104 protein-coding genes, 1 tRNA gene and 1 pseudogene (2 of these 106 running past the window's edge) are annotated in these 113,687 nt (G+C 63.0%); 60 read left to right on the forward strand and 46 right to left on the reverse strand.

Features of this window, described 5'->3' with window-relative positions; genetic code table 11:
• From GOX53_RS00570 to GOX53_RS00590, 5 genes are all read right to left on the reverse strand, one after another.
• Positions 1-811, reverse strand: the 5' portion of a protein-coding gene (locus tag GOX53_RS00570) for an amidohydrolase family protein (RefSeq protein ID WP_171173043.1). 788 nt of this gene lie to the left of the window's left edge; the window shows 811 of its 1,599 coding nt (coding positions 1-811); it begins with the start codon at positions 809-811; its stop codon lies beyond the left edge, outside the window.
• A 9-nt stretch (positions 812-820) separates the two neighbouring features.
• Positions 821-2,110, reverse strand: a complete 1,290-nt coding sequence (locus GOX53_RS00575; protein ID WP_171173044.1) for a TRAP transporter large permease — start codon at positions 2,108-2,110, stop codon at positions 821-823.
• Complete coding sequence (locus GOX53_RS00580; protein ID WP_171173045.1) at positions 2,107-2,646, reverse strand: TRAP transporter small permease; 540 nt, start codon at positions 2,644-2,646, stop codon at positions 2,107-2,109. Before GOX53_RS00580 ends, GOX53_RS00575 begins: the two co-directional genes overlap by 4 nt.
• 67 nt (positions 2,647-2,713) lie before the next feature.
• A complete protein-coding gene (locus tag GOX53_RS00585; protein ID WP_171173046.1) occupies positions 2,714-3,721 on the reverse strand; it encodes a TRAP transporter substrate-binding protein in 1,008 nt (335 codons plus the stop codon).
• A 178-nt stretch (positions 3,722-3,899) separates the two neighbouring features.
• Positions 3,900-4,823, reverse strand: a complete 924-nt coding sequence (locus GOX53_RS00590; protein WP_171173047.1) for a LysR substrate-binding domain-containing protein — start codon at positions 4,821-4,823, stop codon at positions 3,900-3,902.
• A gap of 96 nt (positions 4,824-4,919) precedes the next feature.
• Here GOX53_RS00590 and GOX53_RS00595 point away from each other — a divergent pair, with 96 nt between their 5' ends.
• Positions 4,920-6,548, forward strand: coding sequence for an amidohydrolase (locus GOX53_RS00595; RefSeq protein ID WP_171173048.1), 1,629 nt, complete (start codon positions 4,920-4,922; stop codon positions 6,546-6,548).
• Positions 6,545-7,411: a GTP-binding protein gene (locus GOX53_RS00600; protein ID WP_171173049.1), complete on the forward strand. Its 867-nt coding sequence runs from the start codon at positions 6,545-6,547 to the stop codon at positions 7,409-7,411. The genes GOX53_RS00595 and GOX53_RS00600 overlap by 4 nt, the downstream gene beginning before the upstream one ends.
• 13 nt (positions 7,412-7,424) lie before the next feature.
• Here the strand turns inward: GOX53_RS00600 and GOX53_RS00605 are convergent, their stop codons facing one another.
• The 4 genes from GOX53_RS00605 to GOX53_RS00620 form a co-directional block, all read right to left on the reverse strand.
• Positions 7,425-8,498, reverse strand: coding sequence for an adenylate/guanylate cyclase domain-containing protein (locus tag GOX53_RS00605; RefSeq protein ID WP_171173050.1), 1,074 nt, complete (start codon positions 8,496-8,498; stop codon positions 7,425-7,427).
• Positions 8,488-8,862 (reverse strand): group 1 truncated hemoglobin, encoded by a 375-nt coding sequence (locus GOX53_RS00610; protein WP_171173051.1) that lies wholly within the window; start codon positions 8,860-8,862, stop codon positions 8,488-8,490. The genes GOX53_RS00605 and GOX53_RS00610 overlap by 11 nt, the downstream gene beginning before the upstream one ends.
• 129 nt (positions 8,863-8,991) lie before the next feature.
• On the reverse strand, positions 8,992-9,891 hold the full coding sequence (locus tag GOX53_RS00615) for a class I SAM-dependent methyltransferase (RefSeq protein WP_254446409.1): 900 nt from the start codon (positions 9,889-9,891) through the stop codon (positions 8,992-8,994).
• A 38-nt stretch (positions 9,892-9,929) separates the two neighbouring features.
• Entirely contained in the window at positions 9,930-10,754 is an 825-nt protein-coding gene (locus GOX53_RS00620) for an alpha/beta fold hydrolase (RefSeq protein WP_171173052.1), read from the reverse strand.
• A 252-nt stretch (positions 10,755-11,006) separates the two neighbouring features.
• Between GOX53_RS00620 and GOX53_RS00625 the strand changes: the two genes are divergently transcribed.
• From GOX53_RS00625 to GOX53_RS00705, 17 genes are all read left to right on the forward strand, one after another.
• Complete coding sequence (locus GOX53_RS00625; RefSeq protein ID WP_171173053.1) at positions 11,007-13,229, forward strand: ATP-binding protein; 2,223 nt, start codon at positions 11,007-11,009, stop codon at positions 13,227-13,229.
• Positions 13,230-13,949 (forward strand): response regulator, encoded by a 720-nt coding sequence (locus GOX53_RS00630; protein WP_171173054.1) that lies wholly within the window; start codon positions 13,230-13,232, stop codon positions 13,947-13,949. It begins immediately after the preceding gene.
• A 115-nt stretch (positions 13,950-14,064) separates the two neighbouring features.
• Positions 14,065-15,294: a hypothetical protein gene (locus tag GOX53_RS00635; RefSeq protein WP_171173055.1), complete on the forward strand. Its 1,230-nt coding sequence runs from the start codon at positions 14,065-14,067 to the stop codon at positions 15,292-15,294.
• 17 nt (positions 15,295-15,311) lie between these two features.
• Positions 15,312-19,301 (forward strand): hypothetical protein, encoded by a 3,990-nt coding sequence (locus GOX53_RS00640; protein ID WP_171172942.1) that lies wholly within the window; start codon positions 15,312-15,314, stop codon positions 19,299-19,301.
• An 18-nt stretch (positions 19,302-19,319) separates the two neighbouring features.
• Entirely contained in the window at positions 19,320-19,811 is a 492-nt protein-coding gene (locus tag GOX53_RS00645) for a hypothetical protein (protein WP_171173056.1), read from the forward strand.
• 545 nt (positions 19,812-20,356) lie between these two features.
• Positions 20,357-21,313 carry a MoxR family ATPase gene (locus tag GOX53_RS00650; RefSeq protein WP_171173057.1) on the forward strand — a complete coding sequence of 319 codons (957 nt, stop codon included), beginning with the start codon at positions 20,357-20,359 and terminating at the stop codon, positions 21,311-21,313.
• The gene (locus GOX53_RS00655; RefSeq protein WP_171173058.1) at positions 21,310-22,215 is read left to right on the forward strand and encodes a DUF58 domain-containing protein; all 906 of its coding nucleotides are present in this window, start codon (positions 21,310-21,312) and stop codon (positions 22,213-22,215) included. The genes GOX53_RS00650 and GOX53_RS00655 overlap by 4 nt, the downstream gene beginning before the upstream one ends.
• A complete protein-coding gene (locus GOX53_RS00660) occupies positions 22,212-22,580 on the forward strand; it encodes a hypothetical protein (RefSeq protein WP_171173059.1) in 369 nt (122 codons plus the stop codon). The genes GOX53_RS00655 and GOX53_RS00660 overlap by 4 nt, the downstream gene beginning before the upstream one ends.
• A complete protein-coding gene (locus tag GOX53_RS00665) occupies positions 22,573-23,535 on the forward strand; it encodes a VWA domain-containing protein (protein ID WP_171173060.1) in 963 nt (320 codons plus the stop codon). The genes GOX53_RS00660 and GOX53_RS00665 overlap by 8 nt, the downstream gene beginning before the upstream one ends.
• Positions 23,532-24,431, forward strand: coding sequence for a VWA domain-containing protein (locus tag GOX53_RS00670; protein ID WP_171173061.1), 900 nt, complete (start codon positions 23,532-23,534; stop codon positions 24,429-24,431). The genes GOX53_RS00665 and GOX53_RS00670 overlap by 4 nt, the downstream gene beginning before the upstream one ends.
• Positions 24,428-25,102, forward strand: coding sequence for a tetratricopeptide repeat protein (locus tag GOX53_RS00675; protein ID WP_171173062.1), 675 nt, complete (start codon positions 24,428-24,430; stop codon positions 25,100-25,102). Before GOX53_RS00670 ends, GOX53_RS00675 begins: the two co-directional genes overlap by 4 nt.
• The gene (locus tag GOX53_RS00680; RefSeq protein WP_171173063.1) at positions 25,099-26,301 is read left to right on the forward strand and encodes a BatD family protein; all 1,203 of its coding nucleotides are present in this window, start codon (positions 25,099-25,101) and stop codon (positions 26,299-26,301) included. The genes GOX53_RS00675 and GOX53_RS00680 overlap by 4 nt, the downstream gene beginning before the upstream one ends.
• A gap of 124 nt (positions 26,302-26,425) precedes the next feature.
• Positions 26,426-27,145 (forward strand): response regulator transcription factor, encoded by a 720-nt coding sequence (locus tag GOX53_RS00685; protein WP_171173064.1) that lies wholly within the window; start codon positions 26,426-26,428, stop codon positions 27,143-27,145.
• Between the two features lie 23 nt (positions 27,146-27,168).
• Positions 27,169-28,326: an FIST N-terminal domain-containing protein gene (locus GOX53_RS00690; RefSeq protein ID WP_171173065.1), complete on the forward strand. Its 1,158-nt coding sequence runs from the start codon at positions 27,169-27,171 to the stop codon at positions 28,324-28,326.
• Positions 28,326-30,611, forward strand: a complete 2,286-nt coding sequence (locus tag GOX53_RS00695) for a PAS-domain containing protein (protein ID WP_371810228.1) — start codon at positions 28,326-28,328, stop codon at positions 30,609-30,611. Before GOX53_RS00690 ends, GOX53_RS00695 begins: the two co-directional genes overlap by 1 nt.
• 31 nt (positions 30,612-30,642) lie before the next feature.
• On the forward strand, positions 30,643-31,317 hold the full coding sequence (locus tag GOX53_RS00700) for a hypothetical protein (protein ID WP_171173066.1): 675 nt from the start codon (positions 30,643-30,645) through the stop codon (positions 31,315-31,317).
• Complete coding sequence (locus tag GOX53_RS00705; protein WP_171173067.1) at positions 31,314-31,664, forward strand: hypothetical protein; 351 nt, start codon at positions 31,314-31,316, stop codon at positions 31,662-31,664. The genes GOX53_RS00700 and GOX53_RS00705 overlap by 4 nt, the downstream gene beginning before the upstream one ends.
• 176 nt (positions 31,665-31,840) lie before the next feature.
• On the opposite strand, the gene GOX53_RS00710 is transcribed toward GOX53_RS00705, so the two are convergent.
• Both GOX53_RS00710 and GOX53_RS00715 read right to left on the reverse strand, forming a co-directional pair.
• Positions 31,841-32,908, reverse strand: a complete 1,068-nt coding sequence (locus GOX53_RS00710) for an adenylate/guanylate cyclase domain-containing protein (protein WP_254446410.1) — start codon at positions 32,906-32,908, stop codon at positions 31,841-31,843.
• Positions 32,909-33,574: 666 nt separating this feature from the next.
• Complete coding sequence (locus GOX53_RS00715; protein WP_171173069.1) at positions 33,575-34,387, reverse strand: quinoprotein dehydrogenase-associated SoxYZ-like carrier; 813 nt, start codon at positions 34,385-34,387, stop codon at positions 33,575-33,577.
• A gap of 124 nt (positions 34,388-34,511) precedes the next feature.
• On the opposite strand from GOX53_RS00715, the gene GOX53_RS00720 reads away from it, so the two are divergent.
• Positions 34,512-35,621: a quinoprotein relay system zinc metallohydrolase 2 gene (locus GOX53_RS00720; protein WP_171173070.1), complete on the forward strand. Its 1,110-nt coding sequence runs from the start codon at positions 34,512-34,514 to the stop codon at positions 35,619-35,621.
• Here the strand turns inward: GOX53_RS00720 and GOX53_RS00725 are convergent.
• Positions 35,557-36,180 (reverse strand): hypothetical protein, encoded by a 624-nt coding sequence (locus GOX53_RS00725; RefSeq protein ID WP_171173071.1) that lies wholly within the window; start codon positions 36,178-36,180, stop codon positions 35,557-35,559. The genes GOX53_RS00720 and GOX53_RS00725 overlap by 65 nt on opposite strands.
• 160 nt (positions 36,181-36,340) lie before the next feature.
• On the opposite strand from GOX53_RS00725, the gene GOX53_RS00730 reads away from it, so the two are divergent.
• The 7 genes from GOX53_RS00730 (at position 36,341) to GOX53_RS00760 (ending at position 42,587) form a co-directional block, all read left to right on the forward strand.
• Entirely contained in the window at positions 36,341-37,453 is a 1,113-nt protein-coding gene (locus tag GOX53_RS00730) for an S-(hydroxymethyl)glutathione dehydrogenase/class III alcohol dehydrogenase (protein WP_171173072.1), read from the forward strand.
• 2 nt (positions 37,454-37,455) lie between these two features.
• Entirely contained in the window at positions 37,456-38,286 is an 831-nt protein-coding gene (gene fghA, locus GOX53_RS00735) for an S-formylglutathione hydrolase (RefSeq protein ID WP_217351620.1), read from the forward strand.
• A gap of 24 nt (positions 38,287-38,310) precedes the next feature.
• A complete protein-coding gene (locus GOX53_RS00740; protein WP_171173073.1) occupies positions 38,311-38,712 on the forward strand; it encodes a cytochrome c family protein in 402 nt (133 codons plus the stop codon).
• A gap of 123 nt (positions 38,713-38,835) precedes the next feature.
• The gene (gene xoxF5, locus GOX53_RS00745; RefSeq protein WP_171173074.1) at positions 38,836-40,638 is read left to right on the forward strand and encodes a lanthanide-dependent methanol dehydrogenase XoxF5; all 1,803 of its coding nucleotides are present in this window, start codon (positions 38,836-38,838) and stop codon (positions 40,636-40,638) included.
• A 68-nt stretch (positions 40,639-40,706) separates the two neighbouring features.
• On the forward strand, positions 40,707-41,213 hold the full coding sequence (locus tag GOX53_RS00750) for a c-type cytochrome, methanol metabolism-related (protein ID WP_171173075.1): 507 nt from the start codon (positions 40,707-40,709) through the stop codon (positions 41,211-41,213).
• On the forward strand, positions 41,194-42,039 hold the full coding sequence (locus GOX53_RS00755; RefSeq protein WP_171173431.1) for a substrate-binding domain-containing protein: 846 nt from the start codon (positions 41,194-41,196) through the stop codon (positions 42,037-42,039). The genes GOX53_RS00750 and GOX53_RS00755 overlap by 20 nt, the downstream gene beginning before the upstream one ends.
• Entirely contained in the window at positions 42,036-42,587 is a 552-nt protein-coding gene (locus tag GOX53_RS00760) for a PQQ-dependent catabolism-associated CXXCW motif protein (protein ID WP_171173076.1), read from the forward strand. The genes GOX53_RS00755 and GOX53_RS00760 overlap by 4 nt, the downstream gene beginning before the upstream one ends.
• Before the next feature lies 1 nt (position 42,588).
• Here the strand turns inward: GOX53_RS00760 and GOX53_RS00765 are convergent, their stop codons facing one another.
• Both GOX53_RS00765 and GOX53_RS00770 read right to left on the reverse strand, forming a co-directional pair.
• Positions 42,589-43,413 (reverse strand): quinoprotein dehydrogenase-associated SoxYZ-like carrier, encoded by an 825-nt coding sequence (locus GOX53_RS00765; protein ID WP_171173077.1) that lies wholly within the window; start codon positions 43,411-43,413, stop codon positions 42,589-42,591.
• Positions 43,410-43,952, reverse strand: a complete 543-nt coding sequence (locus GOX53_RS00770) for an SRPBCC family protein (protein ID WP_171173078.1) — start codon at positions 43,950-43,952, stop codon at positions 43,410-43,412. The genes GOX53_RS00765 and GOX53_RS00770 overlap by 4 nt, the downstream gene beginning before the upstream one ends.
• Positions 43,953-44,210: 258 nt before the next feature.
• On the opposite strand from GOX53_RS00770, the gene GOX53_RS00775 reads away from it, so the two are divergent.
• Genes GOX53_RS00775 through GOX53_RS00805 form a run of 7 tightly spaced genes read left to right on the forward strand, consistent with a single transcriptional unit; the run spans position 44,211 to position 49,433 of the window.
• The gene (locus GOX53_RS00775) at positions 44,211-45,398 is read left to right on the forward strand and encodes an ABC transporter substrate-binding protein (protein WP_171173079.1); all 1,188 of its coding nucleotides are present in this window, start codon (positions 44,211-44,213) and stop codon (positions 45,396-45,398) included.
• A gap of 12 nt (positions 45,399-45,410) precedes the next feature.
• Positions 45,411-46,382 carry a YVTN family beta-propeller repeat protein gene (locus GOX53_RS00780; RefSeq protein WP_171173080.1) on the forward strand — a complete coding sequence of 324 codons (972 nt, stop codon included), beginning with the start codon at positions 45,411-45,413 and terminating at the stop codon, positions 46,380-46,382.
• Positions 46,383-46,401: 19 nt separating this feature from the next.
• The gene (locus GOX53_RS00785; RefSeq protein ID WP_171173081.1) at positions 46,402-46,839 is read left to right on the forward strand and encodes a hypothetical protein; all 438 of its coding nucleotides are present in this window, start codon (positions 46,402-46,404) and stop codon (positions 46,837-46,839) included.
• 14 nt (positions 46,840-46,853) lie between these two features.
• Positions 46,854-47,102 (forward strand): PepSY domain-containing protein, encoded by a 249-nt coding sequence (locus GOX53_RS00790; protein ID WP_171173082.1) that lies wholly within the window; start codon positions 46,854-46,856, stop codon positions 47,100-47,102.
• Positions 47,103-47,118: 16 nt separating this feature from the next.
• Positions 47,119-48,084, forward strand: coding sequence for an ABC transporter substrate-binding protein (locus tag GOX53_RS00795; protein ID WP_171173083.1), 966 nt, complete (start codon positions 47,119-47,121; stop codon positions 48,082-48,084).
• Between the two features lie 6 nt (positions 48,085-48,090).
• The gene (locus GOX53_RS00800) at positions 48,091-48,840 is read left to right on the forward strand and encodes an ABC transporter permease (RefSeq protein WP_171173084.1); all 750 of its coding nucleotides are present in this window, start codon (positions 48,091-48,093) and stop codon (positions 48,838-48,840) included.
• Positions 48,837-49,433, forward strand: coding sequence for an ABC transporter ATP-binding protein (locus GOX53_RS00805; protein ID WP_171173085.1), 597 nt, complete (start codon positions 48,837-48,839; stop codon positions 49,431-49,433). The genes GOX53_RS00800 and GOX53_RS00805 overlap by 4 nt, the downstream gene beginning before the upstream one ends.
• A gap of 4 nt (positions 49,434-49,437) precedes the next feature.
• Here GOX53_RS00805 and pqqE read toward each other — a convergent pair whose 3' ends face one another.
• The 9 genes from pqqE to GOX53_RS00850 all read right to left on the reverse strand — a co-directional run bounded on the left by pqqE (position 49,438) and on the right by GOX53_RS00850 (position 56,511).
• On the reverse strand, positions 49,438-50,547 hold the full coding sequence (pqqE, locus tag GOX53_RS00810) for a pyrroloquinoline quinone biosynthesis protein PqqE (RefSeq protein ID WP_171173086.1): 1,110 nt from the start codon (positions 50,545-50,547) through the stop codon (positions 49,438-49,440).
• Positions 50,544-50,819, reverse strand: a complete 276-nt coding sequence (pqqD, locus tag GOX53_RS00815; protein ID WP_171173432.1) for a pyrroloquinoline quinone biosynthesis peptide chaperone PqqD — start codon at positions 50,817-50,819, stop codon at positions 50,544-50,546. Before pqqD ends, pqqE begins: the two co-directional genes overlap by 4 nt.
• Complete coding sequence (pqqC, locus tag GOX53_RS00820) at positions 50,819-51,568, reverse strand: pyrroloquinoline-quinone synthase PqqC (RefSeq protein ID WP_171173087.1); 750 nt, start codon at positions 51,566-51,568, stop codon at positions 50,819-50,821. Before pqqC ends, pqqD begins: the two co-directional genes overlap by 1 nt.
• Positions 51,565-52,461, reverse strand: a complete 897-nt coding sequence (gene pqqB / locus GOX53_RS00825; RefSeq protein ID WP_171173088.1) for a pyrroloquinoline quinone biosynthesis protein PqqB — start codon at positions 52,459-52,461, stop codon at positions 51,565-51,567. Before pqqB ends, pqqC begins: the two co-directional genes overlap by 4 nt.
• A 23-nt stretch (positions 52,462-52,484) precedes the next feature.
• The gene (gene pqqA, locus GOX53_RS00830) at positions 52,485-52,583 is read right to left on the reverse strand and encodes a pyrroloquinoline quinone precursor peptide PqqA (RefSeq protein WP_171173089.1); all 99 of its coding nucleotides are present in this window, start codon (positions 52,581-52,583) and stop codon (positions 52,485-52,487) included.
• Positions 52,584-52,685: 102 nt separating this feature from the next.
• Positions 52,686-53,369, reverse strand: a complete 684-nt coding sequence (locus tag GOX53_RS00835) for a response regulator transcription factor (RefSeq protein WP_171173090.1) — start codon at positions 53,367-53,369, stop codon at positions 52,686-52,688.
• A 9-nt stretch (positions 53,370-53,378) separates the two neighbouring features.
• Positions 53,379-54,974 carry a HAMP domain-containing sensor histidine kinase gene (locus GOX53_RS00840; RefSeq protein ID WP_171173091.1) on the reverse strand — a complete coding sequence of 532 codons (1,596 nt, stop codon included), beginning with the start codon at positions 54,972-54,974 and terminating at the stop codon, positions 53,379-53,381.
• A 2-nt stretch (positions 54,975-54,976) separates the two neighbouring features.
• On the reverse strand, positions 54,977-55,768 hold the full coding sequence (locus tag GOX53_RS00845; RefSeq protein ID WP_171173092.1) for an ABC transporter permease: 792 nt from the start codon (positions 55,766-55,768) through the stop codon (positions 54,977-54,979).
• The gene (locus GOX53_RS00850; RefSeq protein ID WP_371810229.1) at positions 55,765-56,511 is read right to left on the reverse strand and encodes an ABC transporter ATP-binding protein; all 747 of its coding nucleotides are present in this window, start codon (positions 56,509-56,511) and stop codon (positions 55,765-55,767) included. The genes GOX53_RS00845 and GOX53_RS00850 overlap by 4 nt, the downstream gene beginning before the upstream one ends.
• Positions 56,512-56,692: 181 nt before the next feature.
• Between GOX53_RS00850 and GOX53_RS00855 the strand changes: the two genes are divergently transcribed.
• From GOX53_RS00855 to GOX53_RS00870, 4 genes and pseudogenes are all read left to right on the forward strand, one after another.
• Positions 56,693-57,121: a thiosulfate oxidation carrier protein SoxY gene (locus GOX53_RS00855; protein WP_171173093.1), complete on the forward strand. Its 429-nt coding sequence runs from the start codon at positions 56,693-56,695 to the stop codon at positions 57,119-57,121.
• A 15-nt stretch (positions 57,122-57,136) separates the two neighbouring features.
• Positions 57,137-57,466: a thiosulfate oxidation carrier complex protein SoxZ gene (gene soxZ, locus GOX53_RS00860; RefSeq protein WP_171173094.1), complete on the forward strand. Its 330-nt coding sequence runs from the start codon at positions 57,137-57,139 to the stop codon at positions 57,464-57,466.
• A 160-nt stretch (positions 57,467-57,626) separates the two neighbouring features.
• Positions 57,627-57,887, forward strand: a pseudogene (locus GOX53_RS00865) (cytochrome c); the annotation flags it as partial.
• A gap of 25 nt (positions 57,888-57,912) precedes the next feature.
• The gene (locus GOX53_RS00870) at positions 57,913-59,172 is read left to right on the forward strand and encodes an NAD(P)/FAD-dependent oxidoreductase (protein ID WP_171173096.1); all 1,260 of its coding nucleotides are present in this window, start codon (positions 57,913-57,915) and stop codon (positions 59,170-59,172) included.
• A 24-nt stretch (positions 59,173-59,196) separates the two neighbouring features.
• Here the strand turns inward: GOX53_RS00870 and GOX53_RS00875 are convergent.
• Together GOX53_RS00875 and GOX53_RS00880 are read right to left on the reverse strand one after the other, a co-directional pair.
• Positions 59,197-59,273, reverse strand: a tRNA-Arg gene (locus tag GOX53_RS00875).
• A 96-nt stretch (positions 59,274-59,369) separates the two neighbouring features.
• Positions 59,370-60,245, reverse strand: a complete 876-nt coding sequence (locus tag GOX53_RS00880; protein ID WP_171173097.1) for a LysR family transcriptional regulator — start codon at positions 60,243-60,245, stop codon at positions 59,370-59,372.
• Between the two features lie 75 nt (positions 60,246-60,320).
• Between GOX53_RS00880 and GOX53_RS00885 the strand changes: the two genes are divergently transcribed.
• The 6 genes from GOX53_RS00885 to GOX53_RS00910 all read left to right on the forward strand — a co-directional run bounded on the left by GOX53_RS00885 (position 60,321) and on the right by GOX53_RS00910 (position 67,995).
• Entirely contained in the window at positions 60,321-61,793 is a 1,473-nt protein-coding gene (locus GOX53_RS00885; protein ID WP_217351639.1) for an aldehyde dehydrogenase family protein, read from the forward strand.
• Positions 61,793-62,770, forward strand: a complete 978-nt coding sequence (locus tag GOX53_RS00890) for a membrane dipeptidase (RefSeq protein ID WP_171173098.1) — start codon at positions 61,793-61,795, stop codon at positions 62,768-62,770. Before GOX53_RS00885 ends, GOX53_RS00890 begins: the two co-directional genes overlap by 1 nt.
• Positions 62,767-64,452 carry a hypothetical protein gene (locus tag GOX53_RS00895; RefSeq protein WP_171173099.1) on the forward strand — a complete coding sequence of 562 codons (1,686 nt, stop codon included), beginning with the start codon at positions 62,767-62,769 and terminating at the stop codon, positions 64,450-64,452. Before GOX53_RS00890 ends, GOX53_RS00895 begins: the two co-directional genes overlap by 4 nt.
• Positions 64,449-65,075, forward strand: coding sequence for a DUF3726 domain-containing protein (locus GOX53_RS00900; RefSeq protein ID WP_171173100.1), 627 nt, complete (start codon positions 64,449-64,451; stop codon positions 65,073-65,075). Before GOX53_RS00895 ends, GOX53_RS00900 begins: the two co-directional genes overlap by 4 nt.
• 12 nt (positions 65,076-65,087) lie before the next feature.
• The gene (locus GOX53_RS00905) at positions 65,088-66,113 is read left to right on the forward strand and encodes an Ldh family oxidoreductase (RefSeq protein ID WP_171173101.1); all 1,026 of its coding nucleotides are present in this window, start codon (positions 65,088-65,090) and stop codon (positions 66,111-66,113) included.
• 67 nt (positions 66,114-66,180) lie between these two features.
• Entirely contained in the window at positions 66,181-67,995 is a 1,815-nt protein-coding gene (locus tag GOX53_RS00910; RefSeq protein ID WP_171173102.1) for a BCCT family transporter, read from the forward strand.
• A 52-nt stretch (positions 67,996-68,047) separates the two neighbouring features.
• On the opposite strand, the gene GOX53_RS00915 is transcribed toward GOX53_RS00910, so the two are convergent.
• From GOX53_RS00915 to GOX53_RS00950, 8 genes are all read right to left on the reverse strand, one after another.
• Positions 68,048-68,839: a methyltransferase gene (locus GOX53_RS00915; protein ID WP_171173103.1), complete on the reverse strand. Its 792-nt coding sequence runs from the start codon at positions 68,837-68,839 to the stop codon at positions 68,048-68,050.
• Entirely contained in the window at positions 68,836-69,456 is a 621-nt protein-coding gene (locus tag GOX53_RS00920) for a pimeloyl-ACP methyl esterase BioG family protein (protein WP_171173104.1), read from the reverse strand. Before GOX53_RS00920 ends, GOX53_RS00915 begins: the two co-directional genes overlap by 4 nt.
• Entirely contained in the window at positions 69,453-70,739 is a 1,287-nt protein-coding gene (gene bioA, locus GOX53_RS00925) for an adenosylmethionine--8-amino-7-oxononanoate transaminase (RefSeq protein ID WP_171173105.1), read from the reverse strand. Before bioA ends, GOX53_RS00920 begins: the two co-directional genes overlap by 4 nt.
• Positions 70,736-71,356: a dethiobiotin synthase gene (gene bioD, locus GOX53_RS00930; RefSeq protein ID WP_171173106.1), complete on the reverse strand. Its 621-nt coding sequence runs from the start codon at positions 71,354-71,356 to the stop codon at positions 70,736-70,738. The genes bioA and bioD overlap by 4 nt, the downstream gene beginning before the upstream one ends.
• Positions 71,353-72,483 carry an 8-amino-7-oxononanoate synthase gene (locus GOX53_RS00935; protein WP_171173107.1) on the reverse strand — a complete coding sequence of 377 codons (1,131 nt, stop codon included), beginning with the start codon at positions 72,481-72,483 and terminating at the stop codon, positions 71,353-71,355. Before GOX53_RS00935 ends, bioD begins: the two co-directional genes overlap by 4 nt.
• Positions 72,480-73,460, reverse strand: coding sequence for a biotin synthase BioB (gene bioB / locus GOX53_RS00940; RefSeq protein WP_171173108.1), 981 nt, complete (start codon positions 73,458-73,460; stop codon positions 72,480-72,482). The genes GOX53_RS00935 and bioB overlap by 4 nt, the downstream gene beginning before the upstream one ends.
• A 211-nt stretch (positions 73,461-73,671) precedes the next feature.
• A complete protein-coding gene (locus tag GOX53_RS00945) occupies positions 73,672-75,630 on the reverse strand; it encodes a bifunctional 2',3'-cyclic-nucleotide 2'-phosphodiesterase/3'-nucleotidase (protein WP_171173109.1) in 1,959 nt (652 codons plus the stop codon).
• A 125-nt stretch (positions 75,631-75,755) separates the two neighbouring features.
• A complete protein-coding gene (locus GOX53_RS00950) occupies positions 75,756-76,871 on the reverse strand; it encodes a class I SAM-dependent RNA methyltransferase (RefSeq protein ID WP_171173110.1) in 1,116 nt (371 codons plus the stop codon).
• Between the two features lie 302 nt (positions 76,872-77,173).
• Here GOX53_RS00950 and GOX53_RS00955 point away from each other — a divergent pair, with 302 nt between their 5' ends.
• The 7 genes from GOX53_RS00955 (at position 77,174) to GOX53_RS00985 (ending at position 84,726) form a co-directional block, all read left to right on the forward strand.
• Entirely contained in the window at positions 77,174-78,517 is a 1,344-nt protein-coding gene (locus GOX53_RS00955; protein ID WP_171173111.1) for a Na(+)-translocating NADH-quinone reductase subunit A, read from the forward strand.
• Positions 78,518-78,522: 5 nt separating this feature from the next.
• Complete coding sequence (locus GOX53_RS00960) at positions 78,523-79,731, forward strand: NADH:ubiquinone reductase (Na(+)-transporting) subunit B (protein WP_171173112.1); 1,209 nt, start codon at positions 78,523-78,525, stop codon at positions 79,729-79,731.
• Positions 79,724-80,527 carry a Na(+)-translocating NADH-quinone reductase subunit C gene (locus GOX53_RS00965; RefSeq protein ID WP_171173113.1) on the forward strand — a complete coding sequence of 268 codons (804 nt, stop codon included), beginning with the start codon at positions 79,724-79,726 and terminating at the stop codon, positions 80,525-80,527. Before GOX53_RS00960 ends, GOX53_RS00965 begins: the two co-directional genes overlap by 8 nt.
• Entirely contained in the window at positions 80,527-81,180 is a 654-nt protein-coding gene (locus GOX53_RS00970; protein WP_171173114.1) for an NADH:ubiquinone reductase (Na(+)-transporting) subunit D, read from the forward strand. The genes GOX53_RS00965 and GOX53_RS00970 overlap by 1 nt, the downstream gene beginning before the upstream one ends.
• Positions 81,180-81,788 (forward strand): NADH:ubiquinone reductase (Na(+)-transporting) subunit E, encoded by a 609-nt coding sequence (nqrE, locus tag GOX53_RS00975; protein ID WP_171173115.1) that lies wholly within the window; start codon positions 81,180-81,182, stop codon positions 81,786-81,788. Before GOX53_RS00970 ends, nqrE begins: the two co-directional genes overlap by 1 nt.
• Positions 81,789-81,798: 10 nt before the next feature.
• The gene (gene nqrF, locus GOX53_RS00980; RefSeq protein WP_171173116.1) at positions 81,799-83,019 is read left to right on the forward strand and encodes an NADH:ubiquinone reductase (Na(+)-transporting) subunit F; all 1,221 of its coding nucleotides are present in this window, start codon (positions 81,799-81,801) and stop codon (positions 83,017-83,019) included.
• A gap of 150 nt (positions 83,020-83,169) precedes the next feature.
• On the forward strand, positions 83,170-84,726 hold the full coding sequence (locus GOX53_RS00985; protein WP_171173117.1) for a trimethylamine methyltransferase family protein: 1,557 nt from the start codon (positions 83,170-83,172) through the stop codon (positions 84,724-84,726).
• A 60-nt stretch (positions 84,727-84,786) separates the two neighbouring features.
• On the opposite strand, the gene GOX53_RS00990 is transcribed toward GOX53_RS00985, so the two are convergent.
• From GOX53_RS00990 to GOX53_RS01005, 4 genes are read right to left on the reverse strand one after another with little or no spacing between them, the layout of a single operon-like run.
• Entirely contained in the window at positions 84,787-86,127 is a 1,341-nt protein-coding gene (locus GOX53_RS00990; protein WP_171173118.1) for an FAD-binding oxidoreductase, read from the reverse strand.
• Positions 86,124-87,620 (reverse strand): aldehyde dehydrogenase, encoded by a 1,497-nt coding sequence (locus tag GOX53_RS00995; protein WP_171173119.1) that lies wholly within the window; start codon positions 87,618-87,620, stop codon positions 86,124-86,126. Before GOX53_RS00995 ends, GOX53_RS00990 begins: the two co-directional genes overlap by 4 nt.
• A 3-nt stretch (positions 87,621-87,623) precedes the next feature.
• Positions 87,624-88,541, reverse strand: a complete 918-nt coding sequence (locus GOX53_RS01000) for a dihydrodipicolinate synthase family protein (RefSeq protein ID WP_171173120.1) — start codon at positions 88,539-88,541, stop codon at positions 87,624-87,626.
• A 7-nt stretch (positions 88,542-88,548) separates the two neighbouring features.
• Positions 88,549-89,256, reverse strand: coding sequence for a GntR family transcriptional regulator (locus tag GOX53_RS01005; protein ID WP_171173121.1), 708 nt, complete (start codon positions 89,254-89,256; stop codon positions 88,549-88,551).
• A gap of 272 nt (positions 89,257-89,528) precedes the next feature.
• Between GOX53_RS01005 and GOX53_RS01010 the strand changes: the two genes are divergently transcribed.
• Positions 89,529-90,473 carry a GlxA family transcriptional regulator gene (locus GOX53_RS01010; protein ID WP_171173122.1) on the forward strand — a complete coding sequence of 315 codons (945 nt, stop codon included), beginning with the start codon at positions 89,529-89,531 and terminating at the stop codon, positions 90,471-90,473.
• An 18-nt stretch (positions 90,474-90,491) separates the two neighbouring features.
• Here GOX53_RS01010 and GOX53_RS01015 read toward each other — a convergent pair whose 3' ends face one another.
• Entirely contained in the window at positions 90,492-92,795 is a 2,304-nt protein-coding gene (locus GOX53_RS01015) for a Tex family protein (protein WP_254446412.1), read from the reverse strand.
• A gap of 161 nt (positions 92,796-92,956) precedes the next feature.
• Between GOX53_RS01015 and GOX53_RS01020 the strand changes: the two genes are divergently transcribed.
• The 5 genes from GOX53_RS01020 (at position 92,957) to GOX53_RS01040 (ending at position 99,736) form a co-directional block, all read left to right on the forward strand.
• Positions 92,957-94,432, forward strand: coding sequence for a DUF4173 domain-containing protein (locus tag GOX53_RS01020; RefSeq protein ID WP_171173124.1), 1,476 nt, complete (start codon positions 92,957-92,959; stop codon positions 94,430-94,432).
• A complete protein-coding gene (locus GOX53_RS01025) occupies positions 94,410-95,087 on the forward strand; it encodes a response regulator transcription factor (protein WP_171173125.1) in 678 nt (225 codons plus the stop codon). The genes GOX53_RS01020 and GOX53_RS01025 overlap by 23 nt, the downstream gene beginning before the upstream one ends.
• The gene (locus GOX53_RS01030) at positions 95,075-96,040 is read left to right on the forward strand and encodes a HAMP domain-containing sensor histidine kinase (RefSeq protein ID WP_171173126.1); all 966 of its coding nucleotides are present in this window, start codon (positions 95,075-95,077) and stop codon (positions 96,038-96,040) included. The genes GOX53_RS01025 and GOX53_RS01030 overlap by 13 nt, the downstream gene beginning before the upstream one ends.
• Before the next feature lie 73 nt (positions 96,041-96,113).
• Positions 96,114-97,250: a tetratricopeptide repeat protein gene (locus GOX53_RS01035; RefSeq protein WP_171173127.1), complete on the forward strand. Its 1,137-nt coding sequence runs from the start codon at positions 96,114-96,116 to the stop codon at positions 97,248-97,250.
• 272 nt (positions 97,251-97,522) lie between these two features.
• Positions 97,523-99,736, forward strand: a complete 2,214-nt coding sequence (locus tag GOX53_RS01040) for an NADP-dependent isocitrate dehydrogenase (protein WP_171173128.1) — start codon at positions 97,523-97,525, stop codon at positions 99,734-99,736.
• Between the two features lie 61 nt (positions 99,737-99,797).
• Here the strand turns inward: GOX53_RS01040 and GOX53_RS01045 are convergent, their stop codons facing one another.
• Genes GOX53_RS01045 through GOX53_RS01060 form a run of 4 tightly spaced genes read right to left on the reverse strand, consistent with a single transcriptional unit; the run spans position 99,798 to position 103,227 of the window.
• Positions 99,798-100,988 carry a DegT/DnrJ/EryC1/StrS aminotransferase family protein gene (locus GOX53_RS01045; RefSeq protein ID WP_171173129.1) on the reverse strand — a complete coding sequence of 397 codons (1,191 nt, stop codon included), beginning with the start codon at positions 100,986-100,988 and terminating at the stop codon, positions 99,798-99,800.
• A 15-nt stretch (positions 100,989-101,003) separates the two neighbouring features.
• The gene (locus GOX53_RS01050; RefSeq protein WP_171173130.1) at positions 101,004-101,699 is read right to left on the reverse strand and encodes a PIG-L deacetylase family protein; all 696 of its coding nucleotides are present in this window, start codon (positions 101,697-101,699) and stop codon (positions 101,004-101,006) included.
• Entirely contained in the window at positions 101,696-102,610 is a 915-nt protein-coding gene (locus GOX53_RS01055) for a methionyl-tRNA formyltransferase (protein WP_171173131.1), read from the reverse strand. Before GOX53_RS01055 ends, GOX53_RS01050 begins: the two co-directional genes overlap by 4 nt.
• Complete coding sequence (locus tag GOX53_RS01060) at positions 102,607-103,227, reverse strand: sugar transferase (protein ID WP_171173132.1); 621 nt, start codon at positions 103,225-103,227, stop codon at positions 102,607-102,609. Before GOX53_RS01060 ends, GOX53_RS01055 begins: the two co-directional genes overlap by 4 nt.
• 712 nt (positions 103,228-103,939) lie before the next feature.
• Here GOX53_RS01060 and GOX53_RS01065 point away from each other — a divergent pair.
• Positions 103,940-105,334, forward strand: a complete 1,395-nt coding sequence (locus GOX53_RS01065; RefSeq protein WP_171173133.1) for a hypothetical protein — start codon at positions 103,940-103,942, stop codon at positions 105,332-105,334.
• A 154-nt stretch (positions 105,335-105,488) separates the two neighbouring features.
• Here the strand turns inward: GOX53_RS01065 and GOX53_RS01070 are convergent, their stop codons facing one another.
• Complete coding sequence (locus GOX53_RS01070) at positions 105,489-106,913, reverse strand: FAD-dependent oxidoreductase (protein WP_171173134.1); 1,425 nt, start codon at positions 106,911-106,913, stop codon at positions 105,489-105,491.
• Between the two features lie 164 nt (positions 106,914-107,077).
• Between GOX53_RS01070 and GOX53_RS01075 the strand changes: the two genes are divergently transcribed.
• Complete coding sequence (locus GOX53_RS01075; protein ID WP_171173135.1) at positions 107,078-108,070, forward strand: polysaccharide deacetylase family protein; 993 nt, start codon at positions 107,078-107,080, stop codon at positions 108,068-108,070.
• An 84-nt stretch (positions 108,071-108,154) separates the two neighbouring features.
• Here GOX53_RS01075 and GOX53_RS01080 read toward each other — a convergent pair whose 3' ends face one another.
• Positions 108,155-109,354 (reverse strand): glycosyltransferase family 4 protein, encoded by a 1,200-nt coding sequence (locus tag GOX53_RS01080; protein ID WP_171173136.1) that lies wholly within the window; start codon positions 109,352-109,354, stop codon positions 108,155-108,157.
• A 563-nt stretch (positions 109,355-109,917) separates the two neighbouring features.
• Here GOX53_RS01080 and GOX53_RS01085 point away from each other — a divergent pair.
• Positions 109,918-110,817, forward strand: a complete 900-nt coding sequence (locus GOX53_RS01085; RefSeq protein ID WP_171173137.1) for a sulfotransferase — start codon at positions 109,918-109,920, stop codon at positions 110,815-110,817.
• Here the strand turns inward: GOX53_RS01085 and GOX53_RS01090 are convergent.
• Positions 110,774-112,039, reverse strand: a complete 1,266-nt coding sequence (locus tag GOX53_RS01090; protein WP_171173138.1) for an O-antigen ligase — start codon at positions 112,037-112,039, stop codon at positions 110,774-110,776. The genes GOX53_RS01085 and GOX53_RS01090 overlap by 44 nt on opposite strands.
• Positions 112,040-112,047: 8 nt before the next feature.
• Positions 112,048-113,687, reverse strand: the 3' portion of a protein-coding gene (locus GOX53_RS01095; protein ID WP_171173139.1) for a Wzz/FepE/Etk N-terminal domain-containing protein. It continues 142 nt past the right edge of the window; only the last 1,640 of its 1,782 coding nucleotides appear in the window; its start codon lies off the right edge, out of view — the gene reads right to left on this strand; its stop codon occupies positions 112,048-112,050.

Consider the following 113,687-nt stretch of genomic DNA (forward strand, 5'->3'; position numbering starts at 1 on the left):
GGCGGCGGGCGGCGTCGATCATGTCGAGCGTGTGATCCATCGCATAGTCGGGGGCGCCGAATTTCGGCTGGATGTGAGAGATCTGCAGCTTGGCGCCCGCCTGCCGGGCGGTGGCGATGGCCTCGGCAAAGCCCAGGTCGTACTGGGTGTCGCGGTTGCGCACATGGGTGGCATAGAGCCGTCCGCGCCGGGCGGCCTGTTCACACATCGGCACGATATGTTCGGGCGCGGCGAGGATGCCGGGCCAGTATTCCAGCCCGGTCGAAAAGCCTCCGGCGCCTTCCTCCAGTGCCTGATCGACCATTTTGCTCATCTGGGCGATCTCATCGGGTTCGCCCGCGCGCAGCGCCTCGCCCAGAACCGCACGGTGGATGCTGCCGTGGCCGACAAAGGCCATCACGTTCACGCCCAGCTCGGTGCGGTCGAGCGCGTCGAGATATTCGCCGAAGCTGTGCCAGTGGGGGTGGTCGGCCTTGTCGGTGTACCAGGGCGAGACCGACGGGATCGCGTGGTGGTCGCAGACCGGGGCGCAGCTGATCCCGCATTGTCCGACAACCTCGGTGGTCACCCCCTGATGCACCTGGCTTTCGGCGCGGCCATCGGCGAGCAGGGTGAAATCGGAATGGGTGTGCATGTCGATGAAGCCGGGCGACACTGTCAGGCCGGTCACATCGACGATCTGCGATGCCTCGTTTGCCTCAAGCGCGCCGACCGCCGCGATATGGTCGCCGGTGATGCCGATGTCGGCCGTATGGGCCTTGTCCCCCGTTCCGTCCACGACATCGCCGCCTTTGAGGATCAGATCGAACATGTGGCACCTCTATTTGGCTACCCCATAGACCCAGTCGGGCAGGAACAGGGTCAGGTCAGGGATGAGGATCAGGATCACCATGCCGATGATATAGGCCAGGATGAACGGCAGGACCGCGACCGAGATCCGTTCCATCGACACGCCGGAAATGCGGGCCGCCACCGTCAGGTTGGCCCCGAGCGGCGGGGTGAGAAAGCCGATCTCGCAGGTGATTACCGTGAAGACGCCGAACAGCACCGGGTCGATCCCGAGCGAGACCGCCAGCGGCAGGAAGACGGCGGTGAAAAGCACGATCTGGGCCAGCGACTCCATGAAGGTGCCGATGAAGATGTAGAATACGCCGATCAGCAGCATGACCAGGATCGGGTTTTCGGTGATCGAGGTGATGCCCTGCTGCACCGCCGTCGGCACGTCGTAGAACGCGGTCAGTTGTCCGAAGGCGAGCGTCGGGGTGAGCAGGATCAGGATGCCGGTCAAGAGCGCGGTAAAGCGCAGCGCATCGACGATCTTTTCCACCGTCAGCTCGCGATAGATGAAGAGGCCGACAAAAAGCGCGTAGAACACCGCGACGCCCGCCGCCTCGGTCGGGGTGAAGGCGCCGCCATAGATGCCGCCGAGGATCAGGACCGGCGCGCCGATCGACCATTTCCCCTCCCACGCGGCATTCAGGAAAGGCTTCCACGAGAATGGGTGTCCGGTGCCGCCGTAGCCGCGCTTGCGGGCGATGATGTAGGTGGTGATCATCAGCAGCACGGTGACCAGGAACCCGGGGATGAGGCCCGCCAGGAACAGGCGCGGGATCGAGGTTTCCGAGACCAGCCCGTAGATGATCATCAGATTGGAGGGCGGGATCAGGCTGCCGAGCGCGCCGGCGCTGGCGGTGATCGCGGCGGCGAAGGGGACGTCATAGCCGTCCTTGCGCATGGCCGGGACGGTGACCGAGCCGATGGCCGCGGTGGTGGCGGGCCCCGATCCCGAAAGCGCGGCGAACAGCATGCAGGCAAAGACCGTCACCAGCCCCATCGAGCCGCGATAGGCGCCGACCAGCTTGGTTGCGATGGCGATCATGCGGTTGGCCATGCCGCCGACCTCCATCAGCCGCCCGGCCAGAACGAAAAGCGGGATGGTCAGCAGCGGAAAGGGCGTCAGGCTGGAATAGCCGGTTTGCGCCATCAGGGTGTAGGGGATCTCGATCAGGTAGAGCGCCAGCGCGGTGGTCACCCCGACCGCGACAAAGAGCGGGGTGCCGATGACGGTCAGGGCGACAAAGGCGATGGCGAGGATCAGCAGCGAGCTCATAGCTGATGCTCCTGATCCTTGACGGTTTCATCCCATTCCTCATGCAGCATGCCGGGGATGCCTTCGCCGCCGTCCCGGTACCAGGCGATATAGGTCTGGATCAGCCGCACCAGCATCAGCGCGTAGCCGATCACCAGGATGGATTGCGGGTAGAACTGGTCGATGCCGAGGCTGGGGCTGCGCGAGGTGAATTTCCACAGTACCGCCAGGTAGTCCCAGCTGACCTTGATCATGAAGATCGAGAACAGCGCCCAGATCAGGTCGGCGCCGAAGATCACGATCCGGCCCGCGCGTTCCGGCAGTGCCTTGATGCCGACGAGGATGCGGATGTGGAAGCGTTCGCGCACGCAGAGTGCTGCGCCCATATAGACGGCCCAGACCATGCTGATCGAGGCGATCTCTTCCGACCAGTGCAGGGCGGTCTGGAACATGTAGCGGGCGACCACCTGCGCGAAGACGCAGATCGAGATCAACACCAGCGCGCTGCAGCAGATCACTTCCTCGAAATGCCGCTCAAGCCATTTCAGGGCAGACATGGGGGTTTACCTGTTCAGATGTGGGCATGTGAGGGGCGCCGGAGGGCGCCCCGCCGGGTGTTGGCGATCAGTTGGCGGCGGCCTGTATGGCGTTCACCAGATCGATGAATTCCTGCCCGCGTTCCTCGGCGAAGGATTGCTGGATCGCCTGCGAGGCGGTGATGAAATCCGCCTTGTCCGGGCGGGTCATCGCCATGCCGCCTTCGGCCACCAGCCAGTCGCGGATTTCCTCGGTCTCGTTCTGCACCTGACGGCGCAGTTCCGCACCGGCCTCGTCGGCGGCCTGCTGCACCTGCGCCCGCTGTTCGTCGCTGAGCCGCTTCATGAACGCGTCCGAGGCAAAGAGCGGTGCCATCGCCACGAAATGCTCGAGGATCACCAGGTGCGGTTCGAACTCATAGAACTTCATGTCGCGGATAAACGAGGTGCCGTTGTCGCCGCCATCCACGGTGCCGGTCTGCAGGGCGGTTGGCGTTTCCGACCACGCGAGCGGCACCGGCTCGGCCCCGAACGCCTCGAACGTGGCGATCATCACCTCGTTCTTGGGCACCCGGATTTTCAGGCCTTCCATATCCGCCATCGTGTTGATTGCGCGCTTGGAGTTGTAGAAGTCGCGATAGAGCGCGGGGCCGAAGCTGAGCAGGTGCACGCTGGTTTCCGCCTGCAGCTTGTCCTTCATCAGCTGGCCGACCTCACCATCGACCACCTTTTCCAGATGCGCGGTGTCCTGGAAGATGTAGGGCAGCACGGTCACGTCCATCAGCGGCCAGTGCGGCGAGACGTTGTTGGCGGTGATGAAGAAACCGTCGACCGTGCCCAGCTGCATGGCCTTGAACGCCTCGTCCTCGGACGAGATCTGGTTGCAGCACCGCAGTTTGACCTCGATGGAGCCGCCCGACAGGGCCTCGAGCTTGTCCTTGAAGATGGTGCCGAAACGCCCGTAGATCGACGCCTCGGGCGCGCCGAAGCCGAGGTTCATCGTCACGTCCGCCGCCGCCGCGGGCAGGGCCGAGAGCGTCAGCCCGGCGGCAAGCGACACCGAGGTTGCTAACTTGAGTAGGGTTCGTCTGTGCATGTCATTCCTCCCTGGCAGCACGGTTCGCCCATCGGCCTGAGAGCACTTATTGGTTGGGCAGGCTTGTTCGTTACCGGAGGCCGATCAGCTTTGATCCGACGGTAACCGATGGGCATACCGCTAGAAAACAGGGTTTTCTGTTACGTAAAGATCTATTTTTTGTGGTTAAGACCCGTCCTCAAGGCTCCATCAGCAGGTGCTCGAACGTGCCCTGACGCGCCAGCGCCGTGCCGGTGTCGATGATCGCGCGCACGACGGCCGAGTTTTCAAGCTGTGGCGCATAGGCGATGCCGTAGAGCGGTACGTCCACCTCTCCGGCGATGGGCGTGGCGATGTATCCGCCTTGCCGGTCCCGGTCATTGGGTCCGCAGATGTTCAGGATCGCGTGGCCGAACTGTGCCCCCACCAGCCCGCGCAGCACGGCGCCGGATTTGGTGGAGTGCACGATGTCGGGTGTCAGGCCCTGGTTCTGGAACATGGTCAGGAAATAGTCGCGGGTGCCGTGCACGTCGAGCATGATCAGCGGTTGTGCGGCCAGATCCCCGAGCGTGACCGAGGCCTGCCCGGAGAGCGGCGAATGCTCGGGTATCAGCGCCCAGGGCCGGGCGCGGAAGAGCGGCACGAAGCGATTATCTGGATGCGTGTAGCGCCGGTAGGTCAGCACCGCATCGACCGAGCCCGAGCGCAAGAGGTCGTTGACCACCAGCATGTCGCCCTCCATGACGTCGATGCGCACCTCGGGGTAGCTGTCGGCGATCTTGCGGAGCAGGGGTGGCAGGACATAGGGCGCGGTGGGTTCGTAACAGGCCAGCCGCAATGTGCCGGTCGGATCGCCCACCAGAGACAGCAGATCGGATTCGAACACCCGCGACTGGTCGAGGAAGGCGGCGATATGTTTGCCTGCGGCGCGCCCCAGCTCGGTCGCGATCAGCCCCTTTGCGGGTATGCGGCGGAACAGTTCCGCGCCGATGGTCTGTTCGATCTGGTCGATGGCCGCGGTGATCGAGGATTGCGAGATGTTCATCTCGGTGGCGGCGCGGGCGATCGAGCCGCTGCGCAGGGCGGCATCGAAATATCGCAGCTGTTTGAGCGTGAAGTTCATCTGATTACCACATTTCCTAAGCCTTAATCAGACAGTAAATCCATTTTGCAGCGGAATGAAGTTGCGTTACGCCGGGGGTCAACCCGGGAGGATCTCATGGCATCGACCACGCTTTTCCGCTGTCGCAGGATCATCACCATGGACCCCAACCGCCCCGAGGCGACCCATGTCGCCGTGCGCGAGGGCCGGATTCTGGCCGTGGGCGATGCGGATTGTGTCTGGCCGGATCAGGAGGTGGTGCAGGACGACCGGCTGGCCGATACCGTGCTGATGCCGGGGTTTGTCGAGGGCCACGCGCATATGATGGCGGGGGCCATGTGGCGCTATGCCTATGTCGGATATCACGACCGGATCGACCCCGAGGGCGTGCTGCACAGGGGCATGACCGACATCGCGGATGTGATCGAACGGCTGCGCGGCCATGAGGCCGGTCTGCCCGAGGGCCAGCCACTGGTGGCCTGGGGGTTCGATCCGATCTTCATCGAGGGTGACCGGCTGGGTCGTGCCCATCTTGACCGGATCTCGGCCACCCGGCCCATCGTGGTGCTGTTTTCCAATTTTCACCTGATGTGCGCGAACTCGGCGGCGCTGGCGCTTGCGGGTTATGACCGGCACAGCAACATCGAGGGCGTGGTCAAAGGGCTGGACGGCGCGCCGACGGGCGAGTTGCAGGAGATGGCCGCCATGTTCCCGGTGATGCGGCGCACGGGCATCGATTTCCGCGCGCTGACCCAGCGCCCGGACGTGATCGAGACCTATGCCCAAGTCTGCCGCCGGGCCGGGGTGACCACCGCGACCGATCTGTTCGCCGAGATGGAGGAGGCCGATGTCGATACGCTGCTGCGGGTGACCGGGCAGCCGGGCCTTGGACTGCGGCTGGTGCCCGCGCTGGGGGCGGCGGGCGGCGATCCGGAGCGGATCGCCGAGCGGGCGCTGGCGCTGAGGGCGCGGTCGACCGACAGGCTGCGGCTTGGGGCGGTCAAGCTGATGACGGACGGGTCCATTCAGGGCTGGACGGCCCGGGTGAAGTGGCCGGGTTATGTGGGCGGGCAGCCCAACGGGTTGTGGAATACGCCACCGGATCAGATATTCGCGCTATGCGCGGCGATGCAGAGGCATGGGGTGCAGATGCATATCCATGTGAATGGGGACGAAGCCTCGGACGTGTCTTTGGCGGCTTTGGAGGCGGCGGCGCGCGCGCATCCGTGGCCGGGCGCGCGGCATGTGTTGCAGCATTGCCAGATGATGGGTGCCGATCAGTTCCGGCGCTGTGCGCGGCTGGGGGTCTGCGCCAACATCTTTGCCAATCACATCTGGTATTTCGGCGATCAGCATGCCGCGCTGACCATTGGCGAGGATCGGGCGATGCGGATGAATGCCGCCCGCAGTGCGCTGGACGAGGGTGTGCGCATTGCCATCCATTCCGATGCGCCGGTGACGCCGATGGGGCCGCTCTTCACCGCTTGGTGTGCCATGAACCGGACGACCATGTCGGGCCGGGTGCTGGGCGCGGCGCAGCGGATCACGGTGGGTGAGGCGTTGTATGCCATCACACTGGGCGCGGCCTATACGCTGGGTCTGGATGGGGAGATCGGCAGTATCGAGACCGGCAAGATCGCGGATTTCGCGATCCTCGGGGAGGATCCGACCCGGGTTGCGCCGGAGGCGATCCGGGATGTGCCGGTGCTGGGCACCGTGTCGGGCGGCGAGGTGCATCTGTTGTGACCCGGCTGCCGCTGAGCGTTGTCGGAGGCTATCTGGGCGCCGGGAAGACGACGCTCATAAACCGGTTGCTGTCCGAGGATCACGGGTTGCGCCTGATGGTGCTGGTCAACGATTTCGGCGCGATCAACATCGACGCGGCGCTGCTGGCCTCGACGGATGAGGACACGATTGCGCTGACCAATGGCTGTGTCTGCTGCACCATGGGGGCCGATCTGTTCATGGCCGTCGGCGATGTGCTGGACCGCGCCCCGCGCCCCGACCATCTGATCATCGAGGCCAGCGGCATTGCCGATCCGGCGGCCATCGCGAATGTGGCGCGGGCCGAGCCCGAGCTGAGCTATGCCGGGATCGTCACGGTGGTGGATGCGGGGCAGATCGGGGGGTTGCTGGACGATGCGCAGATCGCGCCGCAGATCCGCCAGCAGATCGGGGTGGCGGATCTGGTGGTTCTGACCAAGACGGACGATGTGCCGGGCGAGGTCGCGGCGTTGCTGGCACCGCTGCATCCGCGCGCGCCGGTATTGCTGGGTGGGGATCGGGTCACGCCGCTGTTGCTGGATGTGGTGCCGATGGGCCAGCGGGTCACGCCGTCCGGGCATCCGGCCTATACGGGCTGGCATTGCGCGTGTCCGCAGATGCGCGACCGGGCGGCGTTGCAGGACAAGCTGGAGCGCAGGCCCGGCGGCATCTGGCGCATCAAGGGTCTGGTCCAGACCGGTGAAGGAATGATCGAGGTGCAGGTCGTGGGGGCCAATTGCGAGCTGCGGGCGGTCGCGGGCGGGCAGGCCCCCGGTCTGGTGGCGCTGGGTCTGGCAGACCGGGTGACGCGGGCCGAGATCGAGGGCTGGTGGTCGGGGACATGACCGGGCGGGCGGTTCAGCTTCGCGAGATTTCCTCGGAGGAGGCCGCCGTGGCGCTGGTCTTGCTGTCCAGCAGGCGCCAGATCTGTTGGCGGTCAAAGCCGCGGATGTCGCGCTCGCCCATCGCCACCATGTCGAACTGGTCCCGCAGCGCCTTTTCGATCTCGTCCTGGATGGTGATCTGCATGGGTTCGGAGCAGTCCTGAAGCCGGGTCGCCAGATTCACCGCCGGGCCGAAGATGTCGTAGACGTATTTCTGGATGCCCACGACCGAGCCGACCACCGCGCCGGTCGCCAGACCGATGCGGCATTTCCACTTGTTTGGGTGGCTTTCGTTGCGCCGTTCCAGATAGCGGACGAAGCGCAGGGCGGTGTTGGCCACCGCGCGGGCGTGGTCCGGCGTGGGGTCGGGCAGCCCGGCGACGGTGATATAGGCGTCGCCGATGGTCTTGATCCGCTCGCAGCCGAACTGTTCTCCGATGCGGTCGAAGGCGCTGTAGATGTCATTCAGCTCGGTGACCGTGACACTGGGATCGGCGGCGGCCACCATCTCGGAGAAGCCCACGAAATCCAGCATCAGGACCGAGACCGGGTCGTAAAGCTGCGGGGTGACGACGCCGAAGGCCTTGTATTCCTCGTACACCGCGCGGGGCATGATATTGAGCAGCAGCTTTTCGACCTGCTCTTTCTCGCGCTTGATCTCGCGGGTGTTGCGCTCGACCATCATCGAGTAGGAGTCGATCATCGATTCAAGCTCGCGGATGCGGGTGATGTTCTGGCAGACCAGCACCACGAGGTCCTGACCGGCCTCATTGGTTGCGGTGAAATCCGCGGCGATCACCAGCTGGCGGCGTTTCTTGCGGTGCCGGATCTCGGCGGTGTAGCGGCCGGATTCGGCAAGTGCGGTGGCCAGCTCTTCCATGTCGAACCCGTCGAACACATCTTCGAGCTTGCCCGAGACCAGCCGGTCGCCGAACCAGTCCTCGAACATGTCGTTCTGGAACAGGAACTGAAAGGTCTTGCGGTCGAGCAGGCCCACACCGACGCCGATCGCGCGCAGGAGCTGTTCATTGATGGCTTCAATCGACATGGGCGTCATCCACAATCAGGGTGCGGCGGCTTTCGAACTCGGCCAAAACGGCCTCGATATCCTCGGGGTCGAAACCGTGATCCTGCAGGGTTCCGGACAGCACCACCTTGAGCTCATCGAAATGGGCGTCGCGGATGTCGAGATGGGAGTGCAACCGGCGCAGCTGGTGATCGGTGTAGGAGGCCGGACCGCCCAACAGCATGGCGACGAACTTGGTCTGGTGATCGACCATCTTCGACATGTCCACCTCGTCAAAGAAGGGGCCGATATCGTCGCTGTCCAGCAGGGTGTCGTAGAATGCCATGACGACCTTGCTGACGCTGGAAAAGCCACCGTATTTCTCGAATAGCGTCTGAGAAGGCATGTTCCCCCACCCCCTGATTACGTCGAATATGATGAACTTAAAGGAATATGTTTGCACAATTCACCCGACCGGGAAAGCCCGGCGCGGGGCCGGGCGGCGGGACAGAGGCCCCGCCGCCCGGTATTGGCCTTACGCCTTGGTGATGACGATCTCGGCATATTCCGAGGGCACTAGCATGGTTCCGTCGGTGGCGATGTTGAAGCGTTCGACGGTTTCCACGATGTCCGCCTCAAGCGCGGGTGCGCCGTCGCCGAGCGCCAGGAACGCCTTGTGCACCGGGCCGTAGAACGTCTTGAAGATATCCACGAAATGCTGCGTCGAGGCGTAGCGGAAGTTGAAGTTCTTCATCTTCAGCGCGATCTCGCGCGATCCGTCGGCGAATTGCTCGGCAATCCAGTCATCGGTGCCCCAAAGCGCCGGAGACTGGACCCCGGCAGGGGGCGGGACATGGCGGCCAAGGGTCTTGAACAGGTGGCCGATGAAGCTGTTGGGTGTCCAGTTCGCCATGGCGATCCGGCCGCCCGGGCGCAGGACGCGCATCATCTCGGACGCCGATTTCTTCTGGTTCGGGGTGAACATGACGCCGAAGGTCGACACCACCATGTCAAAACTCTCGTCGGGATAGGGCAGGTGTTCGGCATCGGCAACTTCGAAGGTCACATCGAGCCCCTCGGCCTCGGCCCGGGCGCGCCCGGCCTGCAGCAGGGTGTCGACGTAATCGGTCGAGGTCACCTGACACCAGCGCCGCGCAAAGGCCAGCGTGGCGTTGCCGTTGCCGCCCGCGACATCCAGCACCTTGGCGCCGGGGGCGGGGTTGGCGGCCTCGGCCAGTTCCTCGCCGGTGATCTGAAGGGTCACGCCGATCCTGGCGTAATCGCCGGACGCCCAGGCGGCGTTCTGCTTGGCCTTGATGGCGGTGTAGTCGGGGGCGGTCTGCTGCATGGCTGTGATCATGGTGGTTTCCTTTTTGCGGGTGTTCAGGGTTTGGGGAGTGCCGGTGAGGGCGCGGAGGGCATTGGGGACGGACATCGGTTTCTCCTTGTTGGTGAAGGGGTCCGGACCGCCAGTCAGGCGGCCCGGGCGTTTGGCCAGCGGACATGCGCCGCCGCTTTCTGCACGCGGGCAATGTGCTGATGTATCCGGGGGTTGACCCATTCCGGCGCCACGATCGGGGCCATGTGGCCAAGATCGGGCAGCAGGGCGAGCTCGGCCCCCGGCACGTTGGCGGCAACCAGTTTGGCCGTGCGCTGGGCGACCGCCGGTGAATCCATGCCCACCAGAACCAGGGTCGGGATGCCGAGGGTCCTGAGGTCGGCCAGTTGGGACTCGTCGGTGTCGAGATCCTCGAAATCCGCGGCCACGTTGGGCGACAGCATCGCCATCTTTTTCCGGCGGTCCTCGGGCATCCGGTCCCAGGCGCCTTGCCCGTTCCAGAAGTCGATGAAGGTCTGCATGCCGGTCTGGGCATCGGCCTCGGCAAAGCGCTGGCCGATGGCGCGCAGGGCCTCGAACATCTCGCGATCCTCGGGCGAGGACGCCTTGAGCAGGTGAAACGCCGCCGGTTCGAAGACGGTCAGGCTTTTGACCAGGTCGGGGCGCGTCAGGGCAATGCGCAATGCGACGCCGCCGCCAAAGGAGTGGCCGACGAGATGGACGGGGCCGCCCAGTGTCTCGATCCGGTCGATGATCGGCTTGGCAACGCGATCAAAGCCCTTGGCGGTCGTGGTGCGCGACATGTCCAGGCCATAGCCCGGCAGATCGACGGCCACGAAGTTGAAGCGTTCGGCCATCTGTGCCTGCAGGTCGCGCCACTGGGCGCTGCTGGAGGCCGACGAATGAAGCGCAACAACCGGCGCGTTCAAATGGTTAGGTGCTTCGAAATGTGCGGTCATGGTCTGTCTCCCGCGGGGTTTCGTTGAATGAACCCTATTTGGGAGACCGCTGTTTCAGCTTGTTGTCGGCGCGCCGGTTTCTGTGTTTCAGTTGTTTCGGGGCCGGATCCGGGGCCGGGGCGGAAATTCGCGGGCAATTTCCGGGGGCTGGATCCGCAGGCGGGCGGAATTCGGGCCCGGTTCTGAAACAATTGAAACAAAGCGCGCCGCCATTGAAAACCGATTGAAACGTAAGGTGGATAGATTTGCACCATGACCGATTGGCAGGAAGCAACCCAGAACCCCGATCGCGTGCGCAACCTGATCAGCGACGCGATTGAATCCCTGTCCGAGGGGTTCGCGCTCTATGACGAGAACCGCAAGCTGGTGATCTGCAACCAGCGTTACCGCGAAATGAATGCCGCGGTGGCCGAGATGCTGGAGCCGGGTCTGGACTGGGAGATCCTGATGCGCGAGACGGCGCGGCGCGGGATCTATGCCGATGCGGTCGGGCGCGAAGAGGAATGGGTGCGCAACCGGCTGGAGACCACCCATGACCATGTCACCGATTTCGAGCTGAAACAGACCGATGGCCGGTGCTATCTGGTCTCGACCCATCCGACGTCGCTGGGCGGGTTTGTGGTGACCCGCACCGATATCACCGACCGCAAGCGCGCCGAGGAGGCGCAGCGCGACGGGGATACGCTGGTGCGGACGGTGCTGGACGCAAGCTCGGCCGTGGTGATCATGACCCGGGTGGGCAGCGGCGAGATCATTTATCGCTCGCCCGCTGCCAAGGTGCTGTTCGGCAAGACCAAGTCGGCCAGCGAGCATTACGTGAACCCTGAGGACCGCGCCGATTTCGTGACCGAGCTGCTGGCGGCGGGGCAGATCAACAATTACCGCCTGCGGGTGCGCGCGCAGGGGCGCGAGTTTCCGGCGTTGCTGTCGGCGCGGATCGTCGAATATCACGGCGAGGATGTCATCGTGACCAGCGTGATCGACCTGACCAAGGAGGTCGAGGCGCAGGCGCTGATCCGGCGGGTGCTCGAAGCCTGCCCGGTGCCGGTGCAGATGACCAATGCTGAGACCGGGAAGGTTCTGTTCAGCAGCCCCGAGACCACCGCCCTGTTCGGGCGGGTGGACAGTGCCCGGTCCTACTATGCCGATGCCGACGAACGCGCGGCCTATCTGGAAGAGCTGAAGGCGAGCGGTTTCGTCAAGAACCGTCGGGCGCGGTTCATCAACAAAGCCGGAGAGGAGTTCTGGGGCTCGGTCTCGTCGCGGCTGATCGAGTTTCACGGCGAGCCGGTGATCGTGTCGAACACGCGGGACATGACCGACGAGCTGGCGATGCAGGAGGAACTGGATCTGCAGCGCGAGATGGTCTTTCAGAACGAGAAGATGTCGGCGCTGGGCGAGTTGCTGGCGGGTGTCGCGCATGAGCTGAACAACCCGTTGTCGGTGGTGGTGGGCCATGCGCTGATGATGCAGGAAGACACGCTCGATCCGGATGTGCAGCGGCGGGTCGAAAAGATCGCCTCGGCCGCCGAACGCTGCGCCAAGATCGTCAAGACGTTTCTGGCGATGGCCCGGCAGAGCCCGTCGCAGATGGAGCCGGTCGATATCGGTTCGGTCGTGGCGACGGCGGTGGATGTTGCCGGGTATGGGCACACGCAGGATGGTCTGACGGTCCGCTATCAGCCGCCGGGTGCATTGCCGGACATTCTGGCCGATGCGGATCAGATCACGCAGGTGATCATCAACCTGATCATCAACGCGGTGCAGGCCATCACCAAGTCCGGAACCGGCGACCGCGTCGACATCGTCGCGCGGGCCTCCGGCGAGATGGTCGAGGTCGCGGTTGAGGATAACGGGCCCGGCATTCCCGATGCCCACCGGGCGCGCATCTTCGAGCCGTTCTTCACCACCAAGGAGGTCGGCGACGGCACAGGCATTGGCCTGACCATCTGCCACCGGATCATTCATTCCCATGGCGGACGGATCCGGCTGGATGCGGAACATGAGGGCGGAACCCGCATTGTCATCCAGTTGCCCGTGGCCCCGGCGGAGCATGTCGAGGACGAAGAGACCGATGCCGCCAACGGTGTGACCCGGCCCTGCAGGGTTCTGATCGTGGATGACGAACAGGAGGTGGCCGCACTGATGGCCGAGGCGCTACGGCGTGACGGGTTCCTGGTTGAGGTGGCCGGGTCGGGGGACGAGGCCCTGACCAGGCTGGAAACCGCGGGGTTCGACGTGCTGCTCAGCGATCTGAACATGCCGGGTGTCGATGGCCGGGCGTTGTTCGAAGCTTTGCAGGCCCGTTTCCCGGATATGGTCGGGCGCACGGCCTTTATCACCGGTGATACGATGGGGGCATCCTCGCAGGCGATGCTGCGCGAGGCGGGGCGCCCCTATCTGGAAAAGCCGGTGGCGCCGAAAGAGCTGCGGCAGCTGGTGCAGGATATTCTCAAGGATGCGAAAGACCGCTAGATGACACAGGACCCGACACGAATACTGGTGTGCGACGACGAGACCGATGTGCGCGAGATGCTGGAAGAGTATCTGACCCTGCGCGGCTATGATGTCTCGCCTGCGGCCAATGCCTCGGAACTGCGCGAGATACTGGCGGGCCGCGATGTCGATCTGATCGTTCTCGACATCAACATGCCCGGCGAGGACGGCCTGTCGCTGTTGCGGTCGCTGCGGCCCGAGAACCCGGTTCCGGTGATCATGCTGACGGCGGCGGGCGATGTGGTGGACCGCATCATCGGGCTGGAGATGGGGGCGGACGATTATCTGGGTAAACCGGTCGATCTGCGCGAGCTGGAGGCGCGGCTGAAGGCGGTGCTGCGGCGCAGGCAGAGCGTGACGGAGGCTCCGGCGGATACCGGGGCGGGCGAGACCGCCCGGTTCGGCGACTACATTCTGGATGTGGAGGCGGCCAAGATGGCAACATCGGATGGCGAGGAGCTGAAGCTGACGGCGATGGAGTTCAGCCTGCTCAAGGTGTTTGCCCGCAACAAGGGGCGCGTGCTGAACCGCGACCAGATACTGGAACAGGCGCATGACCGGTCCTGGGACCCGTTCGACCGCAGCATCGACATCCGCATTTCGCGCCTGCGCCGCAAGATCGAGGCCAATCCCGAAAAACCCCAGATCATCCGCACGGTGCGCGGGATCGGATACATTTACGATCCCTCGGGCGATTGAGCCGTCCGGCCCGGTTGGCTGGCGCCCCGGTGGCACAGCTTTAGCTTGACCTAGCGTCAGCCTTGTCGTCTGCTCGTTGCATATCCCGACGGGGGCAGATCAGGAGTAGACGATCATGGCCGAGGAAAGGCTGACCGGTCCGCAGCTCAAGAAAATGGTCAAGCTGGGCAAGAAGATGGCCATCCAGTTCGGCTATGCTCCGCACAAGGATCTGGAGGCCACCGTGCTGCTGGTGCACCGCCGCAAGCCACCGCCGATGCTGGGCAAGGCCGCGCGCAAGATGGCGGATGCCAAGAAGTTCTCGTTCGGCACCTTCCAGGTGAAGGGCAAGACCGTTGAGATGACTTGCGAGCGTCTGGTGCCGATGATGGCCAAGACGGTCAAACGCTATCTCAAGTCCAACAAGATCCATGTCAACGTGGTGATCATGGGCCCGGACGGGTCGGTGGTCGAGAGCGATATCAGTGACTTGCCCGACGATCCCGAATGGGATGAGGGCGATGAGCCGGTCGATGGCGCACCGGCTGAGGAAGAAGCGCCCGAGGCGGAGCCCGATCCGGATGCGGAGCGCAAGAAGGAGCTGGCGGGCAGGGTTCAGGCGGTGCAGCCGCGGGTTGCCGAGGTGCGCGGGGATGCGGGCAAACGGCTGAAAGAGGTCATGCTGGGGGCCATCGAGAAGATCAGGGCCGGTGATCTGGATGGCGCGGACAAGTCGATCCGTGCCGTCGAGCAGGCGCTGGACAAGCTGGAAAGCGCCGCACCCGACCCGGCCGCACTGGCGGCGCGGGCGAAGGGGGTGAAAGCGGCCATCGAGGCCTTGCCCGAGCCCGCGAAATCCAAGCTGCTTGAGGTGTTCAACGAGGCCGTTCAGATGATCCGGGATGGCAAGCTGGCCGAGGCCGATGCCAAGATGACCCGGATCGAACAGGTTGCGGAGAAGGCGGCGCAGGCGCCTGTGCAGATGGCCGATATCGCTCCGACCCTGCCGATCTGGCGCGAAGCGCGGGATGAGGTCAACGACCAGCTCGGCAAATTGCAGGATGCGATGAAGAAGAGCGGGATGCCGCTGTTTGAACAGATCGCCGATGCCGGTTTGAACAGCATTACCGAGACCCGGCTGGTGGCGTTGCAGGCCAGCATGATGGATCTGGATGGGGCCGCCGATGCCGCGGCCCAGCAGGCGGCGCGCAAAAAGCTGCAGGCGGCGCTGACCGACATGCGCGGATTTGTCGAGACCAACCCGGTGCTGCCGATGCTGGACGAAAACCCGCTGAACATTCCGCTGACGTTGCGGTCGACGCTGACCGGTGCGCTCGACAGCCTTGACCGGACCATCGCGGCCTGAACCCCGGAGCACGTTTCATGGCCAAACCCGGTAAGAACAAGGGCAAGAAGCGCTGGCAGAAGGAAGAGATCGAGTGGGGTATGTCGCTGGCCCCGCATTATGGCGTCTCGCCCGGCAGTTACGACGACTGGGACGATTGGGACGACGACGATGACTGGGACGATGATGATTACGATGATGACGATTACGATGATGACGGCCCCGAAGATCATGACGACGACGAACCGGACTGGCGGCCGCCACTGATCGAGCGTTTGCGCAGGGCGGTGCCCGAGGGCGCCTCGCACAGTTCCATCGTGCCGGGATCGACCGAGGACGAGCTTGTTGTCGTCATCACCGCCGCGGGGCAGCTTGAGGCGCGGATCAGGGACGCTGCGGACAGCGAGAGAGAGACGCTGGAGGGTGAGGTCGGTCAGATCCAAACGCAGGTGCAGGAGATTTCCGATCGGGTCGAAGAACGCAAGCAGGAAGGCCAGCGGATTCAGGAGGACCTGGCCAAGCTGGCACCGCCGCCCGAGGGCGCGACCGGGGAGGAGGCGGCTGAGCTGACAAAGGCCATCGGCGCGGTCGAGAAGTGTTTCAGCGGGTTTGTGCTGTCGGAGCTGGAGCTGACGACCGCAAAGGAAGCGCTGTCCGAGGCGCAGGAATTGTTCGAGACAATCGCGGAGGCTGGCGCCGAGCGTCTGAAGGAGCACAGGCGGATTGCTGAGGAAGGCGCGCAGGTTCCGGATCTGGGCTATTTGCCGGACCAGAAAACGGACATGGCGCGGGCGCGTGAGGCGTTCAACAAGGCGCTTGAGGACCCGATCACCGATGAGCGCAATCGGAAGGCGCAGGAAACGCTGGATGAGCTGCGCCGGGTTTTGGACCGGATCAGGGATGAGCTGGAGGCGCTGGGCGATGAGGCCGGGATCAAGGATCTGTGCGCGGCGGCCGGTATCTCCGAAGACGAGTTCGCCAAGCTGGAAACGGATCTTGGGGGTCGGGCCAAGCTGGCCGAGCATCTGAAAACCTTCGACGCCAAGACGCTGGGTGTTCTGTGCAAGTCGATGGGCGGGGCCGACAAGTTGAACGGCATCCTGACCGGGGTTGTCGGTGCAGCCAAGCTGAAAAAGATCATCGAAGGTCTGGGCAAGGCCGATGCGGTCGTGGCGCTGGTGGTTGAGGGCAAACTGGACGGCGCCGGGCTGAAAAAGCTGTGCGAGGATCTGAGCCCCTCGTTCACCGCCGAGTTGCTGAGCGGTGGAGTCAAGCCTGCGGATGTGGTGCAGTTACATGCGGCCTTTGGCGGCGATGTCAGCCACCTGACCAATCTGGCCAAGGATGCGGGGCTGGACGCCAAGCCCAAGGCGCTGGTGGCGCTATTCACCAAGGGCTGCGGCGGGGATGCCGGAAAGTTCAAGACCCTGTGCGAAGGGTTCTCGGACAAGGACGACCGCGAGAAGCTGAAGGGGCTGGTGGAAGATGGCGGGCTGGGCGATGCCCCGGACGCGCTGGGTGAATTGCTGGGCACGGGCTGCGATGGCGACCCCAAGGCGCTGATTCAGCTTGGGAAGTCGTTTGAGAAGAAGTCGGCGCGCGACGGGTTGAAACGGATGCTGACCGATGGCGGTCTGGCGGGCAAACCCGGTGCGTTGGCGGATGGCGATATCGACCCGAAATGTCTGGCGATGATGCTGAAACACGCCGCTGGACCGGCGGCGCACGACTTTGTTGGGGACGATGCCCAGCGGCGCTCGGATGCACTGGCGACGCTGTTCACAAACATGGACGAGGATGCGTGCAAAGAGCTCAAAACAACCCTGAGCGATGGCGGTCTGGGTCAGGCGCCGGACGCTCTGGGCCACGCCATCGGCATCGGCTGCGGGGGCGATGCGGCGCAGCTTAAGGCCTTTACCGGGGCGTTCAAGGACGACCCGGGGCCCGTCAAGCTTAAGCAGATGCTGACCGATGGCGGGCTGACGGGTAAATCCGGCAAGCTGGAGGCGGGGGATATCGATCCCAAATGTCTGGGCCAGATTCTGAAACACGGGGGCGGACCCAACCCCGGCGACGCCAACGCGCGCATGGGCAAGATGGCCGATCTGATCAAGGGGCTGGGCAAGAGCGATTGCGAGGCCCTCAAGGATGTGCTGGGTGAGGGCGGTCTGGGTCAGGCGCCCGAGCCGCTGGGCCATCTGATCGGTGTCGGGTGCGACGGCGATCCCGCCAAGCTGAAGGCCACCATCGGTGCCTTCGACGATAAGCCCAAGCGCGACGGTCTGGCGAAGATGTTGAAGAAGGGCGGTCTGGACAGCAGCGTTGTGGGCGGCGATGGCAAGCCCAAGGCCGATCCGAAATGTCTGGCGCAACTGCTCAAACACAGCGGCGGCCCGCGCCCGGGCGGTGCGGTCGATCCCGAAGACACCCGCCGCGCCAAGGCGCTGGCGACCCTGTGCACCGGCATGGGCGATGTCGGGTGTGATGCGCTGAAAGAGGTGCTGGAGGACAGTGGTCTGGGCAATGACCCGGTGGTGCTGGGCCATCTGGTGGGTATTGGCTGCAAGGGGGATGGCACCAAGCTTGAGGCGCTGACGACCGAGCTGAACAAGGGGACCAACAAGGCCAATCTGACCGATCTGCTGCAAAAGGGCGGGCTGGGGACACGGGACGATGCGAATGCACCCACGGGCACGGACGCGAAATGCCTGGCCAACCTGTTCGAGCCGGGCTCGGACGGAGATCCTGCCGAGTTGATCAAGCTGATGAAGGCGTTGAGCGACACGACGACCAACCCGAACGCGCTGAGCGATTTGAAGGGCGTGATGACCAAGGGCGCGCTGGGGCACCACCCGGAGGTTCTGGGCTCGCTTTACAAGCACGGCTGTCTGAACGACGCGACCGGTCCGGCGGACGGGACCGGGGCGAAGGATCCCAAGATCCTGATCGACATGGTGGGCGAGTTCCGGGGTGATACCGAGGCGGCCAAGTTCGGTGAGTTGCTGGCAGCGGGCGGGTTTGCCAAGCGGGGCAAGACCAATGTCTCTGGCCGCGACATTCACCGCGACCGTCTGGCCAGCGTGATGCGCTACGGGTTCACGCCCAAGGGCGGCACCAAGCCGGACGGAAAGAAGCTCAAGGGGCTCTATGACGCGTTCAAGGACCACTCAGGAGATCATCTGGCCGATCTGGATTCGATGCTGGACGCGATGGAGACCGCCGAGGACTGGATTCTGAAGGAATCGAAGGCGAAAGAGCCCAACCAGCCCGGTATGGGGCTGCAGAATGTCCTGAATGCGTCGGGTCATAGTGGGAATGTCGCGCAACTGCATAGCAAGTTTTATACCCAGCTCAAAACCAATCAGGGCGGTGGGTCCATTGGCGGTGTCAACCGCCTGACGCTGGAGGAGTTGATTCAGCACGCTGCGTCCTTCGAGCACACGGACCCAACCAATCCCAATGGTTTGGCGGACCTGCATGCGATCTCGACCCCGATTGCGCCACATGGCCAGGCGGCAACCAATTTCCGTGTCGGCCATGCCGCATGCCGCCATACGCGCAAGCACAATGATTTCAGGTTGGGTGGGATCAACAGCACAACCCCGGTGTCCTTGTTCCCGCGCACGGTGACGGAAACCGAACTGACCGAAATGTCCAAGACCGCGTTGGAAGGATTTCCGGGGCATCCACCTTACGGGCGGCAACACAATTTTGGGGCTGCGCACGCAAATGCCAGCCAATGGCGCGACCCGGCCAATCATGGCGCCGGACAGAAGCGGAACCCGCCGCAGGATGTCAAGGATCTGAACGGAACCTACACGTACTACGATCCGGTGACCTCTACTTATACCCACCCGGAAACCGGCGCAGCGGAAACCGTACCGCTGAAGATTGGTTTCAACCCGGACCCGAGCGATGCCAGCAATCCGCAAAAATCCTATATGGGACAACTGTTTCCCAGGGGCGGAACCCACGTTGTTCAGGTGACCACGCGCGACATGCATGCAATAAAAGGCGCTCTGACTTAAGCGTATTGAGGACAAGACATGGCAAAACCGGATGTAACCGTCGAGATCACCTTTTTCTTGCCCGATGGCGAGGCTGTGAGCGAGGCTGACGCGGCCAGGGCCGACCCGTCCCGGTTCGGGGTCAGCTATCATCTGGAAGGCTCGCTCGACATCACGGCGGGCGAGGTCATGGCGACAGTTGAGGATGCGTTGCTGTATATGGTGCCGGGGCTGTGTTTCGACGCGGTGGCGCAGTTGCGGGACACCGGTGAGGCCGAGTTTGCATCGTGGAGTTCGGACGAGCGTCTGACCCTGCGCCGCGATGGCGATGAGATCGAGATCAAGGGCGTGTACCTGCCACCGGTGCGGTTTCCGGCCGATGCGCTGGAGGCGGGACTGCTGGCCGCAGGATTGCGCTTTGTCGAATTGAGGGCGCGGGTCTGGCCGGATGAGGCCGCAGAGGACACGGATTCCCTGAACGAGCGGGCCGCTGCCGCGCAGGCTGCGCTGGAGGGCGGAGGCGCGGGTTGACCCCGGGGGCAGGGCGGACCGCGATCTGATATCGGGTTTTGTTGAATGGGCCTTACGAAACGGGCGTTGCGTATCGAACGGGTTTGGAGTCAGACCGGAAGGGGCAGCCTCGTCAAACCATGTACGCTCCGGCATTGGAGATACTTAAATAAATTGCGCCCGCACAATCGAACGATGGGGAATTCATCGCGCTCGCTTTTGATCGTTTGGGGAAACCAATACTGCGCCATAGCCCGCCGGACATGCATGGCGATACAATAGTTACCTACTAAAATCCTCCTTTCCCGTCTCGCAAGGTGTTTACATATTTGCCCTATGGCTGTCACGGGAGCGTGAAGGCAAGCGTTAACGCATCGTAAAAAATGGCAGGATTTGAAACTTTTTTTGACGAATCTGCCCAAATGGCCCGTTTGAGTCCCCGTCCGGCGCGGGTTTGAGCGGCGTTTTCGGGCGGCGGTGTAATACCTTCGGGTGTGTTTGCCCAAGGGGCGACTCCGGTTAGCCTGTGTCCACCGTCAGCGGCCAGAGGGGCGCGGGGAGGAGCCATGGACACCAGACCGGAGACCCCGCCAAGCGGCGTGAGGGCCCTGTCTGCGCATCTTGCGCAGGGCCTGGTGGGTCATGAGCAACTGATCGAACGGCTGCTGATCGCGCTGCTGGACGGCGGGCATTTGCTGATCGAGGGCGCGCCCGGGCTGGCCAAGACCCGCGCGGTCAAGTGGCTGTCGAACGCGGTCGAGGGCAGTTTTGCGCGGATTCAGTGCACGCCGGACCTGATGCCCTCGGACCTGACCGGGACGCCGGTCTATCGCCCGCAGGACGGCACGTTCGAGTTCGTGCCGGGGCCGGTGTTTCACAATCTGGTTCTGGTCGATGAGATCAACCGTGCCCCGCCCAAAGTGCAGTCGGCCCTGCTGGAGGCGATGGCCGAGCATCAGGTGACGGCGGGCAACGAGACCCATATCCTGCCCGATCCGTTCCTTGTGGTGGCGACCCAGAACCCGATCGAGCATGACGGCACCTTTCCCTTGCCCGAGGCGCAGCTCGACCGGTTTCTGCTGCATGTGGTGTTGCGCCTGCCGAATCTGGAGACCGAGCGGAAAATCCTCGATCTGGTCGAGGCCGAGACACAGGATGGCCCGCCTGAGCCGGGGCAGTTGACGCTGGAGGATCTGAGCGCGGCGCGGGCGCAGGTACGGGCGGTGCATCTGGCGCCAGAACTGCGCGACTATATCGTGCGGCTGGTTACCGCCACGCGGGACGGGCCGCATGCAGAGGACGTGGAGCATGCGGTGTCGCCCCGTGGCTCGCTGGCGCTGGCCGCGTCGGCGCGGGCGCGGGCCTATTTGCGCGGGCGCGACTATGCGCTGCCCGAGGATGTCGCCGCATTGGCGCCGGATGCGCTGGCGCATCGGATGGTGCTGACATGGCGGGCGGTGGCCGATGGGCGCAAGCCGCGTGATCTGGTGGAGGACATTCTGAAAACCGTGGAGCCGCTGTGACCGGGCCATTGGCAGCCGTTGGTGTGACGCTTGCGTCCGAGACGCTGATCGCGCTGCGCCGGGTGGCCCTGCTGGCGGATGCGGCGCCGGTTCTGGCGGCGCTGCCGGGCGGGTTTGCCACGCGGCGCAAGGGACATGGGCTCGAAGTTGCGGATATGCGCGAATACGTGGCCGGGGATGACATCCGGCATCTGGACCGGGGTACCACCGCGCGCACCGGGCGCCTGCATGTGCGCCAGTTTCAGGAGGAGCGCGACCGCATCAGCCTGCTGGTCGCCGATTTCCGGCCCCCGATGTTCTGGGGCCTGCGCCGGGCGTTTCTGTCGGTGGCCGCAGCCGAGGCGCTGGCTTTGATCGGCTGGCACGTGGTGGAAAGCGGCGGGCGCGTGGGGTTGCTGGCCATCACGCCGGGGGCGCCGGTGGTGGTGCCGCCACGGGGGCGGACGCGGGGTATGCTGGATGTGATCGGCGGGCTGGTTCAGGCCCATCAGGATGGTCTTGAGGCCGTGATGTCCGGTCAGGATGAGGGCGCGCCGCTGGATCGCGCCTTGATCCGGGCTGGGCGGCTGGTGCCGCCAGGATCCGAGATCGTCATCGCCTCGGGCTTTGACGCCCCCGGCGCCGGATTTCGGGACCGGATGGACGCGCTGGCCCATCGCCGCAGCCCGCGCCTGATCCTGATCACCGAGGCCGATCCGGGCCGCCTGCCGCGCGGGTCGTATCCGATCCGGATGGCCGATGGCCGTTCCGTCCGCGTGCATCTTGCCGAAGCCGCTGCCAAGGACGCAGAGCTGCATCGGCAGATCGGCGCGCGCCCGGCGCTGGTCGTGAATGCCGGCGACAGTGTCGAGGAAACGGCGCGGCGCATTTCGGCGGCCTTTCCGGTGAGGCACGCGGCATGACGGATACACCTCTCTCCGAAGCCACCATGCTGGCCAGTCTGCGCGACATTCAATTGCCTGTGGAGGCTGCTGGCGGGCTGGGGGCGGAGCTGGCCGTGGCCATGGGCGGCGCGGGGCTGTGTGCCCTGGGAGTCGTTGCCCTGTTGCGCCTGCTCAGCCGACGGCAGGTTCTGCAAACCAAGACGCTGGGCGATGCGCTTGCCGCGTTGTCCGATGCCTCGGACCCCGAGCGGCGCGTGGCGTTGTTGCATCTGCTGCGCACCCATGCGCCCGCGCGATATGCGGCGCTGAAAGCAGACCTCTATCGCCCGGAGGGTGGCCCGGACATCGCAACGCTGGAGGCGGAGGTCGCGCGCCTTGTTTGAGCTGGCCGACCCATTGGTGCTTGTTTTGCTGCCCTTGCCGTTCATCGCCGCGCGGCTGCTGGCGCCGCGGGGCTTTTCCGGTCGCACGCTGCTGGTGCCGGATCGCATCGGTGGTGCCCTGCTGGCCGCCAGCCGGGCGCGGTTGGGGCAGGGGCGGTTTTCCCTGAAACAGGGGCTGCTCTGGGCCATCTGGGGGCTGACCCTGTTTGCCCTGTCGGGGCCGCGCGATCTGGCGCCGGTGTCGGCGCTCAAGGTGTCGGGTCGCGATCTGGCGATTGCGCTCGATCTGTCGGGCTCGATGGTGCGCGACGATTTTCACTTGAACGGGCAGCAGGTGAGCCGGTTGGAGGCCGTCACCGCCATCGGGGCCGAGTTTGCCCGCAGGCGCGGCGGGGATCGGGTGGCGCTGATCGTGTTCGGGTCCGAGGCCTATTACGCCACCCCGTTCACCTTCGATACGCAGGCCGTCGCGCAGCGGATCGAGGAGGCGACCATCGGGATATCGGGGCGCGCGACGAACATCTCGGACGGGCTCGGGCTGGCGCTGAAGCGGATGGCGGAGAGCGAGGCGGCATCGCGCGTGGTTATCCTGTTGTCGGACGGGGTCAACAATGCGGGCGCGACCAACCCCCTGGGCGTGGCCGAGCTGGCGGCGCGGATGGGGGTGCGGGTGCACACGATCGCGCTGGGCCCGAAGGATCTGGAAAGTGCGGCAGCGGGTGAGCGCGGGGTGGTGGACGCCGCCACGCTGGGGGCGATTGCGCGGATCTCGGGCGGCGAGAGTTTTCGCGTGAAAACCACCGAGGATTTGATCGCCGTGACCCAGGCGCTGGACCGGCTGGAGGCCACGGATAGCGACGGTCTGGCGGCGGAGGTTTATCGCGACTATTGGCCATGGCCCGCCGCGCTGGCGGTGGTGCTGGGTCTGTTCCTGCTGTGGAGGGACGTGGAATGAGCGGGCTGGACGTCACCCTGCTCAGGCCGCTCTGGCTGCTGGCGCTGCCCGTGCTGGGGCTGGTCGGCTGGTGGCTCTGGTCGCGGCGCGGCGGGTTCGGGGCGTGGGACAAGGCGGCCGATCCGGTGTTGATGCAGGCGATGGCGGCGCTTGGCCGGGTCGATGCCGCCGCGGCCCGTCTGCCGATGGCGGTGCTGCTGGGGGCGGTTGCACTGTGTGTGCTGGCGCTCTCCGGTCCGGCGGTCGAGCGGCGCGACACGCAATCCTACCGCAATCTCGACGGGGTGCTGTTTCTGGTCGATGCCTCGCCCAGCGTGACCGAGGATGCGCGCTGGCCACAGATGCTGACCATGGGTCGGTTCGGTTTGGGCGCCCTTGGCACGCGGCCCGGTGGGATCATCGTTTTTGCGGGCGATGCCTACGTGGCGTCGGACATGACGGCGGATCATCTGCAACTGGGGCAGAGCTTTTCCCTGATCGACGCCGATACCGTGCCCGACCCGGGTTCGCGCCCCGAACGGGCGCTGTCGCTGGCCGCCGGGCTGCTGGCCGGGGCCGAGGTGATTGCGGGTGACGTGGTGATGTTCACCGATGGGGCCGGGCTGGGGCCGGCCTCGTTGCAGGAGGCGGCGGCGATTGCCGGGCAGGGCACGCGGGTGTCGCTGGTTGCGCTGGGCGATCCGGTGCCCGCGATGGCGACCCATGCGAGTGTCGGGGGCGGGCAGGTGTTCACGCTGGACCAGACCGACGATCTGGGGCGGTGGTTGGCGGATGAGGCGAGAACCCGTCTGGAGCGGCAGGATTACCCGTTGCTCTACTGGCGCGACATGGGCCGTTACCTGCTGGTGCTTGCGCTGTTGCCGCTGCTGTTGCTGTTCCGGAGGGAGGCCGCATGAGGGCGCTGGCGATCTTCTCTCTGGCCGCCTTGGTGCTGGCCACAGCGCTTGGCGGCACCGCGCCCTATGGCCGGGTTTTGCTGGCGCTGGGTCTGCCCGGTTTGGCGGCGCAGGTCTTTGAGGATGCGGAGTGGCAGGGCGTGGCCCTGTACCGGGCGGGGGATTTCGACGGCGCGGCGCGGGCCTTTGATGTGGCGCGCGCGCAATACAACCTCGGCAATGCCGAGGCGCATCGGGGGCGCTATGCCGCGGCACTTGAGGCGTATGATCTGGCGATTGCGCAAGGGCACGCGGATGCGCGGGCCAATTTTGACGTGGTCGCCAGCTACTACGCCGGTCTGGGCATCGATCCGGAGGCTCTGGGCCTGTTTCCCGAGCGCAAGGAGGGGCCCAAGGTCGAGAGCTTTGTCGCGCGCGGCGATGCGCGGGCGGCGGGAACCGGCAGCGACGTGACGAACTCCAACACGATGCTGGGGCTGGCGCAGCTGGACAGTCATGGGCGTCTGGGTGTGCGGCGGATCTTCGATGACACGTTCATGGTGGCCGATGAGCGCTGGTTGCAGCAATTGTCGGACGTGCCGGGCGAGTTCATGGCGGCCCGTATCGCGCAGGAACACAAGCGGCGGGTCAAGCTGGGTCTTGCCCCGCCCGCGCCGGAGGACCCGCGATGAGGTGGTTGCTCCTGTGTCTCATGCTCTGGCCTGTGTCCGCGCTGGCGCAGTCGAAAACGGTGCTGCCGTCCGAATTGTCGCTGAGCGTGCGTGTCGAAGAGGGCGCCGGGACCCCGTTCACGCGCGAGATGGTGTTGCTCACCATCCGCGGCCTCTACCGGCGGCATATCACCCGGGAAAGCCTGATCCAGCCGGATTTCGACGGGTTCAGCTGGTCGCAGCTTGGTCCCGACAGCTGGACAGAGGAGCGGATCGGGGGCCGGACCGTCAAGGTCTTTACCCGGCGCATGGCGGTCTATCCGGATCGGGCCGGGACGCTGACCATCGGGCCGTTCACCCATGTTCTGACGCTGACGGATGAAGGGGACGACTGGTTCGAGCACCGCATCCAGTCCGATCCGCTGACCATCGAGGTCGCGCCGGCGCCGCAGGATCAGGGCTGGTGGTTTCCGGTGCGCAGGCTGGAAGTGTCGGATCAGTGGTCCAATGCGCCCGATCAGCTGAAACCCGGCGAGGGCGTGCTGCGCGTGGTGCGGATCGAGGCGTTGGGCGCGACACCGGAGATGATCCCGCCGATGCCCGAGCTGACCTCGCCCTCGGCCATGATCTTTCCGCATCCCGAAAAGCGGCTGGTGGAGCTGACGCCGCAGGGACCGGTCACTTACGCCTTCTGGCGCTGGACCATCCGTCCGACCAACGACACCTCGACCATCGTCGAGCCGCTGAGCTTTACCTATTTCGACACGGTGCGGCGGGCGGCGCAGGAGGTGACCATTTCGGCGCAGCGGGTGGCCTATGGCGCGGTCACCGCTGAACCGGCCCCAGTGCCGCAACAGGTTACGGCAGCCGTGTTGCCGGGATGGCCGGTCGCACTTGTCGCGGGCCTTGTCTTTGCGTTTGGAACGGGTCTGGGGATGTGGGGGCGCAGGCTGATCGGGTTCCGTGCGTTGCGGCGCTTCACGGCGCTTGATCCGCTGGCGTGGCGGGTGCGGCGGATGGCGTGGGCCGGCGACACGCCCGGACTGCGTCGCGCGGCCACGGCGCTGATGCGGCGGGACGGGGCATCGCAGGCGCGCGCCGATCTGATCCGCGAATTCGACCGGGCCTGGTTTGCGCCGGGCCGACCCGGCCCCGACCCGGTTTCCTTTGCGCGCCGCTTTCTGCGGGCGGCGCCATCCACGGGGGGACATATGACGTGATATCGCAAAAATGCCGAGGCAGCGCGGGACCGACACAGGGAAGTTCCGCGCAAATCCAGGGTCTCGATTCGAAACGGTTGAAATCATTTGCGCTTTGGCTAGCTTTTGCTTGGGAGGAACTATAATGCAGACGACGGTGCGCCCGGTGACAGCGGGGCCTGTGTCCAATGTCTTGATCGTTGACGACCATCCGCTTTACCGCGATGCGCTGGCCTCGGCGCTGGAACTGGGCTTTGACGCCTGCCAGATTCGCAAGGCGTGTACGCTGAAAGAGACATTCGAGACGCTTGAAGACGGGTTCGAGCCCGATCTGATCATGTTCGATCTGAAACTGCCCGACGTGGCGGGCATTTCGGGATTTCAGGAATTGCGGAAACGCTTGCCGGCGGCGCGGGTGCTGGTGATCTCGTCGCTGGCCTCGGCCGAGCTGGTGCGATCGCTGCTGGACAGCGGGGCGATGGGGTTTCTGCCCAAGGATGCCTCGGTGCAGACGCTGAAGTTTGCGTTGAACGAGATTGCGTCCGGCCGGCGCTATGTGCCGCAGGAGTATCGCCAGACCGCCGAGACGCCGGCGCCGGAACAATGCGAGTTCCGCTCGACCCCGGAATTGTCGACCTTGACCCCGCAGCAGACGCGCATCCTCAAGCTGATCTGCGCGGGCAAGCCGAACAAGCAGATCGCCTATGAACTGTCGCTGGCCGAGGCGACGGTAAAGGCGCATATCACCGCGCTGCTGCGGCGGCTGGGCGTGCGCAACCGGACTCAGGCGGTGGTTCTGGTCGATTCCGTTCTGGCGCGTCAGGCCGGCAGCGAACCGGAGGCGCGCGCCTTTCTAAAACACTAATTCGAAACGCCATAGGATTGACCATGCTCGACATCACAGACGGCCCCACCTTCATCCAGATCGGTCAGTCCGGGTCCGCTGACGCGCGCGTGGCGGTCCGAGAGGCGGCATCGGGGCTGGATCTGGCCAAGACCCGGTTCGTGCTGGCCTTCATCCCGAGCACGCTGGATCTGACAGACGCGATGGGCGGGATTGACGACAGCCTTGCCGGGGTTCCGGTCTTTGGCTGCACCACGGCCGGGCAGATCACCACCAAAGGGTATGAGACCGACGCGCTGTTGCTGCTGGCCTTTCCCAAGGCCAATTTTCGCTGTGCGTCGATCCTGTTTGAGGACCTGAACCCACTGGATACGACGAGCATCGCCCAGCAGGCGCAGAAACAGACCGAGAAGTTTCAGCACACGGCGGGCTGGAACCGGCTGGCGCTGATGTTCTCGGACGGGCTGTCGAAGCAGGAGGATCTGTTGGTCTCGACCCTTGAGACGGTGCTGGATGGGTTGCCCATATTTGGTGGTTCAGCCGGGGATGGGCTGCTGTTTCAGAAGACCTTTGTGCTGCACAAGGGCGAGGCGCACACCAATGCCGCCATCCTGCTGCTGATCGAGACCAATCTGCAGTTTCAGGGCTTTGGGTTCGATCACTTCCTGCCGGTGGGCTCTCCGATCATCATCACCGATGCGGACCCGGATGAACGGGTGGTCTATGAGATCAACGGCGCGCCTGCCGCCGAGGAATATGCGCGGCTGGTCGGCTGTCCGGTGGATGCCTTGTCGCCGCAGGTGTTTGCCGAGAACCCGATGCTGTTGCGGCATAACCTGAAATATTATGTCCGCGCGATCCGGGATGCGACCGCCGGGCATGCGCTTTCGTTTCTGGCGGCCATCGATGACGGTCTGATCATGACGCTGGGGCGTGGGCAGGCGATCTTGAAGACGCTTGAGACCGGTCTGAGCGTGAAGGATCACAAGGGGCGCGCGCCGGACTTCATCCTTGGGTTCGATTGCGTGCTGCGCAAGCTGGAAATCGAGCAGAAGCAGCTGCGCCGGCAGGTGTCCGACATATTGCAGTCGCGGCGGGTGCTTGGGTTCAACACCTATGGCGAGCAGCAATCGGGCGTTCACATGAACCAGACCTTTGTGGGCGTTGCGTTCTTTGAGCCCGAGACCCGGACGCTGAACTGATGATGATCGACCCTCACGACCCGCTCGAGCTTCAGGTAGCCAAACAGGCAAAGATCATCGACGCGCTGATGCGGCGGGCCAACCGGCAAAAGGATGTGGGGCCTTCGGCCTTTCGCGCGTTTCAGTCGGCGATCGAGCTGCAGCAGCAGGTCATGGCCCAGAGCCGCGATCTGGAGCGCGCCACCACCGAGCTGGAAAGTGTGCGCTATGAACGCGAGCGCACCCGCAAGAGCCTGGTCGAGGCGCTGTCGTCGATGGAAGAGGGCTTTGCGCTGTTTACCGACGGCCAGCTTGATCTGTGCAACGAGCTGTTTCTGAACCTGTTGCCCGATATCTCGGGCCAGGTGGTGCCGGGGCTGCGGATCAGCCGGTTTTTCGCACTGATGTCCGGCAGCACGTATTTCACCTCGTCCGACCGCAGCCTGATGCAGGTGGCCGAGGCGCTGGCGGACAGCCGGGATGACGGCACCATCACCTCGGTCGTGGTCGAGCTGTGCGAGGACCGCTGGTACCAGATGAGCGCGCAGCACACCTCGCGCGAGAACGTGGTGCTGTTGCTGACCGAGATCACCGCGGTGGTCCGGCGCAACCGGGATGAAAAGGAAACCCTGATCGACCGGCAGGAGGATTACCTGCAGGCGGTGTTTCAGAACATGAGCTCGGGCATTTGCAGCTTTTCGGCGGATGCCGAGGTGATGATGCACAACGGGCGGTTCCGCGAGATCCTGGGTCTGCCGGTGCCGCTGCTGGAGCCGGGAATGCAGGTGCAGCGGCTGCTGGATTTCATGCGCGCGCGGGGGCTGATCAAGGCCGATGACGAGCTGAAGGTGGAAACCTGGCGGCGCGAGCTGAACACCAAGGGCTGGCTGCGCAAGCGGGTGCGCGACGGGTCGGACCGGGTGCTGGACATTCACGCCAACAAGCTGCCCGATGGCGGTTTTCTGGTCGAGCTCAAGGACGTCACGCTTGAGGCGCGCACCACCGAGATGCTGGAAAACCGGGTGATGGCCCGCACTGCCGAGCTGACGCGGGCCAATGACAAGCTGGTCAAGGAGTATCAGGAAAAGGCGCAGGTCGAGGAAGAACTGCGGCTGGCCAAGGAGCGGGCCGAGGCGGCGGTGTCGTCGAAGACCCGGTTTCTGGCCGCCGCGAGCCACGATCTGCTGCAGCCGATCAACGCGGCCAAGCTGTTGATTTCCACCCTGAAAGAGACCACGCGGCAGACCGACCTGTTCGACATGATGGAGCGCCTTGACGGGGCATTCGGCTCGGCCGAGCAGCTGTTGCATTCGCTGCTGGATATTTCTCGCCTGGAAAGCGCCGATCCGGATGCGGTGTCGCCCACGGATGTCAGTCTGGCCTCGATGATGAGCGGTATTCACGGCGACCAGACGCTGGTGGCCGAGAAGAAGAACGTCAAGCTGGATGTGGTGCCGTGTTCGGCTTTCGTGCGCTCGGACCCGGTCTATCTGCTGCGCTCGATCCAGAACCTTGTGGTGAACGCGATCCAATATACCGATGCGGGCGGGCGGGTGCTTGTGGGGTGCCGTCCGCGCGGGGACAAGGTGATCCTGCAGGTGTGGGATACCGGCATCGGCATCGCCCGCAAGGATCAGGCCCGCGTGTTCGAGGAATTCGCCCGCGCCGACAATGTGCCCTTCGGGTCGGGCATGGGGCTGGGCCTCTCGGTCGTGGACCGGGCCTGTCGCCTGCTGGGGCACAAGCTGTCGGTGCGGTCCAAGCCGGGCGTGGGATCGGTCTTCAGCATCGAGATGGACCGGGTGGAAAGCGCGCAGATCCCGGCCGAGCCGGTGGTTCTGCTGCCGCAATCGGAGGATATGTCGCTGGACTACATCGTCATGGTCATCGAGAACGATCAGGACGTTCTGTTCGGCACCACCCAGTGGCTGGAACAGTGGGGCGCCAGCGTATTGCCCGCGCGGTCGACGCAGGAGGCGCTGGATTTCGTCGAGGATATGGGGATGCCGCCGGACATCATCCTCGCTGACTATCAGCTGGACGGGGACGATACCGGGGTCGAGGCCATCGCGCGGATCAGGGCGATGACCAGAACCCATGTGCCCGCCATCCTGATCACCGCCAATCGCAGCGAAAGCCTGCGCGAGGCGGGCATTCAGAACGATGTGTCGGTGATGACCAAGCCGGTGAAACTGTCGCGCCTGCGCCCGCTGATCGACTGGAAGATCCGCTGGCAGCCCACCGCGCGCAGTGTCGGCGGGGGTCTGGGCATACCGACAAAAGTCGCCGGTGACAGGCCGGTCTGACACCATAAGCTGTGTGCGGGGAGGAACGATCATGTGGACACGCACCCTGCTGACCGGGATTTGCGCCGCGACCCTGAGTGCCGGTCTGGCGATGGCCGAGCCTGTCGATGGCGAAAAAACCTATGATCTGCTGTTCAAGACCGGAACGCTGGATGCGATCGGGCGGGACAACGCGCTTGTCTACCGGCGCGAGGTGGTCAATGCGCTGAAACCGGACGCCGCCGAGCGCGATACCGGCGATATCGCCCTGTCGTTTCGCCCGGATCAGGTCGAGATGGCGCATCTGCAGTTTCAGCAGGGCGAAAAACACCGGTCCCTGGGTGTTTTTCCGGCCAGCGTCGGCAACCCGATGATCATGTATTTCTATGAAACCGTGGTGCGCGACATGGCCGAAGCGGCGGGTGGCAGCCCGTTCTACATCCGCAACCGCGTGAAGGCATCGTTGATCGAGCCGTCCGAGGTTGAGCCCGGCGAGGCGGTGATCGACGGCAAGACGGTCGCGACCCGGACCATCCGGCTGCGCCCGTTCGAGGATGATCCGAACCGCAAGCTGATGCAGGGCTTTGGCGATCTGGAGCTGCGCGTGACGATGTCGGATGCGGTGCCCGGCTGGTATCTGAGCCTGATCGCCGAAGCGGCGCCGGATCAGGGGAGCGTGGTGTATCGGTCGGAAACACAGTTCGACCATCTTGAGGAGGGGCAATGAGGTATTGGGTCGGAGCTGTCCTGGCCATCTGCCTGCCGTTTGCCGTGCAGGGGCAAAGCGTGGCCGAGCGCCTGAACGATTACCCCACCGCCGCGCGGGCGGATTACGTCTTTGCCTGCATGGCCACCAATGGCCAGAGCCGCGAGATGCTGGAGCGGTGTTCCTGCTCGATCGACGAGATCGCCGCGATCCTGCCCTATGAGAGATACGTGCAGGCCGAGACGGTGCTGTCGATGCGGCGCGTGGGCGGCGAGCGCATGGCGGTCTTCAAAAGCGCGGTGATGCCGGAAACTCTTGTGGCCGAACTGCGCCGGGCGCAGGCCGAGGCCGAGATCGTCTGCTTCTGAGTTGCCAACGAGAACTGCACCCGGATGGATTCCGGACGCGGTTGGCTTGACTGGTACTCGTCAGGGCTTGAGATTATCTGCGACAAGCTCACATTGCTGAGATTGAAATCCGGTCGGTGCAAATGTCAGTTCAGAGCCCTGTCCAGACCTTCGATCTACACGGCCTATGGCAGCGCTCAATCCAGTGTAAAGAGCTCCTGACGTTCGCGGACCCCTCGGAGGCGATATTGTCCAAGAGACACCAGATCGGGAACGCTTTCCAGCAATGGGGCCGCGACCTTGGCGGAAATCACGATGGCCTGATCGACGGCACTGCACATACCCAGGATACGTGAGGTTGTATTGACCGCCGGGCCAATGACGGTGAAATCGAGCCGCGTTTTGCCGCCAATGTTCCCATAGAGGACATCGCCAGCGTGGAGCGCAAGGGTAAAGCCCGTGGTTGCCAATCCGTCCGTTGCGCGCCGCTCGTTCAAGGAGACAAATGCATCGCGCAACTCCAGAGCAGCCTCAATTGCAACACGGCGGGCATCGGGTATCTGATCCATGTCGAAAATGGCAAGCATCCCATCGCCCATGAACTTCAATACGTTTCCGCCGTGGCGTTCGACCACATCCACGGCCTCGGCAAAGCAGTCGTTGAGCATTTCGATAATCGCGGTACCGGGCAAGGTTTCGGACAGTTTGGTAAACCCCTGCAAATCGAAATACCAAATCACTGCCGGGATCGTTTGTGAGGACCCGCGTGTGATATCACCGGACAGAACCCTTTTGCTGGCATCACGGCCCAGATATGCCGCCGTGATGTCCTCGGCCATCAGCCGGTTTGCCCCGCATTTGAGGGTCAGGCAAAGAGGAGGCAATAACTGGCGTAACCCGTCGAGATGGGCGTCGCTGAAACCACCTGGCGCGTCTGTGGCAAGGGAAATGATCACGCCTTCTTCGGCGTTCATGGGGTCTACAGCGGCCGCGTTATCCTGGCGAAGGAACATTCGCTTTGCGGCAAAATAGTCGGTGGCCCCGCGGTCGCGAAGCTCATCAAAGATGGGAAAATTCAGCGCAGGATCCGGGACGAACAGCTTTTGCCGGATTTCCTCAGTATTGTTGTTCAGAAGATAGTAGATCGGGCTCTGCAAATATTCTTCCGGTGCATCGGTTCTGCGCCGAAAATCCACTCGTTCGTTTTCGCCATCGCGGTGCCAGCGAAAGGCCACTGTGCCAATCTCGGGATGGTGGGCGCGCATGGTGATGTTCGCTCGCTGCAAGGGGATGCCCGCCGCGACCAGCCGGTTGCAGCACGCCTCAAGCCAAATCTCGACGGGGGTGTTTTCAAGACCCTGCTGAATCAACCAGTCCGTGAGATCCTTCAGCGCCGCCGTCAGTTCCCAGTTTTCGAGTGTTGGAGCTGCCATATCGTCCTCTTCCAGCGATCAGTTCGACCAATTCGCCCGCACCTTCACGTTGGGGATTGTTTTATCAAGTCTAAGCGCATTGCACATTCCATACAGTCATTTCGCAACCCCAAGCCCGCCCTTGGAACGTGCCACAGGTATTCGGCTAATGGGCAATGCCTGCCGCAATCCAATCTTGGCTAGTCAGGTTTGATTTATGAAGTGACGCTGGATTCCACTGTTTTGATGAGAACTCCAATGACTGTATGGTCCGCTCAACTGCCGTTCGCACAGTGTGGATAACGCGCGTTTTTCTGGCCGTGATTGGCTTTCAGTGGTTTGCCGCTGTGTCGCCAGGTGATGCGATCCGACAACTTATGCCAGGTTCACTCCATTTGCCTGTCTTTTCGGTCGCCGGTTTCAGGGCGCTGATTTGTGCCTCAGCATAGCGAGTTTGCGGCAGGTATCCCCGCGTCCGGGCGCGGGTGATCTCAAGCCACAATAGGTATCAACCGGTTGTCAGGTCTGCGACGCCTTGGGCAGAACGCTTTCGAAGGTGTTGCCTTCGGTATCCGTGGCCTTGACGGTCAGTGCGGTTGCGCCGTTGTCGTTATACGAGAACCGGAAGACCGGGTTTTCCGAGATCGAAATGCCGCCATCCATGGTGAAGAGCAGCTCATCATCCTGCCAGACCTCGAGATGGTCGATGAAATGCGCCGGGATGAAGAGTTGGGTGATCTGATCGCGCTGCAGCCCGGAATAGTTCGGGTGGCGGATCATGATCTGGGCCTCGCGGCGTGGCGTCGACATCTGCACGTCGCCGTCAAACAACCGGAGCTTCATCTTGCCCATCGAGGCAAGTGCCGCTTCGGGGTCTTTCGTGGCCGGTGCCGAGCATCCGCCGGACGCCTTGACGAACCGGCCGGTCATGTGCAGCCCGTCAGGAGTTTCCGCGATGACACGCACGTTGGAATACTGGTTCACGCGCACCCGCATCTCGAAATCCAGCTGTCCCATCGCGGGGGAGAAGGTGAAGACGCCGGCGACCGGCGCCGGGTTTTCGTCGATCACCACGGTTGCCGCCGTGATCGGCGTATCCGGGTCGAGCTGTTTGAGTACAACCGGAACGGTTGCCGCATCATGGGCGCGATATGGGGCATCCATTTCCAGCAGCGTATCGGCGCTGCCGATCTGGACGTCGCCCACGATGTCTCCTCGCAGATCCTGCCATGTGGCGCTTTCCGTCAGCGGGTTCTTCACCGACCCGCCCGCCCATAAGGGCGCGGCCAGAAGCGACGTCGCGGCCGCGATCCATACGAGTCTTGAGGCCATATCATCTCCTCCCGTATGACATTTGTTCTCATATGGCATAAAAACCGGGGAAAATATACTCCGACCAAAGGCTGCATGGTGTTCACGGTTGCGTGTGGCAGGCTGTGGCCGGGGAGGTTTCGCCATGTTCGAAGCTGTGATTGCCGTCTGTCTGACCGTAGCTGGCGGACCGTGCCGGGACCAGTTGCTGCCTGGTTACGAGGCGCCGACCGAGGCGCTGTGCCTAGCTGCGCTTGCGGCGCGGCCTCCGGTTGTGGAGGCCGGGCTTGAGGCCGATGGCGCGCCGGTTTGTCAGCCGATGGGTGAGGTGCTGGATTTCGAAGAGGTCGCCGAGGGCGTCTTTGTCCATATGGGCCTGATCGAAGAACCGAACCGGGCCAATCGCGGCGATGTGTCGAATATTGGTTTCGTGGTGGGCGGCCAAAGCGTGGCGGTGATCGACGCCGGGACTGCGCCCTGGATGGGTGAGGGCGTGTGGCGGGCGATCCGGGCGCGGACGGACAAATCGGTCAGCCTCGTGATCCTGACCCATATGCATCCCGATCATGTGCTGGGCGCATCCGCGCTGGTCCGGGGCGGGGCCACGGTGGTTGGACACACCGCGTTGCCGCGCGCCTTTGCGGATCGGCGGGACAATTATGTCGAAAGCCTTGAGCGGCTGATCGGGCCCGAGGCCATGCTGGGCGCGGGGGCGGTGCCGGTGGATGTGACGGTCGAGGACAAAGCAGAGATCGATTTGGGCGGGCGGGTGCTGGAGTTAAGGGCCTGGCCCGTGGCGCATACCGTGGCGGATCTGACCGTGCTGGACCAGGAAACAGGCACTCTGTTTGCGGGCGATCTGGTGTTTCACCGGCACTTACCGGCGCTCGACGGGCGGCTTTTGGGCTGGCAGGCGGTGCTGAAGGAGATGTCGGGGCTGGAGATTGCGCGGGTTGTGCCGGGTCACGGTGGCCCCGTGCTGGACTGGCCTGCGGGTGGGGCTGATCAGCAACGGTATCTGGACGTGCTGGAGGCTGACACTCGCGCGGCCATCGACGCGGGCCAGCGGCTGGGCGAGGCGGTCGAGGGGATCGCCCAGAGCGAGGCCCCGCTGTGGGAGCTGTTCGAGGCCTACAACCCGCGCAACGCGACCGTGGCCTTTACCGAGCTGGAATGGGATAACGGCAGGCTCAGCCCTGATCCTGCGCCACCTGTTGCAACATCTGCGCGATGGAAAACAGGCGGCGTTCGATGATCTGGGGTGTCTCGCACAGATAGGTGATCGAGCGCTGCCGGTCCGTATAGATGAGCTGATCCCAGTCCAGCCGCTCTTCCAGGCTGTCGATCTTGTCGAAATCGGGTTCGGTGGCGGCAAGGGCGGTGTCCATTTCCAGCCGGGTGGCGTCGATCTGTTCGGCCAGAGCGATCTGGCTCAGCGAAAACTCGCCAATTCCCTTGATGATTCGCCCGCGGCGTTTGGACAGACCGTTGAAGACGCGGTCGAAGACCAGGCCGAGAATGGCCGGATCGCCGTTATACTGGGTGGCAAAGGCCTCGACCTGCGGGTGCAGATCCTCAAGCTCGACCCGCCGCAGGGCCAGTGCGTCGGCCAGGTCTGCGACGTCGTCGCGCAGCGTTTTATCCGTGTCCAGCAGGGCCGGATCGACCGGAAACGGCCACATCAGACCCAGCGAAAGCTGTTCCACCTTGCGTTGTATGCAGGGCCAAGTGGGATCGGAGAAATCCGCAGACTGCACCGGTGCGGCCAGCGCCATTGCGGCCAGCGCAAATGCGAACGGTCCGGTTTTCGACATCGGCGTGCCCTCCACGCTGCCAACTATGTCGAAGGGTAGGGGGCGAGTCCATTCGCCCCAATACACACCATTGTCTCAATTGTTCGGCATATGGGCCTGCATCCATACTCGTTTCCAACAATCGGTGTCCGTGAGGCGCCGGTGCTGGGGAGGAGACTGCATGAGGACACGAGCTGCGGTGGCGATGGCTGCGGGCCAGCCCCTTGAGATCATGGAGGTTGAGCTTGACGGTCCGAAGGCGGGCGAGGTTCTGGTCGAGATCAAGGCGACCGGCCTGTGCCACACGGACGAGTTCACCCGGTCGGGAGCGGACCCCGAGGGTATCTTTCCCTCGATCCTGGGCCATGAGGGCGCGGGGGTCGTCATGGAGGTGGGCGAGGGTGTAACGGGCCTTGCGGTGGGCGATCACGTGATCCCGCTTTACACGCCCGAGTGCCGGGAATGCGAATACTGCCTGAACCCGAAAACCAACCTGTGCCAGAAGATCCGGGCGACGCAGGGGCAGGGCCTGTTGCCCGACGGCAGCACCCGGTTCTCGATGTTGGATGGTACGCCGATCCACCACTACATGGGCTGTTCGACCTTCGCCAACCACACGGTGGTGCCCGAGATCGCGCTGGCCAAGATCCGCAAGGACGCGCCGTTCGACAAGGTCTGTTACATCGGCTGTGGCGTGACGACCGGGATCGGGGCGGTGATCAACACCGCCAAGGTCGAGATCGGCAGCCGGGCCGTGGTCTTTGGCCTCGGCGGGATCGGGCTGAACGTGATCCAGGGCCTGCGGCTGGCCGGTGCCGACCAGATCGTCGGCGTGGACCTGAACGATGACAAGGTCGGGATGGGAACACATTTCGGCATGACCGATTTCGTGAACCCCTCGAATGTTGAGGGCGACATGGTTGCGCATCTGGTCGAGCTGACCGGTGGCGGCGCGGATTACACCTTTGACGCCACCGGCAATGTTCAGGTGATGCGCACCGCTCTTGAAGCCGCGCATAAGGGCTGGGGCGAGAGCATCATCATCGGGGTGGCGCCGGCAGGTGCCGAGATCGCAACGCGGCCTTTCCAGCTGGTCACCGGCCGGGTCTGGCGCGGCACCGCCTTTGGCGGCGCCAAGGGGCGGACCGATGTGCCCAAGATCGTGGACTGGTACATGGACGGCAAGATCGAGATCGATCCGATGATCACCCACAAGCTGAGCCTCGATCAGATCAACCACGGTTTCGACCTGATGCACGAGGGCAAGTCCATCCGCGCGGTGGTGGAGTTCTGATCATGGATCTGACGGTCATCTCGGAGAACCGGAGTTTTGGCGGCATCCAGACGGTGTACCGCCACAGCTCGAACACCTGCGGGTGCGAGATGACCTTTGCCGTCTACCTGCCGCCCAAGGCCAAGGATGGTCCGGTGCCGGTGCTGTGGTACCTGTCGGGCCTGACCTGCACCCATGAAAACGCGATGACCAAGGCCGGGCTTCAGGAACATGCCGCGAAATATGGGCTGGCCGTGGTGTTTCCCGACACCTCGCCGCGCGGTGCGGAGGTGGCCGATGACGAGGCTTATGATCTGGGCCAGGGGGCCGGGTTCTACGTCAACGCCACGCGCGATCCGTGGCGTCAGAATTTCCGCATGTATGACTATGTGGTGAGCGAGCTGCGCTCGATCGTCATCGACAATCTGCCGGTGCAGGACCGCCACGGCATCACCGGGCATTCGATGGGCGGGCATGGGGCGATCACTATCGCCATCCGCAATGCGGCGCTGTTCGATTCACTCTCGGCCTTTGCGCCCATCGCACATCCGACCCAGTCCGACTGGGGGCGTAAGCAGCTCAGCACCTATCTGGGCGACGATGAAAGCAGCTGGGCCGAGCATGACTCGACGCTGCTGCTGGAAGAGTACGGCTGGAAAGGGGATCTGCTGGTGGATCAGGGTGCCAGCGACCAGTTCCTGGACCTGCTCAAGCCCGAGGCGCTGGCAGGCATGATGGCCAAGCGGCGCCAGCCCGGGCAGGTGCGCCTGCAGCAGGGCTATGACCATTCGTATTTCTTCGTGAACACCTTCGCACAGGACCATGTCGCGTGGCACGCGGCGCGGCTGTGCTGACGAAACAGCAAGGAAAGGGTTTTCGTGATCAAGACGTTCATTTCAGCAACCTGCCTGACGCTTCTGCCGGTACTGGCACTGGCAGACGGCGAAGTCGCAGGCGATACGGCCAAGGGCGAAAAGGTCTTTCGCAAATGCAAAGCCTGCCACGCCGTGGGTGAAGGCGCCGAAAACAAGGTGGGTCCGATGCTGAACGGCATCATCGGCCGGGCGGTCGCCGCCGATGAGAGCTTCAAGTATTCGGACGCTCTGAAGGCCCTGGCCGATGAGGGTAAGGTCTGGACGCCCGAAGAGCTGGCCGCGTTTCTCGAAAAGCCGCGCAACTATGCCAAGGGCACCAAGATGTCCTTTGCCGGTCTGCGCAAGGAAGCCGAACGAACGGATGTGATTGCGTATCTCGCGACCTTTGCAGAGGAGGGGTCGTGACCAAGGGGATTGCCTGCCTGCCACGGGGAGGATGTGGCGGACAGGCATAAAACGGCACCTGACCCTATCCCGGATCAGGTGCATCACCGCGGCGCTTGCGTCGCAATCAAGGGAGGAGCACGAATGAAAAAGCTGATGCTTTTGACTTCCGGGATCGCCCTTTGTGCCGCCACGATGGCGTTCGCAAACGACGATCTGATTTCCCAGATGGAGAACCCGGCACAATGGGCGATCCAGACGGGCGACTACAAGAACCAGCGCTATTCGCAGCTTGACCAGATCTCTGCCGAGAATGTCGGCGATCTGCAGGTGGCGTGGACCTTCTCGACCGGCGTTCTGCGCGGGCACGAGGGTTCGCCGCTGGTGATCGGGGACGTAATGTATGTGCACACGCCATTCCCCAACATCGTCTATGCGCTGGATCTGGCAAACGACGGCAAGATCCTGTGGAAATACGAGCCCAAGCAGGACCCGAACGTCATTCCGGTGATGTGCTGTGACACCGTGAACCGCGGTGTGGCCTATGCCGAGGGCAAGATCTTTCTGCATCAGGCCGACACCAAGGTCGTGGCGCTGGATGCCGGGACCGGTGCGGTCGTTTGGGAGGTCCAGAATGGCGATCCGTCCATTGGCGAGACCAACACGGCGACCGTTCTGCCGATCAAGGACAAAGTCATCGTCGGCATCTCGGGCGGTGAGTTCGGTGTGCGCGGGTCGGTGACGGCCTATGACATGAACTCGGGCGAGCAGGTCTGGCGCGCCTATTCCATGGGACCGGACGAGGACATCCTGGTCGATCCGGAGAAAACCACGCATCTTGGCACGCCGGTTGGCGCGGATTCCGGGACCAACACCTGGGAAGGCGACCAGTGGACGATCGGTGGCGGCACCACATGGGGCTGGTACTCGGCGGATCTGGAAGAGAACCTGATGTACTACGGCACCGGGAACCCCTCGACCTGGAACCCGGCGCAGCGTCCGGGCGACAACCGCTGGTCCATGACCATCATGGCCCGCGACATCGACACCGGCATTGCGCGCTGGTTCTACCAGATGACGCCGCATGACGAGTGGGACTATGACGGCATCAATGAAATGATCCTGACGGAGCAGGAAATTGGTGGCGAGACGCGCAAGCTGCTGACCCACTTTGACCGGAACGGTCTGGCTTACACGATGGACCGGGTGACCGGTGAGTTGCTGGTGGCCGAGAAGTTCGATCCGGCGGTCAACTGGACCACGGGCGTCGAAATGGATTCCGGCAAAGAGGAATACGGACGTCCCTATGTGGTTGCGCAATACTCGACCGAGCAGAACGGCGAAGACGTGAACTCGACCGGTATCTGCCCGGCGGCGCTGGGTACCAAGGACCAGCAGCCGGCGGCCTATTCGCCGAAGACCCAGCTCATGTATGTGCCGACGAACCACGTCTGCATGGACTATGAGCCGTTCCGCGTGTCCTACACCGCAGGTCAGCCCTATGTGGGCGCGACCCTTGCGATGTATCCGGCGCCGGACAGCCATGGCGGCATGGGCAACTTCATCGCCTGGGACAACGTGACGGGTGAGATCAAGTGGTCGATCCCCGAGCAGTTCTCGGTCTGGTCGGGTGCTCTGGCAACCGCGGGTGACGTAGTGTTCTACGGCACGCTCGAAGGGTACCTGAAGGCGATTCACGCCGAAACCGGTGAGGAGCTTTACAGCTTCAAGACACCTTCGGGGATCATCGGCAACGTGATGACCTATGAGAGCGGCGGCAAGCAGTATGTCGGCATCCTGTCGGGTGTCGGTGGCTGGGCCGGGATCGGTCTTGCAGCCGGTCTGACCAACCCCAATGACGGTCTGGGCGCCGTGGGCGGTTATGCAGCCCTCAGCGACTATACCGCGCTGGGCGGTCAGCTGACCGTGTTCGCATTGCCGAATTGATGTAAACAAGGGTTGGCGCGGCTTTCGGGCCGCGCCTGCCCCGGGCCCGTAGAGCAGGTGAGACTTTCATGAATTACGCAATACGACTTGTTGCAATTGGCCTTGTGACGGGCCTTCCGATTGCCGCGACAGCCGACAATCTGACTGCCGCCTATTCCGAGGATGGGCGGTATTACACCGATGACGATGTCCCGACCTACAACATCGGCGAGGACGGGACGGTGGACTGGCTGACCTATTCCGGCTTTCGCCGGTATCATTCCGAATGCCATGTGTGCCATGGGCCCGAGGGCGAGGGATCGACCTATGCCCCGGCGCTGAAAGTGTCGGCCATCGACATGGATTATTACGATTTTGTCGACGTGGTCACCAATGGCATCCAGAAGGTGAGCGCGGCCGAGCAATCGGTGATGCCCGGGTTCGGAGAGAACCCGAACGTGATGTGCTATCTCGATGACATCTATGTCTACCTCAAGGCACGCGGTGCGGACGTTGTTCCGCGCGGGCGTCCGCCGAAGAAGGAAAAGAAATCGGATGTGATCCGTGAAGATGAAAATGCCTGCCTCGGCACATAGGGCTTTTGCCGTCCTTGCCATACTGACGCTTGCAATCTTTCAGGCCGGTCCCGCTGGTGCCCAAACCTCGGACCTGGTGTCGCAGAACGCGCTGAGGGTGTGTGCCGATCCGGCCAACGACCCGGTCTCGTCCCAGGACGAAACGGGATATGAAAACAAGCTGGCCGAGCTGATGGCGGCCAAGCTGGACTTGCCGGTGCAGTATACCTGGTTTCCGCAGGCCACCGGATTTATTCGCAACACACTCGCGGCCAAGCAGTGCGACGTGGTGATGGGCTATGCGCAGGGTCATGAGCTGGTTTTGAACACCAACCACTATTACACCTCGGTCTACGTCCTGATCGTGCCGGCTGATGGCGATCTTGCGGGTGTCGAGACCTTGGGGGATCCGGCCCTCAAGGGCCGACGCGTCGGGGTCATCGCGGGCACGCCGCCCTCGGCGCATATGGCGCGCAACGGGCTGATCGCGACGGCCAGACCGTATAACCTGTTTGTTGACCGCCGTGTGGAAAGCCCTGCGGTGGACATGCTGGAGGATCTGAAATCGGGTGAGATTGATGCGGCCATCCTCTGGGGGCCCTTGGGCGGGCCGCTGGTCAAGGAGGGGTATCCGGGGCTAAAGGTGAACCCGCTGATCCGCGAAGAGCGGCCCCCGCGCCTGTTTTTCCGCATCACCATGGGCGTGCGTCATGGCGAGAAGGTCTGGCAGCGCAAGCTGAACTCGCTGATCCGGCGCAATCAGGATGAGATCAATGCCCTGCTGGCCGAGGCGGGCGTGCCGCTGGTCAGCGATCTGGGCACCGAGGTTCTGGAGCCGTCGCAATGATCCGTGTCTTGGCCGCCTTGCTGGTGACGGCGCAGGCGGCGGTGGCGCAGACCGTGCCCGAGCCGGACGACTACCGCATGGATCACTATCGCGCGCCGGTCCCGGCCAGCATCGCGGGGGGCACGACGGTTGGCCCGGAAGAGGCGCATGAGCTTTGGCAGGACGGCGGTGTGGGCTTTATCGACGTGCTGCCGCAAGCGCCCAAGCCCGCGAACCTGCCCAAGGGCACGATCTGGCGCGACAAGCCGCGCGACAGCATCCCCGGGGCGATCTGGCTGCCCAATGTGGGGTACGGAGCGATTGCCGATGTGACGGCGAATTACTTCCGGCGCGGTCTGGAGCAGGTCACCGAGGGCGATCCGTCGCGGCCTGTGGTGATTTTCTGCCTCGAGGATTGCTGGATGAGCTGGAATGCCGCCAAACGGGCCATCGAATGGGGCTATTCCGACATCTACTGGTTCCCTGAAGGGACCGATGGCTGGCAGCTCTGGGGCTATCCGCTGGAGCGGGTCGAGCCGCTGGAGCCGCAGCCTTCGCAGCAGGGATAATCTAGAATCCAGCGAGGTCCTTGTGGAGATGGCTGACGGTGCCGTCGGTATCCGTCATGGTCACATCCACCGAGCGCGAGCGGCTGGGCACCGACAGGCCCACGCGCGGGTTCTCGGATAGCGAGATCGAGCCCGTCATCTCGACATACCCAGCCCCATCCAGGTCGATATCCACCGATTCCACATAGCGCATCGGAATGAACAGCAGCGAGATCTGGTCCATCTGCATGCCCGAGTGGGACGGGTGCGAGATGTCCACGTCCATCCGGTTGGCACGGGTGCCCAGATTGGCGAGGCGGCCGCCGACGCTCAGCGCCGGGGCGCGGCCCGTGACGTCGACCTGCATCTGGCCCAGCGTGGCTATGGCGATCTCGGGGTCGGTGCCCGGCGGTGCGGCGCAGGCGCCGAGGCCGGAGGTCTTGACGAAGGTCTCCGAGACCCAGAGGCGGCCGTCGGTGGTCTCGGCGATCACGTGCAGCGGCGTCGGGCCGTTCACGCGCAGGGTCACGTCGAAATAGAAGCTGGGCTGTGGCACATCCAGTTCGAACACCGCCGAGACCGGCATCGGGTTTTCGTCGAGCACCAGCGTCACCTTGCCGATGTTCAGCCCTTTGGGCGCCACCACCTGCGCGGCCAGTTCGGTGCGCGCATCGTCCGGGGTGCGGTAGGGCGCGTCGATGGCGATCACCTTGTCGCCGTTCAGAAGCGTGCGGTCGCCATAAAGCTGTACGCGGATATTGTCCCAGGCTTCGTTCGAGGCAAAGGCCGGCAGGCCCATGGCGCAGATAAGCGCGGCGAGGGCGGAGGCTTTCGCCAGCGTGGTCATGAGCCCGCCGCGCCGAAGCGTGCCACAAGGGCATCCAGCCCGGCCTGATACACCGCCGTCACGGCTGCAATCGCGGCCTGATCGTTCAACTCTTCGGGCGGGTCGTTGTTGGGATAGCCGCGGTAGAAGGCCCCGCGCCATTCGATCAGCGACCCGCCGTCGTCACGCGGTTTGACGGTCAGATGCGAGGAGTAATTGGTGACCGGCAGCACCTCGACCTTCACGTCGGTGATCCGGTAGGAATAGCTCATCGCGTCGGCGCTGTATTTGTAGAGCACTTCCGAAATCGTCGGGCCGCCCTCCTCGCCCAGGGTCAGCACCCGGGTGGCGTCGATCTCATTGCCGTTCTCGCCCGTGGTCGCATGCACCGCCGGATGCCAGGACATGTCCTGAAAATCGCCGATGGCGGCCCAGACCTCATCCGGGGCTGCGGCAACCTCAGTAGTCAGCGTGATCTTCTGCCGAGTGGGGCCATGTGCCAGCGCAAAGGCGGGAACCAGCGCCAGCCCCAGTGCTGCGAGAAACGTTCTTCGTATCATCGATCCTTGTCCTCCGTGAAGATCGGGGTGTTTGAATCGCGTTGCCCGCCCTATTTCGCCCCGCCGCACATGGCGCGAGAAACAGAAGCAAGATCAGTCGCATACGTCCATTCTTATAAAATAAGAATCGAGGTTAATGATGAAGCTGCTAGGGTTTCTTTTACAACACGGCCAAAAGTATCGGTTCCAATCCGAGCCCTGAGCCGCTGATAAAAGGGAAAGCCCGCGCCTGGCCGGGGCGGGCTGTGGGAGGACATCTTGCGTAACTGCCTTACGCCGCTATTCGCGGCCCTGATCTGGTGTGTGTCGGCCATCTCGGCGGCTGCGGTCGAGGTTAAGGCGGCGGTGCTGCGGGTCGACTATCAGACGCTGCTGCCGATCTCGCGCTATGACCTGCGCCCGGACGATCTGGGCTTTGCCGGGGCGGTGCTGGCGGATGAGGATAACGGCACCACCGGCGGGTTTCTTGGCCATACCTATGAAACGGCGCATATCGCAGCGCCGCCCGAGCAGGCGGATGCGGCGCTGGACCAGATCCTGGCCGATGGGGTTCGGCTGGTGGTTGTTCTGGCGAATGCCGAGGATCTGTTGCGCCTGACGGACAAGGCGGCCGAGGCCGGTGCGCTGGTGTTCAACGCAACCGCCCCTGATACGGCGCTGCGGGACGGGGAATGCCGGGGCAACCTGCTGCATATCGCGCCCTCGCGGGCGATGAACGCGGATGCGGTGGCGCAGTTCGCGGTTTGGAAGAAGTGGGGCGACTGGTTCCTGATTGCGGGCTCGAATCCGGCGGATGTGGCGCTGGCCGAGGCGTTCCGGCGCGCGGCGGTCAAGTTTGGGGCGGAAATCGTCGAGGATCGCACCTTTGAGGATACCGGAGGTTCGCGGCGGACGGATTCGGGCCATGTTCTGGTGCAGCGGCAACTGCCGCTCGACACGCAGGATGCCGACGATCATGACGTGGTGATCGCGGCGGATGAGACGGATTATTTCGCCCGGTATCTCTCGTATCACATCTGGACGCCCCGGCCGGTCATGGGGGCGGGCGGCCTGCGCCCGGTCGCCTTTCACGGCGCGCATGAGGCCTGGGGGGCGACCCAGTTCCAGACCCGGTTCGAGGAACTGGCAGGGCGCTATGTCCGGCCCGAGGATTACAACACCTGGCTTGCCCTGCGTGTTGTGGGCGAGGCGGTGACGCGCGCCAATACCGCGGAGCCCGACGGGGTGCGCGACTATGTCTTGTCGGAGGAATTCGGGCTGGCCGCGTTCAAGGGGCAGAAAGTGACGTTCCGCGACTGGAACGGGCAGTTGCGGCAGCCGATCCTGCTTTATGACGGCTCGATCACGGTCAGCGTCAGCCCGCAGGAGGGGTTTCTGCACCAGACTTCACCGCTCGATACCATGGGGCTCGACCGTCCGGAATCCGGGTGCACGGCTTTTGAATAATTGGAGATGCGCATGAAATCCCTGGTTTTTTCCATCGCTCTTGCTGGCTTGGTTGCCGGGCCGGGTTTCGCGGGTAAGGCGTTTGTGTCGAACGAACGCGGCAACACGATCACCGTGATCGATACCGACAGTTGGGAGGTCATCACCGAGTTCTTCGGCGGCAACCGCCCGCGCGGGATCACGGTCAGCCCGGACGGCACCAAGCTTTATGTCTGCGCCTCGGACGACAACATCCTGCGGGTCTTTGACACCGAAACTTATGAGGAGCTGCCCAGCCTGCCCTCGGGGCCGGACCCGGAGTTGTTTGTGATCGAACCCGCAGGCAAGCGCCTTTATATCGCCAACGAGGACGACAATCTGGTGACCGTGACCGATACCGAGACCCGCACCATCCTGGCCGAGGTGCCGGTGGGGGTGGAGCCGGAAGGGATGGGGATCAGCCCGGATGCCAAGTTCGTGGTGAACACGTCCGAGACCACCAACATGGCGCATTTCATCTCGACCGAGGATTATCAGATCAAACACAACGTGCTGGTCGATCAGCGCCCGCGCTATGCGCAATACACCAAGGACGGGACGCGCCTGTTCGTTACCTCCGAGATTGGCGGCACCGTCACGGTGATGGATATTGCCGAGGATGGTACGCCTTCGGTCGTGGGCAAGATCGGGTTCGAGGTGCCCGGCGTGTTGCCGGAATGGCTTCAGCCGGTGGGGGCCAAGGTGACGGCGGATGGTGCGCGGCTGTTCGTGGCGTTGGGGCCCGCGAACCGGGTGGCCGTGGTGGATGCGCAGAGCCTTGAGGTGCTGGACTATATCTTGGTCGGCCAGCGTGTCTGGCAGCTGGATTTCACGCCGGACGGAAAGTACCTGCTGACCACCAACGGCAACTCCAACGACATCACGGTGATCGATGTGGCCGCGGAAAAGGCGGTTCGATCCGTGCAGGTGGGTCAGCAGCCCTGGGGCGTGGTGACCATCGACTGATCCAAGGCGAGGGATAAGGATGAAGAGACTTATGGCAGCGGCGCTGGCCGCGATGATCGGGGGCCCGGTGGTGTCGGCCCCCTTGTGTGACGATCTGGGCTTTGCCGGGCTGCTGGCCAAGTGCAACCGGGGCGAGACGATCAAGCTGACGCTGGCCTCGGGTCAGCCGCTGGGCGAGGACGCGGTGTTGCAATCGGGGGCCTATTACAAGCTTGAGATCACCGCTGACGGCTCGGCGGAGCTGGCGGTCGAGGGGCCGGATTTCTTTCGCGCGATCTGGATGAACGAGATCGTCATCAACAAGATCGAAATCCGCCCCATGGCCATCGACAGTATCGAGTTCGACAAGGCCGGCGTGGCCGAGCTGTCCTTTATCGCGATCAAGCCCGGCAGCCATGAAATCCGCATCCCTGGCTCGACCGGCGATGCGCAGAGCGTGACCATCAGCATTCAATGACCGGAGGACCGACCATGAAGAAGATCGTTGTACTTGCCGCTGCCCTTGTCGCCGCGCCCGCTTTTGCCGAGGGCGAGGTGGACGCCGAGACCGTCGAGAAGATCGAGGCGTATCTGGCCTCGATCGAATGCCAGATGGACCCGGACGATATCGAGGTCGAAGAGAGCGGGTATGAGCTGGACGACGTGATCTGCAAGGGCGGCAAGCAGTTCGATATCGAGCTGGACAAGGACCTCAACGAGGTTGGCCGCCGGGAGGAATGACAAGGAAGGGGAAGCCATGAGAGCGCTCAGGCCCTTATGCGCCGCGCTTGTGTTGCTGGCGGGTCCCGTGTGGGCCGAGGACCTGCCGACGATCCGGGCGGCGGTTCTCAAGATCGGCACAGTGAACTGGGAACTGGCCACGATCACCGAAAACGGTCTGGACGAAAAGCACGGGTTTGAACTCGATGTGCAGCCCTATGCCGACAACGGCGCCACCCGCATCGCGGTTGAGGGCGGCGAGGCCGATATGGCCGTGGCCGACTGGATCTGGGTGGCGCGGCAGCGGGCGGCGGGCAAGGATTATGTCTTTATCCCCTATTCCAGGGCGGTTGGCGGTGTGGTGGTTCCCGAAGACAGCGCGGCGGGAACCCTGCGCGATCTGGCGGGCGGCAAGATCGGGATTGCAGGCGGGCCGCTGGACAAGTCCTGGCTGATCCTGCGGGCCTATGCGCAACAGCAATACGGCATCGACCTGAAGGCCGAGACCGAGCAGGTCTATGGCGCCCCGCCGCTGATCTTCAAATCGGCCTTGAGCGACGAATATGCGGGTGCCATCAACTTCTGGCATTTCCTGGCCAAGATGAAAGCTTCGGGCATGAAGGAACTGATCTCGGTCGAAGAGGCGGGGCAGGCGCTGGGGCTGGATACCGATACACCGCTGCTGGGTTATTACTTCAAAGAGAGTTTTCTGAGCGAACACCCCGATCTTGCGCAGGGCTTCTTTGAGGCCAGCCGCGAGGCGAAGGAGATGCTGGCAGGTTCGGATGCGGCGTGGGATGCGATCCGCCCCCGGATGAACGCCAAGACGGACGCGCAGTTCGATCAGCTTAAGGCAGACTGGATCGCGGGCATCCCTGCGCGCGGTCCGGTGGATGCGGCGGCGGCGGACCGGATGCTGGCGCTGATGGCAAAGCTGGGCGGCGCCGAGCTGGTGGGTGAGGCGACATCGGTGCCCGAGGGTCTCTTTGCGGATGTGAAGTAACCGCGGATGCAGGATGCGCGCCTTACGCCGGTACTGTCGATCGCGGGGCTGATTTCGCTTTGGGTCGTGGCGGCGCTTCTGACGGATGACGCGCAGATCCTGCCGACGCCTTGGGCACTGGTGCCGCTCGCGGCGCAGGAACTGGCCTCGGGCGAGTTGCTGCGGCATCTTGGGGCGACGCTGTTTCGGGTGATCTGGGCCTTTGCGCTGGCGATGATGCTGGGCACGGCCATTGGTCTGGCCATGGGGCGGTCCGAGCGGTTGAACCGCTGGCTTGACCCGTGGCTGGTGATCTTTCTGAACCTGCCCGCGCTGGTGCTGATCGTGCTGTGTTACCTGTGGATCGGGTTAACCGAGGCGGCCGCGATCATTGCGGTGACGCTCAACAAGGTGCCGAATGTGGCCGCCGTGGTGCGTGAGGGCGGGCGGGCGCTGGATCGTGATCTGGACGCCATGGCGCAGGTCTATCGCATGCCCTGGGCGACGCGGATGCGCCACGTGATCCTGCCGCAGCTTGCCCCCTTTATCGCCGGGGCCGCGCGGTCTGGCGTGGCGGTAATCTGGAAGATCGTGCTGGTGGTCGAGTTCCTTGGCCGGTCCTCGGGCATCGGATTTCAGATCCACCTCTATTTCCAGCTGTTCGACGTGGCGCTGGTGCTGGTTTATGCGCTGTCCTTCATCTGCGTGATGTTGCTGGTGGAGTGGCTGATCCTGCAACCGTGGGAACGCCGCGCCAGCCGGTGGAGGACGGCATGATCCGGGTGGATATACGCGCCAAGCGCTTTGGCGAGGCGCCGGTGCTGGGGCCTGTGGGATTCGAGATTGCCAAGGGAGAGACCGTTGCCCTGATCGGACCCTCCGGGGTGGGCAAGACCACGCTGCTGCGCATTGTTGCCGGGATCGACACGGATTTCGACGGTGCGGTCGAGCGGCCCGAGGCGCTGGCCTTTGTGTTTCAGGAACCCACGCTGTTGCTGTGGCGCAGTGCGCTCGACAACCTGCTGCTGGTGCATCCCGGCTTGAGCCGGGCGCAGGCGGTGGCCGCCCTCGACAGTACCGGGCTGGCGGGGAAAGAGGCGCTGTTTCCCGGTCAGCTCAGCCTCGGCCAGCAGCGCCGGCTGGCGCTGGCGCGGGCAGTGGCCGGGCAGCCCGAGCTGCTGATCATGGATGAGCCGTTCGTGTCGCTGGATGCAGAGACTGCCGAGACCATGCTGGCGCTGACCGAGACGCTGATTGCCCGGCACCAGCCCGCCACGCTGTTCGTGACCCATTCCCGGGCCGAGGCCGAGCGTCTGGGGGACCGTATCCTGAGCCTGCGCGCCGGGCCGGAGGGGGCAACGCTGGACTAGTGCCTTATTCCGCGGGCTCCTTGGCGGTGCCGGGAGACATGCGATGCACAAGCGGGGCGTCCACCTGGGCGGCATGTTCGTTCGCCCGTGCCTGCAGCGCGCCGTGGTGAGGTGATTTGCTGCAGACCGGATCGGTCGCACCGGCATCGCCGAGGATCGCCATGGCCTGACAGCGGCAGCCGCCGAAATCCACCGTCTTGCGCTCGCAACTGCGGCAGGGTTCGGCCATCCAGCCGGTGCCGCGATAGGCGTTGAAGGCGGTGCTGTGGTACCAGATGTCGGCGAGCGGCTTGTCCTGTACCCGCTCGAAACTCAGATGCGGGATGGATTGCGCGGCGTGGCAGGGCAGGACCAGCCCGTCGGGTGCCACGTTGAGCCCGCTTGTCCCCCAGCCGCCCATGCAGCGCTTGGGGTAATCCTCATGGTAGTCGGCGGGCACATAGTCAATCACCAGCGTGCCCTTCAGCGTCTTGCGCGCCTCAGTCACGATGCGCGTGGCCTCCTGCGCCTGTTCCCGGGTTGGCATCAGCGCGTCGCGGTTTTTCAAGGCCCAGCCGTGGAACTGCACCGTCGCCACCTCGATCCGCCGCGCGCCCATGTCCTGTGCCATCTCCAGCGCGCGGGGCAGCTGGTGCATGTTGCGCCGGTGCAGCACGGCGTTGAGCGTCAGCGGAAACCCGATGTCGCCAATCCATTCGGCCACCTGCATCTTGCGTTTGTAGCCGCCGCGATAGCCGCCGATTTCATCCGCCATCTCGGGCGTGGTGCCTTGCAGTGACAGTTGGACGTGATCGAGGCCGGCCTCATCAAGCTCGCGCAGACGGCGCTCGGTCAGGCCGATGCCCGAGGTGATGAGGTTGGTATAAAGCCCGGCGCGCCGCGCGGCCCGAACCAATTGCACCAGATCTCGGCGTGAGGCGGGCTCACCCCCGGAAATATGCAGTTGTAGCACACCCAAAGCCGCCGCCTCGCGAAAGATGCGGGCCCATGTGTCGGTGTCCATCTCGGCCTCTTGCCGCGCCATCTCGATGGGGTTCGAGCAATAGGGACATGACAGCGGGCAGCGGTGGGTCAGCTCCGCCAGCATGGCGATGGGGGGCGGGACGGTTGTCATGAGGTCACATCCAGAAACCGCCGGTCGCGCAGCGCGTCCAGAAAGCCCGCGCTGTCCTCGGCGATCTGGTCGGCGGGGGCGTTGTATTTTTCGGACAAGGCGGTGGTGATCTGGCCAAAGCTGCGCGTGCCGTCCACCTCGTTCAGGATGGCGTGGCCGATGGCGTCGAGCGTCACCGCGCGCTCAGGCGCGAGCAGAACCCATTTGTCGCGCACCTTGTCAAAGTGCAGCCGGACGCCGCGGGGCAGGGCGGGGATGTCCTCGGGCAGCATCACGAGGCCCTCTGGAGCAGCAGGCCGGTGCCCGGAACCCAGGCGCCCGGCGGAATGCGGGCCGGTTCGACATAGGCACACCAGAGCGCATCGAGCTGGGACCAAAGCACGTCGGTCTTGAAGATCAGCGCATCCGCCGCCGCGTCCTGTTTTTCGGCGGTATCGGAGTGATCCAGCACCCAGGCCAGCCCAAAGGCCACATCCTTGGGCGCCTCTTTCAACCGGTTGCGGAAATAGGAGAGCGAGGCGTCGTCGGCGAAGTCGTAGTGTTTCAGCAGACCTTCGATGCGACTGGCGTGGATCTTGGGCGCAAACAGCTCGGTCAGCGATGCGGCAACGGCCTCGAGCAGGGTCTTTTCGCGGACAAAACGCACATAGGCGTCCACCGCGAACTTGGTGGCGGGCAACACGCCCTTGCACGAGGCGACGTAGTCGGGATCGAGCCCTACCGCCTCGGCCAGCCGCAGCCAGCGCCGGATGCCGCCTTCGTTCTGGTCGGTGCCGTCGTGATCCTCGATGCGCGAACGCCAGATGCGGCGCATGTCGGGGTCTTCGACGCGGGACATGAAGGCCGCGTCCTTCATCGGGATCGAGTGCTGGTAGTAGTAGCGGTTGATCACCCAGGCGCGGACCTGATCGGGGGTGCAGCCGCCGCCATGCAGCAGGTCGTGGAACGGGTGCAGGTCGTGATAGCGCTCGGCCCCGATCTGGCGCAGGCGGGCTTCGAATTCATCGCGGGTTTGGGTCATAGCGTGATCTCCATTCCATCCTGACCGATGATCCATCCGGCGGTTTCGGCCTCGGCCCGTTCGGCAGAGTCCGGGCGCAGCACCGGGTTGGTGTTGTTCATGTGCACAAAGACCTTGCGGGCGATATTCAGCTCCGCGAAGGCGGCGATGGTGCCATCCGGGCCGCTGATCGACATATGCCCCATGCGCTTGCCGGTTTTCTGGCCCAGCCCTGCGCGCAGCATTTCGTCGTCCGCCCAGAGGGTGCCGTCAAAAAACAGCAGATCGGCCCCGTCGAGGCGGCTGCGCAGGTCATCGTTCAGGGTCGCGCAGCCGGGGATGTAGAACGTGTTTTGGGTGCCGGTTTGCAGGGCCACGCCGACCGTCTGGTCGCCGATCAGATTGGTCTGCACCTCTTCGCCCTCGAGATAGAGCGGGACCTTGCCGGGCACCGCAAACAGCGTTGCGGTGAGGCCGGGAACAAGTTCGAAGGGGGTGTCGAGCGCGATGACGGTCCGGGTCACGACCGAGGCGTTCAGGGCATCGAAGACCGGGTTCTGCGCCAGAACATCGTGGATGGCTTGTGTTGCAAACAGGGTGAACGGCTGCATCTCGCGCAGCGTGAGCAGGCCGGCCACGTGGTCGATGTCGCCATTGGTAAGCAGAACGGAAGCCAAGGGAAGCTGCCGCAGGCCGGTCGGGTATAGGGACCGGGCACGCGACAGCTGGATGCGGATGTCCGGCGATGCGTTCAGCACAGCCCAACTGTCACCGTCTGCCGAGACGGCCAGAGAGGATTGAGTCTGAGAAGCGATCTTGCCGGAGCGCGCGAGTGAGCAATTAAGGCATCCGCAATTCCATTGGGGTAATCCGCCTCCGGCAGCGGCCCCGAGGATATGCGCGCGGAAGGTCATGGGAGTTCCGCACGCATTGTCTTTCAGAACAGAACTTCGCGATCGTCCTCGTGTTCGGGTCCGTACATATTGATTTCCATTCCGCACTCGATTTCGCGGATCACGGGCTTTGACCAGGCCATCTGCGTTTCCTCCACTGATTTGAAACCTGCATCCAAGGTGGCAGGAAACCGGATTTCAGGCGAATCTTAATTTATAAGAACGGCTTAGACTTTGGTCTACATTCACGGCTCTTCGGGCAGCGGCGTGAGGCCTTGCAGGCAGAAGCCCTGGTTGCGCAAGGTCTTGATCTCGAACCCAAAGTCGGCCTCGGAGAGCTTTTTCCGCAGATATCCGATGTACACATCGACCACGTTTTCGTTACTGGAGCCCTCGGCCGACCAGAGCGTGTCGAATATGTCCCCGCGCGGCATCGGCTGACCGGCGTTTTGGGCCAGAAGCTCAAGCAGGGCGTATTCGCGTTCGGTCAGGGTGATCTCGGCCTGCGTGGTGCTGAGCGTCCGGGTGGCGGGGGCAAGCCGGGCGGGTTCGGGGCGGTGCGTGTGCGCGCGGTGCTCCTGAACGCGCAGGCGGGCGACCAGCTCCTCGAAGCTGAAGGGTTTGACCACATAGTCGTCGGCACCCGCTTCGAGCCCGGCGGCGCGGTGTTCGACATCGGAGAGCGCCGAGAGCATCAGGATCGGCAGGGCAACGCCGCTGTCGCGCGCCTTTCTGACCAGATCGATGCCACTGTCGGCGCCCAGCATCACGTCGACGATGGCTCCGGAAAACGCCTCGCTCTGTAGCCGGGTCAGCGCCCGGTCGGCGCGGTTCTCGGCCTGAGCCTCGTAGCCGTGCAGGCAGAGGCCGCGGATAAGGGCCGAGGTGATCTCGGGGTCGTCGTCCACGATGAGAAGCCGGGTTGCCATGGGATCAGTCTACGTCTCCGCAAGGGGCAAGCGAAGGGCGACCTTTGTCCCGGGCGCATCGCCCAGCGTCTCGGCACGGGGCAGGGGGCTGGTCAGGGCGATCTGACCGTCCTGTGTTTCGACCACCCAACGGGCCAGTGCCAGTCCGACGCCGAAGCCTTGTGCGTTCCCGGTGCCGCCCTGCACGAAACGTTCGAAGATCTGCGCCTGATCCGCTGCGGGAATGCCGGGGCCGTTGTCGGTGACGGATATTTCGACCATGCCGTCCACTGGCTGCGCATTGAGCGAGACCAGCTTGCCGTCGCGGGCATGGCGGATGGTGTTGCGGATGAGGCTGACCAGCACCTGCCGGATCCAGTTCGGGTCGCAGAACAGGTTGACCTCGGGCAGGTCGGGGGTGGTCAGGGTCAATCCGGCATTGTCCAACTCGGCCTGAATCTCCTCGGTGACGGCGGCGATCAGATCGGCCAGAGGCACGGTTTGCGGCTCCAGCGCCAGTTGGCCACTGTCTGATCGTGCCACGCGCAGCAGGTCGTCGATGCGGCGGTTCAGCCGAGCGGCGCGGGATTCGATGGTGGTGAACGCCTCTTGTTCGTTGCCGAGGCCTTGACGGCCGATCTGCGCCTCCATCAGGATGACCGTCAACGGCGTGCGCAGTTCGTGGCTGATATCGGCAAAGAAACGGCGGCGGTTTTCGTCGATTTCGGCCAGCGAGGCATTGGCGGCGCGGAGTTCCTCGGTGCGCTGCGCAATGGTGTCGTTGAGTCGCGCCCATTCGGCCTGCAACTCGTCCTGCCGGGCCAGAAGGGCGGCGGCCATGCGGTTGGTTTCACTATAGAGCTGCCCGATCTCGTCATTGCGGGTTGCGGGCAGGGCGACGGCAAAATCCTCCTGCCCGATCTGGTGGGCCGCGTCGCGCAGCCGGTCGAGGCGCCGGAATTGTGGGCGGATCAGGCTGAAATAGAACCACCCGGCTATCGGGATCGTCAGCACTGCGATCACCAGAGCCGTGACAGCCAGGCGCCGCCGCAGGTTCTCGATCCCCGACAGGATGTCGTTGCGAAACAGCACTTCGGTGTTGACCGCCTGACTGAGCAGCGGATCGAAGCTGGAGGCAAAGGTGTCGATATGCGCCCTGAGCCGCGCCTTGTCGTCGGTATCGGTCCGCAGCCCGCGCAGGGTGTTGTCCAGCATCGCCTCCATCCGCGCCAGCCCCAGCGATTGGGTGCCATAGCGGGATTGTTCGTCCAGTCCCAGCGCGCCTGCGGCGGCCACCGCGTCCTCGACATCGGCGCGCAACTGACCGAAGGTCCGGCGCAACTGATCAGAGACGGGTGCCAGCCGGTCGGCGCGGATCTCGGGTGGCTGGCCGGTCTGGACTGCCTCGGTCGCCACCACCAGAAAGGTGGCGGCCTGGGTCGACAGCGTGGCGTAGCGCGCCATGCGCGCGTCGGACGCCAAAGCGGTTTCAAGCCTGTCAGCGACTGCCTGCATGCCGAGATAGAGGATCGCCGCCGTCAGCAATGTGCCCGCCCCGAGGATCGCCGCCCCGAACCCAAGACGGGTCTTGAGGGACAGTGCGGATTTTGGCTCGGGCCCCGGCATGGTCAGGCTTTCCGTTTCATCAGCCCGCGCGCAGGGTCGTAGCCCCAGACCGCGATGGCGCCCAGAATGAGGGTGCTGAAAATGACCCAGAGCAGCGCGATCCAGTTGATCTGCAGATAGAGCAGGAACCGGATCAACTCGACCGCGTGGGTAAAGGGATTCAGGGCGCAGATGTCGCGCAAAAGTGGCGAGCTTTCGGCCATTCTCCACAGCGGATAGAGCGCGGAGGAGAGGAAGAACATTGGGAAGATGACGAAGTTCATCACGCCGGCGAAGTTTTCGAGCTGGCGGATGAAGCTCGACAGCACCAGTCCCAACGCGCCCAGCATCAGACCGCCCAGAACCAGCCCGGGCAGCACCGCAACATAGCCAAGCGGCGGCATGGTGATGCCAAAGAGGGCGGCGATGGCGAGGAAGGTATAGACCTGTAGGATCGAGATCGCGGTTGAGCCCAGCAGGCGGCAGAACAGCAGCCACCAGCGGGGGAAGGGGCTGGTCAGGAGCAGGCGCATTGAGCCCATCTCGCGGTCATAAACAAGGCTCAGCGAGCTTTGCATGCCGTTGAACAGCAGCACCATCGCGCAGAGGCCGGGGACGATATAGGTCTCGTAGGTGATGTAGGTCTGGTAGGGCGGGATGATCGACAGGCCGAGCGCGGCGCGGAACCCTGCGGCAAAGACCAGCAGCCAGACCAGAGGCCGCACCAGTGCCGCCAGGAAACGTTCGCGCTGGTGGATGAAGCGCAGGAATTCGCGCCCGACGATGGCCCGGCAAACACCCCAGAAACCGCTCATGCTTGCACCGCGGTCTTGGACAGGAACCAGTCGGACAGGGGCGTGTCTCCGCGGATCTCTCCGGTTATGCCGTCGGCAAGGATTTGGCCCTGATGCAGGACCAGCAGGTGATCGGTATCGCGCACCTCGTCGGTCAGGTGGGTGGTCCAGAGCACGCAGAGGCCCTGATCGGCCAGATCGTGCACGTGATCGGTGATCGACTGGCGCGCGGCGGCGTCGAGGCCGACGGTTGGTTCATCCAGCAGCAGCACCTTGGGATCATGCAGCAGGGCGCGGGCCAGCTCCATCCGCCGCCGGTGGCCGCCGTTCAGGGCCCGCGCCTTTTCATCCGCGCGCTCGCGCATGCCAAGACGGTCGAGTGCGGCGTCGATGCGCCCCGGCGTCTCGGCGCGCGGCAGGCCGTGAAGGGCCGCGAAATAGGCGAGGTTCTGGCGCACGGTCAGGTTCAGATCGAGCGTCGGCTGCTGGAACACCACGCCCAGATCGGCCAGCGCCCGGCGCGGGGCGGCGCGCAGGTCGTGCCCGGCGATGCGTATATCGCCGCCGGGCGCCACCAGAAGGCGGGTCAGCAGCGCGATGAGCGTGGATTTTCCCGCCCCGTTCGGACCCAGCAGCGCGCAGAAACATCCCGGGGTCACGTCCAGCGACACCGCGTCCAGGGCCGTTTTCGCACCGTAGCGAAAGCTCAGATCGCGGACGGACAGCCCCCCGGTCGCCTCTTGCGCACTGATCGCTTCGGGCACGTTTCGCTCCGCCAGACTTCGTTGAATTCAAATGCAGATTGCCCGCAAACCCGGTATTTCTCAAGCAGGCAGGGCGGCGGGGCGCCGCGACTTAAGTATAGGTCCGCTCACCGATATGTTATGCTCTGGCTGCTGTCCTGACGGGATAAGCTGCGTCAGGATCCGAAACGGAGGTGTCCGGATGAGCGTGACACGCCGCGATGCGATGCGGGTTGGGGCCGGTGCGCTGGCTGGCTTTGCCATGCCTGCGCGTGCGCAACATGCGCAGAGCGAAATCACCCCGGAACAGGCCATTGCCGCCTTTGTCGGCGATGGGCCCGTCAGCGATGGGGGCGTGACGCTGACACTGCCGGATCTGGCCGAGGACGGCTATCGCGTGGCGGTTGAGATCGACGCCCCGGGCGCGGCCGAGGTGGTGCTGATCGCCCCCGGAAATCCGGTGCCGCAGGTTCTTGCTGTGACCTTCGGGCCGATGGCGGTGGTGCAGCGGGTCTCAACCCGGATGCGGCTGGATCAGACGCAGGAGGTTCTGGCCCTGGCGCGGATGCCCGATGGCCGCGTGCGGCGGGCAACCCGGCAGGTGGACGTGGTGGTGGGCGGTTGTGCCTGATCGGAGGAGGAGGCCATGGCGGACGGTGTAAAGCCAAGGATCAAGCTGCCCAAGACGATCAGCGCGGGCGACACGATCACGGTCAAGACGCTTATCACTCACCGGATGGAATCCGGGCAGCGCGTGAACGCGCTTGGCCTGCGCGTGCCCCGCTCGATCATCCATCGCTTTCACTGCGCGTTCGAAGGGGAAACGGTCGTGGACATGGCCGTCGGTCCGGGCGTGTCGACCAACCCGTTCTTCGAGTTTCAGTTTCGGGTGCCGGGGCCGGGGGGGTTGGTCTTTTCCTGGTATGACGACGATGGCGCGATCTACACTGAGCGTCGGGACATCGCGTTGAGCTGAGCGGAATGCCGACCAAAGTGTTGGTTCTGGTGGGCCTGCGAAAAGGGGACAGTATGCGTAAGCACTTGGTGGGACTGTGATGCGCCGAGCGGGTTTCGCCCTGACAGCGCTTGCCACTGCACTAGCGGGCAGCCCGGTCACGGGCAACGAGGCCCCGTCGCTGGATCCAGCGATTTTGGCCATCGAGGGCGACGCGGAGTGGGGCGCGTATCTGGCGGGCGAATGCCTCACCTGTCACCGGGCGGATGGGTTGGCCGAGGGCATTCCCCGGATCACGGGGTGGGAGCCCGATGATTTCGTGACCGCCATGCACGCCTACAAGCAGAACTGGCGCACCCACCCTATCATGCAGATGGTGGCAGGCCGGTTGAGTGACGAGGAAATCGCGGCCCTGGCCGCCTATTTCAAGGACCTAGAATGAGGCCGCCGAGACGGGAGGAGATGACATGACCTGGAACCGCAGGACCTTTTTGGGCACCGGCGCGGCCGTGGTGGCGGCGCCGCATGTGCTGGCCGAGGGGCAGGGCAAGCCGCGCGTCGTGGTGATCGGTGGCGGTGCCGGGGGTGCAACGGCCGCGCGCTATATCGCCAAGGACAGCGAAGGGATGATCGACGTTACCTTGATCGAGCCCACGCGGACCTATTTCAGCTGTTTCTTCTCGAACCTCTATCTGGGCGGTTTCAAGGCGATCGACGATATCGGCCATACCTACGGCGCGCTGGCCGCTGCCCATGGCATCAACGTAGTGCATGACTGGGCGGTCGATGTGGATCGGGCGGGCAGGACCGTGACACTGGCCGGGGGCGGGGTGTTGGGATATGACAAGCTGATCCTCAGCCCGGGCATCGATTTTGTGGATGGCGCGGTCGAGGGCTGGGACATCTCGGCCCAGAACCGGATGCCACACGCCTACAAGGCCGGATCGCAGACCGAGCTTCTGAAGGCGCAGATCGCGGCCATGCCCGAAGGCGGCACCTATGCGATGGTGGCGCCACCGAACCCCTACCGCTGCCCGCCGGGGCCGTATGAGCGGATCTCGATGGTGGCGCATGTGCTCAAGGCCTCGAACCCTACGGCCAAGATCATCGTGGCCGACCCCAAGCCCAAGTTCTCGAAAATGGCGCTGTTCGAAGAGGGTTGGGCCAATCACTACCCCGGGATGATCGACTGGATCGGTGAGGAGTTCGGGGGCGGCAATGTCTCGGTCGATCCGGGCGCGATGACGCTGACCATCGACGGTGACGAGACAGCAGTGGATGTGTGCAACGTGATCCCCGCCATGAAGGCGGGCCGCATCGCTGAGATTGCGGGCGTGACGGACGGCAACTGGGCCCCGGTCAATGCGGCGGACATGTCGTCGAAGGCCGATCCGGATGTCCATGTGCTGGGCGATGCCAGCCAGCAGGGCGACATGCCGAAATCGGCGTTTTCGGCCAATTCGCAGGCCAAGGCCTGCGCGAATGCGGTGCGGGGGGCGCTGACCGGCTCCAAGGTCTTTTCGCCCAGATACTCGAACACCTGCTGGTCCCTGATCGCCGCCGGAGATGGCGTCAAGGTGGGCGCGACCTATGAGGCGACCGAGGAAAAGATCGCCCGGGTGGACGGTTTCATCAGCCAGCCCGGCGAGAGCGCGGAGCTGCGGCAGGCCACATACGAGGAGTCCGAAGGCTGGTATGCCGGGATCATCGCGGACATGTTCGGTTAGGCGACTGGCGTTTTCAGACGGGAATGGCGACCCCTGCAGGACTCGAACCTGCAACCCCGGACTTAGAAGGACCGTGCTCTATCCAGTTGAGCTAAGGGGCCGCGCGAGGCGGGCCGGTGCGCGGCCCGCCCGCCTTTGTTATTACCTGCCCGCGTTGAGATCAAAGGATTCTTTTGTCAGAGCTTTGGTGGCCTGCTTCAATGCGAATAGTCGCGCGCCGCTATGAAGTCGCAGCATGCGTCGGTCAGCTCTTTGAACCGCGTGCGCTCGCGCTGGTAGAGATACACCTGCCGTCTGTCGGGCAGGTCGGCGATGGGGCGAAAGGAGATGGTTTCGGGGGAAAACTGGGCTACGGTTTGCGGCAATACGGTGACCCACCGCCCGGTGCGGACCATGGTGAGCAGCGAATGGGTGTTGTGGATGGCGATGTCGGCGCCCTCGAGAGCCTCCACGAAACGCGGTGTGCCGATCAGCTCGCACAGAGCATTGCGGACAAAGGGTGCCGCGAACACATCCGCGATGTTCGGCGGATCGGCCTGCTGAATCAGCGGGTGATCGGCGGCGCAGACCAGTCCGAACCGGTCCTCGAACAGCGGTACCGACCTGACACCGTTCAGCGGGTGGTATCCCGAGGCGATGCCGATATCGGCCTTGCCCTCGGCCAGCGCGTCGATCACCTGCTGGGTGTCGGTGTCGCGCAGTTCGATCTTCAGACCCGGAAAGCGGTGGGTCATGTGGTCGAGAACCTCGGGGAACACGAGTGCTGCGACCGACGGGACGGAAACGATCCGGATCAGGCCGTGAATGGCCTCGGCCGCCATTTCGATACTTTGCACCGTCTGATCGAACCCGCGCACCTGTTTCAGCGCCAGTTCGAATACCTGTTCGCCCAGCGGAGACAGGTGGTTCTTGCGCTCGCCCTCGAACAGTTTCTTGCCGAGATGATCCTCAAGCTGCTTGAGCGTCATGGACACTGCCGATTGGGTCCGTCCCAACCGGTTTGCGGCCTCGGCCAGATTTCCGGTCTGCGCTACGGTGCAGAAATAGCGCAGCATCTCGATCTTGATCGCCATGTTTCAGGTTTATTGAAGTTTGGTTAAGTTTATTGAGTTTGACTGATGCGGCGCCCGGAGTCCATCCTGACCAGAATGGAACTTCTGGATTTGGGGCCCGACGTGACCAAACTGAACCTGATCGCTGGCGAGTGGCTGGCTGGCGAAAGCGAGATCGAGAACCGCAACCCTTCGGACCTGAGCGATCTTGTCGGCGTCTTTGCCCAAGCCAGCGCCGATCAGCTTGACGCGACACTGGAACAGGCGCGCGCTGCGCAGGCCGAATGGGCCGCCTATGGCATGGAGCGCAAGCAGGCCGTGCTGATGAATATCGGCAATGAACTGATGGCGCGGGCCGAAGAGCTGGGCACATTACTCAGCCGCGAGGAAGGCAAGCCGCTGGCCGAGGGCAGGGGCGAGGTCTATCGCGCCGGTCAGTTCTTTACCTATTACGCCGCCGAATGCCTGCGTCAGCTGGGCGAGAATGCCGACAGCGTCCGCCCTGGGGTCGAGATCGACGTGCGGCGCGAACCAGTGGGTGTGGTCGCGATCATCAGCCCGTGGAACTTCCCGACCGCCACCGCGTCGTGGAAGATCGCGCCGGCGCTGTGTTATGGGAACGCGGTGGTCTGGAAACCGGCGAATGTAACGCCCGCCTCCGCGGTGGCGCTGACCGAGATCATTGAGCGGCAAGATATCCCCAATGGTTTGTTCAGTTTGGTGATGGGTTCGGGTCGCTCAATCGGTCAGCGACTGGTGGAAAGCCCCAAGGTCAACGCCATTTCGTTCACTGGATCGGTTCCGGTGGGCAAGGGAATTGCCTCGGCGGCGATCCAGAACCTGACCAAGGTCCAGATGGAGATGGGATCGAAGAACGCGCTGGCGGTGATGGACGATGCCGATTTGGACCTTGCCGTAACGCTGGCCCTGGGCGGCGCGTTCGGGGGCACCGGTCAGAAATGCACCGCCTCCTCGCGCCTGATCGTTCATGCCAATGTGCACGACGCCTTTGTCGAAAAGCTGGTGGCAGGGGCGCAGGCGATGAAGGTTGGCCACGCGCTGGAGGAGGGGGTTCAGATGGGCCCCGTGGTCAGCGACCAGCAGCTGGGTGAAAACCTCGCCTATGTCGATCTGGGCAAGTCGGAAGGAGTCGAACTGGCCTGCGGCGGCGCGCGGCTGGAGATGGCGCATGACGGCTATTATATGTCTCCGGGCGTGTTCGTGAACACCACCAACGACATGCGCATCAACCGCGAAGAGATGTTCGCACCGCTGACCTCTGTTATCAAGGTGAGCAGCTATGATGAGGCGCTGGCAACGGTCAACGATACCAATTTCGGCCTGACCTCGGGCATCGTCACCCAAAGCCTTGCGCGCGCCACCCATTTCCGCCGCAACGCGCGCACCGGTGTGGTCACGGTCAACCTGCCGACCGCAGGCACCGACTATCACGTACCCTTCGGCGGGCGCGGCGACAGCTCATACGGGCCGCGCGAGCAGGGCAAGGCGGCGGCCGAGTTCTACACCACCGTCAAAACCGCCTATATCAGCGCAGGGAGCCCTGGCTGATGCGCATCGACGGGCTGCAATATGCCAACTGGTCGGAAAAGATCTTTCGCCAACTGCGTGAGGGGGGCGTGGATGCGGTTCACGTCACCATCGCCTATCATGAGAATTTCCGTGAAACCGTCCTGAACTTCGAGAAGTGGAACCGCTGGTTCGAGCAGTATCCGGACTTGATCATGAAGGGCCGGTGGGCCAGCGACGTCGACACGGCCCGCGAAACGGGCCGGACGGCGGTGTTCTTTGGGTTTCAGAACCCCAGCCCCATCGAGGACGACATCGGCCTTATCGAGATCCTGCATGACTTGGGCGCCCGGTTCATGCAGCTCACCTACAACAACCAATCCCTGCTGGCGACGGGGTGTTATGAGGCCGAGGATACCGGCATCACCCGCATGGGCCGTCAGGTCATCAAGGAGATGAACCGCGTGGGTCTTGTGGTCGACATGAGTCATTCGGCGGATCGCTCTACCATCGAGGCTGCAGACCTGTCCGAGCGTCCCATCGCCATCACTCATGCCAATCCGCACGAATGGGCACCCGCGCTGCGCAACAAGCGCGATGCGGTGATCCGCGCCGTGACGGAAAATGGCGGGATGCTGGGCTTTTCGGTCTATCCGCATCATCTGAAGGACAAATCGGACTGCACGCTGGAAAGCTTCTGCGAGATGATCGCCCGCACTGCCGAGAAATACGGGGCCGAACATCTCGGGATCGGCACCGACCTGTGTCAGGACCAGCCCGACAGCGTGGTCGAGTGGATGCGCGTGGGCCGCTGGACCAAGGAAATCGACTATGGCGAGGGCTCGGCCAGCAATCCCGGCTTTCCACCGATGCCCGGCTGGTTCCGCGACAACCGGGATTTCGGCAATATCGAGGACGGGTTGCGTGCGGTCGGGATGTCCGCGGATGAGGTCGCGGGCATCATGGGCGGCAACTGGTACCGGTTCTTTGCCGAGAATTTCGGGCCACGGACGCAATGACCGCTCAGGGCACACATATCGCCCGCCGCGATCCGGCAGATGTGATGCGGCTGAAGCGGCTGGGCTCGTTGCACCAATGCCGTCTGAGCTTCATGCGCATCCTGACCCGCCGCATGGCGCGCGAGGGCTGGAGGTTTTCCCGGCCGGTTTTCGACATTGATGGCAACGGCGTCGGTCGGGCCGTCTATACCGCGCAGGGGCCGGAGCGGGCCTATTCTCTGGTGGCATTCGCCCATGACCTGCCTGCCGAGCTGCGCTCGGACCGGGTGATTGCCGAGGCGTGGGACGCGACCTTTGCTCTGTTTGACGGTGTCCCCACTGCGGCGGATGTGGATCGGCTGTCGCAGAACGTGCCGTTGCAGGAGGCTGGGCGGGTCAGCGAAAGCGAACTGTCGCTGTCGCGCGCCAACCGGTCGGTGCGGCTCTGGGCGCATGTGGTCGACGCCTTGGCAGAGGGGCGGCAGCCCGATCCGGAGCAGATCGACAGCGTCGGCTATCTGATGCGCACGACCGCCGTGTATGGCTCGGGCAAGTTCGGTGCGGCGGACCGCGAGGTGATTGCCGATCGTGACGAATTGCAGGCACCGTTTCAGGCCGAGATGCTGTCGGTCTACCTGACCCGCCTTTTCGTGCGCGATCTGGTGCAGCATATGGCGGATGCCAAGGGCGGGGATCGGGCCGCGCGGCTGGATCCGGCCATCGCCCGGCGGTTGGGGATCGGCAACTCGACCGGGTTGGGCATGGCGCCGTTCATCGTCAACCACCCGGTTCTGTTCAACAACTGGATCATGGCCCGGGAAGAGGCCATCGCGCGGGTGCGCGGTTGTCAGAGCGCCTCGGCGGCAGAGATCGACACTTTCCTGCGGATTTTAAAGCGCAGCGCGGTTTCGGTGGAACGGTGGCGCTCGCAACACCCGATCCAGATCGAGAAGCTGGCAGAGTTGAAAGCGGATATGACGGCGCTCAGTGCGCATGTGGGCGGTGACGCCCTGCGTGGGGATGCCCCTTGGGACCGTCTTGTGCGCTGGTCCGAAATGGCGCTCAGCGAGGAGGGTCAGGAACTGGTGGCCTCGCTGATCCTTGAGCCCTATCCGGATCTGGTGGACGGCCTGTCCTGTTGCATGGCGGATGGGAACCCGGGCGCGTTCACCATCGACGGGGCGATGCCCGTGGGCGAGGTGCGGTCGCTCATCCGCAACAGCTTCGACTGGGCGCTGACGATGGACTGGGACGCGCCCGAGAACTGTGCGCGTGCGTGGTACGTGTCGGAGGAAAAGCTGGAACCGCGCATGGGCGAGCGGTTCGAGGAACCGATTGTGGATTACGAACAGCCCTTGGCCCCGGCCCGGGACGCGGCCTCGGCCCACAAAGCGCTGGAAGCCTACAGCGACGGCCAGCCGGTTGCGGAGTTCCTGCTTCGCCACCCCGAACATCGACACACCATCCGCCGGGCACAGATGAACCGCGTGGCACCCTATGGAGAAATCCACGACAACACGATCAGCGCCTCGGTCCTGCCCATCGACATGCTGCGGGCCAAGCTGTCGTTCTTTGGCGCTACTCATTTCGACCCGCGCTCGGACCGCTGGGTACGCATCTGTATGTATGCCGGCGCGCCGTACCCCGAGGATCTGACGCCCGACACCGCCGATCTGTGGGTGTACCCGGAGGTTGCGGGATGAGCTATTCGCTGAACGAGATGGAAGCCACCGCCAAGCGTGCCGCGCGCGGGGCGGGATATTCCTGGGGGTTGGCGGAAGAGGCGGGCAAGGCCACCCGCTGGCTCTGTGCGCATGGGCTGGAGGGCGGGGCGGCGTTGGCGCGGCTTCTGGAGCATGGGCTGGCCAATTCGGCGGATCACGCGCCGCAAACGCTGGGCGGCGATTGGTCCGGCGGCGGCATGTTGTGCCCGCTGACCGCCGGTGCGCTTGTTTCCGATCTTGCCGGTTGGTTGCAGACCGGGCCGATACACATGCGAGACGTGGCGGTTCCGATTGCTCTACTGCCATTTGCCGCAAGTGCCGCGCGTCGGCTCAGGTCCTGCGCGTGCGTGGAATGCGACGGGCTGGTCGCGGTGACCGATGGGTCGGACCTGTCCGTGCCGGATGGCTTTCCCGAGACTGCGCAGTATGTGACCGTCCGGCTGGGCGGCTCGCCTGCATCCGGCTGCACGCGCAAAACCCGGGCGCGGCCCGACCCCGCCAGTTGGGCGGTCCTGAACCGCTTTGCCCACCGAACCTATGCCCCCGCCACCGAGGAATCCCGCCTGTTGGGCGCCGGGGCCGGGCTTTCCGACAATGACTGATGAGGCGCTGAGATGATCGAAACCCGAACCCTGTCCCTTGGTGAAATCGAGGACTTGTCGTTTCGCGCCCTCGTTACTGCCGGCACATCCGAAGCCAACGCGCGCCCCTTGGCGGCGGCTACAGCCGCGACCGAGGCGGATGGGGTGGCCAGCCACGGGCTCGCCTATATCCCGATCTATTGCGAACATGTGCAATGCGGCAAGGTGGACGGGCAGGCCAGGCCGGTCCTGTCGCAGCCGCGCCCGGGCGTCGTGACTGTCGATGCGGCCACCGGCTTTGCCCATTCCGCCATCGATCTGGGATTTGAAAAACTTATCCCGGCTGCGCGCGAACAGGGCGTTGCGGTTCTGGCCGTCCGCAACAGCTATAATTGCGGGGTGCTGGGCTATCACACCTATCGTCTGGCGCAGGCGGGGCTGGTTGGCTTGGGCTTTACCAACGCGCCCGCCTCGATTGCGCCGTCGGGCGGGTCGAAACCGGTGGTGGGCACCAATCCGTTTTCGATTGCCGCACCGGGCACCGACGGGCAGCCCGCAATCCTGATCGACCAAAGCGCCAGCATCATCGCAAAGAGCGAGGTGATGAAGCACGCGCGCGAGGGCAAGCCGATCCCGGTCGGCTGGGCGCTGGATGCGGATGGCAATCCGACCACCGATCCCAATGTGGGTCTCAAGGGCTCGATGGCGCCCTCGGGAGGATACAAGGGGGTCGGGGTCGCAATCCTTACCGAAATCATGGCCGCGGCACTGACCGGAGCGACCCTGGGGATACATGCCTCGCCGTTTTCAGGGACCGCGGGCGGACCGCCGAAAACCGGCCAATTCTTCATCGCAATCGACGCAAATGCGACGGCGGATGACGGTTTTGCTTCGGGTATTGCCGGTCTGGTGGAAGCGATCCGGGTTCAGGACGGCGCACATTTGCCCGGTGATGGCCGCCGGGAGAAGCGGCTGCAGGCCTGCGACCATGGCGTTGCCGTCAACACGGCGACGCTGGCCAGGATCGAGGCCATTCTGAATGAAACCGGCGGCAGCTGATCCGGGAACCCGCCGCCGGAGGAAATAATCCCGGACCAAGAGACACGTGCGAACAGGGAGGAAACACATGTCCGTCAAACAACCATTCACCGACTTGCAGATCCGAAGGGCTGCAAGCGGGTTCTATCAAGGCCACAGTCTGGAAATCGCGCTGCTCAGCAAGGGCATCATGGTTGCGCTGGTGATCTGGGCGCTGGTCTGGCCTGCCAATGCCAACGGCGTTCTGGGCAGCCTGAATTCCCGTCTGCTGGAGGGGTTCAATGCCTTCTACATTATCATCGTGGGCCTTTTCGCGTTCTTCCTGTTTGTTGTGGCAATGCTGCCTGGGACGGGCAAGCGGGTCATGGGCACGCCCGGAGAAAAGCCTGAATTTTCCGACTTTTCGTGGTTTTCCATGATGTTCGGTGCCGGTCTGGGTGTCGGACTGATGGTTTTCGCCACTGCCGAACCGCTGGGTCTGTGGGGGTCGAACCCGGTTGTGCTGTCTGGCGCGGTCGAGGCCAACACCGAAGGGGCCCTGCAATCGGGCTATCGCTACACCTTCCTGCACTACGGCTTCCACGCATGGTCCATCTATGTCGTGACGGGGCTGTCGCTGGCATATTACGCCTATACCCGTGACATGCCGCTGACCATCCGCACGGCGCTTACCCCGCTGTTTGGCCGGCTCATGAACGGTTTTCTGGGGCACGTCGTTGACGTTTTGGGCGTGGTTGCGACCATCCTTGGGGTGTCGGTGACCATCGGTTACGGCGTATCGCAGTTCATCGACGGCCTTTATGCCATCTCCGGCATGGATTGGATGATGGATCTGACCGGCGAAGTGCCCGCACCCAGCACGGTTGGTCTGCTTGCGGGTCTGATCGTCATCATGGGGCTTTCGATCGTCTCGGCGGTGTCGGGTGTCGGTCGCGGCGTGAAGTACCTGTCGAACCTCAACCTGGTGCTGTCGCTGATCCTGCTGTTGGTCTTTGTCGTGTTCGGCTCGTTCCTGTTTGCGATGACCACCTATGCAACCGCGTTCGTGGACTATGTCCTGCATTTCGTGTCGCTGAGCTTTGGCGCGTTCAACCCGCAGTCTACGGGTGATTTTGCGGCGGCACTGCCGAGCGAGGCAGCCCCTTATGCGGACGCGCTGCGTGGCGGTGCCACAAACGCCTGGGGCTCGTTCGACGGGTTCAAGTCGGGGCTCGAAGGTGATGCAGCCGCATTGCCCGACGAGGTACTGGCGGCCGCATACGCCGCAGGCGAGCCCGCGCGTCAGTTCGGCTGGCAGGCAGGCTGGACCACGTTCTACTGGGCATGGTGGATCGCGTTCTCGCCTTTTGTGGGTCTGTTCCTGGCCCGCATCTCCAAGGGCCGGTCCGTGCGCGAGTTCATCATCGGTTGCGTCTTTGCACCGGCCTTGGTCTGCTTTGCGTGGATGACCATCCTCGGTGGTACAGCCATTGATCTTGAACTGACCGGTGGGGCCGAGGGCGCCATCATCGGGGCGTCGAACACCGCCAAGCTGTTCGTGACGCTGCAGCAGATGATCTCGGGCGGGCTGCTGTCAGGCATCACCGTGATGTGCGTTGTGCTGATCATGACCTTCCTGGTCACATCGGCAGACTCGGGCATCCTGGTGATGAACACCATCATGTCGGGTGGTGACCAGAAGATCGGCAACAAGCACAAGATCATCTGGGGTCTGATCCTGACGGCGGTGATTGGTGCGCTGATCATGGCCGCGGGTGAGAACAACCCGATGGATGCGCTGCGCAACGCCATGATCATCGGCGCCCTGCCGTTCACCATGGTCATGGGGCTGATGTGCGTATCGCTGGCCAAAGCGCTCTACCGCGACGGCCTACGCGAAAAGGCGATGTCGCCGGCTGAATGACAAATTGCGACCGGGCAGTCCCTTCGGACTGCCCGGTTCTTTTGCGCTCATGTCATGATTGACGCCTCAGGTCATACGGGCGCTTGCGCGCAATGATCCAGACCGGGTGATAGGTCAGCGGAACCTGATCCGCGCGTCCGAAAGCTGCTCGATAGTCAGTGTCGAACCCGGCCAGATCCGCCCGGGTCCATGTCTTTGAAGCCTTTGCATTGACGCCCGTGTGCCGCAGATGCCGCAGGACATCGCGGGGCGTGTCGAACCACAGGCGGTGTGTCCTTTCCTGTGCGTCCAGAACCTCGAACCGGCCTGCATCAGTGGTTGGAATTGCGTCAGCCAACGCATCGGTGCCTCGAAGGCCCGGTGCCTGCGCTGCCGATCCAAGTGCTGCAAGTTCGCGGTACTGCGCGGGCCCGTAGCTCGACACAGCCAGCCAGCCGCCGGGGGCAAGGGCGTGCGCGGCGCGGGCCAAAAGCGCCTCCGGATCCTCCATCCACTGCAGGGTCGAGGCGGATGCGATCAGGTCCGGGGCTTCGGGCCAATCGATGATGCGCGCATCCCCGGGCAGGAACTCCGCGTCGACGGTGTCTGCAAGCTGAGCGGCGCTGGGGACGAGATCGTTCAGTGTCAGCGAGGCAATACGGAACCGGTCGCAGAGCGCATGGGTCAGGTGGCCGGTGCCGCAGCCGAATTCGAAGGCTTTCGCGAATCGCACAGGAGCGTCCAGATGCGCCAGCCGCCGGGCCAGCAGCTGCGCGATGCGCGCCTGCTGGGTGGCGCCGTTGTGGTAACTCTGAAAGCTGCGGGTGAAGCTGCGCTGCACGCGTTCGGCGGTCAGGGCATTCATGCGAACCATTCCTCCCATCTTTGCCCCGGTCTGAAAGGCTGGTGTGGCGTCGGGATGTGACGGATGGCGCCGGACTGTGCGGCCCATGCAGCCTCTTGCGCGGGGCGCGGAACGATCCGATCTCGTTCCGAGATCCAGATGCGGTCGAACGGGATCTCTGGCCCCGGGCCACGTGCGGCGATGGCGCGCAGTTCGGCCTGTGCTGCCGGGATGTCGATGTCGGGCGGTGCGCTCGGATGGCCCGCGCGGCGGCAGAATGTGGCGAAGCTGGTGGGGGAGAGACCGTCGGCGGTGGCCGCCACCGTTTCCGGCGCGATGCCCCGGGTCCGGTCGGCAGGGCAGGGCGTTCCGTTGACGGTAACGCGTCGTTCGGTGTGCAGGCCAGACCCGGCCAGCCAGTGCAGGGCTGAGGTGACGCCAAAGGAGTAGGCCATCAGTCGGACGTGATCGTATTGCGCGGTCTCGGGCAGATCCGCATCGATCTGCCGGTAGTCATCGACGAACAAAACGTCCGGCGCGCCGGTCAGCTCTTCGAAGGGTGCGGATCCAAGACCCCAGCCACCGAAGACCAGCGTCAACTCGGCTGAGCCGCCCCGTGCCAACCATTGCGTTCTCATGCATCCCCCCGCGCCAGATCGACCATGGCCGCGGTCACGCGGGACAGCTCGTCCGGTGCGATCACATAGGGCGGCATGCAATAGATGTTGCGGCCGAAGGGGCGCAGCCAGACGCCCGTTTCGGGCGCCCGCCGGTGCGCGACCTGTGGATCGACCGTGTCCCGCATCTCGATCACGCCGATGGCGCCCAGGACCCTCACATCCGCAACGCCCGGCAGGTCGCGGGCGGGGGCGAGCTCGTGCCGCATCTGGGCGTCGATCTGCGCAACCCGGTCCTGCCAGCCGCCATCTTCCAGCAGGCTGAGGCTTGCCACTCCGGCGGCGCAGGCCAGCGGGTTGGCCATGTAGGTGGGGCCGTGCATGAAGACGCCCGCCGCGCTTTCACCGATGCCGCGTGCAACCGTTTCGGTGGCGACGGTGACGGCAAAGGAGATGTGCCCGCCGGTCAGCGCCTTGCCGAGGCACAGGATATCCGGAGCGATGCCCGCATGATCCATCCCGAACAGGCGCCCAGTGCGGCCAAAGCCGGTGGCGATCTCGTCAAAGATCAGCAGGACATCATGCGCCTCGCACAGCGCTTTGGCGCTGCGCAGCCATTCGGGGTGGTAGAAATACATGCCGCCAGCGCCCTGAACCACCGGTTCGACGATCAGACCCGCGATCTGCGCGCCCTTTTCTTCGAGCAAGGCGGCCAGCGCTGCCATCCCGTTGCGTTCGGGCGCAGCGGGCCAGTCCTCACCCAGACGGATATCCGGGCGCGGCAGGAAATGCTGGATCGAAAGCGCTCCTCGGAACAGCCCATGCATGCCGTTGACCGGGTCGCAGACGCTCATCGCCTTCCATGTGTCGCCGTGATAGCCGCCCCGGATGGTGGCGAACTCAACCTTGCGGTCGCGGCCCATGGCCATCTGGTACTGCACCGCCATTTTCAGGGCGACCTCGACCGAGACCGAGCCGCTGTCGCAGTAGAACACGCGATCCAGCCCCTCGGGCAGGAGCCCGACCAGCTTTTGACCCAGTTCGATGGCCGGGGTATGGGTCAGCCCGCCGAACATCACATGCGGCAGCACATCCATCTGCCTGTGCATCGCAGCGGTGATTGCCGGGTGCCGGTGGCCGTGGATGGCGCACCACCACGAGGACATGGCGTCGATCATCCGCCCGCCGTCGTCGCGGGTCAGCCACACGCCCTCGGCCCCGGTGATCAGGTGCATGGGCCCCGGCTTGGCGACATTCGTGTAGGGGTGCCACAGGTGGCGGGCGTCGAAGTCGAGCGGGGTCATAGCGCCTCTCGGATGGTGCGGAAGTCGATCGCCTCGAAGGCGCGGGCGAGGGTGTCCGGCGTCAGCTCGGGCAAGGGCTCCAACCGTCCCAGATGGCGGGTGTCGCACATCTCGACGATGGTCTGCTCAACATCCGGTTCCGTCGCACCGCTGAAGGCGACGCCGACAACTGGGCACCCGGCGGCGCGCAGGGCCGAGAGGGACAGGGCGGTGTGGTTGATGGTGCCAAGCGCGGTGCGGGCGACTAGGATCACCGGTGCCTGCCAGCGTGCGAAAAGGTCGAGGTTGAACAGCTTGCGTGTCAGCGGCACCATGACCCCGCCTGCGCCTTCGACCACCAGCGGGCCGTTGGTTTGCGGCAGCGCGAGACGTTCGACGTCTATCTCGATGCCCATATCTTCGGCAGCGAGATGCGGTGAGGCGGGCATGTTCAAGCGGTAGGCTTCGGGCAGCACGCGGCAGCCCGACAGCGCGGCGACGGTTTCGGTGTCGGTGGCATCCTCAAGCCCCGCCTGCACGGGTTTCCAGTAGTCCGCGCCGAGGGCGGCGGCCAACCCTGCCGCAAAGACGGTCTTGCCCACACCGGTATCGGTGCCGGTGACGATCAAAGTGTTCATTCCGCCCCCATCTGCTGGTCTGCAATCGCCTGGAACAGGGCGGTTATGTCGTCTTCTCGGACATTGCCGGTGATCGAGACGCGCAGGCGTGCGGTGCCACGCGGAACCGTCGGCGGGCGGATGCCGCGTATGTCGAAGCCTTGCGACTGGAGGTCCTGTGCGCGGTCCATCGCGGCGCTGTCCGGCCCGATGATCACTGGGACGATCTGGCTTGCCGGGCCCCTGATCCCGCATAGCCGCTGTGCCTCGGACCAGGCGTGGTGCATGCGGTCCTGAGCGGCCTGCTGCAGTTCGGGGCGCACCTCCAACGCGCGCAGGGCGGCGCGCACCAGTGCGGCGTCGAAGGGGGAGGGGGCGGTGGCAAAGATGAACGGGCGGGCGCGGTTGATCAGCGTGTCGATCATGACCCGCGCGCCACAGATCAGCCCGCCGGAAACGCCCAGCCCCTTGCCGCAAGTGTGCAGTGTCAGCAACTCGGCATCCAGATCATGTGCGAGCCCGCGCCCCTGCGGCCCAAAAACGCTGGTTGCATGCGCCTCGTCGACGACCAGTACCGCATTCTCGGCGCGGGCGAGCGCGGCAAGCTCGGCCAAAGGCGCCAGATCGCCCTCCATCGAATAGATGCTTTCGACGGCGATCCAGACCTGTCCGGCGCCGCCCGCGCTGCGCCAATCCGCCAGAACTTGCCGCGCGCCAGCCACGTCATTGTGAGGAAAGGTGCGGGCTTCGGCGCGGCCCAGACGCATGCCCTCATGGGCGCTGGCATGGATCAGCGCATCGTGCAGCACCAGATCGCCTGCCGCCGGAAGCGTGGAGAAAATTGCCTGATTGGCCTGAAACCCGCCACCCATATAAAGGGCGGCCTCGGCTCCGAAGAACCCGGCGGCTTCCTCCTCCAACGCCTCATGCTCGGGATGATTGCCGCGCAACAGGCGCGAGCCGCCCGAGCCCACGGGCACGCCGCGATCCAGCGCCTGCCGGGCGGCATCCTGCAACAGCGCTGAACCCGACAGTCCGAGGTAGTCGTTGGAGGCGAAGTCCAGCCCCCGGCGCGGCGCGAGGCGGCGCAGGCGATGGCGCGCGGCCAAAGCCTCAAGTCCGCCGCCAAGCCGCGCGGCAACCGTCATTCGGCGGCTTCCTTGCAGGTGTGGCCCTCGGCGCGCATCGGCCGGATGCCGAGCTTGGCGAAGAGCGCCATGTCGGTGTCTTCCTCGGGGTTTTCGGCCGTCAGCAGCGTGTCGCCCACGAAGATCGAGTTGGCACCGGCAAAGAAACACATGGCCTGCATCTCGTCGCTCATCTCGCTGCGGCCTGCCGACAGGCGCACATGCGATGTAGGCATCATGATGCGGGCCAGCGCGATGATCCGGACAAAGGCGATCGGATCGAGCGGTTCGACATCCGCCAGCGGCGTGTCGGCCTGCGGCATCAGCATGTTGATCGGCACCGAATCCGGCGCCTCGGGCAGGTTGGCGAGCGTGACCAGCATGTCGATCCGGTCCGCATCTTCCTCGCCCATGCCCAGAATGCCGCCCGAGCACACCTTGATCCCGGCCTCACGGACGCGGTTCAGCGTGTCGATCCGGTCGCCGAAGGTGCGGGTGGTGATGACCTTGGAGTAGTACCGCTCGGAGGTGTCGATATTGTGGTTGTAGTAATCCAGCCCGGCGTCGCGCAACTGCACCACCTGAGTGTCGTCCAGCATGCCCAGCGTCATACAGGTTTCCATCCCCATGGCCTTGACGCCCTCGACCATCGCTACCAGCGCGTCCATGTCGCGCGTTTTCGGCTCGCGCCAGGCGGCGCCCATGCAATAGCGCGTGGCGCCAGCCTCGCGCGCCTTGCGCGCCTCGCTCAGCACGCGCTCGACCTCGATCAGCTTGGAGGCGGAGAGTTTGGAGCCGTTCCGGGCCGATTGCGAGCAATAGGCGCAATCCTCGGCGCAGCCGCCGGTCTTGATCGAGAGCAGTTTCGACATTTGCACTTCGTTTGGGTCGAAATTGGCGCGATGCACCGTCTGCGCCTGATTGAGCAGGTCCATCAGCGGCATGTCGTGGAGCTTTTGAGCGGCCTCGCGGGTCCAGTTGGGTGAGTCTTTTGTCATTTTATAGATAAAATCTCGCGTCCATCATGATTACTCGAATCTTTATCTATAAAAAATATCGAGAGCAATGCGGCAATACTGACCAAGGCTTTTATAGCGAGATCAGCGTGTTAGATGGATTGCCGCGTTGCCCAACGCAAATCGGGGCGACTTGCCGAGGCCACCCCGATGTGCCGGGGACGGCAATGCCGCCCATCCTTGATAAGGCGCATCAAAGCGTGATGCGGAACCGCGCGAACCCGTCGGGGCCGTCGCCTGCGCGCTCGATCTGCATGCCCTCCAACTGATCCATATAGTCCTCGGCCTTGGGTCCGGTGTCGAACAATACCGAGGTGCCGTCCAGCGGTGCAAATCGCCAGTTGCTGTCTGCACGCGGACTGATTGTGCCCTGCTCGACGATGTAGCGCACGATCACGTCGCGGTTGGTGTCGGGGCCTTCGAACACGGTGGTCTCGGGCGAAGCGCCCGGGAAGTTGCCGCCGCCGCCTGCGCGGTAATTGTTGGTGGCGATGATGAACTGCTGATCCGGGTCGACGGGCTGGCCATCGTAGGTCAGGTTCACAATGCGGCTGGCCTCGGGATTGATGAGATTGCCTTTGGGATCGTATTTCGACGGCTGCGAAAGGTCGATCTGGTACTCGACCCCGTCGATCACGTCGAAATTGTAGGACGGGAATTCGGGGTTCAGCAGCACCACATTCTGCGCGCCGGGCTCGACCTGATTGAATATGCCGGCAGAGCGTTCCAGCCAGTCCTTGACCTGTGCGCCGCTGACCAGAACCGCACGGGCGGTGTTGGGGTAGAGGTAGAGATCGGCCACGTTCTTGATTGCCACATCGCCTTTAGGAACATCGGTGAAATACTCAGGCCCGCCGCGCCCACCGGCCTTGAAGGGGGCAGCCGCAGAGAGGATCGGCAAACCTTCGTGTTCGGTGCCGGTCATCATCTGTCCGATGTACCAGGTCTGTGCGATCGAGACGATCTGCACCGACGGGTCGTCGGCGACCAGCGCAAAGTAGCTGTGCAGGGGCGCGTCGGTCTTGCCCACCGCGCGGCGGACATAGGCCAGGGTCTGGTCATGTTCGGCCTGCACCGACTCCAGCACTTTCTGGTCGCTTTCGACCAGAGCGGTGATCGAGCGATCCTCGTTGCGTTTCGAGATCGGCCGCGCCTCGGAGGTATGGCTGACGATGCGCCATGCGCCGCCCTCGTGTTCCAGCATCAGATCCACCAGCCCTAGATGACTGCCCCAGAAGCCGCCCATGGCCGCCGGTTTGCCCATGATGGTTCCGGCGGCGGCATCGACCCCTGCGGCGCCCTCATAGTCCGGGCCGGGGAAGACGCGGTGGTGGTGGCCGGTCAGAATGGCGTCGATTCCGTCGACACCCGCCAGGGGGACCGAGGCGTTCTCCATCCCGTCGCTCGCATCGGCCGCGCCAATGCCCGAATGGGACAGGGCGATGATGATGTCGGCGCCTTGTTCCTTGATCTGCGGCACATAGGCCTGTGCGGTCTGCACGATGTCGCGGGCCTGCACGTTGCCCTCAAGGTGCCGCCGGTCCCAGTTCATGATTTGCGGCGGCACGAAGCCGATCAGCCCGATCCTGATCGGATGCTGAGTGCCCGAACCATCGGTGACGGTGTGGTCAAGGATGACGTAGGGCGGGATGAGCGTCGTGTCCTGGGTCGGATCGCTGCCCATTTCCTTGACCACATTGGCCGATACCACCGGGAAATTCGCGCCGTTGAGCGACTTCATCAGGAAATCGAGGCCATAGTTGAACTCATGATTGCCCAGCGTCGAGGCGTCGAAATTCAGCGTGTTCATGGCCTGAATGATGGGGTGCATGTCCCCATCCTTCATGCCGCGCTCATAGGCGATATAGTCGCCCATCGGGTTGCCCTGCAGGAAATCGCCATTGTCGATCAGCAGTGAGTTCGTTGCCTCGGCCCGGATGTCGTTGATGAGGCTCGCGGTGCGCGCCAGACCCACCGTGTCGCGCGGTTTGTCGGCGTAGTAGTCATAGGGGAACACATGCACATGCAGGTCGGTCGTTTCCATGATGCGTAGATGTGCCTGATTGCCCGCGGCACGGATCGAAAACGGGTGCAGCGCGATGAGCCCGGCGGAGCCTGCGATGAAGTTGCGGCGATTGAGTGTGAGGGGCATGTCGAGATCCTCCAGAATCTGTATGCCCCTCTTATAGCACGGTCTTTGTAACGATGAGACGGTGGCGTCGCTTGAGCGGCGGACCGGGGAAGGCCGTCGCAAATGCGCGGGTTTATAGCGGGTTTTCAGGCAAGCGGATCGGTTCGGAACAAACGGATCTTGGTGCCGCCGTGATCCACCACCGGGCCGGGTGGCAGCAGCGGCAGACGTGTTGCGCGGGCCAAACCGGGGGTCGTCGTCACGATCCCAACGCGCCAGCCCCGGAAATTCTGGGCAAGCGTTTTACCGAGTGCGCCGTAGAGTGAACGCAGGCGCTTTTCGTCTCCGATCCGGGCGCCGTAAGGCGGGTTCACGATGACCAGACCGGGCGGGCCATCGGGGGCCTTGAGATCGCTGACGACGCGGTGCTGAAACCGGGTGAGCCCGTCCACTCCGGCGCGGGTCGCGTTGGTGCGGCTGGCCTCGATCGCGCCGGTGTTGCGGTCTGAGCCGTGGAACGTGATGTCGGTGTCGCGCCGGGTGTCGGCGCTGCGCATCGCGTTCCACGCGGCGGCATCGAATGAGGCGAGCTGTTCAAAGGCAAAGCTGCGGGACCGGCCGGGGTTGAGGCCAAGCGCGATCTCGGCGGCCTCGATGACAAAAGTGCCCGAGCCGCACATCGGGTCCAGCACCGGCTCGGACCCGGCAAACCCGCATTCGCGAAGGAACATCGCCGCCATGGTTTCGCGCATGGGGGCTTTGGCAACCGCTTCTTTGTGGCCGCGTTTGTGTAGTGGCTCGCCCGAGGTGTCGAGCGAAAAGGTGCAGAGGTCCTTTTCGATCCGCAGCATTACCCGCAGACTGGATTCCGACGAAATCTGTGCGCCGAGTGTTTCGGTAATCGCGGTCTCAATCCGCTGACGGGCGGCACCTGCGTGGTAGATGCGGGACTTGCGGCAGGTGGCCTCGACCTTCACCGAAACATCGGGGCGCAGGAAGTCGGCCCATGGAAACTTGCGGGCGCGCTTGTCGAGCTGGGCCAGATGCACCGCCGGGAAAGAGCCGATACGCACCAGAACCTTGTTGGCGCCGCGCAACTCCAGATTGGCGCGCCACACTTCGGACCAGCCGCCCCGGCAGGTGACACCGCCGGGCACCTTGCGGGCGCCGACAAAGCCCTTTTCCGCGGCCTCGGCGCATAACGGCACCTCAAGGCCGGGCGTGGCCACCAGAAAAATCTCGAACGCGTCCGTCTTGCTCATGACCGTTGCATATACGGGCGTCGCGGTAGGGGCGACAGGTTTTCGGCCCCGGGCAGGATTATTGCGCGAAATTGCGACACCTCGTCCAAAAGTGACCTTTGGCCGTCTGTTTGAGCGGTAACAGGTTTGCCTTTATCCGTGTCGCCGCGTAAACGGTCGTCTAACCGGAGTGGCCCTTGCGGATTCCCGCCGATTTCTGGCGGATTTGCCGGGGCGTTGGCCAGAGCTTCCGGGTATTTGCTTTGTAAAAGCATCCAGTAGGAACGCACCGCCACGGAAATGGGGCTCGAAAACGTAGCGACATGCAGACTTTCAAACTGAAAAAGGGGCTGGACCTGCCGGTTGCAGGCGCGCCTGAACAGAAAATCCACCCGGGGCCCGAGTTTGGGACGGTTGCGGTGCTGGGCGCCGACTATCTCGGTCTGAAACCGCGCATGCTGGTGCAGGAAGGCGATGAGGTACAGCGCGGCACGCCGCTTTTCTGTCACAAGGACGCGCCGGACGCGATGATGGTCGCCCCGATGAGCGGCAAGGTGGTCGCGATCAACCGGGGCGCGCGGCGGGTGCTGCAGAGCGTGGTGATCGAGGTTGGTGATTTCAACGATACCGGCGTGGATTTCTCGGGCGTGGGCGACGCCGAAACCGCCGAGGGCATGACCACGAAACTGTGTGCCGCAGGCCTGTGGACCGCGTTGCGCACGCGGCCCTATTCCAAGATGCCGGTGCCCGGCGAGGCGCCGCTGGCGATCTATGTGACCGCGATGGACAGCGAGCCGCTGGCCGGGGATGCGGCGCTGATTATCGGCGAAGAAGAACTGGCTTTTACTGCCGGTCTGGGCGCACTCTCGAAGCTGACCGAGGGCAAGACCTATCTCTGCCACAAAGAGGGTGACAGCCTGCCTGGCGGCGATCTGCCCGGGGTCGAGGCGGCGGCCTTTGCGGGCCCGCATCCGGCCGGTCTGGCGGGCACCCATATCCATTTCTTGCAGCCTCCCACGGCGGAAACGCAGGTCTGGACCATCGGCTATCAGGACGTGATCGTCATCGGGCGTCTGGTGCTGACCGGCCATCTGGACCCCAATATCGTCGTGGCTCTGTCGGGGCCAGCCGCGCGCCAGCCGCGCCTGATCCGCACCGTCATGGGCGCCTCGACCGAGGATTTGACCCGGGACGAGATCGACGCGGACGGTCCGGTGCGGGTGATCTCGGGTTCGATCTTGTCGGGACGCCATGCGGATGGGCCGTTTGGCTATCTGAGCCGTTTTGCCCGCCAGATCACCATCATCCGCGAGGATAGTGGGCAGATCCCGATGGGCTGGATTCGCCCGATGCCGTCAAAATACGCGGTGCAGCCGGTGCTGGGCTCGGCGTTCGCCAAGAAGCTCTATGCGCTGACCAGCAATCTCAACGGTGGCCGCCGTGCCATGGTGCCGACCGGCACGTTCGAAGAGCTGATGCCGCAGGACTACCTGCCGACTCAGCTTTTGCGCGCGCTGCTGGTGATGGACACCGACACCGCGCAGGCGCTGGGTGCGCTAGAGCTGGACGAAGAGGATCTGGGCCTTGTCGGCTTTGCCTGTCCGGCCAAATACGAATACGGGCTCGCGCTCCGCGACTGCCTGACCAAGATTGAAAAGGAGGGCTGAGCCGGATGGGTTTGCGCAGCTTCTTTGACCGGATCGAGCCGCACTTCACCAAGGGTGGCCGGTACGAGAAACTCTTTCCCGTCTACGAGATGGTCGAGAGCTTTATCTACACGCCGAAAACCGTCACCACCGTGGCGCCGCATGCCCGGTCCTACGTGGATATGAAGCGGATCATGACCTATGTGGTCATCGCGACGATCCCCTGCATCTTGTGGGGCATGTGGAATACCGGTTATCAGGCCAATTCGGCGATTGCCGCATTGGGCCCGGAGTCGGCCACGGGCTGGCGGATCGCCCTGTTGCAGATGTTTGGCATCTCGCTGGACTCGGCGAGCATCTTTGGCAACGTGATGCACGGATTGCTCTATTTCCTGCCGATCTACATCGTCACACTGGTGGCCGGGGGTATCTTCGAGGTTATCTTTGCCACCGTGCGCGGGCACGAGGTAAACGAAGGTTTCCTTGTCACGTCAATGCTCTATGCCCTGATCATGCCGGCCACTGCGCCGCTGTGGCAGGTGGCCTTGGGGATCATCTTCGGCGTCGTGATTGGCAAGGAAGTCTTTGGCGGCACCGGCAAGAACTTCCTCAACCCGGCGCTTGTGGGTCGGGCCTTTCTGTATTTCGCCTATCCCGCCGACATGTCGGGCGATGCCATCTGGACCCCGGTCGACGGGTTCTCGGGCGCGACGGCGCTGGCGGTGTCGGCAGCGGATGGCTATCAGGCGCTGGCCGCCGATGGCATCACCTGGTGGAGCGCGTTCTACGGCACCATTCAGGGCAGCTTCGGCGAGACCTCGACGCTGGCCTGCATCATCGGGCTGGCCTTTCTGCTGGTCACCAAGATCGCGAATTATCGCCTGATCGTGGGCTGTCTGGCGGGCACGATCGTGTTTACGTGGCTGTTGAATCTGATCGGGTCGGACACCAACCCGATGTTCGCCTTGCCGTGGTATTGGCACATCGTGCTGGGCGGTTATGCCTTTGGTCTGGCCTTCATGGTGACCGAGCCGGTGTCGGCCAGCCACACCAACATGGGGCGCTATATCTATGGCGCGCTGATCGGTGTCATGGTTGTGTTGATCCGGGTCGTGAACCCAGCTTTCCCCGAAGGCATGATGCTGGCAATCCTGTTCGGGAACGTCTTTGCCCCGCTGATCGACCATTTCGTCGTGCAGGCCAATATCAAACGGAGGGCGCGTCGCCATGTCTGACACGCAGAACAAGGGCCTTATCGCCCGGTTCCTGGCAGCCTCGCCGGACTCGGTTGGCAAGACGATCATCGTCGCAGTTGCGGTATGTCTTGTGGCCTCGATGATCGTTTCGGCAGCGGCGGTCAGCCTGCGCCCGGTGCAGGAGGCCAACAAGCTCAAGGACAAGCAGGTGAACATCCTACAGGTGGCGGGAGTCTACGAGCCCGGCATCAACGTGGGCGAGGCCTTTGCCGCGTTCGAGCCGCAGGTGCTGGAACTGGAAAGCGGCGCGTTCACGGATCAGTTCGATGCAGCAACCTTTGACGATCTGGCCGCGGCCAGCGATCCTGAGTTGAGCGTCGCCCTTGCCGACGATCCTGCGGGTATTGGCCGCAAGGCGAAGTATCGCGTGATCTATCTGCTGCGCGACGACGCGGGCGGGCTGGACAAGGTGATCCTGCCGATCCACGGCTACGGGCTGTGGTCCACGCTCTATGGCTTCATCGCGCTTGAGGCCAATGGCAACGATATCTACGGCCTGCAATTCTATCAGCATGGCGAAACCCCGGGCCTTGGCGCCGAGGTGGACAACCCGCGCTGGAAGACCCTGTGGCAGGGCAAGCGGCTGCATGACGATGCGGGTAATCTGCAGATCACCGTCGCCAGGTCGCAGCCCGCCGCCGGTGCCGATCACCATATCGACGGGCTGGCCGGAGCGACGCTGACCACGGTTGGTGTCGACAACCTGGTGAAATTCTGGATGGGCGATCAGGGATACGCCCCGTTCCTGGCGAAACTGCAAGCGGGAGAGATCTGATGTCCCAGACCAAGAAAGAGCTGTTGGTCGATCCACTTGTCGACAACAACCCGATCACGCTGCAGGTGCTGGGCATCTGTTCGGCGCCGGCGGTGACCTCGTCGTTGCAGGTGGCGTTCGTCATGGCGCTGGCGGTGACCTTCGTAACTGGCTTTGCGTCGATGTTCATCTCGATCCTGCGCAACCAGATCCCCGGCTCGATCCGGATCATTGTACAGATGGTGATCATCGCCTCGCTGGTGATCCTGGTGGACCAGATCCTGAAGGCATACGCCTTCCAGATCTCGAAAACCCTGTCGGTCTTCGTGGGCCTGATCATTACCAACTGCATCGTGATGGGCCGCGCCGAGGCCTTTGCAATGAAAAACCCGCCTATGGCGTCCTTCATTGACGGTGTCGGCAACGGGATGGGTTATGGCCTGATCCTGCTGTTGGTGGGTTTCATTCGCGAATTGTTCGGCGCCGGGTCGCTGTTCGGTGTCACCATTCTGGAGACCGTGAACAACGGTGGCTGGTATGTGCCCAACGGCATGCTGCTGCTGCCGCCTTCGGCGTTCTTTATCATCGGTCTGATCATCTGGGCCTTCCGCACGTGGAAGCCGGACCAGATCGAAGAACGTGAATACAAGATCCAGTCGGTGGAGGCGCACTGATGGAAGGGCTCATCTCGCTGGCCGTCAAGGCCATCTTTGTCGAAAACCTGGCGCTCAGCTTCTTCCTCGGCATGTGTACCTTCATCGCGGTGTCGAAAAAGATCTCGACCGCGCTGGGCCTGGGGATTTCGGTGATGGTCGTGCAGGCGATCACCGTGCCGACGAACAACCTGTTGCTGACCTACCTGCTGAAACCGGGCGCGCTGGCCTGGGCCGGGTTCCCGGATGTGGATCTGACCTTTCTCGGACTGATTTCCTATATCGGTGTGATCGCGGCGATGGTGCAGATCCTGGAGATGATCCTCGACAAGTACTTCCCGCCGCTCTACAACGCGCTGGGGATCTTCCTGCCACTGATCACTGTGAACTGCGCCATTCTTGGCGGGTCGCTCTTCATGGTGGAACGCGACTATAACTTTGCCGAGGCGGCGACCTATGGTTTGTCCTCCGGCTTTGGCTGGGCGCTGGCCATCACCGCGATGGCGGGCGTGCGCGAAAAGCTGAAATATTCGGACATTCCGGACGGGCTGCAGGGCCTTGGTATCACCTTCATCACCGCGGGGCTGATGGCGATGGCCTTCATGTCCTTCTCGGGCGTCAAACTGTAAGGGGGCGGGAATGGAAACTTTCAGTCTTGGGGTCGCCCTCTTTACCCTGATCGTTCTGGCGCTGGTGGCCATCATCATGATGGCCCGCTCGCGGTTGGTCTCGACCGGCAACGTCAACATCACCATCAACGGTGAGAAGACCATCTCGGTCCCTGCGGGGGGCAAGCTGCTGCAGACGCTGGCCGCCGAGAAACTGTTCGTGCCGTCGGCCTGCGGCGGCGGTGGGACCTGCGCGCAATGCCGCGTGCGTGTGCATTCGGGCGGCGGTTCGATCCTGCCGACCGAGGAAAGTCATATCACCAAGCGTGAAGCCTCCTGCGGTGACCGCCTGTCCTGTCAGGTTGCGGTCAAGCAGGACATGGATATCGAGGTTCCCGAAGAGGTATTCGGCGTCAAGAAATGGGAATGCACCGTCCGGTCGAACGACAATGTGGCGACCTTTATCAAAGCGCTGACGCTGGACCTGCCCGAGGGCGAGGACGTGAACTTCCGCGCCGGCGGTTACATCCAGATCGAAGCGCCCGCGCACCAGCTGTCCTATACCGATTTCGACGTTCAGGAGGAGTATCGCGAGGATTGGGACAAGTTCAATCTGTGGCAATACAAGTCCGTAGTGGCCGAACCGATCGAACGCGCCTATTCGATGGCGAACTACCCCGAAGAGCGCGGCATGATCATGCTGAACGTCCGCGTGGCCTCACCGCCGCCGGGGTCGGAAGGCATCCCGCCGGGTCAGATGTCGTCCTACATCTTCTACCTGAAACCGGGCGACAAGGTCACGATCTCGGGTCCGTTTGGCGAGTTCTTCGCCCGAGACACGGAGAAGGAGATGGTGTTCATCGGCGGTGGCGCCGGCATGGCACCGATGCGCAGCCACATCTTCGACCAGCTCAAGCGGCTGGGCTCCAAACGCAAGATTTCGTTCTGGTATGGTGCGCGTTCGAAGAAAGAGATGTTCTTTGTCGAGGATTTCGACACGCTGGCCGCCGAAAACCCGAATTTCGAATGGCACGTGGCACTGAGCGACCCACAGCCGGACGACGATTGGGATGGCTACACCGGGTTCATTCACAACGTTCTGTTCGAGGAATACCTCAAGAACCACCCCGCGCCTGAGGATTGTGAATTCTACATGTGCGGGCCGCCGATCATGAACCAGTCGGTCATCAACATGCTGCTGGATCTGGGCGTGGACCGCGAAGACATCATGCTCGACGATTTTGGCGGGTAAGTAATCGGAAACCGGCGCACTTGTGCCGGTTTTCTGTTGGCATCAAGGCCCGGTTTCGGGCCATGTCGCTTTCTGCAATCCGATATCGGAATCCTGCAAGCGATCTTTCCTTGTGGCTGGAACAGTGGCCGCAAGAAGGAGATCGCCGACATGCCCCAACAAGCCACAGCAGTCCGCGCCCGCGCAGGTGGTCGTGCGTCGCGGCGAGCCCTGCGCACCGCGCTGAAATTCGACATGCTGCCTGGGCTGGCCCGCAATATCCCCCTTTGCGAGGTGATGGATGGTAGCCAGGTCGAGCGGATCGACAATGCCTCGATGGATATCCTGGAAAATGTTGGTGTCCAGTTTCGCGACCCGATTGCGCTTGAGGACTGGAAAAGGATTGGGGCGAAGGTGGAAGGGGAACTGGTCTATCTGGACCGTGGCCTGATCCGCGAGTTGATCGCCACCATCCCGTCGGATTTCACCTATCACGCCCGCGACCCGCAAAAGAATGTGCGTCTGGGTGGGCGGCATTCGATCTTCGTGCCGATGACCGGCGCGCCGTTCCTGCGTGATCTGGACGACGTGCGGCGCAACCCGACGCTGGACGATCTGGCGATGTTCCACAAGCTCAGCCACATGATGCCCGCGCTGCATTCCTCGGCCCATCACATCGTGGAACCCTACGATCACCCGATCAGCCAGCGGCACCTGCGGATCACCTATTCGTCGATGAAATACTCGGACAAGACCTTCATGGGCATGACCACCTCGCCCAAGAATGCCGAGGATGTGATGGACATGTGCGCGATCCTGTTCGGAGAGGATTTCATCGACACACATCCGGTTGTCACCGGCAACTGCAACGGCAACTCGCCTCTTGTGTGGGACGAGACCATGCTGGGCGCCATGCGCGCCTTCTGCCGCCGCAATCAACCGGTGCTGTGCTCTCCCTTCGTGCTGGGCGGGGCCAACACCCCCGCCAGCGTTCCGGCCACCGTGGCGCAGCTGAATGCCGAGGCACTCAGCGCGTTGGCCTATACTCAGGTGATCCGCAAAGGCGCTCCGGCAATCTATGGGCACTACCTGTCCACCGTGTCGATGAAGTCCGGCGCGCCGATGGCGGGCACGCCCGAGATCAGCCTGATGAATTTCATGATCGGTCAGATGGCGCGACATTACGGGGTGCCCTGGCGCACCTCGAACACGCTGGGCGGGGCCAAGACCTTTGACGCCCAAGCCGGATATGAAAGCGCCACGACGCTGTCGGCTGTCCTGCACGCAGGGGCGAATTACATCTGGCATTCGGCGGGCTGGAACGAGGCTGGAATGCATTGTTCGGTCGCCAAGTTCGTGGTCGATGCCGAACAGTGCGCCATGGCATATCGCATGGCCGAGGGCCCGAAATGGGACGATTTCGATCAGGCCGTCGCGGCGGTGCCGGATGTGGGCCCGGGCGGGCATTATCTGGGCCATCCCCATACGCAGGAGAACTTTCAGGACGCGTTCTTCATGCCCGAGCTGTTCGACAACAACTCGATCGAACAATGGGCCGCCGAGGGCGAGGTCGAGGTCACCGAACGCGCGCTGAAGCACGCGCGCAAGCTGTTGGCCGAATACCAGGAACCCAAACTGGATGTGGCAACGGACGAGGCGCTGAGGGACTACATCGCCCGACGAGAGAGGGAAATCCCTGCCGCCGATGAGCTGAACCAAAGCTACTGAGACACTCCCCCAACTGGCCCGCCCAACCTGGCGGGCCTTTTTCTTGGGGAGCGACGCGGGTCACTCCTTGCCGGACCGCCATTCTTTCCACATCAGATAGGTATTGGCCCCCAGTGACGCGAAGGGTTCGGGTGGCAGGCGCGTGGGTTTGGGCTGTGCCAGGAAGTGGCTGGCGATATCAGAACCGCCCTGCAACATCAATTCCGCCACGCCCATGCCTTGCAGCGTGCCGCGCGCTGTGCCCAGCCCGTTCTGGCAGCAGGCGGAAAACACGCCCTGATCCAGCTCGCCAAAGGCGGCGGAGCCGTTGCGGCTGAGGCAGAGCATTCCAGCCCAGCGGTGTTCCATGCGGACATCCAGCAGCTGCGGAAACCGCTCGCGAAACTTGCGGTCATGCACCCAGCCCGCATTGCGTAGCCGCATACGGGTGGTTTCGATGGTGGAATGAAAGCTGGCGCAGGTGCGGATCAGGATCCGGTCGCCATAGCTGCCCGAGATGCGGCGAACCGAAGTGCCCATCGGATCGGCCGGGGTGACCGACCAGCGGGGTTCACCGCCCAGCGTTTTGATCTGCGCCTCGGTCAGCGGTTCCGTCATCGAGGCGTAGAGGCAGATATGCATCAGCCGGCGCTGGTAGAAGCCGAAGCTCTCCAGATGACCGTTATTGGCGAGGATGATCCTGCCGGTAGAGACTTTGCCTTTGGGTGTTGCCACGACCCAGCCGCCGCTCTTTCTGTCGAACCCCGTGGCCGGGCTGTTCTCATAAACGTTGATCTGCCCCGCGAGATGCGCAGATAAAGCTCGGATATAGCCCGCCGGTTGCAGCATTACCGTACTCGGAGTGAACAGGCCCGACGTGTAATGCGGAGTGCCGGTCAACTCCTGCATCTGCTGCTGGTCGAGCATTGTTGAGGGCTCGCCCAACCGCTCGAGATGCTCGGCATAATCCCGGTTGTGCCGGTCGCCCGACCGGGTTGCGGCGGCGTTGATCTTGCCGCTGGGGTCGAACATCTCCTGCGGCAGGGCGCAGTCGGCGGCGACCTCATGGGCAAAGGTGATTGCCCTGCGGTTGAGCGCAATGGCGGCCTTGTCGGCGTCCAGCCCCTGACCGGCGTAATTGTCGGAGGACAGATCATGCGGCAGGTCGATCATGAAGCCCGAATTGCGGCCAGCGGAGCTTTCGGCAAAGCGCCCGGCTTCCAGCAGGGCCACCTTCAGCGTGGGGTCGATCTGGTGCAGTCGGCGCGCCGCCGAGAGGCCCGCAAAACCGCCGCCGACGATGGTAACGTCGGCGGATTGGTCCTGCTCGAGAACCGGCAGGGCCGTCTGCGGCGGCAGGATGGCGTTCCAGCCCGCCGCTCCGGTCTGCCGGGGCAGCCGTTTCGCGGTGTAGCGGTTCAAGCAACGGCCTCGTCAGCGTCGTCAGCCAGATCGATCCAGATCGTCTTGAGCTGGGTATATTGGTCATGCGCATGCACGCCATTGTCGCGCCCGCCGAAGCCGGATTGCTTGTACCCGCCGAAGGGGGTCGAGATATCGCCCTCGCCAAAGCTGTTCACCGTCACGGTTCCCGCCCGCAGCATACGGGCGCCACGAATGGCGCGCTTGGCGTTGGCGGTGAAGATCGACGCGCAGAGGCCGTACTCGGTGTCGTTGGCGATTTGGATGGCTTCGTCGAAGCCCGACACTTCGATCACGCTGAGGACCGGGCCAAAGATCTCTTCGCGCGCCAATGTGGCGTCGTTGCCGGGGACCTCGACGACTGTGGCCTCAACAAAGCCCTTCTCGGCCTTGCCGCCCAGAACGATGTTGTCCGCTTGCGCCAGATAACCGCAGACCTTGTTGAAATGGCCCTCGCTGACCAGCGCACCCATGCGGGTTTCCGGGTTCAAGGGATCGCCCGTGTTCCACTGCTTGGCGTGATGGGCGATACGGTCCAACAGCTCGGGTTTGACGTCCTTGTGCACGATCAAACGTGAGCTGGCCGAGCAGTTCTCGCCCATGTTCCAGAACGCACCGTTGACAACATGCTGCGCCACCCGGTCGAGGTTTTCGGCGTCGTCCATCACGATGGCCGGGTTCTTGCCGCCCATCTCCAACACGACCTCCTTGGCGTTGCTTTCCGCCGAATAGGTCAGAAAGCGTTTGCCGGTCACGGTCGAGCCAGTGAAGGACACCATGTCGATATCCATGTGCCGCCCGATGGGCTCACCCACCTCGGCGCCACCTCCGGGCACCACGTTCAGGACGCCGCGCGGCAGGCCGGCCTCCATGGCCAATTCCGCGACACGCAGCGCGGTCAGTGTGGTCTCCGCCGCCGGTTTCACCACGACCGAACAACCTGCGGCCAGCGCCGGGCCGATCTTCCAGGCCAGCATCAGAAGAGGGAAGTTCCACGGCAGCACCAGGCCCACAACGCCGATGGGTTCACGCACCACCATGGCGATGTGATCGTCCGAGGCGGGCGAGACCTGATCGTAGATTTTGTCGATGGCCTCGGCGTGCCATTTCAGGCAGTGAATGGTCTCGGGTACGTCCACGGTTTCGCAGTCATAGATGGTCTTGCCGCTGTCGAGGCTTTCCAGCACCGCCAGTTCCCGCGCGTTGCGGGTCATCAGCTTGGCGAGGCGGATCAACACATCCTTGCGGTCCGAGGGGTGCATTTTCGACCAGCGGCCATCGTCAAACGCCTCACGCGCCTTGAGCACGGCGAAATCCACGTCTTCGGCGCCGCAGGCGGCGATGTCAGCCAGTTTCTCGCCGGTGGCCGGGTTCACCGTCTCGAACGTGTTGCCCGACGCGGCGGGCCGAAAGCTGCCGTCGATGAAGGCGCCGGTGGGTAGGGTCAGGCCTGCGGCGATGGATTGGTATTCGTCCTGTGTCAGCAGATCCATGTCTCAGCCCTCCGCCACGATATCGGCAATTGCACGCTTCAGAATGCTTGTCACCTGTTCCAGCGCGCGCTTGTCATCCTTGTTCAGCCCTTTGAGCGGGGACCGAACCGGCCCGGCGTCGAGCCCGTTCATGGTGACGCCATGCTTGATGGTCTGGATGAACTTGCCGCCCTGCTCCAGCACCCGCATCAGCGGCATCATCGCCGACATGATCCGGCGGCCTTTGGCGAAATTCCCCTCGACCACACAAGCGTTGTAGAGCGCTACATGTTCCTCGGGCAGAAAGTTCGAGCCGCCGCAGACCCAGAACGGCGCGCCCCAGGCGAAGAACTCCAGCGCCTGATCGTCCATGCCGCAGCCAAGCTGGATATGCGGATAGTCGCGGGCCAGCAGGTGCACCCGGTTGATATCGCCCGAGCTTTCCTTGATGCCGCAGAAATTGCGGCTGCGACCCACGCGGTCCAGGAAATCCGGGCCCATCATCGTGCCGGTGCGGTGTGGGTAGTTGTAGAGCATTACTGGCAGGTCAGCGGCCTTGTCGATGGCCAGCGCGTTCAACGCATTCTCACGGTCGGTCGGCACCGAGTAGGGTGGGCTCGCCAGCAGGATCGCGTCGGCCGCCATCTCGCGGGCACCGGTGGCCAGCGCAATGGAGGCCTCGGTCAGCATTGCCCCGGTTCCGACCACCAGCGGTAGCTTGCCCGCCGACCAGTCACGCGTGAATCGCGCCAGTTCCAGCCGTTCCGCGACTGTCTGGGCATAGTTCTCGCCGGTCGAGCCGCCGGAGATCAGCCCGTGCACGCCCTTGTCCACAAGAAAGTCGATCACGTCGGCCAGCGCGTCCCAGTTGACGCGGCCATCGTCGTGATAGGGCGTCACGACGGGGGTGTAGATCCCCTCGAACCTGAAAATGGGGGTCATCGGGTCCTCATGCAGTGGAGCGGGGCAGGGCGCCCATCGGCACGTCCAGCGCCTCGGGCATGACGAACATCTCGATCCGGTCGCGCGACAGGTTCCAGTGATCCTCGGCCAGTTGCGCGGCGGCGGCATCGTCGCCGGTTTCGATCGCTGCAATGATCGCGTCGTGCTGGGCGCAGGCCTGTGACACGCTTTCGACCATGCGGGCATCGGCGGGCCGGTAGAAGGTCATCGAGATACGTGCATGGTCGATCAGCAGGCGGTTGAACGATGGCAGCAGATAGACATTGCCCGCCATCTCGCCGGTGATCTCGTGAAACCGGTTGTTGGCCAGAGCGCGATCCTCGCCCGAGCCGCGGCGCAGGGCCTGCCGGAAGGCCTCCTGCGAAGCCTTCAGGGCCTCGATCTGTTCGGGCGTGGCGTTCAGCGCGGCCAGCCGCAGGATCGCGCCATAGATCATCGGGGCGGCCAGGAAGAAATCGCGCAGTGTGGTGTGGGACATCTCGGACACCCGCGCGCTGCGGTTCTGGCGTAGATCCAGATACCCTTCGCCCGCCAGTTGCCGGAACACCTCGCGTAGCGGCGTGCGGGACAGGCCGAAGGCATCCGAGAGCTGCGCTTCGTCCAGATCGTCGCCGGGTCGCAGGCGCATGGTGAGGATCGACACCTTGAGGTGCTCGCGCAGCTCGTCCTTCCGGCGTTTCGCTTCGTCCTTCATCGAATGCCCTTTTGAGTTTGGTTTGGTTGCGGAATGACGAATCGCGCTATGGATGCCATTTCAGATGCACGATAGATAAAATACATATTGTACACAATAAGAACTTAGCTAGAGTACATGCTGGATTCTGGTGAGGATCGAAGAGTGTCGAAACTTCTGCGAGTGCTGGCTGGACGATGCCCGCGTCGCTGCGGAATAATCCCGGCATTATCGTCCGTCATATGCGGGGCAGCCTGATGCGAACTGCGTTCAGGCAGGAGGGAGCGGGGCTCATGACCCAACATTTCGCCTTTGTGCTGGTCGAGGAGTTCTCGCACCTGGCCTTTTCCTGTGCGGTCGAACCCCTGCGCATCGCCAATCTGGTCAGCGAGCAAGAGCTTTATCGCTGGTCCTTCGTGTCGGAGCAGGGCGAAAGGGCGGTTTGTTCAAACGGCTCGGTAACGCTTGTCCATCACGGGTTCGACAACGTGCCCAGATGCGACCGGTTGTTCGTCCTGTCGGGCATCCATATGCGCAACCATGTCACCAAACCTCTGCTATCCGCGCTGCGCCGGGAAAAAGCCCGGGGCACGCGGATCGGGGCGCTCTGTTCCGGGGCTTGGGTGCTGGCCGAGGCCGGGTTCCTCGACGGAATGCAGGCGGCGATTCACTGGGAATACCACGACAGTTTCATGGAGGCGTTTCCCGAGGTGAATCTGGTCCGCAGCGTGTTCGTGGCGGACGAAAAGCACGTCACCGCGTCCGGCGGAACGGCCACGGCGGATCTGATGCTGCACCTCATCGAACGCGACCACGGCTATGACCTGTCCGTCGCTGTGGCGGATCAGATGGTCTATAGCGCGGTGCGCAATGCGACGGCCGAGCAGAAAGTGTCGCTGCAGTCGCGCAATGGGATGCGCAACACGCATTTGGCGCGGGCGATCCAGCTTATGCAGGATCAGATCGGCGACCCGGTGTCACCCACTGTTATCGCCGAACGGGTCGGCATTTCGACCCGCCAGCTGGAACGGCTGTTCGGCAAGTATCTGAACACGTCGCCCAAGAAATACTTCATGGAGATGCGACTGGACCGAGCAAGAAACCTGCTGGTCCAGACGGAATCTTCGGTCACCGATGTGGCCTTTGCCTGCGGGTTCGAGAGCCCGGGCCATTTTTCGCGCGTCTATAAGGCGGCATTTGGGATCAAGCCTACGCATCAGCGCGACCGGTTGACCTGAGGGGGGGTATTCTACGCTTTATCTTTTGCGGAAAGCGTCCTGCAGGGCGGCGCCCAAAGCACCGGTTTGCGCGCCGCCGCCCTTCGGGGCAGCCTTCGTTGGGCCTTTGCCACGCTGCTTGCCGCCGCCCGGGCCACGCGCGTTGCGATCCTCTCGGGCCGAGGCACCGCCATCCTTGCGCATACTCAGCCCGATGCGTTTGCGGGGTACGTCCACCTCGGTGACGCGGACCTTGACCACCTGACCGGTCTTGACCACCTCATGCGGGTCCTTGACGAAGCGATCGGCCAACTGGCTGACATGGACCAGACCGTCCTGATGCACGCCGATATCGACGAAGGCGCCAAAGGCGGCGACGTTGGTCACCGTGCCCTCCAGCACCATGCCGGGTTTGAGATCGGTGATCTCTTCGACCCCGTCCGTGAAGGAGGCGGTCACAAAGCTGGGGCGCGGGTCGCGGCCGGGTTTTTCCAGCTCCGACAGGATGTCCCGCACGGTGGGCAGGCCGAACTGGTCATTGACGAACTGCTCCGCTTTCAACCCTTTGAGGGCGCCAGTGTCGCCCATGATCTGCCGGATATCGCGGCCGCAGGCCTGCACGATACGACGGGCAACACCATAGGCCTCGGGGTGGACCGAGGACGCATCCAGCGGCTCGGCGCCGTCACGGATACGCAGGAAGCCTGCGCATTGCTCAAAGGCGCGGGGGCCGAGGCGGGCGACCTTGAGCAGATCCTGCCTTGAGGAAAACGCGCCGTTCAGGTCGCGATGCGTGACAATGGCTTCGGCGAGGCCCGGTCCGAGACCCGAGACATGGGCCAAAAGCGGGGCCGAGGCCATGTTCAGGTCCACGCCGACGGCGTTCACCACACCCTCAATCACCGCCTCCAGCGATTGCGACAAGCGATGCTGGTCCACGTCGTGCTGGTACTGGCCGACGCCGATGGATTTGGGCTCGATCTTGACCAGCTCTGCAAGCGGGTCCTGCAGGCGTCGGGCGATCGACACCGCGCCACGCAGGGAAACATCCAGATCGGGAAATTCGCGGGCGGCGAGTTCCGAGGCGGAATAGACCGAGGCGCCAGCTTCGGACACCACAACCTTGGTGGGCGCCTTCACCGTTTTGGGCAACAGTTTCAGCGTGTCGGCCACCAACCGCTCGGTTTCGCGGCTGGCGGTGCCATTGCCGATGGCAATAAGTTCGACATTGTGTTCGGCGATCAGCTTGAAGATCGTGGCCTGCGCCCCGCGCAGATCGTTCTTGGGCTGAAACGGGTAGAGGGTGTCGGTTGCGACCAGTTTGCCGGTGGCGTCGACCACGGCGGCCTTCACACCGGTGCGGATACCCGGGTCGAGGCCCAGTGTCGGGCGCGGACCCGCCGGGGCGGCAAAGAGCAGGTCCTTGAGGTTTCGGGCAAAGACCTGAATGGCTTCTTCCTGCGCGCGGGTGCGCAGATCGGCCATCAGCTCGACCATCATCGACAGCGACAGTTTCACCCGCCAGGTCCAGCCCGCCACCTTGCGCAGCCACTTATCGCCCGGCCCATCGCCCCGGGTTTCCAGATGGGACGCGACGATGGCCTCGGCCCGCGCTGCGCCGGTTTCGGGCTCGGGCGCGATGTCGAGCGTCACGATACCTTCTTTCGAGGCGCGCAGCATCGCCAACGCACGGTGCGAAGGGACGTTGGCCCAAAGCTCGGAGTGATCGAAGTAGTCACTGAACTTTGCGCCCGCCTGCTCCTGTCCTTCGATCACTTTCGAGGTCAGATAGGCCTCGCGCTGCATGAAGCTCCGCAACTCGCCCAGAAGGGTTGCATTCTCGGTCAGCCGTTCGGTGATGATGTCCCGCGCGCCATTCAGCGCGTCCTTGGTCGTGGGCACCGCTTCGGTCACATAACCCTGCGCCAGTGCCTCGGGATCAGCCATGCGCTCGGCGAGGATGGCATCGGCCAGCGGCTCCAGCCCGTTTTCGCGCGCGATCATCGCCTTGGTGCGGCGCTTGGGCTTGTAGGGCAGGTAGATGTCTTCGAGCTGCGCCTTGGTCTCGGCCTGCGCGATGGATTTGATCAGGCCGTCGGTCAGTTTGCCCTGGTCCTTGATCGAGTTCAGGATCGTGTCGCGCCGTGCCTCAAGCTCGCGCAGGTATGTCAGCCGGTCGGACAACGTGCGCAGTTGCGTGTCGTCCAGCCCGCCCGTCATCTCTTTGCGGTAGCGGGCGACAAAGGGCACGGTTGCCCCCTCGTCCAGCAATTTGACCGCAGCGCCGACCTGCTCGGGGCGGGCGCTGATTTCCGTGGCGATGGTGCGGGCGATGCGGTCCAAGGGAGGTCCTCCGAGGCTGTTGGAGGGTCTTTGTAGACAGCGGCGAAGGTGAGGGAAAGAGGATCTGAGAAAATCCGTATCTGCACATCTTCTGCACATGTGTTGCGCGGTGGTCTGCACGCAGGGCGGGCAGGTTGGCGGCGGCAAGAATGGAGCAGAATATGGGACAGTTTGTTGTTCGGGGCGTACCTGCCTCGGTGGTGCAGGACAGTTGGTGGCTGGACTCGCCGGGTGATCGGCCTGAGCGGGAAGATGGCGGGATAGCAAAGGGACCATGGAGCGCTGGCGGCGGATTGGCGCTGCTGGTGGCTTTGGCGGATGTGTTGTTTCTCGATTACCTGCCGGGCGTGTCGCTGGCGGTGTTTGCTCTGGCTGTCGGGGCGGTTGTGTGGGTGCAGCTGGGCCGGGTGCGGGGCATGGTAGGGCCCGTGGTGCTGCTGGGGCTGAGTGCCCTGCCCGTGGTTGAATACGTACAGGCGCTTTCGGTTGCGTTCCTGCTGGGTGGCTCGGTGGTGGCGCTGTGCTGGGCAGTGCTGGGTCGTGGCGAGGACCTGAGCTGCGCAGTCTGGCGGTTTCTTGGACTCTTTCCGGTGCTCGGTTTGTGGCAGGCCCGGCAGATGGCGCGAGAGGCTCGAAATACGCTGCGCGCGGGCGGGGCGGGCGCGCAGGTTTGGCAAAGTTGGGCCTTTCCGATGGGCGGCGGGCTGATTTTGGGCGGCTTGCTGATTTCGGCCAACCCGGTACTGAGCGACGGGCTGGAGCGGTTTTTCGATGCAGGTATTCGGGTTGAGCGGGTGCTGTTCTGGCTTGGCGCGGCCCTGTTGATCTGGCCCGTTCTGGCGGTTGCGGTCGAGACTCGGCTGCTGGCGCCCAAGGCCGGTCCCCATCGTCCGCGTCGGATGCCGGGGCTTGGGATCAATGCCGCGTCGGTGGCGAATGCGCTGATCCTGTTCAACCTGCTGATGGCGGTGCAAACGATGATGGATGCGGTCTATCTGTGGGGCGGGGCGGCCCTACCCGATGGGATGAGCTATGCGCAATACGCTCATCGCGGCGCCTATCCGCTGGTGGCAACCGCGCTGCTTGCCGGGGCTTTTGCGCTGGCCGCGCGCCCGTTTCTGCACGAACGGCGCGGCTTGAGGCCGCTGGTCCTGCTGTGGCTGGGGCAGAACGTGGCGCTGGTCATCTCGTCGCTTCTGCGGCTGTCGCTTTATGTCGAGGCCTATGGGTTCACCTATCTGCGGGTGCATGCGGGGATCTGGATGGGGATCGTGGCCGTGGGACTGTGCCTGACAGCCTGGCAGATCCTGTGCGAGAGGCCGAACCGCTGGCTGTTGCTGCGCTGCACCGTCTTGGGGGTGGGTGTTCTCTACGCCTGCTGTTTCGTGAACTTTGCGGCCCTCATCGCGCGGGAAAACCTGCGGCAAACCGAGCGGTATGATGCGTACTATGTCTGTCTGTTAGGCCCGATGGCTGCGGCGGAACTTGCGGCCGCGCCGCATATTGCAGGTTGCGAAGCCCAGCCGCCAAGGATCGGCAACTGGCGCGAATGGGGGTTTCGCGCGGATCGGGTGATCCGTAGTCTGGCCGTCGCAACGGAACCGGAGAGCCCGCATGAAGATCCTCGTCGTGGATGACGACCCACGCCTGCGAGAGCTGGTCTCAATCACGCTTGAGCGGGCAGGGTTTCAGGTCGTCACCGCGCGGGACGGGCAGATGGCGCTGACCCATGCGGCGCGTGAGGCCCCGGCGCTGGTGGTGCTGGACGTGGGGCTGCCCGAGCTGGACGGGCTGGAGGTGTGCCGCAAGCTGCGGGTCCGGTCAGATGTGCCGATCCTGTTCCTGACGGCCCGGGATGATGAGATCGACCGCATTCTGGGGCTGGAACTGGGGGCGGACGATTATGTCACCAAACCCTTCAGTCCGCGCGAGCTGGTCGCGCGGATCAAGGCCATCCTGAAGCGGGCGCGCCAGCCCAACGGTCAATCCGTGCTGCGGCATGGACCGTTGGAGGTGGACAGCGCCGGTCATATGGTGCGGGTCGATGGCGCGGCGCTGGCGCTGACGGCGACCGAGATGTCGATCCTGCGGCGGCTGATGCAGACGCCTGAGATGATCGTGTCGCGCCCTCAACTGATCGAGGCGATTTATGGCGTTGGATCCCAGGTCTCGGACCGGACCCTCGACAGCCACTTGCGCAACCTACGCCGCAAGTTGGGCGAGCAGGGCTGGGCCAGTGCGATCGAGACGGTGCATGGGATCGGACTCAGGATGGGTGCATGGCCCGGCTGAGGCGGAAATGGCGGCCCTCGCTGGGGTTCGTGCTGGGCGGAGGGCTGGCGGGGACGCTGGCCTTGTCGTTGCTGGGGTTGGTGGCCCTGCGCTATCTGGGTCCCGAAATCGGGTTCCGCAGGGCCGCATTGCTGCTGGCGGTGTTGATCGGGCTGGCAACGGCGTTTCTGGGATATCTGTTGGTCCGGTTGCTTCTGCGCCCGATCACGGCGCTTGCCGATTATGCGGCGGCGGTGCAGCGCGGCGAGACGGGCAGGCCGCCCAGCCACTTCGGCACGCAAGAGTTGTCCAGGCTTGGCGCAGCGGTGCTGGACATGACCGGCACGTTGCAGCGGCGCGAAGCCTCGATCCGCAGTTTTGCCGATCACGTGACGCATGAGTTAAAAACGCCGGTGACGTCGATCAGGGCGGCGGGCGAACTGTTGCAGGACGCGCCCGGGCTGGGGGCGCAGGACGCTGCGCTGGTTAGGCAGATGCTGGGAGCCGTGGATCAGATGCAAGCCCACTTGCAGGCGTTGCATCGAGTGACGGCAGCGCGTGCGCCCGAGCATCACGGGCAGGTGCGGCTGGACGATCTTGCTGATGCATTGCGCGACGATTTTCCTGGGCTGGATCTGCAGATTGAGGGCGGCAGGGAATTGATATCCTTGGCGGAATCTGGATTGAGCATCGTGCTGCGGCATTTGCTGAACAATTCTCAGCGACACGGTGCCACGCGGGTAAAGCTGACCGCCGAGCCGGGCAGGCTGGTGGTTCAGGATGACGGGCCTGGGATTTCCGAGGGCAATCGGGACCGCATCTTCGCGCCCTTTTTCACCACGGCGCGCGAGGAGGGTGGCACCGGCATGGGCCTCACCATCGCCACCAATCTTTTGGGCGCACATGGGGCGCGGATCGTGTTGATGCCTTCACAGCAAGGCGCACGGTTTGACATCCAGTTTCCGGCGGCCTGACAGGTCTTTCACTTGTTATCTACCACAATCGTTACTACCTGAAGGGGAGTACTTCACAACAGAAAGACCCTGAATGCGAATACGCCTTATTGCTTTGTTCATTGCCATCGCCGCCGTTTTTCTTGCCTCCACAGATGCGTTGCGATCATCAAACCGATACGCCGATCTGGCGGCGACATGCCAAAGCAACTCGGCCACGCCCAAGGATGTTGTGAACGCCTGCACCTCGCTGCTCGAAGTCGAAGGCTTGTCGCCTGCGGATAAGGGCTTGTTTCTCAGAGAGCGGGCTTGGGCACATCAGTGCAACAGGCATTATGAAGATGCGATTGCGGATGTTGACCAGGCGCTGCAGTTGCAGCCGGAGAATGTGCGCAATTGGGTCTGGCGGGCATATATAAATGCCTCCAGTGGAAACCTCGCCGCCGCTACGGAAGATTTTGACCGGGCTTTGACGATCAAGCCGGACAGCACCTATGTGCTTTGGAACCGGGCCAAGCTGCATGTGCGCCACGAGGAACACCAGAATGCATTGCGGGACTATGAACGTATTCTGGAAATTGATCCGAACGCCTCGAATGCGGCAAAGGCGGTGATCAACATTCGATACGGCATGGCCGAATACTCCGATGTGATGAAACTTCTCAGAGACGCCAGCCTTCGCTGGCCCGATCGTCCTTGGGTTCATCGCTATTTGGCGTTCATGCATGTGATTTACACGCAGGAACTAAACAGCGCGTTGGATGCCGGTATCGAGTGGTCGCGTCTTGAGCCCAGCGCGTTCAGTGAATTGTTCTGGCCGGGATTAATCCACCTTAGACTTGGTGACCGGAACACAGGCATCAGTTTTGTTGAACGATATGCAGGAAGGACCCGGCGGGAGGCGTATTCCGACAAGATTTGGTACGATCATTATTGGAGTAGCCTCAGCGTAAAGATTGTCCTGGGCGACAGCGTGGAGCATATGTATCGCGGGATAGCATATTCTCAGATCGGCAGGCCTGACCTCGCGCGCAAGGAGTTTGCTCGTTTCGTGGCAGACACGGGACGGCACGGGCGAAGAATACTACTGAAAGTTATCGCTTGTGCTGGCGTTCCCTTTAGCTCGGAAGAAAGAGCAAATTCTCGCCAGCACCTCGACAACATTGTGGAGCGCTATATCGAACTTCTTGGAGACTCCATGCCGATGATCTCAGTCGAGAAAGAGGTGTAGCGACCGCACACCGCCTCTCAGATGTGAAAAGTTTGGTTTGAACCCCGTTGCGCATTGCCCAATTCGCAGGCAATCGCGCGGTTTTGCGCGAACTGGGTCAAAATGCGCGCCTTGGGTCGATTGAAACACGGCGCGCAGTGATTTAAGGGGACGGTGTCAAACAGAGTCGCTTGGGCTCGGCGGAGAAGGCGCCGACCCTCCCCGCGCTGCGCACGACGCAGCCCCACTCCTGGATCGCACGCCCCTGAAAGGCTTAAAAAAGGTAAAGGAATATGGCAGATAAATCGAACTTCGACGTATTGTATACCATTGTAGACGAAGCGCCCGAGCTGGCCTCGGCGTCCTTTCTGCCCATCATTCGCAAGTTCGCATCGGCGGCTGGCGTGAGCGTCGGCACCAAGGATATCTCGCTGGCGGGCCGTATTCTGGCGACATTCCCCGAAGGGCTGACCGACGCGCAGAAACAGTCGGACGATCTGGCGGCGCTGGGTGAACTGGTGAAAACGCCTGCGGCCAACGTAATCAAGCTGCCGAACATCTCGGCCTCGGTGCCACAGCTGGTGGCGGCGGTCACCGAGTTGCAGGGGCAGGGGTACGATATCCCGAACTATCCAGAAGAGCCCGAGACCGACGAGGAAAAGGCGATCCGTGCGCGCTATGACGCCATCAAGGGCTCGGCGGTGAATCCGGTCCTGCGCGAAGGCAACTCGGACCGTCGCGCGGCGCGGGCGGTCAAGAACTACGCTCAGAAAAACCCGCATTCGATGGGGGCTTGGGCGTCGGACAGCAAGACCAAGGTCAGTTCGATGCCGGGCAATGATTTCTACGCCAACGAGAAATCGGCCACCATCACAGCCGCGCAGGCCGGAGATGCGAAGATCGAGTTTGTCGCCAAGGATGGCAGCGTCACCGTTCTAAAGGATGGCTGGCCGCTGGACGAGGGCACCGTGGCGGATGCGACCTATATGTCGGTCAAGGCACTGTCGGCGTTTCTGGCGGATGCCATCGCGGACACCAAGGCCGACGGCACCATGTTCTCGCTGCACATGAAGGCCACGATGATGAAGGTTTCGGACCCGATCATCTTTGGTTACGCGGTCAAGGCGTGGCTGGCGCCGGTGTTCGAGAAATTCGGTGCCGAGTTTGAGGAACTGGGCGTGAACCCGAATTCCGGCATGGGCGACCTGCTGGAACGTGTTGCGGGCAACGCAGACATCATGGCTGCCATCGAGGCGGTGAAGGCGGATCGTCCGTCCATGTATATGGTCGACTCGGATCGCGGCATCACCAACCTGCATGTTCCCTCGGACGTGATCATCGACGCTTCTATGCCCGCCGTGATCCGTGCTGGCGGCAAGGGCTGGGATGAGACCGGAGCCAAGGGCGACACCAACTGCGTGATCCCGGACAACTGCTATGCGCCGGTTTATGACGAAAGCATCAAGTTCTTCAAAGCCAACGGCGCGTTGAACCCTGCGACCGCAGGAGCCGTCGCCAACGTGGGTCTGATGGCGCAGAAGGCCGAGGAATATGGCTCGCACCCAACCACATTCCAGGCACCTGCGGGTGGTACCATCCGCGTTGTGTTGGCAAGTGGCGAGACGCTGCACAGCCATGAGGTCGAGGCCGGGGACATCTGGCGCTCCTGCACCGTCAAAAAGGCGCCGATCGAGAACTGGATTCAGCTGGCGATGGACCGTCAGCGCCTGACCGGGTCCGAGGCGATTTTCTGGCTGGACGCAAACCGTGCTCATGACGCGCAGCTGATCGCCTATGTGAAGCCTGTGCTGGAGGCCGCCGGGGTGGCGGACAAGTTCCAGATCATGGCGCCGCGTGAGGCGACCCGTCAGTCGCTTGAGACCATCACTGCGGGGAACGACTCGATTGCCATCACCGGCAACGTGCTGAGGGACTATCTAACAGATTTGTTTCCGATCCTGGAACTGGGCACCAGCGCCAAGATGCTGTCGATCGTGAAGCTGATGCAGGGTGGCGGTCTGTTCGAGACCGGCGCCGGTGGTTCGGCGCCAAAACACGTGCAGCAACTGGTTGAGGAAAATCACCTGCGCTGGGACTCAATGGGCGAATTCTGCGCGCTGGGAGAATCTCTGAACTTCCTTGCGGATGCGCAGGGCAACGCCAAGGCCGGTGTTCTGGGCGCGGCGGCCGAGGTGGCGACGCAGGGCATTCTGGACAACAACAAATCGCCCAGCCGCAAGGTCGGTGAGCCGGACAACCGCGACAGCCACTACTGGTTTGCCCGCTACTGGGCCGAGGCGCTGGCAGCGCAGGGCGACGATGCCGAACTGGCTGCGCATTTTGCTCCGATTGCCAAGGAACTGGCCGATGGTGAGGCGCAGATCCTGTCGGAGCTTGCTGCGGCTCAGGGCAAACCGGCAGATTTGGGTGGGTACTATCACACCGATCCCGCCAAAACTGCAGCCGTGATGCGCCCGAGTGCGACGCTGAACGTCATCATCGGCTGAGCCCATTTCTGCAAAAAAAAGGCGCCCGGAGCAATCCGGGCGCCTTTTGCGTTCTTGCCTATCAGGCGTGTGCCTTTTTGCGCGGGCTGTGCGCCATGGCCCGATCCATGACATCGAGCACACACTCGGCAAGTTGACCGATCCGGTGGTGCGACCAGGTGGGATCGACCAAAAACGCCAGGCTGGTCTCGCCAAGTTCCTGCGCCACCGGCAGCGGCTGTTTCGGGCCCAGACCGCGCTTGCGGAACGTGCCCTCGCGATAGATCTCGGAACAGCTGCCCGAGAAGGCCGGGAAGCCCGAGGCGATGATCTCGGCGACAACGCGATCCCGGCTCCAGTCCGGGGCCAGCGCTTCGGGCCGGACAAAGGCGTAGAACCGGTAGTAGGCGTGGGTCACGTCCTCGGGCGGCATCGGCACGCGCAGGGCGCTGCTGCGTGACAGGGCATCAGCCAGAATGTGAGCGCTGGTGGTCCGGTGCGCGCGCCAGTCGTTCAGGCGGGTCAGCTGCACCCGGCCAAGTGCGGCGGCAGGGCCGGACATACGTAGATTGGTGCCCGGACCCGCGTCATGCAGCCAGCGGAATCCGGGCGGGTGGTCGCGGTTGAACACGGTGTCGTAATCCTTACCGTGATCCTTGTAGCTCCACGCCCGCGACCAGAGGTCGTCGTCATTGGTCAGCAGCAGCCCCCCTTCGCCACCGGTGGTCATGATCTTGTCCTGACAGAACGAGAACGAGCCGAAGGTGCCGATGGTGCCAATATGCCGGTCACCGATCATCGCACCATGCGCCTGGGCGCAATCCTCGATCACCCATAGCCCGTAGGTACGGGCCAGGTCCATGATGCCGTCCATGTCGCAGGGCCAGCCCGCCAGATGCACCGGAATGATGCCGCGCGTGCGGGGGCCGATCAGCGGCGCGATGGTTTCCGGCGTGATGTTCTGCGTGTCCGGATCCACATCGGCAAAAACCGGGATGCCGCCTGCCAGCATGACCGAGCTTGCCGAGGCGATGAAGCTGCGGGGCGTGACGATCACCTCGTCCCCCGGGCGCAGTTGCAGCGCCTTCATCGCGGTGTCCAGCGTCACCGTGCCGTTTGCCATGGCGATGGCATGGCGGGCACCGGTATAGGCGCAGTATTCCGCCTCGAAGGCCTTTACATCCGGACCAGTCCAGGCATTGACCTTGCCCGAACGAAGCACATCAGCCACGGCGCTGATCTGCTCCTCGTCATAAACGGGCCAATGTTGCATTGTAACTCCCCCTCCTCACACAACAGTTCTTACCAATACAAACCCCTCTGCTGCCGGACGGTGCACCGTCGCCCCGCGCAGGGTCGCCAAAGCCCGCAGGCTTTCGACCGAGCGTTCATGCGGGGCCGGTTTGACCTGGCTGGCAAACAGGCGAAATGCTTCGAGCTTGCGCTCGAGCGTGCCGGAAATGTCGACAAAGACATTCGGCAAAAATGGCGGTGTCAGATACGGCGCGTTCCAGTTGGTCTCGGACAGCGTCTCGTATGCGGCAATCGTGGTCGGATACTCCGCCTGATGCGGGCGGCTGGCGACCAGCGTCGACAGAAAACTCAGCTGATGGTCCAGATGGATGTCGCCGGGATGCGGTGCCAGCACCAGGCCGGGCGCAAGATCGCGGATCAGCGTGCCGAGGCCGGCGTTGAGCGCCCCGTGCGGCTGCTCGGCCAGTTCGGCGGCAGGAAAATCGAGCCAGTGGGTATGGGTCACGCCCAGATGACCATGTGCTGCGGCCGCCTCGGCCTGAACGGTTGCAATCTGGTCCTGGCTGAAGCGGGGTTGTTGGCCCCGTGTGACGATGGCCACATGCACCTCGCGACCCTCGCCCGCTAGCCGGGCGATTGTGCCGCCCGCACCCAGCACCTCGTCATCCGGATGCGGGGCCACCACGAGCACGGGGCCGCCATTGGTGTTGATGAAGTCAGTCGTGCTCATGCGGCGGTTCCAAGTTTCGAGTGCAGGGCAGGTGGCTTGTCCGCGCCCGACCAGTCGAGAATGTCGATGCAGCGCCCGTCGCCGCAGGCCACGGTAAAGTTTTGACCGTCAATGGCCTGCACCTGACCGGGCAGGCCGATGTAATAACCTTCGCGCGGGGTGTGGCGGACGGCGGTCAGCACCAGCCGTGTGCCGTCGCTCATGTCGGTGAAGGCGCCGGGATAGGGCGGGCCCGCAGCGCGGATCAGGCGATGGATCTCGGCGGCCGGACGGCTCCAGTTGATATGCCCATCCTCGGGCCGCCGCCGGGCACAGATGCTGATGCCGGTCTCAGGCTGCGGAGCTGCCGGGATGTCGCCGCCTTCGATCTGGGTCAGAAGCTGCGGCAACAGTTCGGTCAATGCCTGCAGCGCGCGGTCGTAGAGTTCGCGCGCGGTTACCGTTTCGGGGTCGACCGCGTACCGGGCCTGCGCCGCGATCGGACCGTCATCGGCGCCTTCACCCAGCCAGAACAGAGACGCGCCCACATCGCTTTCGCCCAGCAGCACGGTCCATGGGATCACGCCACGCCCGCGCAGACGGGGCAGGGCCGAGGGGTGGAACCCGATGCAGCCCAGCTTTGGGATGGCACGGAACTCGGGTCCGCAAAGCTGCGACCAACCGATGACCAGAATAAGGTCGGGCTCGGTCGCAGCGATTGCAGCGATGGTGCCGTCCCAGTCGCTTTTGGCCGTGTAGTGAACCGGCACATCGTAACGCTCGGCCACCGGAGTGAGATCCGCAAAATCGGAGTGCCGGTGCGCCAGTTCAGACGGCAGCGTCACGACTAGTTCGGGGGCGTGCCCGGCTGCACAAATCGCCGAGAGCGCTACATGCGATCCCTCGACCGCGCCGACGAACACGGTCTTCATGCCGGAGACTCCTGCAATGTAGGGTGTCCTTCGGCGGCCAGCCAGCGGGCGGCCTGGTTGATCCGGTCATGGCGGCGGCGCTCACCGCCGAGCGCCACGCCAATGGTTTCGATCAGGATTTGAATATCCAGCCCCAGCGAGCGATGGGCCACATACCACAGATCAAGCTGCAGCTTTTCATCATTGGAAAGGGCCGTGTTTCCGCTGACCTGCGACCAGCCGGTAAGACCGGGCCGGACCGAGCAGCGCGTCTGGCCAGCCGCCGCAAACGCCTCAATGGTTTCGGGCAGCAGCGGGCGGGGTCCGACGAGCGCCATGTCCCCTTTCAGGATCAGGAGAAGTTGCGGCACTTCGTCCAGACGCAACCGGCGCAGCAAAGCAGTCGCGGCGGTTTGACGGTCGGCGTCGGGCAAAAGCGCGCCTTCGGCGTCTCGCGCATCACTCATGCTGCGCAGCTTGTGCAAGAGGAATGTCCGCCCGTGAAGGCCCGCGCGTGGTTGGGTGAAAAACAGCGGGCGACCCAAGGTTCGCGCCACCACAAGACAGGCGAGCAAAAAGAACGGCAAAGCCAAAACGCCAGCCACAATGCAAATAAGAACTTCCAGTACCCTGTTCACAATCTAATCCGCAATTACAAAGCCTCCGCAGCGACATCCATCACCCGGAGACAGAAACTCAGAACTTACGTCAGAAAGACCCCCTCTCGACGCGAACGAAAAAATTTGCCGTTATTTTCAAACACGAATCTAACGGATAAAAACAATATTAACTTGTACGGAATCGAGGCTTTTTGCAAGTTTTGAAAGAGGTACGCTGCGGATTTCGTTGGTGGCGTGCGAGCAGTGTACGGCGGATTGAACCGCGAGATGTTTGGCTGGGGTTTGGCCGTCGAGATTTGGCTGACCATTGGCGCGGAGATCTGTGCCTCGCTGGGTTCGTGTGAAGGTGGTCGACGAAGATTTTGTTGTGTTTTGGTAATGGGTTGAGTGGATTTGAGCTAGGTATTTCGGATCGGGCGCTGCTTCACGGGTGGACGTCGGTGCACGGCAAGAGTGCAGGGCTCACCGCGCGGTGCCAAAGGTTTGCTCCGGATGGTCCGGACGTTCTTGCACCTTGTTTTCACACGAAAAATTGTTCGCCTCTCTTGTCAAGAGATGTGTCTTTGCGATGGTAAGCGTGGTTGAATCACACCGATGATCGATTTGGTTCCAAACCCGGCCGCACTACCGGTAAGCCAGACGCCATGAAGTTGCGCACAACTTGGGCCCGGGACAGATTGGAGAGATGGTAGTGATTGCATTGATGAGTGGTTTTTCAAGGGTGGTCCACGTGGCCCATGCATACCTTGTCCGTCTTCGGTTGTCTGCGGCACTGGTGATGTCTGTGCTGGCGGGCCAAGTGGTCGCCGAGGTCGCATTTCCCGGAGCCGAGGGTTACGGAGCCGGCGCTGTAGGCTGGAAGGGCGGTGAGATATTCACCGTCACCACGCTCGCAAACCACGGCCCCGGCTCATTGCGGCAATGTGCCGAAACTGCGCAAACGCCGCGTGTCTGCGTTTTTGCCGTGAGCGGCACCATTGATCTGCATAGCCCGCTTCGTGTTGGTTCGAACACTTACATTGCCGGTCAAACCGCACCGGGCGGCGGCATACAGTTGCGCATCGTCAAGGGGCGGTCGGGCACGTTGGTTTTGAAGAATGCACATGATATCGTCATTCGGTTTCTCAAGGCCCGGCCCGGCCCCAGCGAAGAGATGTCTCCGACGGTTGATGCTGTGACCATCGAAAATGGGCAGCGAATTTATCTGGGCAACCTGTCTCTGGGCTTCGCCACGGATGAGACATTCAACGTCCACGTCTCGAATTCCACCGCGGCGGACATCACGCTGGCCGACAGCATCCTCGCGCTCAGTTTGGACGATTCAACGCATCCGAAAGGGCCGCACTCCAAGGGCGCGCTGTTATGCTCGGCCGAAGGGCGTGGAAATCAGTGCGGGCGGATTTCGGTGCTGCGGAATCTGTTCGCTCATCATCGTGACCGCATACCCGACATCAAAGGTACTGAGATCGGTCCGATCGAGGTGATAAACAACGTTTTTTATAATCCGATCAGTCAGTTCGGAGAGTTCTATGATCTTCTTGGGGATGTTGCCATCGCCTATCTCGGGAACATTGCGTTGACTGGTCCCAACACCGTTCGCAAGACGCCCGAGGCGGTGCAAGTGTTCGAATGGGAGGACAACAACGCCGTCTCGCTGTGGGCAGAGGATAACGTAGCCGGGACCCCTCCCGGGTGTCGTCGTAGGAGCGTGGATGTCCTCGATGAGACTGCCCAGGCGCGTCAGGTTACCCCCGGCAGTTGGACACTGACAACCCGGCCAATGCCTTCGACTGAGGTTCTGGAGTCGCTGCTGACCCGGGCCGGGGACAGGATTGAGGGACGCCGGGCGCTGGATTCACTGGATGAAACCGTAATCGAAGATGTGCGCAACTGCACCGGAGAAGTAATCGACCGGGTGGAGCAGGTCGGGGGCTGGCCTGAGATTTCAGCAGGCGACCTCTCGGCGGTGAAAGACAGCGACGGAGATGGTTTGCCGGATGCGTGGGAGCAAACGCGGGATGGGTTGGACCCAACACAAGCCGATGATCCTTGGGACATCGATGCTGTCAGTGGCATGAGCTATGTCGAGACCTGGCTGGCCGCGATGGCGGGCGACGAAAGGTAGTTTGTGTTCGTCGCCGGAAGCCGGTTTGTGCCGTTCACCTCGAACACAAAGCGCGCGAGCGAAGTGAAGGCCTCCTTCAAACTGAATGCGTGATTTCAACATCTTGCACGCTCAAAAGCCGTGCCCACGGATTCAATAAGAAGAAGGCCCAGTTCTATTCGGCAGCAGCAGCCTGAGCCGGTATCCGATCCTCCTGGCGTCTGGTCGGATCTGCCACACGGTCGAAATAGGTCCGGTCATTGGACGCAATTGCGCGTGCGGCCTGAATGCCCGCAAGGCTGGCCCAGTCCGCGCCCGGACGATTCACATGGTAGATACCCTTGAAGGTTCCGACCCGTTCGAACAAGGCTGATCTGTGTGCCGACTGCTGTTCACGCCAACTGGCTGCCGCGTTTGTTCGTGGCATGTAGAGAACATGCGCGCCCAGAAGATCCTTTTGGTCTATGAGATCGACCGAGGCCATTTCGGACTGAGCCAGCTCAATCTGTTCATCCTCGCTCATGGACAGGATCGGGTTGTCACCTGCGCAAAAATACTCAACGCACAGGCACGAGTGACCGTCCGGCACCATACCTCCGCCGAATGCCGCGAAGTTTGTCACGCGGCCGCACTGCAGATCGGGGTCATTCACCTCAAGCCAGGCGTGCTCAAAACGGGGTGGCGCTTTGAGGAACAGGTAGACCAGCAGAACCGCCCTGTTGGACTCTGGTCCCGGAGGAGGCGGTGCGCCGCCGGGGATTTCCTCGGGGTCCAGCATCGCCCACAGCTGTTCAATGGGCAGGCTTGAAATCACGTGATTCAGGACGCGCTCATGATTTTCATCATCGTGTGTCCAGTTGACCCGAACCGTGCCGTCCGGCTGCAGGTTCAGATCCGTCACCTCGGCGTCAAAGGCGATTTGCCCGCCCATTTCCAGATATTGGTCGGCCAGCCCTTCGAACAACTGCCCGGTTCCGCAGCGGGGATGACGCCATGCAATCTGACGTGAAACCCCACCGCGCCGGGCCATCTGAAAGGTCTTTTTGACGGAACTGAGAAGACCGCCGCCATCCTCGCCCAGCGGATCCGATTGCGGAGGCGGCATTGCCGCCCATGTCGCACCGCGAAACTTCTCCCAATAGCCCTGCGCCAGAATACGGGCAAAGGGGCCGCCGACGCGTCCGTACCAGAAATCCTTGTAATTTGCGGGCTTGCGCAGGGCGCCGCGGACCCAACCGGCAAGCATGCCGACCCCGCCGGTCACCAGCCAGGGCAGGGGCATGCCCCGGAACTGTCCGCGGTACCGGCCCGACATTTCGACGATGTGGCCACGATAGAGGCTGCCGACCCGATGCGGGTATGGTCCATAGTCCTCGCCCAGAACCCCTTCCCACTGTTCGTCGATCTCGGGAAAGCGCGCGTAAAGCTCCTTGCGCCCCAGATCCAGAATGAAATCCCCCCAGCGCGGCGAACGCATCAACCCGCCAACCTGGTCGCCTTTTTCGAGAATCAGAGGATTTCGGCCTTGCTTCTTCAGTTCCAATGCTGCGCTCAGACCGGCCGGGCCCGCGCCGATGATAAGAGTGTCGTACTGTGTCAAACTGTTCACCAACTGTTAATAATCTGATGCTCGCAATATGGCATCGATAAAAGAATGCGCGTTTCACAAAGCACCTTATCAAAGAATCAGATTCTTGGTAGGTTGCTTGCGGTAAAAAACCCATTTTTTTGTTAGCTGATTGAAGAGATGTGTAGATGGTTAAGGTGAGCAGGTCTTTAGATTTTGGCAATCCGGGCGGATGCGTGCTATCGCTGGACTACGAACTGCTCTGGGGTGTGTACGGTTCACACACAAAAGAGACCTACGGCGCCAATATTCTTGGTGTGCGCGAGGCGATTCCGAGGCTGCTTGAGCTGTTCGAGCGCTACAAGGCAGGGTGCAGTTGGGCCACTGTCGGGTTCCTGTTCTACGACAATCGCGAAGAATTGCTCGCATCGTTTCCGTCCATCAAGCCGACATTCCAGAATCGCAGAAACTGCAACTACACGTTCATCGACAATATTGGCGCCGACGAGAAGAGCGATCCGTATCACTTTGGTTTCTCGCTGCTGCGCAGAATTGCCGAGACGCCGCAGCAAGAGATCGCGACGCACACGTATTCTCACTACTATTGTCTTGAAGAGCAGTGCGATCAGGCCGCGTTTGCCGCTGATATGGATGCGGCGGTGACATCGGCAAAGCGTCTGGGCGTCACGCTGGAAAGCATCGTCTATCCCCGAAACCAGGTCTGTCCGACAACCTTCGATATCTGTCGCGAGCGCGGCATCACGGTCTATCGCGGTGCCGGTCGGCATTGGTTCGACCAGCCGTCCGCGCGTGAAAGCGAAAGCCTCGGGCGCCGGATCAGCCGCCTGTCCTACAGCTATCTGCCGTTAGGACGGTCCGGCGTGGTTGACGTAAACCATCATGACGGGATGACGGATGTGCCCGCCAGCCGGTTCCTGAGACCCTATTCGCGCCGGTTCCCGAAGGCGACCGCGCTTCAGCTTGAGGCGGTCAAGCGCGATATGCGCCGGGCCGCACGCGAGGGTCGCATTTTCCATCTGTGGGCGCACCCGCATAACTTTGGGGTCAATGTGAACGAGAACATGGACCTTTGGGAGGCGGTTCTGGTCGAGTTCGCAGCCTTGCGCGATCAGTATGGCTGGCCGTCGTTGACGATGGCCGAAGCGGCAAAGGCCAGCGTACAACTATAGCTGGCGTGTGCCTTCATGCAGGAAGGCATAGGAAAGCCCGGTCACTCAGCCCAGTGAAAAAGGCTTTCATGTCCTGCGGGATGCTCAGCTTGCTTGTGTAACCCCGGTGCACCCCGGCTGGCCGTGCTGTAGCAGCTTGCGATAGATCTCGCAGATACTTTCCACGTGCCTCTGCCGACCGTAATTCTCGGCGGCGTTCTTGTGGGCGGCTTCGGTGACGCGATCAAACAGCTCTGGGCTGTCCAAGAGCTGTTTTGCAGGCCCGGCAAATGCGGCGGGATCATTGGGGCACACGAGAAAGCCGGTTTTGCCGTTTTCTATCGCTTCAACGTTCCCGCCATGCAATGTCGCAATGACGGGTGTGCCCAGATACATGGATTCGATCAGTGTCCGGCCAAAGGGCTCGTTCAGCGCCGAGATCAGCAAAGCATCCATTCCGGCCATGCAGACGTCAATCGGTTGCCGGAATCCCATGAGATGGATCTGGGGTTCGATCCCGAGTTCCGCCGCCTTGCTTTTGGTCCGTTCGTCCAGCTTGGACTCCTCGTCGGCAACACGTCCAAACAGAAGCCCGTGAACCGGGCGGTCCTTTACCGCGTTCTGAATGGCGGCGATGGTTTCGACGAAGTGGACCGGGCGTTTGCGCTCGGTCAGGTTGCCGAAATAGCCGTACAAGACGGCGTTTTCCGCCAGCCCAAGCTCGGAAATGAGCGCCTGTTTCGCTTGCATGCGATTTGGAATCTCGGGCGGAAAGTCAAACGGGCTCCGCACCACCGAAAACTTGTGATCCACGGACCGGATCGGTTTTGACGGTTTGGAGAAGTGGGACACGCTTACGATGTGATCCGAAAACAGCGGCGCCAGTTTGTTGATGCCAAAGGCGGTTGGATCCTGCCGATGGTGCCAGATATGGATGCGCCCGGACAGTTTTGTCGGAAGCACCCAGTTCGTGTGCATCCGCCCTTCGTTGGTATGCACGATGGCCGGGTTGATCCGCTTTAGTACCGATTTGAGCTTCCAGACAGATGACATGCAGTACTGGGCGACGGTTGCGTCGTTTTCCCGACGTTTGCCCCGAACGGCCAGCAAGCTCGGCTCGTGCAGAACCTCGTGCTTGAGACCCAGAGACTGCGCATATTCTCCGATCACGCCACACTCGAAATGACAAAGTACGTGCGGTTCGAACACGTTTCGATCCAGTGAGGCTGCGAGGTTCATGGCCGAGACATGGCTGCCACCCATCAGGTCGCCGCCAATGAAGGGGAACAGCACCTTAGCTTTCATGAGTCTCACCACTGCGACATACGCCGTTTTCCTGCCTGTTTAAAAAGGGCAGTTCCGCTCTGTTTTCTTTTGCTTTGCCCCCAACAATATGTCGGCTGATCATATCGGAAACGGTTGAATTATTCCACACTCGCTTGCGCCTTACTTGTTTCGAGAGACGCAAACGCATGCCTGCGGCTCAGGAATTCGAGGATTTTATGATTTCAAGCTTCGCGTCGTTTCAGGCGAGGGAGCTCAAAACTGAATGATAAAAACACTTTGATTATGTATGTGATCCAGACAACAAATCGGTAACAGCTTCACCCCACTTTAGCTCTACGCCTTCCCATGACCACATTGGAAATGGCTCTGCGTCCAAACCCGCTGGGTGCGTAACGCATCACATCGGGGTAGATCCGTCAATCGGTCAAGTATCGCGGCACTTATTTAGCGCATCGTGGTCACAACAACTGCAATCTTGTTCACGTTTTCGTTGCCTTGTTTAACGGCCTAGATTCGTGCATTCTTTTTGGAAGTAGTGTTAGTTGGTGCATTTTGTTAAGAATGATTTCGGAAATAACTATATGAAACCAAAGGTTATTTACGTAGCTGGCTACGGTCGCAGCGGCTCCACTCTGCTTGACATTGTTTTGGGACATCACCCGCAGATCTTTGGTGCGGGCGAGATTTCCACGATCCTTCGGCACGTGTGGCCGAACAATGAGTTCTGTGCATGCGGTGATCGGGTGAAGTCCTGCGACGTCTGGGCGCCCTTGATTGAGAACTGGGCGGCAAACCGAGACAATCCAGAGCAATTCGTTCGATTGCAGCAAAAAATGGAAACAGTGTCGCCCCTGAGCGCATGGGCGTCCCGCCGACTCAAGGAAACCTACGCGTCGCTGTCGGTAGATTTGTACCGCAGCATCCTGCAGCGGACGAACTGTGACTATGTGCTCGACGCCTCAAAGAACCCGTCCAGAGGGTTGCGATTGGCCGAGGCGGGCAGTGCGGAACTGTTTGTGATCCACTTGATACGGGATGCGCGTGCGGTGGCTTCGTCGATGTCAAAAGCCCTGAAGCGAAACGCCGAGAGCGGTCTGCAAAAAGAAATCAAGCCTCGCCCCGCGGCTTGGACCGCGATGCGTTGGATGCAGTACAATTACTATTCCGAACGTCTGGCAAAGAAGGTCGGGCCTCAGCGTTCGGTTCGGGTCAGATACGAGGACTTTGTTGCCAGCCCCGGCGAACAGTTGGAGCGCATTGGCAAAATGACCGGTGTTGATACCGGCAACCTTGTCGAGATGGTGCGGTCGGGACAGGCTTTCGTTCCTCAGCATCAAGTTGCTGGCAACAGAATTCGGATGGGCGGTCCTCTCAAGCTGAGAAACGATATAACCTGGAAGGGTGAAATACCCGACAGCATGAAGCGGCAGGTCGAGATTATTGCTGCTCCGCTTTTACGAAGATACGGGTACGAGATCTAGCTGAGATCGTTACGGGCATCAGGCTGACGGAAAGTGCAAGCATCCACGGCACTGTCCAGAACCGGGCGTAGAAATGAGGGATGGCGTTCATAACCAGCGCCACCATGACAACGATAGACAGCGACAAGGCCGAGTTGATCCAGTTGTGGCGGAAGAACCGCTCGAACCACGCGATGTAGATACCGGTCAGAAGCATCCCGACCAGCCCAAGCAACGACATCAACCCGCCCTCCGACAACGTCAGCAGGTATGTGTTGTGAACAGGCGCGTCCAATGCACTAACTTCCTCGTACTGATCGATGCCAAGGCCCAGCCAGACAGTATCGTCAGCGATCTTTTGTGCCTCGAGGATAAGCATGAAGCGTTCATCGAACGTCCCGGACTCGCTGGCGTCACCTGCGCGCACCGCTTCAAAAACGCGTTCCTGGAATACTTCGGGCAGAAACGCATCACCCCAGAGAAGGGCGACCGTGAACAAGGCAATCATCGCCGATAAGAGCTTGATGATCGCGCGAGCCGAACCGCTGAGCACCGCAAGTCCGAAAACGCCGATGGCCGTCAGGTAAAAGCCAGTATTGGAGCCGGTCAACAGCAGGCCATAGACGATCGGGGTCAGAAGCAGGAGGAAGAGGATAATGTGTATCCTGCCGACATATCGAAGCCACGTCAGGAAGGTGATCGCAAACGCTGCCATTGCGCCGGCTCCGTTGACGCGCTCGACCAGACCCTTGAGCCGTCCGTTTATCGATACAAACCGCCCGTCATCCGGATAGTAGTTCACGTAATAGGCACCGTGGATCATCGAAACACAGATTGAGGCCACGAACGCCAGTATCAGCAATTCGGTTTCCCGCCTCGAGCGCTGCAGGATGATCATCGGCAGCAGGATCAGCGTCACGCAATACTGTCCGATCGCGGTTGTCCCGGCGATCGGGTCACCGTTCAGGATTGAGGCCATCATGAACCCGGTCAGGAACATCAAGACCGACGCAAACCAAAGACCGCTGATCGCACCGAACGGCCGCAGTGGCAGGCGGCCTTTGGTCAGCATCAGAATAAAGGTGCTGAACGCAAAGACGTCGCCAAGCGTGAAGTACACGAAACTGGCGCGCAGATAGTTCAGGGGGGCCAGAAACACCGTTATCATGGCCAGTGTCAGTTCAATGGATGAGGCCGGGCCCGGGTATGGCGTGCTGTTCTCTGTTGTGCTGAAATCCGTCATCTAAGCGTTCACCCGCAATTTACGATTGTGAACGGATCAATGCCCAGCTGTTCCAGCGCTGCGGTAGACTTGGCCACGGCGTCCAGATCCGAGTGCTTGTCCCTCACAATCAGAAGCATCTGATCGACCAGCGGCAAAATCCGCCCAACGACGGCCCGGAGCGAGGCTGGCGGCGCAACCAGTATGGCGATGTCGTAGTGCTCCCACAGCCAGTTGGTGGTATCGACGACCCCGCTCTGGTTGAACAGGTCCAGCGGCGGCACGGAATCGGCGGCCGGGAAGACGAAATCCACTCCATCTGCCAGATGATTCAGGATCGTCTCGCGCTTCATAACCGCGACGTCGCCGAACAGCTCTGCAAGTGTGCGTTCGGAACGGTCTCCGGGCGCGATCTTTATGCTCCGCTCGTTCTTGCTGTCGCCAAGATCGATAAGAAGAACCCGGTTGCCGTCATTTGCTGCTGTTATCGCCAGGCATGCGGCCAGAAATCCGTGATCGTCATTCTCGTCGGTTGCAGTGAGGCCCAGAACCAGACATTCGGTATCCGAGAACCGGTTGTCCATCACCGACAGGATGTGGCGAGCGGCCTCGGCGGCTGCGCTGGGACGGCGCCGGCGTGTGATCTGCGCCACCAGTCGCTCAAGACTTCGCCGGTGGCGACCCGGTACAGCGGGAAACCGGATCGTGTACCGCAATCCCGCTTCCAGCAGAGACGACCGGCCAAGAAAGATCCTCCGGTCCATCGACTCGCGAAACAGGGCGGCCACGAAGCTCAGTGCCAAACCGCTCACGAAGCTGGCGGCAAGCAGAGTGTTGCGGTTCGGACGGCTTGGGCGCTTGGGAACCTGGGCGACCGATATTTGCCGCGCCAATGGCGTCGTCAGCGCCATTTGAGCCCGCAACTCGGACACCTTATTCGACATGAAGGCGTGTCGGTTGTAGAGATCCTCCAACTGTCGTTCGAGGGTTTTTCGCGTCTGCTCTGCGTTTGAGCGCCGGGCCAGAGCCGCGTTCAGATCGTCGATCTGCCCCTCGACCGTGGCAATCCGGTCCGAGGCCTGGCCGGTTTCCTTGAGGTATTCCAGGCGCACCTGCGCCCTTTGCAGGTCCGACAACAATTGCCGGCGCACCAGAGTATCGTCGAGGTCGTTCAGGCGGATCAGATCGGACAATCTGACCTCGGTGGTGGCGATTTCGGTGTCTAGGGACGTCAACTCATTCTGAACCAGACCCATCGACCTCAGGATGCTCTGCAGTTGCAGGGCAAGCGTCTGGTCGATGTATGTCTGCACGATTTCGTTTGCGATCAACGCAGCCCGGGCCGGATCGGTATCGTTGACCTGAATGCCTAGCCCTAGACTTTGCCAGAACCGGCTGATGGCATAGTTTTTCAGCAGTTTTGTGGTTGCCGCATCAAACGCGGTGTCCTGCTCGCCGATTGTGTCGGTTTCGGGAGAGAGGTACCCGGGGTCCTCATCCAGCGAGAGATTTCTGACGATTTCTTCCGCAAAGTCCCGCGATCTGAGAACCTCGATTTCGGTCAGGATGTAAGAGAAGGAAACATCGCGTCTGCCTGAGGCCAGGGCGTCATATCCGACATTGGCGCGCCGGCTTTCGAAAACCAGTGCTGTGGTTGCGGTATACTCGC

Origin of the sequence: Ruegeria sp. HKCCD8929, assembly GCF_013031405.1 — a bacterium.
GTDB lineage: Bacteria > Pseudomonadota > Alphaproteobacteria > Rhodobacterales > Rhodobacteraceae > Ruegeria.

What these genes read in the sequence shown, in the direction of transcription:
- GOX53_RS00605 (WP_171173050.1), bottom strand. Translation starts at nt 8,498, where the DNA reads ATGTCGATTGAAGCCATCAATGAACAGCTCCTGCGCGCGATCGGCGTC.
- pqqB (WP_171173088.1), bottom strand. Translation starts at nt 52,461, where the DNA reads ATGACCTTCCGCGCGCATATCCTCGGGGCCGCTGCCGGAGGCGGATTA.
- GOX53_RS01090 (WP_171173138.1), bottom strand. Translation starts at nt 112,039, where the DNA reads ATGACGGATTTCAGCACAACAGAGAACAGCACGCCATACCCGGGCCCG.
- GOX53_RS00765 (WP_171173077.1), bottom strand. Translation starts at nt 43,413, where the DNA reads ATGACCACGCTGGCGAAAGCCTCCGCCCTCGCCGCGCTTATCTGCGCC.
- GOX53_RS00880 (WP_171173097.1), bottom strand. Translation starts at nt 60,245, where the DNA reads ATGGCGATCAAGATCGAGATGCTGCGCTATTTCTGCACCGTAGCGCAG.
- GOX53_RS00985 (WP_171173117.1), top strand. Translation starts at nt 83,170, where the DNA reads ATGCCCCAACAAGCCACAGCAGTCCGCGCCCGCGCAGGTGGTCGTGCG.
- GOX53_RS00935 (WP_171173107.1), bottom strand. Translation starts at nt 72,483, where the DNA reads ATGACGGTTGCCGCGCGGCTTGGCGGCGGACTTGAGGCTTTGGCCGCG.
- GOX53_RS00780 (WP_171173080.1), top strand. Translation starts at nt 45,411, where the DNA reads ATGAAATCCCTGGTTTTTTCCATCGCTCTTGCTGGCTTGGTTGCCGGG.
- GOX53_RS00715 (WP_171173069.1), bottom strand. Translation starts at nt 34,387, where the DNA reads ATGGCCTCAAGACTCGTATGGATCGCGGCCGCGACGTCGCTTCTGGCC.
- GOX53_RS01020 (WP_171173124.1), top strand. Translation starts at nt 92,957, where the DNA reads ATGGGACAGTTTGTTGTTCGGGGCGTACCTGCCTCGGTGGTGCAGGAC.
- GOX53_RS00870 (WP_171173096.1), top strand. Translation starts at nt 57,913, where the DNA reads ATGACCTGGAACCGCAGGACCTTTTTGGGCACCGGCGCGGCCGTGGTG.
- GOX53_RS00840 (WP_171173091.1), bottom strand. Translation starts at nt 54,974, where the DNA reads ATGCCGGGGCCCGAGCCAAAATCCGCACTGTCCCTCAAGACCCGTCTT.
- GOX53_RS00620 (WP_171173052.1), bottom strand. Translation starts at nt 10,754, where the DNA reads ATGACCGCACATTTCGAAGCACCTAACCATTTGAACGCGCCGGTTGTT.
- GOX53_RS00595 (WP_171173048.1), top strand. Translation starts at nt 4,920, where the DNA reads ATGGCATCGACCACGCTTTTCCGCTGTCGCAGGATCATCACCATGGAC.
- GOX53_RS00790 (WP_171173082.1), top strand. Translation starts at nt 46,854, where the DNA reads ATGAAGAAGATCGTTGTACTTGCCGCTGCCCTTGTCGCCGCGCCCGCT.
- GOX53_RS00760 (WP_171173076.1), top strand. Translation starts at nt 42,036, where the DNA reads ATGATCCGTGTCTTGGCCGCCTTGCTGGTGACGGCGCAGGCGGCGGTG.
- GOX53_RS00890 (WP_171173098.1), top strand. Translation starts at nt 61,793, where the DNA reads ATGCGCATCGACGGGCTGCAATATGCCAACTGGTCGGAAAAGATCTTT.
- nqrE (WP_171173115.1), top strand. Translation starts at nt 81,180, where the DNA reads ATGGAAGGGCTCATCTCGCTGGCCGTCAAGGCCATCTTTGTCGAAAAC.
- GOX53_RS00795 (WP_171173083.1), top strand. Translation starts at nt 47,119, where the DNA reads ATGAGAGCGCTCAGGCCCTTATGCGCCGCGCTTGTGTTGCTGGCGGGT.
- GOX53_RS00685 (WP_171173064.1), top strand. Translation starts at nt 26,426, where the DNA reads ATGCAGACGACGGTGCGCCCGGTGACAGCGGGGCCTGTGTCCAATGTC.
- pqqD (WP_171173432.1), bottom strand. Translation starts at nt 50,819, where the DNA reads ATGCTGCCCGAGGACATCCCCGCCCTGCCCCGCGGCGTCCGGCTGCAC.
- GOX53_RS00785 (WP_171173081.1), top strand. Translation starts at nt 46,402, where the DNA reads ATGAAGAGACTTATGGCAGCGGCGCTGGCCGCGATGATCGGGGGCCCG.
- GOX53_RS01045 (WP_171173129.1), bottom strand. Translation starts at nt 100,988, where the DNA reads ATGCAACATTGGCCCGTTTATGACGAGGAGCAGATCAGCGCCGTGGCT.
- GOX53_RS00700 (WP_171173066.1), top strand. Translation starts at nt 30,643, where the DNA reads ATGTGGACACGCACCCTGCTGACCGGGATTTGCGCCGCGACCCTGAGT.
- bioA (WP_171173105.1), bottom strand. Translation starts at nt 70,739, where the DNA reads ATGACCCCGCTCGACTTCGACGCCCGCCACCTGTGGCACCCCTACACG.
- GOX53_RS00575 (WP_171173044.1), bottom strand. Translation starts at nt 2,110, where the DNA reads ATGAGCTCGCTGCTGATCCTCGCCATCGCCTTTGTCGCCCTGACCGTC.
- GOX53_RS00615 (WP_254446409.1), bottom strand. Translation starts at nt 9,891, where the DNA reads ATGTCCGTCCCCAATGCCCTCCGCGCCCTCACCGGCACTCCCCAAACC.
- GOX53_RS00640 (WP_171172942.1), top strand. Translation starts at nt 15,312, where the DNA reads ATGGCCAAACCCGGTAAGAACAAGGGCAAGAAGCGCTGGCAGAAGGAA.
- bioD (WP_171173106.1), bottom strand. Translation starts at nt 71,356, where the DNA reads ATGAACACTTTGATCGTCACCGGCACCGATACCGGTGTGGGCAAGACC.
- GOX53_RS00755 (WP_171173431.1), top strand. Translation starts at nt 41,194, where the DNA reads ATGCCTGCCTCGGCACATAGGGCTTTTGCCGTCCTTGCCATACTGACG.
- pqqC (WP_171173087.1), bottom strand. Translation starts at nt 51,568, where the DNA reads ATGACCCAAACCCGCGATGAATTCGAAGCCCGCCTGCGCCAGATCGGG.
- GOX53_RS00670 (WP_171173061.1), top strand. Translation starts at nt 23,532, where the DNA reads ATGAGCGGGCTGGACGTCACCCTGCTCAGGCCGCTCTGGCTGCTGGCG.
- fghA (WP_217351620.1), top strand. Translation starts at nt 37,456, where the DNA reads ATGGATCTGACGGTCATCTCGGAGAACCGGAGTTTTGGCGGCATCCAG.
- GOX53_RS01055 (WP_171173131.1), bottom strand. Translation starts at nt 102,610, where the DNA reads ATGAAGACCGTGTTCGTCGGCGCGGTCGAGGGATCGCATGTAGCGCTC.
- GOX53_RS00720 (WP_171173070.1), top strand. Translation starts at nt 34,512, where the DNA reads ATGTTCGAAGCTGTGATTGCCGTCTGTCTGACCGTAGCTGGCGGACCG.
- GOX53_RS01000 (WP_171173120.1), bottom strand. Translation starts at nt 88,541, where the DNA reads ATGACCCCCATTTTCAGGTTCGAGGGGATCTACACCCCCGTCGTGACG.
- nqrF (WP_171173116.1), top strand. Translation starts at nt 81,799, where the DNA reads ATGGAAACTTTCAGTCTTGGGGTCGCCCTCTTTACCCTGATCGTTCTG.
- GOX53_RS00845 (WP_171173092.1), bottom strand. Translation starts at nt 55,768, where the DNA reads ATGAGCGGTTTCTGGGGTGTTTGCCGGGCCATCGTCGGGCGCGAATTC.
- GOX53_RS00680 (WP_171173063.1), top strand. Translation starts at nt 25,099, where the DNA reads ATGAGGTGGTTGCTCCTGTGTCTCATGCTCTGGCCTGTGTCCGCGCTG.
- GOX53_RS00625 (WP_171173053.1), top strand. Translation starts at nt 11,007, where the DNA reads ATGACCGATTGGCAGGAAGCAACCCAGAACCCCGATCGCGTGCGCAAC.
- GOX53_RS00705 (WP_171173067.1), top strand. Translation starts at nt 31,314, where the DNA reads ATGAGGTATTGGGTCGGAGCTGTCCTGGCCATCTGCCTGCCGTTTGCC.
- GOX53_RS01025 (WP_171173125.1), top strand. Translation starts at nt 94,410, where the DNA reads ATGAAGATCCTCGTCGTGGATGACGACCCACGCCTGCGAGAGCTGGTC.
- GOX53_RS00800 (WP_171173084.1), top strand. Translation starts at nt 48,091, where the DNA reads ATGCAGGATGCGCGCCTTACGCCGGTACTGTCGATCGCGGGGCTGATT.
- GOX53_RS00610 (WP_171173051.1), bottom strand. Translation starts at nt 8,862, where the DNA reads ATGCCTTCTCAGACGCTATTCGAGAAATACGGTGGCTTTTCCAGCGTC.
- GOX53_RS01010 (WP_171173122.1), top strand. Translation starts at nt 89,529, where the DNA reads ATGACCCAACATTTCGCCTTTGTGCTGGTCGAGGAGTTCTCGCACCTG.
- GOX53_RS01030 (WP_171173126.1), top strand. Translation starts at nt 95,075, where the DNA reads ATGGCCCGGCTGAGGCGGAAATGGCGGCCCTCGCTGGGGTTCGTGCTG.
- GOX53_RS00915 (WP_171173103.1), bottom strand. Translation starts at nt 68,839, where the DNA reads ATGAATGCCCTGACCGCCGAACGCGTGCAGCGCAGCTTCACCCGCAGC.
- pqqE (WP_171173086.1), bottom strand. Translation starts at nt 50,547, where the DNA reads ATGACAACCGTCCCGCCCCCCATCGCCATGCTGGCGGAGCTGACCCAC.
- GOX53_RS00750 (WP_171173075.1), top strand. Translation starts at nt 40,707, where the DNA reads ATGAATTACGCAATACGACTTGTTGCAATTGGCCTTGTGACGGGCCTT.
- GOX53_RS01050 (WP_171173130.1), bottom strand. Translation starts at nt 101,699, where the DNA reads ATGAGCACGACTGACTTCATCAACACCAATGGCGGCCCCGTGCTCGTG.
- GOX53_RS00895 (WP_171173099.1), top strand. Translation starts at nt 62,767, where the DNA reads ATGACCGCTCAGGGCACACATATCGCCCGCCGCGATCCGGCAGATGTG.
- GOX53_RS00580 (WP_171173045.1), bottom strand. Translation starts at nt 2,646, where the DNA reads ATGTCTGCCCTGAAATGGCTTGAGCGGCATTTCGAGGAAGTGATCTGC.
- GOX53_RS00970 (WP_171173114.1), top strand. Translation starts at nt 80,527, where the DNA reads ATGTCCCAGACCAAGAAAGAGCTGTTGGTCGATCCACTTGTCGACAAC.
- GOX53_RS00590 (WP_171173047.1), bottom strand. Translation starts at nt 4,823, where the DNA reads ATGAACTTCACGCTCAAACAGCTGCGATATTTCGATGCCGCCCTGCGC.
- GOX53_RS00885 (WP_217351639.1), top strand. Translation starts at nt 60,321, where the DNA reads ATGGAACTTCTGGATTTGGGGCCCGACGTGACCAAACTGAACCTGATC.
- GOX53_RS00675 (WP_171173062.1), top strand. Translation starts at nt 24,428, where the DNA reads ATGAGGGCGCTGGCGATCTTCTCTCTGGCCGCCTTGGTGCTGGCCACA.
- xoxF5 (WP_171173074.1), top strand. Translation starts at nt 38,836, where the DNA reads ATGAAAAAGCTGATGCTTTTGACTTCCGGGATCGCCCTTTGTGCCGCC.
- GOX53_RS00690 (WP_171173065.1), top strand. Translation starts at nt 27,169, where the DNA reads ATGCTCGACATCACAGACGGCCCCACCTTCATCCAGATCGGTCAGTCC.
- GOX53_RS01040 (WP_171173128.1), top strand. Translation starts at nt 97,523, where the DNA reads ATGGCAGATAAATCGAACTTCGACGTATTGTATACCATTGTAGACGAA.
- GOX53_RS01085 (WP_171173137.1), top strand. Translation starts at nt 109,918, where the DNA reads ATGAAACCAAAGGTTATTTACGTAGCTGGCTACGGTCGCAGCGGCTCC.
- GOX53_RS00965 (WP_171173113.1), top strand. Translation starts at nt 79,724, where the DNA reads ATGTCTGACACGCAGAACAAGGGCCTTATCGCCCGGTTCCTGGCAGCC.
- GOX53_RS00805 (WP_171173085.1), top strand. Translation starts at nt 48,837, where the DNA reads ATGATCCGGGTGGATATACGCGCCAAGCGCTTTGGCGAGGCGCCGGTG.
- GOX53_RS00585 (WP_171173046.1), bottom strand. Translation starts at nt 3,721, where the DNA reads ATGCACAGACGAACCCTACTCAAGTTAGCAACCTCGGTGTCGCTTGCC.
- GOX53_RS00900 (WP_171173100.1), top strand. Translation starts at nt 64,449, where the DNA reads ATGAGCTATTCGCTGAACGAGATGGAAGCCACCGCCAAGCGTGCCGCG.
- GOX53_RS00995 (WP_171173119.1), bottom strand. Translation starts at nt 87,620, where the DNA reads ATGGATCTGCTGACACAGGACGAATACCAATCCATCGCCGCAGGCCTG.
- GOX53_RS00635 (WP_171173055.1), top strand. Translation starts at nt 14,065, where the DNA reads ATGGCCGAGGAAAGGCTGACCGGTCCGCAGCTCAAGAAAATGGTCAAG.
- GOX53_RS00910 (WP_171173102.1), top strand. Translation starts at nt 66,181, where the DNA reads ATGTCCGTCAAACAACCATTCACCGACTTGCAGATCCGAAGGGCTGCA.
- GOX53_RS00725 (WP_171173071.1), bottom strand. Translation starts at nt 36,180, where the DNA reads ATGTCGAAAACCGGACCGTTCGCATTTGCGCTGGCCGCAATGGCGCTG.
- GOX53_RS00955 (WP_171173111.1), top strand. Translation starts at nt 77,174, where the DNA reads ATGCAGACTTTCAAACTGAAAAAGGGGCTGGACCTGCCGGTTGCAGGC.
- GOX53_RS01035 (WP_171173127.1), top strand. Translation starts at nt 96,114, where the DNA reads ATGCGAATACGCCTTATTGCTTTGTTCATTGCCATCGCCGCCGTTTTT.
- GOX53_RS00855 (WP_171173093.1), top strand. Translation starts at nt 56,693, where the DNA reads ATGAGCGTGACACGCCGCGATGCGATGCGGGTTGGGGCCGGTGCGCTG.
- GOX53_RS00905 (WP_171173101.1), top strand. Translation starts at nt 65,088, where the DNA reads ATGATCGAAACCCGAACCCTGTCCCTTGGTGAAATCGAGGACTTGTCG.
- GOX53_RS00960 (WP_171173112.1), top strand. Translation starts at nt 78,523, where the DNA reads ATGGGTTTGCGCAGCTTCTTTGACCGGATCGAGCCGCACTTCACCAAG.
- GOX53_RS00650 (WP_171173057.1), top strand. Translation starts at nt 20,357, where the DNA reads ATGGACACCAGACCGGAGACCCCGCCAAGCGGCGTGAGGGCCCTGTCT.
- GOX53_RS00710 (WP_254446410.1), bottom strand. Translation starts at nt 32,908, where the DNA reads ATGCGCGCCCACCATCCCGAGATTGGCACAGTGGCCTTTCGCTGGCAC.
- GOX53_RS00950 (WP_171173110.1), bottom strand. Translation starts at nt 76,871, where the DNA reads ATGAGCAAGACGGACGCGTTCGAGATTTTTCTGGTGGCCACGCCCGGC.
- GOX53_RS00945 (WP_171173109.1), bottom strand. Translation starts at nt 75,630, where the DNA reads ATGCCCCTCACACTCAATCGCCGCAACTTCATCGCAGGCTCCGCCGGG.
- GOX53_RS00770 (WP_171173078.1), bottom strand. Translation starts at nt 43,952, where the DNA reads ATGATACGAAGAACGTTTCTCGCAGCACTGGGGCTGGCGCTGGTTCCC.
- GOX53_RS00730 (WP_171173072.1), top strand. Translation starts at nt 36,341, where the DNA reads ATGAGGACACGAGCTGCGGTGGCGATGGCTGCGGGCCAGCCCCTTGAG.
- pqqA (WP_171173089.1), bottom strand. Translation starts at nt 52,583, where the DNA reads ATGGCCTGGTCAAAGCCCGTGATCCGCGAAATCGAGTGCGGAATGGAA.
- GOX53_RS01005 (WP_171173121.1), bottom strand. Translation starts at nt 89,256, where the DNA reads ATGAAGGACGAAGCGAAACGCCGGAAGGACGAGCTGCGCGAGCACCTC.
- GOX53_RS00660 (WP_171173059.1), top strand. Translation starts at nt 22,212, where the DNA reads ATGACGGATACACCTCTCTCCGAAGCCACCATGCTGGCCAGTCTGCGC.
- bioB (WP_171173108.1), bottom strand. Translation starts at nt 73,460, where the DNA reads ATGACAAAAGACTCACCCAACTGGACCCGCGAGGCCGCTCAAAAGCTC.
- GOX53_RS00920 (WP_171173104.1), bottom strand. Translation starts at nt 69,456, where the DNA reads ATGAGAACGCAATGGTTGGCACGGGGCGGCTCAGCCGAGTTGACGCTG.
- GOX53_RS00835 (WP_171173090.1), bottom strand. Translation starts at nt 53,369, where the DNA reads ATGGCAACCCGGCTTCTCATCGTGGACGACGACCCCGAGATCACCTCG.
- GOX53_RS01080 (WP_171173136.1), bottom strand. Translation starts at nt 109,354, where the DNA reads ATGAAAGCTAAGGTGCTGTTCCCCTTCATTGGCGGCGACCTGATGGGT.
- soxZ (WP_171173094.1), top strand. Translation starts at nt 57,137, where the DNA reads ATGGCGGACGGTGTAAAGCCAAGGATCAAGCTGCCCAAGACGATCAGC.
- GOX53_RS00695 (WP_371810228.1), top strand. Translation starts at nt 28,326, where the DNA reads ATGATGATCGACCCTCACGACCCGCTCGAGCTTCAGGTAGCCAAACAG.
- GOX53_RS00645 (WP_171173056.1), top strand. Translation starts at nt 19,320, where the DNA reads ATGGCAAAACCGGATGTAACCGTCGAGATCACCTTTTTCTTGCCCGAT.
- GOX53_RS00630 (WP_171173054.1), top strand. Translation starts at nt 13,230, where the DNA reads ATGACACAGGACCCGACACGAATACTGGTGTGCGACGACGAGACCGAT.